Consider the following 115,343-nt stretch of genomic DNA (forward strand, 5'->3'; position numbering starts at 1 on the left):
GCCGGTTGGTGCTGTCGAAGCACATGGACCGCACTTACCACTGGGAACAGATAATCTATTAGCAGAGCGCTTGGCGGAAAAACTCGCTGAGCGCGTAAATGGATTTGTCCTGCCTACTTTGCCATATGGCCAAGTATGGAGCCTGCGTAATTTTCCCGGAAGTATAAATATCAGCAATGAATCGATAATTCGTTTTCTTGCAGATATTGGGGAAAGTTTATACAAACAAGGAGTCAGGACGTTTGCTATGGTGAACGGCCACCTGGGAAATGCTCCTGCGTTGAAGGAAGCTGCTCGTGTTTTGTATGAGAGTTGTCCGGAAATGCGAGTTTTCTACTTCTTTTACCCTGGGATGAGTCAGGCGGCAGCAGAAGTAAGAGAAACTGCGTCTGCCCACGGCACCTATTTTCATGCATGTGAAATAGAAACCTCTTTTATGCTTTATTTGGCGCCGGAATATGTGGATATGAAAAAGGCGATTACAGACATTCCAGAGATACCAGTTCATGCGGATGTAACCCCAACTCCGTGGGAAGAATTTACAGATTCAGCCGTGTTGGGGGATGCCAAGCTTGCCAGTGAGGAGAAAGGGAAATATATTATTGAGATTGCGCTTGAAAATATGGTTACATTTCTAAAGATGGAATCGTGAGGTGAGACGTAATGATGAAAGAAAAGCTGCATAACAAATTTTTGGTTAATTTTCTGGCAAGCGATAAAAAAAACGCGGCAGATATCATGGAAGCTGGGTCCGGTTATGTGGTTCCCGGGATTGTATCCAGTAATTTCGAGACCATTGAAGCAGCGGCTGCTAAAGTGAGCGAATTAAAAACAGTGAGCGAAGTTGTAAGCATCGGTTTAGGCGAGGGCGGGAACACAGCAAACTGGAAACAAGTGCTCGAGATTGCTGCAGCATCGGAAGCCGGCCATGTCAATCAGCCATTTGAGAAGGCGGCTTATGCCAAGGGATTTTTAGATGGCAGCAGGCCGGAAAACCAATTGGTAAATGGCCTTGTCCAGCCAACCGGTGAGAGAGGTAAGGTCCGCTTAGCCCTAACTGGTATTACGCTATGTGTAGAGGAGTTTTTAGATATTGCTTCCATTTTTGGGCTGGGAAGCATTAAAATGATGCCAATGAATGGAACCGAGCATTTACAAGAGCTGGTTTATATCACAAAGGCAGCCGAGGAGAGAGGAATTCGCGGAGTAGAGCCAGCTGGCGGAATCCATGCCGATAATATCAGTGAAATTATTTCCGCGGTTAAGGATATTAACATTGAATTTTTTATGCCGCATATTTTTGGTTCCACCATTGATAAAGAGACAGGGAAAACCATACCGCATAAAGTAAGGGAAATTTTCAGCGCAATTGAGGAGGGCTTACGATGATTCAATCATATTTAGCAGCAGTGAACACATTGCTGGCAGAGGTAGAAAAAAGTGAACAGGACCGAATGAGGCAGGCAGCAGAAAAAGTGGCAGCAGCCATCGAGCAGGATGGGGTGGTTCATTTATTCGGGTGCGGGCACTCACATATTTTAACAGAAGAAGTGTATTACCGGGCTGGCGGTCTGGTGCCGATCAATCCTATTCTGCACGAACCGCTGATGCTGCACGAGGGCGCAGTGAAGTCTTCTGAGCTGGAGCGAAAAAATGACTATGCTCACGTCTTTATGAATGATGTCGATATTCGGGAAGGGGACGTGATGGTGGCCATCTCCACATCCGGCCGCAATCCTGTCCCAGTCGATGCCGCCCATATTGCAAAAAGCAAAGGAGCTTTTGTCATCGGCATCACATCAAGGGAATATTCGTCCAGCCAGCCGTCGCGCCACACAAGCGGCGAGCATCTATATGACGCCGTCGACCTGGTGATTGATAACCATGCGCCTGTTGGGGATGCGCTTTTATCACATGAGGCCGTGGCAGTAAACTTTTCTCCAAGTTCCACAGTCATAGGCGCGGCTATTTTAAACGCTATTTTTGCTGAATCCATTAAGCAAATGGCGGAAAATGGCTTCGAGCCGCCGATTTTCCTGAGCGGCAATATGGAGGGAGCGGATGAGCATAATCGGGAATTGATAGAGAAGTATCGGGGGAGAGTGAAGTTGTAAGGGGAGAGAGTATTTGTCTATGCAGGAGCGGGCAAATGCTTTTTTCATAAATTTATTCCCCTGCATACATATGAAAAGCTTGGCCAAAAGCCAAGCTTTCCTTTCTTCTTCACTGAATTTAGCGGAAAGGCAGACCATAAAATCTGAAGTCAGTTTTTCTTTTACATAGTTGTCGCTTCTTCCACGTCATTTCTTCTTAAATTTACTCCCCTTGCTTTTATTCCGAAGTTTCTCCATAAGGGAAGAGGTTGTTTGTGCTTTTTCCTTCGTCATTGCCTCATCAATTGCGACAATGTGGTATTTGCCCTCCTGTTCTTCCATTTGAAACCATGTATTTACATCGCTTCCTTCTGGCAACTCATCTCTGGAGACGATGATTTCTTCCTTTTGTTCTTCGATGAGAATAACGGCTTTGTTGTTATCTTCCATTCGGTCAAGTATGCCTTTCATTTTTTACCCTCCTGTACAGGCTAAGCCTTCCGCTGTTATATCTGCAATCCGGGCCGGACCGATTCCATCGACACGGGTTAAATCATCTACAGAACCAAATGGCCGAAGCGAGATGACATCCTGTGCCCGTTCTGGTCCGATATGAATAATTTCCTGCAGTTCTTCTGGAGAAGCCTCGTTGATGTTTATGCAGGAATCGGCCGCGCTGTTTTCTTCAGCAGTGTCATTCGCGTTGCTGGATGCTTCTTCATTTTCAGGCTCTGATTCAGCATCTGCCGTGTTTTCCGGGCTGATGGTGCCATCCTCTTTTGTGGCGATACTGTAATTTTCTCCGTCGGTTGTGACCACAATCGTTCCATGTACATCCGTACCGTACAGCTCAATGCCAGAATTCTGGATCCGCGATACTACTTCCGGGCTGGGATGCCCGTAGCTGTTGTCTGCGCCCGCACTGTAAATCGCAATAGCCGGGTCAACCGCTTCGATGAAGGCCGGGGCGCTGGATGTGTCCGAGCCGTGATGCCCAAGCTGCAGAATATCAGCCTCCACTCCGACTCCGCTGTTCAGCATTTCCATTTCTCCTGCCTGTTCGGCGTCTCCTGTAAATAGGAACCGGACATCTCCATAGGTGAAGTGCACAGCAACAGATTCTTCGTTGGAACGACCTGTAATGCTGCTTGGGTAAAGTACCTTTAATTCCATGGGCCCAATTTCGTATTCCTCTCCGGTTCGTGGTTCATGATAATCCGAATCACTGTTCAACACTGCGGCAATTGCCTCCTGAAACGTATCGGAGGAACTTTCATTACCAGACATCCACACTTCCCCCACTGGATAGGCAGCGACAATTTCAGCTAATTGACCAATGTGATCGGCATCCGGGTGACTAACAATTATCAGATCAATCTCGGAAATGTTTTGCGCAGCAAGATAATTCACGACATCATTCCCTCTCCAGTCTCCCGTGTCGTACAGAATTGTATAGACTTCCTCGCCATCCCCGTACTGAAAAAGCGTCGCATCTGCTTGTCCTGCATCGATGAAATGCACTTGCAGTTCGTGTAGATCGTCACTTGAAGCTTCATTTTCCGCTGTTTCTTCAGCTGCGCCCCCCGCTTCTGTATTTGCTTCTTCTGACGTTTCCGTGTCAGTTTCATCGGTTAAGATGTCTGCAGCAGCCTTTTCCCGTTCTACGGTTTCGGACTGGCCAGCCATATTTGCCGTGCTATCCGTGTCAGCTTCTTGCCCACACGCAGTTAAAAGGAATGCAAAAAGCAACACGAATATGTACCGCTTCATCAATTTATTACCCCCTATTATCGCCTGTCTTCTCTAGTTTAAGCGTACCAAAAGCAACCATCAAAAGCTAGATTCATTTTGAGTCATAAGAATATTTATTTTAAAAAAGGGTGAAAAAGTATTTTGTGATGCTCCAGAGCAGCAGTTTTTCTATTTTCTTCCTGGTAAAAGTGCATTTTCCGGGGTGTCTGGGAGTTAGTTTTGCCATTTTGCCTATGTGCGCTATTTGCGAATTTTAGTGATAATGGAGAAAAACATGGCGAGGTGGAGATAGATGAGAAGCAGCAGAGAAAAAAAGTGGATGCTTTCATTAACGACAATGATAGCTGCGATGGTGTTTCTGACTGCAGCGGTGACCGGTTATGATGCTGAAAACGATGGGGCGGTGAAACAAGAGAAGATCATGGCAAAAGGAGTGCTGGAGCGTTTTGAAGCTGGGGAAGCGGTGATACTAATTGAGAGGTTTGGTGAGGAGGTTGTTATAGATAAAACCAACCTGCCAAAGGGGAGCAGGATCAATATGTGGTTTAACATGGAGAAAAATGATGGAGAATGGTCGGTCTTATCTATTGACCAGCAGATAACAAATGAAAAAGTGAATAGGATAAGGGAGCTAATGGAAGAGTTGGGGGAATGATGACATCACAGAGGTTTATCACTTTGTTTACCCTGTTACTCGTCAGGAGCTATCATGGCACAGCAATGGCTTAGATGGAGCTATGACTTCCTCACAAATCACCCTTTGCAACATGCAACGAATACCTGAAAAACGATGGTACCATCAATCCCCTATATTCTTATTGCTTTTTAAGTATATCGTATCGTACACTGACAATAGCGAAATCGACAGAGGAATGAAGTTGATGAAACAGTTTTACAGCGATGTCATTCAATACAGAGGAACCCACTATGATTTCGGTTATTTCCAAGGTGAACTGCTTAAACGTTCACCAATTTTGCCTAACCGGGAAAAACAGTGGGGACCAAAGAAAAACCGTCATTTTTTAATCAATCCGGAAGAATACAAAGACATCATGGCAACATTCGCACCGGCCATACTTGATGAAATCCGCGGACTTGCCGATGCCCTTCACATGGATATGGAAAAAGCATTTCGACGATTTGGCGGTTATTATTTGGAATTTACTCGGAGCGGCTGTTCTATTTTCACCGACAATGCATTCATGGTTAGGAATTACGATAGTCACCCAAGAGGATATGAAGGAAGGTACGTGTTATATGAGCCGACCGATCAGGGCTTTGCCGTTATCGGGCCTTCCATGCAAATTACCGGGCGGATTGACGGGATGAACGAAAAAGGACTTGTGATGGGGTATAACTTCACACATAGCAAAAAATCAGGGGACGGGTTTCTATGCAATATGATCGGTCGCATCATTTTGGAAACCTGTGCGAATGTAGATGAGGCGATTTCCCTGCTAAAAGAAATTCCACACAGACATTCGTTCAGCTATGTTCTTTTGGATGCTGCCGGTGAATCCTATGTCGTCGAAGCTTCACCAAGAGAAGTCGCGGCAAGAAGGTCGAATGTATGTACAAATCATTTTCATTTGCTGGAAGAAGAAAATCGCTACCGTCAGGAAGAAACCCGGCAAAGGGAAAAAACGATACAGGAACAACAGCAGCATGCAATCAACCCATATCAGGCTTTCAACGTCATGAATGACCCTGCCCACGACGTTTTTTCGGGAAAATATGACGCATCCGCCGGCACGATTCACACATCGATGTACTTTCCTGAAGAATTAAAAGCCTGGTTCGTCATCGGGCCCGCCCGCAAGCCGGTTATTTTCGACTTCAATAAGTGGCTCTCGGGCGAGAAAATAATGGTCAAGCGAATTAAAGGCGAACTCGAATATCATCGGCCTTTTGTCAATATGGAGTAGAGCAGGTGCCTGAGGCAGTGACAGTTTAGGAGTAAGGGCGAATTACCCTCACCCTGAATTAACCTTCCAGCAGCGCTCCAATCGCTCCCGCATAAGCGCCTTTCTCTAAAAATATCGGTTCATAAGGAAGCATCTCGCGAAAGCCGTTCAAAACGTCTCGAAGTGGCCTATTGCCATCCAACGTACTTCCCGCAAATACGATTTTTTCTACCTGTTGCTTCGCGGCGGCCTGGGAGGCAAGCAGCATAATTGTCTCCCCAATCATCCTTGCCAAGCTTGCCATGGAATCAGCGGAAGTAACTTCACGGTTATCAGCAGCCTTGCCAAAATTCGCAGCAGTCAACTCACCCAACAGCGGGGCTTCCTGTGCTTGATAAATATCTTTAACCAGCAGATCACCCTTTGCTGAGTCACCTTCCCCTGCAAGACGAACGAGTTTGCGAAAATCATCTTTTCCTGTCAGCAAAATCCCAAGCCCCATCCAGGTGCCGCCGCCAATGCCGCTGCCGAAAAGCCGATCCGATCTTTCACTGTTCACATGGAAAATCGAAGTCCCTGTGCCAATGCTGACAAGGATGAATTCATCTGGATAGGTGGCTTTCTCCTCATGCAGCAAATGTTTCGTCCCTTCCGCAATTGCTTGAAACTCGTCGATTTGCACTATTTTTTGTTGAAGATTTCCTTGCAGAGAAGCACTTCTCCCGCCCGTCAAGCAAAACCGTGCATCAGGCGTGAAGAGCTGCAGCCACTGCAAAATCTCCTCCTGTTTCTGATTGGAAAAAGTTTTAACATGCATGTGCCCATTCTCCTGATAAGCAACTTTCGTCAACGTACCCCCTGCATCGATACCGATTTTTCTCATTGTCGCAACCCCCATTTGGAAGATTTCTGATTCCGTTTAACTCAAATATACCGTAAATCAGTTTCCCTTGCATTTTTCCCGCTGAGCAAGTTCCCCGCGAGATTTACGGCAAAGATGTATAAAAATCTCCTCCAGCGTTCCTTTCTCTTGGTATTTGTCACAAACATAAGTAAAATGAAAGTGAAACCTTTTCCCTGTTTCATACGTACAACTAATTGTAGAAGGTTATTAAATGACAATATTTTTATATAAAGCAAATTGTACTGGAGGAGTACACCATGCGAGGATTTGTACAATTCCTGTTAAGTTCCAGTGCTGCCTCGATTGCTGCGGCGGGAGTCTGGCTTGTCAGCTTTGCCGCCTTGGAGGTAGGGTTTCTGCTTTCAAGCGTTTATGCGCTGCTTGGGGGCGGAGGATCCTATGTCTCCCTGAAAGGCATTATGCATTGGCGATTTTTGCGGCATGCGGGGCTTTCAAGACGGGAATATAAATATATTAAGCAAAACTTAAAAGAAGCACGGACAAAAATCGGCCGGCTGCAGAAAGCGTTCCTGCGTGTGCGGAGCATTCCGCAGGCGAAAGAGAACCTGGAAATTTGGCAGACGGTTCGGTCCATCTACCGAAATACCAAAAGAGAACCAAGGCGCTTTTATCAGGCTGAAGCATTTTTCTACAGTCATCTCGATTCTCTTGTGGAACTGGCGGAAAAACATGCCTATCTGGCATCACAGCCATCTCCATCGAAGGAGATGGTTGAATCGCTTACTGAAACAAGGCGAACGATCTCCGGGATGGGCGAAATGGTGCGAAAAGATTTACACATTATGCTGAATGATGACATGAATACGTTGCATATGGAAATGGATGTAGCCAAGCAATCCAAAGAGAGAAGACTTGGCAATAAGGACAGGAGGTTGCTGAAATGAAGGAAAATCAAGAGCAAAAACGTTCCGGGACACTGGATGATTTATTGGCAAACCCGTTTGGTGCGGAAGATACTGCCACGGCGGTAAAGCCCCGAGACATTCCCCAAGATGGGGACAAGCCACAGAAAATGTCCGACCGCCTGTCAGAGGAAGACAGAGGAAAAGCGCAACAGCTGGCCAAACAAATTGAGCCCGGAGACCGGCAAGCAATCACGGAGTACGGCACGCAGGCACAATCCCAGCTGACGGATTTTTCCCATAAGCTGCTGGACCACGTACAGAAAAAGGACACCGGGGAAATCGGCGATGTGCTGACAGATTTAATGAAGAAACTGGAGCAAGTGAACCCGGAAGAGTTGCAGCAGGAGAAACAGGGATTTTTACGCCGCATATTTGGCAAGGTTTCAGGTTCTGTCAATGAGATGCTGTCCCGCTATCAGAAAACCGGTGCACAAATTGACCGGATTCGTGTGCAGCTGGACCGGCACAGAAATGCGCTGACCATGGATAACGATATGCTTGATGATTTGTTCGACAAAAACAGGGATTATTTTGATGCTTTGACGATCTATATTGCTGCAGGGGAGATGAAGCTGGAGGAATTGGAAACGACCGTGATTCCTCAGCTGAAACAGAAGGCGGATAAAAGCGGCAGCCAGATGGATGTGCAGGAAGTGAATGACATGCTGCAGTTTGCCGACAGACTGGATAAGCGTACCCATGACTTGAAGCTGAGCAGGCAAATCACCATGCAAAGCGCACCGCAAATCCGGCTGATCCAGAATACCAACCAGGCATTGGTAGAAAAGATTCAATCCTCGGTGATGACCGCGATCCCGCTCTGGAAAAATCAAATCGCCACAGCGCTTACGTTGCTAAGGCAGCAGAAAGCGGTCGAGGCACAAAAACAGGTCTCAGATACGACAAATGAACTGCTGGAGAAAAACTCAGAAATGCTGAAAACGAATGCAATTGAAACAGCGAAGGAAAACGAGCGCGGCCTGGTGGATGTGGAAACCTTGAAGAAAACCCAGGGGGACCTGATAACAACGATTGAAGAAACCATCCGCATCCAATCAGAAGGCCGGGAAAAACGCCAGCAGGCCGAAAAAGAACTGACTGCGATGGAAGGCGAAATGAAACAGAAGCTGCTGGAGATGAGGAATTGAGTGAGTTGATAGAGGCTGGTTGTTGAGGGTAGCGTTTCCCTTTGCAGCCAGCTTTTTTTGGAGGGTTTTTGGAACTGGGTGGAGGGGGAGGGAGCGACTGTCCGCGAGACCGCTTCTCACGGACAAAACCAGCGGGAAAGAAGCTAGAAATGTCCGCGAGACCGTATCTCACGGACAAAACCCAGCGGGAAAGAGGCTCGAAATGTCCGCGAGATCGTGTCTCACGGACAAAACCAGTAGGATGAACGCCCGAAATGTCTACGAGAAGCCCAAATCGAGTTACCACCTCTCACTAACTACCCCAAAATGAATAAAACAACTCAAATATGAAATACTAGAATCCATCACTACAGCAAAAAAGGAGCACAAACCAATGACATGCAGCTATCGCATTACATACCAGACAGAAGACGGACTGGTAAAACAAACGACAGTGCAGGCAAAAACAAAGAAAGAAGCGGATGAACTGGCAGAGGAACAAGTCGCAGACGGCCATGTTCTATATGCCAAGGAAGCAAATTTTTATATGAATTAAGGGAGAGCTGGCGATCACTTTTGCGCCAGCTCTTTCTGCATTAGCACCTCCCTGAATCAGCATGTCCTCCCAACGTCACTTCTCGTCCGTGCAAATTTATGATTGTTTTTGATCGTTATTGATGGTAAACTAATGACTAAGGGAGGGATGCGTATGTTAACAGAAGAACGGCATGCCTACATTTTAGAACGGTTGAAAGCAGATGGTATTGTAAAATCACAGCAATTAATGGAAGCGCTGCATTGCTCAGAGGCAACCATCCGGCGTGATTTGCAGCAGTTGAGCCAGGAAGGTCTTCTCAAACGTATTCATGGCGGGGCGAAAAGAATCTACCAAGTGGATGAGGAACTCTCAAATATAGAGAAAACCGTCAAAAACGTGCAAGAAAAGACAACGATTGGAAAATTAGCATCCTCTCTCATCGGTGAACAAGATGTAATTTATCTGGACGCTGGCACCACAACCGCAGCTGTTATCCCTTTTCTGAAAGAGAAAAACATAACGGTGGTGACCAACGGAGTGCAGCATGCCTCGCTGCTTGCCGACCACCACATTCGCACCTATTTGCTCGGGGGAGAGATTAAGCACTCCACAAAGGCAATTATCGGGGCGGGCGCGCTGAGCGGACTGGCGAATTACCGGTTTGATAAAGTTTTTTTGGGGATGAACGGGATTGATCTGGAATTTGGCTGTACGACACCCGACTTGGAGGAAGCATCACTGAAAAAACTGGCACACCAGCAGTCTGCGCTCACCTATGTGCTGGCAGACCATACGAAATGGAACAAAGTGAATTTTACCAAGGTGTGCGACATCGATGAGGTAACCATCATCACTGATAGCAAGTACAGCAATCTTGACGTCTATAAGGAGAAAACAGACATTTTGGAGGCACAGCAATGATTTACACGATAACACTGAATCCTTCCATTGATTATGTCGTCCAAGTTAATCGACTTGAGCTTGGCAAATTGAACAAAATGGAAAATGAGCTGAAACTGCCGGGAGGAAAGGGCATCAATGTCTCACGCCTGCTCCAAGAGTTGGATTATGAGACAACAGCGCTTGGATTTTTGGGCGGCTTTACGGGGAATTTTATTGCCACCCGCCTGCAAGCAGATGGCATTCCGGCTGATTTTATTCCGGTGGAAGCAGACAGCCGTATTAATCTCAAGCTGAAATCCGAGCAGGAAACCGAGATTAACGGGCGCGGTCCGGAGATTTCTTCGAAAGAATCAGAGCAGTTGCTTAGGCAGTTGGAGACCATCACCGCACAGGATATTGTCATTCTATCCGGAAGCAAACCGCCTTCTCTGCCAACTGATTTCTACCAGCGATTAGTTGATACAATCACAAGCGAGGGTGCGGAATTTGTGATTGACACGACAGGGGCAGCTCTCAAGGCGGCACTTCCTGAGCAGCCACTGCTCGTAAAACCTAACCTGGAAGAACTGGCGGAACTGTATGATGTTAATATGCATCAAAAAGAGGACGCCCTGCCATATGGAAAAAAACTGCTGGAGGCGGGCGCGAAGAATGTGATTGTGTCTATGGCAGGCGAGGGGGCACTGTTATTTACCCAGGACGGAATTTTCCACGGCATGCCGCCTAAAGGGAAAGTGAAAAATTCGGTTGGTGCCGGAGATTCCATGATCGCCGGCTTTATCGGGAAATACACAAAAACGCAGGACGTACAGCAGGCCTTTCAGATGGGAATCGCTTCAGGAAGTGCCACGGCTTTTTCCGATGATTTAGCGAAAAAGGACAACATTCTCGCACTGCTTAATCAAATAGAAATCACACGTTTAGCGTAAGGAGTAGGAGGATAACGATGAAAATAGTTGATTTACTGCGCAAAGATGTCATGATCATGGATCTGAAGGCGACGGAGAAGGAACCTGCGATTGATGAAATGATTCAGAGCCTGACAAATAATTCTGTTGTAGAAGATGCGGAGACGTTTCGCGCGGCGATCATGCAGCGTGAAGAGCAGACATCCACCGGGCTTGGCGATGGGATTGCTATGCCTCATGCAAAAACCGAAGCGGTCAAGCGTCCGACCGTCTTGTTTGCCAGAAGTGAAAAGGGTGTGGACTTTGCCTCACTGGACGGCCAGCCGTCCTATTTATTTTTCATGATTGCCGTGCCAGAGGGTGCCAATGATACGCATCTGCAAACATTGGCGGCAATCTCCCGGCTGCTGGTGGACGCAGAATTTGTCGGTCAGTTAAAGCAGGCCAAGACGCCGGAAGAGGTACAGGCACTTTTTGCCGGAGAGGAAGAAGAGAGCCAATCGGAGGATAGGAAGTCCCCGGAAGCCTCCGGAAACGAAAAGCAGGCATTTGTGGTGGCTGTAACTGCCTGTCCTACCGGGATTGCCCACACCTATATGGCAGAAGACGCGCTCAAGAAAGCGGCAAGTGAGATGAATGTTCAGATCCGCGTCGAGACAAATGGATCCGATGGGGCAAAAAATCGTCTTACCGAAGAAGAAATCAAACAGGCAAACGGTGTCATCATCGCCGCTGATAAAAATGTGGAAATGGCGCGCTTTGATGGCAAACAAGTGCTGGAACGCCCGGTCAGTGAGGGAATTAATAAACCGAAAGAACTGATTGGAAAAATTTTGCAGCAAGAAGCAGCTGTGTATCAGGCTGAGGGTGGCGAAAGCAGCGGCTCCAGTGATGCAGGAAATTCCGCTTCTGTATGGGGCAAAATCTACAAGGATCTGATGAACGGGATTTCGCATATGCTGCCATTTGTTGTGGGCGGCGGGATTCTTATGGCGATTTCCTTCCTGTTTGAAAGTGTGCTGGGAAGTGAAAGTGAACTGTTTGTTTTCCTGAATACCATCGGTAGCAATGCGTTCAGCTTCCTGATTCCGATTCTTGCTGGGTTTATCGCCATGAGTATCGGTGACAGGCCGGGACTCATGCCTGGTATTGTCGGCGGTCTGATTGCGGTCAACAGCAATGCCGGTTTTATTGGCGGACTGGTTGCCGGTTTCCTTGCAGGTTATCTGATTGTTTGGTTGAAGAAAATGTTCCGTAATCTGCCGAAATCATTAGAAGGATTAAAGCCGATTTTGATTTATCCGGTTCTTGGCCTTTTACTTACCGGGATTCTGATGTATTACCTGATCGGTCCATTCTTTGCCGTGATTAATACGTCGATGCTCGGGTTTCTGGAAAATCTCGGCACAGCCAATGCCGTCATCTTAGGCGCTTTGCTTGGCGGCATGATGGCTATAGATATGGGTGGCCCATTCAACAAAGCAGCCTACACGTTTTCGATCGGTATTTTTACCGACACCGGGGACGGCAGCCTGATGGCGGCGGTAATGGCTGGCGGGATGGTCCCGCCACTGGCAATTGCACTGGCAGCCACGTTGTTTAAAAATAAATTTAATGAGAATGAACGCAAATCAGGGATGACCAACTATGTAATGGGGGCTTCCTTCATCACAGAGGGCGCTATTCCTTTTGCGGCAGCCGATCCGCTGCGCATCATCGGTTCTTCTGTGCTCGGAGCGGCCATCGCCGGCGGACTGACCCAGCTATGGAGTAGCTCCATTCCAGCACCACATGGCGGGATCTTTGTCATTCCGCTGGCAGATAATGCCCTGTTCTTCCTGCTCGCACTGGCAGTCGGTACCGTTATCACGGCTATTGTGCTTGGTTTGTGGAGGAAGCCGGTGAAATAGCATTATCGAATATCAGCATCAGCCTGGGGGTTGGTGCTGTTTTTATTTTCTGCAGAGCGGCGGGTTGTCGAGTTTTGTCGACTATGAGCTATTGCTGAAGTTATAGCATGAAGCGCTGAAGTCTTCCCTCTAGCAGCCGAAGTTTTATACAGTTGCGCTGAAGATACAGTGCTGGCCGATGAAGTTTCTGTGTCAACCGCTGAATTCCATCCTAACGTATTCGACCACCCCCGCAGCTCAATGTACCGACTCCCATCCACCACCAACACGAGAGAAAATCCAAAAAAACTTTGCTATAATAAAAGAGGGTGAATTAATCTATGCGGATGGAAGAACGAGCACGTAAATATGAATATAAATTAAATGATACTGATGACCAGATTATTGAGTTCATTCTCGAACATAAACAGGATGTTCAGAAGATGTCGATACAGCATCTCGCTGACCAGCTGTACACAGTCCCAAACACTATTATGCGGCTTTCAAGAAAGTTAGGGTATGACGGTTTTTCCCATCTGAAAAGCAGTCTGAAGGATGAGCAGAGTGAACAAAGCCAGGTGCAGAATAGTTCTTATTTTTACATTCAAAAAACTTTCGACCTGATGGATGAAGAGATCATTCTAACGGTGTGCCGGTGGATGGAGGAAGCCAGGCATGTACTGTTTTACGGCGTTGGGGATAACAGTGACGTGTGCAAGTTGATGGTGCGGAATTTGCGGGTGGTCAGCAAGGGTTCGGATTATTTTTCCCATCGCCATGAAATTTTGCATGCAGTCGAGGAAATGGGAGAGAAGGATGTTCTGTTTCTGATCAGTCTCTCCGGCAAAACCCCGCAGGTGCTGGAGATTGCCGAGCGGGCACATGCGAGAGGTATCCGAATTGTTTCCTTAACCCATTTTCAAAAGAATCCACTGCAGCAGTTGGCTTCACTCCCGCTGTACTGCTACTCACCGAAGAAGGAGCTAAATGGATACAATATTACCGATCACACTCCGGTAATGATTGTGCTGCAGGCATTGTCCCAGTATTACTGGGATCATATAGGCTCGATGTGAATAAATACACATGAAAACGCTATAAAAATAAAATTCTGTTTAAAAATAAGAAGAAACGCTCTTCTTATTTTTTTTCTGTTAATCTTGAAATATGAAATGAAAACACTTACAAGAAAAGGGGGACCCCTCATGCAATTACAATCACTTACCTCACCTGCATTAGTCAGTACTGGAAATGAATACGCTTCAAAAGAGGAGGCAATTCGCCATTTGGCAAGCCAGCTGAATGAGGCAGGAAAGCTTGATTCAGAGGCGGATTTCCTTGATGCGGTATGGGAGCGGGAGAAACTTTCACCGACCGGGTTCGAAGGTGGGCTCGCCATCCCCCATGGGAAATCGAAAGCAGTTAAGGAAGCAACGTTTGCTGTTGCAACACTGAAAACCCCGCTTGCAGACTGGGAAAGCGTGGATCCGGAGAACCGGGTGGAGTTGATTTTCCTCTTGGCGATTCCCGACAGTGAAGCGGGAAACACGCATTTGGATCTGTTAGCCGAACTGGTAACCAGATTGACCAATGAATCCTATAAAGATAGGCTCCTTCAGGCAAAAGATAGCGAGGAGCTGTATCAGCAGCTGGATCATATGGAGGCTGCTCCTGAGAAAACTCAAGCAGCATCTGATAAAACAATACTTGCGGTGACGGCATGCCCAGCCGGAATTGCCCACACGTACATGGCGGCAGAGGAACTGATCAAAGCTGGAAATGCAATGGGTGTGGAAGTGCTGGTAGAGAAACAGGGTTCCAATGGGATTGAGGACCGACACTCCGCTGCACAGCTGAAGAATGCGGATGCTGTGATTTTCGCCAATGATGTAGCGATTAAAGATGAAGCACGCTACAAGCATTTGCCAAAAATTAAAACGGCGGTAGCTGCACCGTTAAGAAACGCGGAAAAACTGCTGAAAGAAGCATTGGAAAAAGCGGAATCCCAGCCTAAGCAGGACTATCAGCCGGCGGAGGAATCCGAGGAAAATGGTTTTTCCGATGATGGCAAAAAATCATTTAAAACAGAAATCAAAGACTCCGTGCTTACCGGGATTTCCTATATGATTCCGATTATTATCGCCGGCGGGATGACACTGGCCGTCGCGACATTTATTTCACAAGGATTCGGACTGCAGGAACTGTATGACACAGAAGGATCCTGGTTATGGCTCTTGCGTCAGCTTGGCGGCGGACTGCTAGGCCAGATCATGGTACCGGTGCTTGCCGCGTACATGGCCTATTCAATTGCCGATAAACCGGGACTTGGGCCAGGTTTTGCAGCCGGACTTGCTGCCAACTTGATCGGTAGTGGATTCCTCGGCGGGATGCTTGGAGGTATTCTGGCCGGGTATTTCCTGCGATTCTTGAAAGAAAAAGTAAAGCCAAAAGGCACATTCGCCGGGTTTGTCAGCTTCTGGGTATATCCGGTAGTCGGCACATTAGTTGTCGGCTCACTGATGCTGTTTGTCGTAGGGGAACCCCTTGTCTGGATCAACGAATCCCTGATTCAGTGGCTTGACAGCTTATCCGGGGCCAATGCGCTGATTCTTGGTGCAATCATTGGTGCAATGGTTTCCTTTGATTTAGGCGGTCCAGTTAATAAAGCGGCATATGCCTTCTGTATCGGGGCAATGGCCAATGGGAATTTTGTTCCATATGCAGCATTTGCTTCAGTGAAAATGGTATCTGCTTTCTCCGTAACAGGGGCAACCATTTTTGCAAAGAACTATTTCAGCAAGCAGGAGCGGGAAGTCGGCAAGCAGACATGGATTCTCGGGCTTGCCGGGATCACAGAGGGTGCGATTCCGTTTATGGTCAATGATCCACTGCGGGTGATTCCTTCCCTGGTCGCAGGTTCTGCCGTAACAGGTGCGATTGTTGCCTACTTTGGCATCGGCCTGACGGTGCCGGGAGCGGGAATTTTCTCTCTGGCTTTATTGGAAGGACAGCCAGTCCTATTGGGAGCGAGTGTCTGGTTCAGTGCCGCCGTCATCGGCGCATTTATTTCCATGCTGCTTCTCATTGTCACACGCAAAAACAAATTAAAAAAACAGCAAGCGGCATCGTAAGCTATAGTGATAAACAACCGATGCCGGGAATGGAGGGACAACATGAAGAAAGTACACCTGGTTCCGCATGTGCACTGGGATAGAGAATGGTACTTTTCCACCGAAGAATCCCGCATTCTATTGGTGAATAATATGGAAGAGATCATGGACATGCTGGAGAACAATCCGGATTATCCATATTATTTACTCGACGGACAGACGTCGATTCTGGAAGACTACTTTGCGGTGAAACCGGAAAACAGGGAGCGGGTCAAAAAGCTCGTCCAAGAAGGGAAGCTGATTATCGGCCCGTGGTATACGCAAACAGATGAGATGATTGTCGGCGGGGAGTCGATTGTGCGGAATCTGCTTTATGGACTGAAAGACAGCGAGGAATTCGGTGCACCGATGAAAATCGGATACCTGCCTGATTCTTTCGGGCAGTCCGCACAAATGCCACAGATTTTAAACGGCTTTGACATTAAGTATTCGATTTTCTGGCGCGGTACGTCTGAGCGGCATGGCACGGACCGGACGGAATTTTACTGGGAAAGCGAGGATGGTTCCAATGTTCTCGTTCAGTTGCTCCCGCTTGGCTATGCAATTGGAAAATATTTGCCGGAGGATGAAGAGGAACTTCAGAAACGAATGGACAAATATTTCACCGTACTTGACCGCGGAGCAACGAGCGATCATCTTCTCGTGCCAAATGGCCATGATCAGATGCCAATTCAGAAAAACATTTTTACGATTATGGAAAAGTTGCATAAGCTCTATCCGGACCGGGAGTTTTTCCTCAGTAACTATGATCAATTGTTTGCGGGATTGGAGAAAAACGAAGCACTGCCGACGATCCAGGGGGAATTTTTGGATGGCAAATACATGCGGGTCCACCGCAGCATCTACTCTTCCCGGATGGATATCAAGGCGGCCAACACGCGGATTGAAAATAAAATCACCAATATACTGGAGCCACTGGCGTCGACTGCCTATAGCCTGGGATTTGAATATCATCATGGCCTGATTGAATTAATTTGGAAAGAGATTATGAAAAACCACGCCCATGACAGTATCGGCAGCTGTTGCTCGGATAAGGTACACCGGGAAATTATGGGACGGTTTTTCCTGGCTGAGGAAAAAACTGATCAGCTAATTGAGTTTTATAAGCGGAAGATTACCGATGCAGTAGGTACCAGACGCGATGAGGACAGGCTGACGGCATTCAACTTGCTGCCATATGAGCGCAAGGAAGCTTTTACCACGACAGTGATCACCAAGCTTTCGTCGTTCACATTGCAAGATAGTCAGGGCAGGGAGATTCCGTTTGAAGTCATGAGCAAGGAAGAAATCGACCCCGGCCTGATTGATCGGCAAATCGTGCATTACGGCAACTATGATCCGTTTTTCCGCTATAGGATCCAGCTGGAGGACACACTGCCTGCCATGGGGTATCAGACGTATTACGTAACAGATGCCGAGAAGCCGATGGAAAATTCCTTTGCTGAGACAGACAAGGTGGAGACGGATTTTCACACCGTTACAGTGAACCCGAATGGTACACTGAAAATTGTCGACAAGGAACTGCAGGAAACTTTTGATCAGGTGCTTCTCCTGGAAAATGGCGGGGATGATGGCGATGAATATGATTATTCGCCGCTGCTTGACGAGGAAATCATCTACAGCAGTCACACCAAAGCGGAAGCGAAAATCTTGCAGAACGATTATGAAGCACAGCTGACGATCGATATGAAACTGGAGGTGCCAGAAGATTTAGCGAGCCGGAAAGCCAATAAGCGGGATGCTTTTGTTGATGTTAGCTGGCAGATCACGATTCCGAAACATAAGCGGATGATCAAAATTTGCGCCAACTTGAACAACCAGGCCAAGGATCATCGTCTGCGCACGCTGATTCCTGCCGGGATTGCTGCTGATTTTTCCCTTGCTGATAACCAGTTTGGCTCAATCAAACGGGCTGTTCGCGACCCGGCAATGGATGTCTGGGAAGAGGAAAAATGGAGCGAGCGGCCGGACGCGATCTATCCGATGCTCTCTTATGCAGGAATTTCAGACGATCATTGCGGTGTCAGTGTTCTGACCAACAGCACTCGCGAATTTGAGGTTATTGGTGAAAATTATGATACGATCGCGCTCACATTATTCCGCAGTGTTGGTGTACTTGGAAAAGAAGAACTCATCCGCCGGCCGGGCCGTCCATCAGGGATTAAGCTGCCAACGCCGGATTCACAGATGATCGGTAAATTATCGCTTAATTTTGCGATTGTTACCCATGATGGGGAAACCACTCCAACTGAGATTGCCCGAATGGCCAAGGAATATGCCACTCCGGTGGAAACGTACAACAAGATTCCGCATAATGCCATGAAGCTGAACCCATCCGGAATCGAATCGCCGGAACGCCATCAGCTACTGGAGGAAACGAGCAAATCGACAACCTTAAGCACACTGAAAAAGGCAGAGAACGAGGAGCGACTTGTGCTGAGAGTGTATAATGCAAATGAGCAAATTGTGAAAGGATCATTCCGCGTTTCTGAACGGGAGGAGCCGGTAATGGCAGCGAACCTTAATGAAAAACCACAGCAGCCTCTCGAAAGCAAAGACGGAGAGATTGCTTTTGACGTGGCGAGCAACCAGGTAAAAACATTATTGATCTAACCGGAAAAGAGAGCCTCAGCGCTCTCTTTTTCAGCTTTATCCCACGAATATGGTAAACTAAAATCATACATAACCCAACGAAGCAGCAAGGAGGACAACAACATGAACAAGCAGCCGATCTTTTTGCAGCCGGTGTTTCAGGAACGAATTTGGGGCGGGCAAAAGTTGCACACCGACTATGACTATGACGTTCCTTTTGAGAAAACCGGCGAGGCATGGGTGATTTCGGCCCATCCAAATGGGCCGAGCACCATCACCAATGGTATGCTGAAAGGAAAAACATTGAAAGACGCATGGGAAGAGCATGGGGAGCTTTTCAACAAAAAAAAGGAGACCGATGAGGAATACCCGCTCCTGGTGAAAATGCTTGATGCTAACGACGATCTCTCGGTGCAAGTGCATCCCGATGATCAATTTGCCCGGGAAATCGAGGGCCAGCCGTACGGGAAAACGGAATGCTGGTATGTGCTGGAGGCAGAGCCTGGAGCGGAGCTGATTTTGGGCCATCATGCTGTCACCCGTGAAGAATTGGAAAAGATGATGGACAGCGGACAGTGGGGCGACCTGTTGCAGCGGGTCCCTGTGACAGCAGGCGACTTTTTCTATGTCCCAAGTGGCACCATTCATGCAATCGGCAAAGGTATCGTCATCCTGGAAACGCAACAGAGCTCGGATATTACCTATCGCGTATATGATTATGACCGGACAGATGCCAAGGGCGAGAAGCGTGAATTGCACCTGGAGCGTGCCAAACAGGTGACCACAGTGCCCCATCAGCCGGCCCACACCGAACAGGAAGAACGGGTCAACGGTGGCCTCACAGAAAAACGGTTAGTGGAAGCGGATTATTTCTGTGTCGCGCACTGGCAGCTGGATGGCAGCGTGTCCCGCAAGCTGACGGAAGATTTCTTGCAAGTCAGTGTCATCAGCGGTCAGGCAGAACTGACGGCAGGAGAAGAAAGCTACCACCTGGAAAAAGGCATGCATTTCATTTTGCCGCATCAGACAGGGGAGTACTCGTTGGATGGCAGTGCTCAGTTTGTCGTTTCCTGGACACCGTAATGCAACAGACAAGGAGGAGATAAAATGGCAAAATTACTTGGTGGAATCGAAGCAGGCGGAACAAATTTTGTTTGCGCTGTAGGCGATGCAGAAGGGAATGTTCTGGATAAAATAACCCTTCCAACACGGGCTCCTGAGGAAACATTTCAGGATGTAAAGGAGTTTTTTAGCCAGCATGATATCGAGGCACTCGGGGTAGGCGGTTTTGGACCGATTGATCTTGATGAGGTGAGCGCTACATATGGAACTATTTTAAACACGCCAAAAATCAAATGGCAGCAGGTCGATTTGCTAGGCAGGCTGAAGCAGGATATGCAAGTGCCGATCAAATTAACGACAGATGTCAACGCCGCGGCGCTCGGGGAATACCGCTTCGGGGCAGCGCGTGATGTGAAAAGCTGCCTGTATATCACCGTCGGAACGGGAATTGGCGGAGGTTTTATCCATGAAGGAAAGCCGTATACGGGTAAAGACCATCCGGAAATGGGGCATATATTGCTGTCTAAACATAAAAAAGATACGTTTGCCGGCAGTTGTCCGTTCCATGGCGACTGTCTGGAAGGGCTCGCGTCCGGAACGGCGATTGAAGCGCGCTATGGCAAGAAGGGTATAGAACTCACAGACGACCCGGAAGTCTGGGAGATCGAGGCCTATTATCTGGCCCAGGCTGTGATGAATTATCTGTTGATATTGTCACCCGAGAGGATTATCCTCGGCGGGGGAGTAATGAAACAACCCAGCCTCCTTCCGCTGATCCGCGAGAAATTCATCGAGCTGTTTCAGGGATACAGGGATATTTCTGATGTGGAGAAATTAATTGTGGCACCCACACTTAACGGGGATCAGGGAATTCTTGGTGCGATGGAGCTGGTGAACGAAGAATAGGTTGCAGGCTGGTGCTCAGTTTACTGAAGGCAAATATGCTTTGTGTTAAAATAAACAGAAGAGATATCGGAAGAATGAGTTATACTGCAGACATGTTCTGTGAAGTGGTCCTAAAGAAAACAAATGCACCCTATTTTGATTAAGGGAAGCTTAGTTTTCAGGGAAATAGAGAGAAGGAATAAAACCATGTCATACCAACAAACAGGGCGTTTGGCCGAGACTGCCGCCGTGGCTTCCGTCGGTGGAGGCCTGTTTTATTTGGCCAACCTGCCGCTGCCATGGGTGCTTGGCGCATTGACGTTTGTCATGCTGTGGCAGGGTTTTACGCATCGAAAATCAGTCATGCCGCCAGCTGTGAAAAATGGCGGGTTTATGATATTGGGGATGTCGTTCGGGCTGTATTTTACTGCAGAGACCTTTCAGACGATCATCCCCTATTTTCTGCCGTTTCTGATCTTGACCTGCATCTTGATTTTGTTCTGCATCTTTCTGGGAATCATTGTTACCCGGTGGATTAAGGTAGATCAAATCACGAGCGTTTTCTCCAGCATTCCCGGGGGCCTGTCGGAAATGGCAATCGCCAGTGAGGCACTGAATGCCAAGCCCGCCCTCGTGGTGATTTTTCAGACGATGCGGTTGTTAACGGTGTTGTTCATGCTGCCGGCCGCGATGACATTTATTTTTGCCGATCAGGCACAAGGGGCATCCACTGTGATGCCAGCCGGTGATGCATCCTCTGACCTCCTGGGCTACCTCTGGTTTATCATTCCGGCAGGGTTTGCCCTGTTGATTAGGGATAAAATTCCGGCCGGCATCATTATCGGCGCCCTTGGTGCGACGGCCTTGCTGAATGTGAGCCCGGCCGAATTGTCCGCCATTCCATCCCCGGTGCTTGCCGCGGCACAAATAGCCGTCGGTGCGAGCCTCGGAAAAAACATCCTGTTCCGGGAACTAAGGATTGGTGGAAAATATTGTTTTGTTTATCTCGGCCTGTCAATAGTCATCGTGGCGGTTTCCGCCGGTCTGGGTGTGCTGCTGGCGAACGTTACTTCACTGAGCTATATGACTGCTATTCTCAGCCTCGCTCCCGGCGGCTTATTCGAAATGGTGCTGACCGCCTCTGAAGTGGGAGGGAACCCCGCGATTGTCAGCGCACTGCAATTAATGCGGATTTTGCTGATTGTTACTTGTGTTCCACCTTTATTGGCCTGGTATTTCAACAGAAAAGCGAGGAGCCGGGTTGCATAAAATGAAGGACAGGAAATTTTCATGGAGGCGAATAAAATGGTACCTAAAGAGTGGGAGCAGTTGATTAAAAACACATTAGATGAAGCGCTGCAGCCATTATTTGTTGTTGTATTTGGCTCCTATGCAAAAGGAAATGCTCGAAATGATAGTGACCTTGATCTCGCTTATTATTCGGAAAAAACCCTAACGAGTTATCAACGATTCTTATTAGCAGGTGATCTTTCCGAAAAATGCAATGTGGAGGTAGACCTCGTAAATTTAAGAGAAGTTGATACCGTGTTTGCTGCACAAATTTTTTCAACAGGTGAACTGCTGTATTGTACGGATGAAAATGTATTTATCAGGGAGCGTATGAAGGCCTATTCCATGTATGCGAAGTTGAATGAAGAACGCGCTGAAATTCTGCTTGGTATAGAGAAAAGAGGGACCATCCTTGGTTGACCATGATGCCCTGTTAAATAAAGTGGCAAAGATTGAGCGAAGTATTAAACGTATTCAAGAGGTCTACGCAAACAATCCGGATAATTTGGTGGATTTCACGAAACAAGACAGATCATTTTAAATATTCAGCGAGCCTGTGAGACGTCTATTGACCTGGCGATGCATATTGTCAGTGAAAAGAAGCTGGGCTTGCCAAAGTCGAGTCCGAGGCATTTAATTTGCTGGAAGATGCGGGTATCATCAACCATAATTTAGCAACGGCTTTAATGAATATGGTCAGTTTCCGCAATATCGCCATTCATGATTAACAGAATGTTGATCTTAACATATTGCAGTCGATTATTGACAAACATTTAAAGGATTTTACGGATTATACCAAAATTATTCTGAATTTACCGGATGATGTTTGTTAGTTGAGCCTTCTGTTTTTGGTTTGCCAGACTGTTTCACAAAAATATATAGCAGGTCCAAACTTAGCAATTTCACGCAAAAAACTGCGGAACCTTCCTCAAAGGCTCCGCAGTTTTTATTCTACTATTCTATCGTCACACCATCCAACATCAAAATACCCGATGGGTGCATCCAAAAACCTTCCACACTTTCATGCACTGCAGCAATATGCTCCACATGACGCATTAGTGCAAGCGGTGCATCTTCCACTTCAATTTGCTGCACCTCGCTGTATAGCTGTGCACGTGCCTCTTGATCCGTTTCGCTTCTGGCCTCGTCGATCAGTGCATCTACTTCCGGATTGCTGTAGAACGCGCGGTTCCCTGCCGGACCAAGCGAGTCAGAATGGTACAGGTAGTACTGATTGTAATCCCCATCGCCTGTCATATTGGACCAGCCGAGAATGAACATCTCATGATCGCCCGCGGCGGTGGCCTCCAGGTAGGCGCCCCATTCCATTACTTCAATAGTAGCTTCAATACCGACTTCGCTTAACTGACTTTGGATAAATTCTGCCGCATCTCTTCTTGCCTGGTCATCATTTGTCGAGATCGTTGTTTCGAATCCGTCCGGGAATCCAGCTTCTGCGAGTAGTTCCTTGGCTTTTTCCGGATTATGCTCATATCCTTCGAGCTCTGGATCATGCCCGAACACGGCTGGTCCAATCGGCCCCTCTGCAGGGATCCCGACTCCGTTATAGACATGTTCGATCAGGGCATCCATATCGATAGCATGGTTCACCGCCTGACGGACCAATTTGTCATCAAATGGTTCTTTCTGGACATTCATTCCCATATAGTCGACTCCCAGACCTTCCGTGTTGTAAAATTCCATGACATCCGATCCTTCGATACGGCTCACAGAACTTGTGGTAACTGGTTCAGCAATATGTGCATCCCCGGTTTCCACCATGCTGATCCGAGTCTGTGCTTCCGGGATGATTAAGTACTGCACACCGGCAATGCTTGGTGCCTCTCCCCAATAAGAATCATTCGTTGTCAAGTTGAGCTCCGATCCCGGCGTCCAGGACTCGAAAACGAATGGCCCAGTACCCACAGGATTTTCGGTGACAGTGGTACCTCCACTCGCATGCTCTTCAATCGCTGCCGGGCTGATCATTCCGCCGGCATAATGGGCGAGATTTGACAACATCGGTGAGTATGGGTATTCCGTAATTAAACGAATTTTGTAGTCATCCACGACTTCAATTTCACTGATCATATTGAACAGCGAGGCTCTCGGGGAGGCCAGATCTTCATTGACCACCCGCTCCAGATTGGCCTTAACAGCTTCGGCATTGAATGGCTCGCCATCATGAAATTCTACACCTTCACGTAAGGTGAATTCCCAGGTTGTCTCATCCACCCTTTCCCATTCGGTGGCCAGTCCCGGCTGAAACTCCATGTTTTCATCCTGTTTAACTAGTGTTTCAAAGATTTTATTATGAAAAATATTGGCTGATGGAATGTCGGTCCCCAGGTGCGGATCGAGCATCGTAGCATCTGCCTGGGTTGCAATGATGAGCGTCTCTCCGGCATTTTCACCACTTGTTTCCCCGGAGGCATTTTCCGATCCGGGCTCGCTTGCACATGCTGCCAAAATCAGCAGCAGGCTTGCAAAAAGAATTGCTTTTAAAAATTTGCTCATGGTCTACAGCTCCTTTTTCTCTGGTTGATATTAAGTATTCTTGCTGCTTCAGCTTAATTGTTCAAAACCTGTAATTCTTTCGTTGCAGTTGTTAAATTTTCAATTCCGTTTTCTCGAATGACGACTAAATCCTCAATCCTACAGCCGCCCCAGCCGGAAATATAAATGCCCGGCTCCACGGTAATCACCATATCCGGCTCAAGCACCGTCTGGTCGGTGGAACGCATGGCAGGTTTTTCATGAATATCGAGACCGAGAGAATGTCCCAGACTGTGGCCGAAATTGTCACCATACCCGGCATCCCGGATGATCGACCGGCCAATCTCATCCAGTTCGCTGCACACTTTGCCTGGCCCGACATGTTCCAGTGCCACATCCAGTGCATGATTCACAATTTGATAGATTTCCAGCTGTTTTTCTGACGGTTCTCCAAGCACAACGGTCCGGGTAAAGTCGGTGAAATAGCCATTCACAACTGCACCGTAATCCATTTTTACAAACTCTCCTTGCTGGACAATCCGGTCAGTGGCTTGTCCATGTGGCAGAGAAGATCGCTCGCCGGAGGCAATCACATGATTTGCCTTAATGCCTTCTGCTCCGTTTTTCTTCATCACATATTCCAGTTCCAGGCCAATTTCCTTTTCACTCATCCCCGGTTTGATAAAGTGAAGGATGTGGTCAAACGCCAGGTCGCACAGCCGGATGCCTTCCCGAATGCTGGCAATTTCCGATTCGTCCTTCCGCATGCGAATTTCCATAATTGCAGAAGAAATCAGGGAGAATGTAATACCAGATGCGGCTTTTTTTAATGTTTCCATCTCACCAACCGCCAGGGAATCCTCTACCCCGACGTTCTTCAGCTCCAGTTTTTTCAAATGCTCGCCGACACTTTCCGTCAGCTGTCCACCAGGATGCTGAATTACTTCGAAATAATCAGAACTCTTTGTTTCTGCTTCCACATAATAACGGAAGTCGGTTAAGAGCAAGGCTTCTGACTCTGTAATAATCAAGGCGCCGCTCGAACCGGCAAAATCTGCAAAATAACGACGGTTTTCCCTGGAAAAAATCACGACTGCTTCCAAATCTTGCTTGTGCATTGCTTCTCTCAGCTTGGCCAATCTTGTGTTCATATCAATATCCATCCCCCACTTCTCATAATTTTTTTACATTTATGTTTATTAATTAGATAGTATATGTAATTGGAAACAAATTGTCAAGCTATTTTCAAAAATAAACATCTAATTGTAAGGGGTTTCTCTTCATACCTTTACTAACTCAAGAGGAAATGAAAAAAGAATAGTCAATTTGCAGGAGGACGGTAATCCTTGATTTGGCGCAGTTTTTGTCGTATTTTGTCGTACCAGATAAGTGGAAATAGTAAAAATACCTATTGACATATAAAAGACGAAGCTATAGAATATACAACAATTTCATTTTTTAGCCAATTAAAGTAAATCTGTACCTTTTGCCAGGGTTGGTGCAGATGAAGGAGGAAGAGTAAACTGAATTCGCACGTTGGTAAACAATTAAAAGAATAGAAGGATGTGTGTTTGTGTTGAATGAACCTTTGGTTGCTGCAGCTTTAATTTTTGCATTATTCGCATTAGGTGAGTTTATTTCTGTGATTTCCAGAGCAAGGGTGCCGATGCTATTTGTGGTGATGATGGGCTATCTGCTGCTCTTGTGGACAGGGATTTTTCCGCAGGACATCGTGGACAGAGCCAGTTTCACCGCGTTTGCCTCGTTGCTTCCTGCCGTATTGATTGTACACATGGGGACGATTATCCCTCTTCAGCAGCTGAAGGAACAGTATAAGGCGGTGCTGATTGCATTATCGGGAATTGTTATTGCAGCGATCCTGGTTATGGCGATCTGTATTCCAATCATTGGCTATACCTCTGCCATCGCGGGAATCGGGCCGTTATCAGGAGGAATCATTGCCCACGTCATCACGGTAGAAAAACTGACAGAGATGGGGCTTGTCGGCTTAGTTACCATTCCCTCCATGGTTCTTGCATTGCAAAAATTTATTGGAATGCCGTTGGCGACTTATTTTTTGCGAAAACGGGGAGTTACGGTGCAAAAAGAAATCAGTCAGGCAGGAGGAGTTGCTGCCTCCGCTGCTGCCCTTGAAGAAGAAGAGGCAAAGAAGAAAACAAGTGGAAGAAAGAGTCTTCTGCCGGAAAAATATCAAACTCAAGTTATCTTGCTGTTTCAGGTCTTTCTTGGTGCTGCGATCGCAGTAAGTCTGGACTCGCTTACAGGCATTAATTACAGCCTCTGGGCACTTGCACTGGGACTCATCGGGACCCATTTCGGTTTCTATACAGGGAATATCATGCAGCGTGCCAATTCATTTGGAATTTCCATGGCTCTGTTAATTGTCGTGGTGATGGGTTCGATGAACGGGATTACTCCGGGGATGTTCGTTGGCTATCTCCCGGAAGTATTGCTGATCATGAGTGTTGGTGTGGTCGGGATTATGCTGGGTGGCTACTTTATGTCCAAACTAGTGAAATGGGATCACAACAAGGGTATGCCGGTTGCGCTGACCGCGCTTTTTGGTTTCCCGGCTGACTATATTGTCTGTGATGAAGTAAGCAGAAGTGTGAGTTCCAATGAAACGGAACAGAAAGCAATATTCGATGAACTTCTGACACCGATGCTGGTTGGCGGCTTTACAACTGTGACCATTGCATCGATTGTTATCGCCAGTATTTTGGTTGGAACGCTTTAGGAGAACCCGGAACTTCAACCGGAGAGCATGAAACTTCAGGTCGAGTGCGCAAACTTCCGGCCGAGAACGAGAACTTCCGGTCGAGAGCGTAAACTTCCGGTCGAGAGCGCGAACTTCCGGTCGAGAGCGTAAACTTCCGGCCGAGAGAGCAAACTTCCGGTGAGAGCACAAACTTCCGGCCGAGAGCAGAAACTCCAACCGGAGAGCGAAAACATAAGCCAGAAAAATAAGAATGGAGCGGATGAAAAATGACCTACACACTGGTAAAGAACGGTACATTGATTGATGGAAAAGGCGGCGAACCGGTAAAAGATGCGGCAGTACTCTTAAAAGACGGAAAAATTGAAGCAGTCGGCAAACTTGGTGATTTGCCGCAAGTCGATGCAGAGGTACTTGATGCAGACGGTGGCTTTATCCTGCCCGGATTGATCGACACGCATGTCCATATGATGATGGAGCAAAAGCCCCTCCAGCAGAAAATGCAGACACCGTTTTCGTTTAAATTTTATCAGGCAATCGACTATTTCAAAAAAACCATCGACGCAGGGATTACTTCCGTTCGTGATGCCGGCTTTACGGATGCCGGGGTGAAGCAGGCAGTGGAAGAGGGACTTGTGCTCGGGCCCCGTATGCAGATCAGTGTTAATCCGCTGACGATCACAGGCGGTCATGGAGATAAGTGGATGCGATCCGGTATTGACCTCACTGACCCGTCGTACCCGGCGATGCCGAGCGGTCTCTGTGACGGTCCGGACCAGGTTCATCAGAAGGTGAGGGAAATGCTGCGGGCAGGAGCCGATATTATCAAAGTGCATGCAACCGGCGGAGTAATGAGTCCGACCGATCACCCGGAATTCACGCAATTTTCCCAGGAAGAGCTGGAAATTATGGTGCGGGAGGCCACCTACCGCCGCGGTGTCAAGGTGATGGCACATGCTCAAGGAGCAGAAGGGGTGAAAAACGCCGTTCGGGCCGGCATCCATTCCATTGAACACGGCATCTACCTCGATGATGAAGCAATTGAGCTGATGCTGGAGCATGGCACATATCTGGTCCCGACATTGCTCGCACCTGTATCCGTGCTGGAACAGGCGGAGTCAGGTAGTATCCCTCCATATGCACTGGAGAAATCACGTGAAGTGGTGGACATCCATAAAGAAAGCTTCTCCAAAGCCTACAAAGCAGGCGTAAAAATTGCGATGGGCACCGATGCCGGCGTCATGCCGCATGGCACAAATTTGCGCGAACTTGACTTGATGTGCCAGGCCGGCATGACTCCAATGGAAGCAATCGTCGTAACAACCAAAGTAGCTGCGGAATGTATGGGCTGGGGCGACCAGCTCGGCACGGTTGAACCAGGAAAGAAAGCGGATCTCGTTATTGCAAGCACGGACCCGATCACCAATATTCGCGGTCTGGAAAATACCGATAACATTGTGACAGTAGTGAAGGACGGAAACGTAGTGAAAGATGTGCGGGAGAAAGTGACTGCAAGGGTTTAATTCAAAGAAGATGCCTGTCGGCTGGTGACAGGCATCTATTATTATAGAAGAAATAGTAAAAATGGCTCAGACAGAATTCGCTAAAATATTTCCCGGGTAATAAATCGTATCAGCTATTGTTGAGGAACTGTTATTAAGACGTAACATGAACACGGGCAGGGGGTGCAATCATGGAAATTCGTGAGATCCAGGAAAAAGACAATAGAGCAATGGAGCAAATTATTAAGCGATCATTGGAATCATTTGATTTAAACATTCCAGGAACAGCCTATTTTGATCCCCAATTGGGAAATCTAGCCCAATTTTACAAGCAGCAATCAAATGCAAGATACTGGGTTATAGTGAATGAACAGGATGAAGTGGCGGGTGGAGTGGGTATTGCGCCATTTGCACGAAAGTCGGGGGTTTGTGAACTGCAAAAGCTTTACGTTAAACCTGAAGCTCAAGGTATGGGGTCGGCTAGGGAACTGATGAATGTGGCACTTGGTTTTGCCAAGGAACATTATACATACTGCTACTTAGAAACAATGGGCAAACTCCAAGCAGCGAATCTTCTTTACTCCAAACTAGGTTTCCGGCTTCTTGAAAGCCCACTGGATGGTTCAGAGCATGGGACGATGGACGCTTGGTATATAAAAGAATTATAGTTGATTACCCTGCCGCTGCGGAAATACCCTTCGCTTTCCGCGGGAGCTGGTGAGCCTCCTCGTGCTGTCGCACTGCGGGGTCTCACCTATGCTTATCATCCCGCAGGAGTCTCAGGGTATTTCCTCCGCTGGGTGATGTGCCTTTTAAAAGCAAGCAACAACTATCCACTTTGTAGCAATAAACCTTACGAATAGAGCCAAAACGAACAGCTATTAAATGAAAAAGCCGCATTCATCCACTGAGAAATGCGGCTTTCAGGGCGTTAAGTGCAAAATATTTCATTCTGAAGGAGGCCGGCTATTTGAATTTTTTACCATACCTTTCAAATATCTATCTAATGCCTTTTTCTCATCCACGCTTCGAGGTTTCAGCCAATCTTCCATATCCGCAGGAAGAACAATTTTTTCTTCCTTGGTATCTTCATTTGATGGGTGCTTCGATGATTTACTTAGCGTGAAACGGCGCTCCTTTCCATGTACTTTTCCTTATAGTTTATAATATTTTCGAAAAATTATAAAGGGGTAGTTTGTATGCCTCATTTCCAGTATGATTAAATTATCAGAAGAAATAGGAGAGAAAACAATGAATCCATCAACGGTAAGTGAAATTTTTACTGAACTAAGAGAAAGCAAGAAAGTAGAAGAAGCCTTGGCATTTATCAAAACAGACCACGAAAATACGGTTGCGGAGCAGATAACGATCACCGAAATACCTGCACCGCCATTCAAGGAGCAAATACGGGCGGAGGATCTTCTCAAGCGATTGAAAGACCTGCAGCTTGAGGACGTTCAAATGGACGCGGAAGGAAATGTCTTCGGTGTCCGCCGCGGAACGGGAGGCGGACCGACATTGTTTGTTTCGGCCCACCTGGATACGGTTTTTCCGGAAGGGACAGACACAGCGGTCAAGGAAGAAGGCGGGATTCTTTACGCACCCGGGGTCGGCGATGATACGAGAGGGCTGGCGGAGTTACTGTCGCTCGTCCGCGCTTTTCAAGAGGCGGACATCCAGCATAAGGGTGATATTATTTTCGGTGGTACGGTTGGAGAAGAAGGAGCTGGCAATTTGCGCGGGGTAAAAGCGTTTTTTGACCAACAGGCGAATGTGGATGGCTACATATCAATAGATGGACCGGACTGGGAGAATATTATTTATCTAGGGACAGGCAGTTACCGATTCACAGTCACATACAAAGGCCCAGGCGGCCACAGCTTCGGAAATTTTGGCGAGCCAAGTGCGACACACGCGCTGGGGCGGGCGATTGCTGCGATTGCTGAACTGAGAACAAAAGAGGAGCCCAGGACAACATTCACAGTCGGCGAGGTGTCTGGCGGAACATCCGTCAATGCCATCGCCGCAGAAGCAAGCATGACGGTGGATTTGCGCTCCAATGACAAAGGGGAGCTGCAAGGGCTGGCGAATCATTTTCTAACGATTGTCCAGGCAGCCTGTGATGCGGAAAACCAACGATGGAACAGCGACAAGCTAACCGTAGAGATCGACCAGTTTGGCGATCGCCCGTCTGCCAGCCAGTCAGCGGTGGCCGCAATTGTGCAGGCATCAAGTGAAGCAATCCGCTCCCTTGGCGGCCAGCCGGAATTAGTCGGGCCGAGCAGCACGGACGCCAATTACCCGATGAGTTTGGGCATCCCCGCTGTCACATCCGGAACAGGCGGAAAGGCAGGCGGCGCGCACACGCTTGGGGAATGGTATGACCCGGCAAACGGATATGTTGGAGTGCAAAAACATCTTCTGTTGATTCTTGGGCTGATTGGTGTTGATGGGGTGAGTGAGGCTTTATTGGAGCAAAGGTGAATTCAGGTTGGGAATGAAGAAAAGGAAAAGCATTAAACGATGGGTTACTTGGGAAGTGTAGGATAGTGACTGTTAGGATAAATTTTTCTTCTGATTTTTGAAACTTCATAAGTGTACTTACGTATTTATATGTAGTATTTGATAAATCAGAAACGGATGTGATTACAAATGAATAAAAGAAAGATCCTGATTTATGCTCTATGGCTTTACGGTTTAAGCTTCGGTTTTGCGGCGCTGTTTTTCCTTAGCGGTCTCGGAAGTAACATGATTCTATTAAGCTTGTTCATGCCAGTGTATATGTTTTTTCCACTGATTGCCGTCTTTATCGTGCAAAAATTGATCTACAAAGAAGCCGTCGCCCGACCGCTATTGCTCACCGGAAAGCCAAATTGGTGGTGGCCGGTTGCTGCGATCCTTCCGTTATTGCTTGTTGGATTAACCGCATTGGTCGCTATTTTGTTCCCGGGTACAACACTTGATTTGGGGATGGAAAATTACTTAGGTATGCTTGATGGAGCTACTGCGGCAGCAATGACAGATTTGTTTGAGATGCTGCCATTCCATCCGCTATGGTTACTCGCAGGTCAAGCCTTTATTGGCGGAATTACCATCAACGCCCTTTTCGCTTTTGGAGAAGAGATTGGCTGGCGCGGTTTTCTGCTCCGAGAGTTCCAGGCGCTTGGTTTTTGGAAAGCATCTTTGCTGATCGGACTGATGTGGGGACCGTGGCATGCACCGCTGACACTTTTTGCTGGTCACAACTATCCAAGCACTCCTGTTTTCGGAGTCCTGATGATGACCGTGTTCTGTATGCTTATCTCACCGATCATTTCTTTCATTACCATTAAATCACGCTCCGTGTTAGCGGCTGCATTCTTTCATGGTGTCATCAATGGCAGTGCTTCCCTCGGCATTATGATCGTAGCCGGCGGAAATCCGGAATTGCTCAACGGGTTGACAGGACTAGCCGGTTTCATAGTTTTGCTGGTGGTGAATGGACTCATTTTTATTACAACGCGAGGCACGATTAACGAGAATTACAAGGCAGTTTTTGCGCGGGCGGAGCGCACCACTTAAATATGGTCGATGATAGAGAAAGATAGGAGGAAGAAAATGAAATATCGCGGAATTGCGCCAAATGAACGGATTCACACGCTGGATATTATTCGCGGGATTGCGATTCTGGGGATTGTCCTTGCGAACATGATGCATTTCAAATCATTGGGGCAGCTGGATCCGTTTATTTTGGTTGATGGGTATCAATTGCCGGATGGGCTTTTTAATCAGGTTAGTTCCTTAATTATTACGTTTTTCGTTGAAGGCAAGTTTTACCCGATGTTCTCGCTTCTGTTCGGCTTAGGCTTTTATATTTTTTATGACCGTTTGCTGCAAAAGGATGTACGTGCGGGCCGGGTGTTTTCACGCAGGTTGACCTTTTTGCTTATTCTGGGGCTGATTCACCTTATTTTCTTTTGGCATGGCGATATTTTATTTACATACGGGATAACGGGCTTTTTCCTCTTGTTTTTCATTTCCAGAAAGCCGAAAACCATTATGATTTGGTCCGTGGCTTTGCTTGCGGTGTCCAGTTTGGTCGTAAGTCTTTTATATGTGCTGATTGGGTGGGGCACGCATTTTGGACTCGAAACAGGCACCATCCCCGCTTCCGATTTTCAGGCAACGAATGAAGCGACGATGGCGGTGATGGCTGAAGGCGGCTACTGGGAAATTGTTGGGTTTCGACTCGTCGGGTCTATCTCTGCGATTTTTGGAAATATCTTCTTGATGCCGACCATTTTGCCGCTGTTTCTTATTGGGTTATATATGGGGAAAACCGGTATGTTCCATGACGTGGAAGCACATCTCGGCCGTTGGAAAAAGATATGTATACATAGTTCGTGGATTGGGATCGTTTTTTCGGTGCTGACAACAGCGATGATGCATGGCCTCACACCAATGCCTGCTTACATCGCATTTGGATTAGGTTTTGGCATACGCATGTTCACCGGGCCAATTCTGATGCTTTTCTATGTATCCGCACTCGTGCTGCTTTTAAGGAAGGAAACGAGGCAGAAGATTATGAAGCTATTTGCAGCTGTCGGACGCATGGCGCTAACAAATTATCTGATGCAGACGCTGATTTTGGTCTTTATTTTCCATGGTTATGGGTTGGGGCTTTACGGTCAGGTTGCGAGCGGTGTCGGACTTCTCCTATCTGTTGGGGTGTATGTGCTCCAAGTCATCCTAAGTACATTGTATTTGAAGAAATTCAAGCAGGGACCGCTGGAAGCGTTATGGCGGAAGTGGACGTATAGGAATGTGTAGCTGACAGTTTTAGATTTGATGAACTCCAAGAACTGTTTTATAAATCGTTATAGGAGTTGAATAAACGTGAAGATGAATTTAATTTTAAAGAACATATTGGAAAAGCTGGTTGGCGCCAGCTTTTCCATCTCCGTCTTTTTTATAATTATGTTCATCTCTACTGGTTTTAACTTATTTGAATTTCATGAGCTAATAGCATCTCCTTGGATTTGGGCGGTTATTTTTGGGTATGGATTAATAAGTTCATTCCTTATTGATTGGATAGGAATGTTTATCCCTCGATTTACAATTACAAAACAGATTGGATTGTATATATTATTTGGGTATTTAATTTTTCTGGTACCGTTATCCCTCCCATTTCTATTGATTGGTGGTACAATTGGAGCTTTCTTCTCTCTTCTATTTTTATTTGGGAAACAGAAGTTAAAGGTTACAAAATGGTATAGCTGGATTGTATTTGTTGTTCCTTTGCTTTGCATGGTGATGATCCCGTTTGATTATACGAGTAAGCAAGGATGGGATGAGACATGGGGAGATAATTTTGCAGAGATAGAGTACGAATATTTTAATGGCGAGCATTTAATTCCTATTCATGGCAAACCAGGCGATAAGATTTATTTTGAAGTGGAACATCATTTTAGCTTTGGCAATAGTTATGGAATGTCACTGTATGATAAAAATAGCGAAAGAACAGGTATGACCCCAGTGAATGATGATCACGATGTATTTAGCACACATTTTGAAGAGGAAACGGTTAGATTTATTGTTGTTCGAGCGATAGATGGACATGATGGGGAAATTAGGGTTAATTGGTGGAGATAGGGTTACGTATCAGCTTTTCTACTTGGATGAAAAGTATCAACGAAAAAAAGACCGCTCCCCGCGGTCTTCTCACACAACCATCCGTTATTCTTCCACCTGCTTCTTAAACTCCTGATAAACATTACTCACTTCAGGCCCGATAACAATCTGCACATGTTCATTGTCAATTCTCACAACACCGTGTGCCCCGGTTTGTTTGATTTTTTCTTCATCGACAACGGACGCATCCTTGACGACCAGGCGCAGACGGGTCATGCAGTTTTCATAGTCTACCAGATTTTCTTTGCCGCCGACACTCTGGAGAACTTTTTTCGCCATGTACTCGTATTTGCCATGGCTCAACTCCAGGTCTTTCTCTTTTTCTTCGCGTTCTTCACTGAATGCCTGATCATCTTCTCTGCCTACCAATTTAATATTTCTCCTGACAATCAGTGTGTAGAACGTGAAGTAATAGAGTACAAAGAACGCCAGACCGACTGGAATGATCATCCATCCGCTATCGGCTATCCCGAGATTCAATGCGTAATCAATTGCACTCCCGCCCCAAGAGAATCCATGCCGGACGTCCAGTAGATACAGTGTTGCTCCGGCGAGTCCGGTATAAACGGAGTGGATGAAAAACAGCAGTGGTGATGTGAACAGAAAACTGAACTCGATTGGCTCCGTCAGCCCGGCTACAACCGATGTTAAACTCCCTGAACTCATCAAAGCCTTTGTCTCTTCTTTTTTCTTCTTATGCGCCGCTCTCGTGATGGCTAATGCAATTGCCGGAATACCAAAGATCATGATGACGAAAAAGCCGCCCAAAAAGTATCCCGCTGTCGGGTCCCCGTTAAGGAAACGGGTGATTTCCCCAGTCACTACTTCTCCGCTTGCTGTTTCATAGCTTCCCAGACCGAAATAAATGTACGTGTTAAGCACATGATGCAGCCCGAATGGCAGCAGGAAACGGTTCAGAAAGCCGAAAATGAAAATGCCGAGTGCACCTAGTCCGACCAGACCCTGTGCCATGGAATCAATTGCTGCCTGGGCATATGGCCATACTAACACCGAAACGCCGGTGACAGGAATCATGGTTACAATGATCATCGTAATCGGAAATTTTTCGCCGCCAAAAAAGGAAAAGATATTCGGCAGCCTTGTATCTTTAAAACGATTATAGATAAAGGCAGCGATTAACCCGGATAACACTCCACCGAACACACTCATATTCAACTCTGGATTAATAATCGCCAAACCTTCGTTTAAAATCGCGATGGCGATGAAACCGGTTAATGCTGGAATTCCCCTGTCCTTGGTTTTGGCAAGCCCCATCGCGATACCAATTGCAATCAGAATGTCCATGTTACCGAAAACAGCCCCCGCTGCCTGCACCAGCGGCCAGTCAAGCAAGTCTTCCGCGCTGATGCGGAACAGAATCCCCGCAGCAGGCAATGCCACAATTGGAATGAGCATCGATTTCCCCAAGTTTTGCATGAAACGTCTCATGGATTATTCCCCTCTCCCTAAATCTTGGTAAGTTATCAATTCAAAATGTTCCTTATTCCTGAGTTTCTCGATTGTTTCCGGATGCGTCATGGCTGCCAATTCCTCCAGGCGCGGTGTGGCATAGGAGGAATTTTCCATAATAAATTTATCCAGGTATGCCGGATGGCACATGATTTCCACCGTCTCTGCACCACTGTACTGTTCCAGGATTGTCGGTGTATCCGCTAACATTATTTCCGGATTATATTCAAACTGATCGGTTGTCACAAGCTTGCTCCCTGTTGCTTCCTGATCGAAATTGTTTCTCACCGGAAGCTGATATTCCTCCGCCAGCCGGATGAAAACAGGAAGGATCGACTCTCGGTTATTGATGTGATGATGGCTGTCCAAATGGGTTGGACGGAGCCCGGAAGCGAGAAAAGCCTCAATTTGCGCTTTCCATTCCCGGTATAATTCATCTGGATTGATATAAGCTTTGCCCTGATAATGGTGCAGTTTTTTAAAATTGCCATCTGCATCGACCAGTGTCTGGTGATGATCGAGCAGCGGCCTCCCGCACGTTAGGGTGAGATGGATGCCGATTCCCAGACTCTTGTGCTGTTTGCCAAGTTCAAAAGCATGCTCTAACCCAGGCATATTGGTCAGACATGTTGTGGAGGTGAGCACCCCTTTTGTGTGTGCATCGATGATTCCATAGTTGACTGCCCGTGAGTAGCCGAAATCATCGGCATTGATGATCAGTTTTAACATGATTGCACCTCTCTCTAAAGGTTGTTTGTTTTTATTTCAATGCCGGCCAGTAATCTTTATTTGCTTCGATCAGATCATCCAGTATTGCTTTTGCCTTTGGCGCGGAAACTATTGTCCTGTTTAACGTTAAAGCCTGCAGCAGCTTGTTATAGCTATTCTCGTAATACGCCTCGACTACCAGTCTCTCATAGGCATGCTGATTCTCGATTAATCCTTTATAAAAAACAGGGATTTCTCCGACTGAAAATGCTTTTGGCCCATGATTGGTGAGAAGAGCCGGAACCTCTACCAGAGCATCCGCAGGCAGGTTGGAAATAACCCCTTGATTTTCTACCATGACGACAAATGTTTCCTTTAAATTAAACAGGAGCGAGGCCGCAGCCCGAATCATATAAACGCCGTGAATATCGGCTTCTACATCTATATCCTTTGCTGTTCCCTGCTGAATAATTTGGTCACAATGTTCATGCACCCGTTTTTCTCTTCCATTTATCACTTGTCTTGCTCTTGTATTATCGGGCGATTCCTTTTTAGCCAAATCGTCCGGGTAGAGGTAGTATTGCAGATACGTATTCGGCAAGAATTCCGGAAAGTCGATCAGCATTTGTCTTGCCTGCCTGAACGTTTGGATCCATGACTCGTCATTGGCGATTTCCTTGTCTGTCGGGAGAAAGTCGCCATTAATGATTTTGTCTTTAATCTCATCCGTCAGGTCATTGCCCGCTTTATCAAGAAGTTTGCTGAACCAGCCGAAATGATTCAAACCGAAATATTCCGGTACGAGTTCCCATACATCTTTCTCCAGCAAATCGGCATAGCTTTTCATGATTGCAATCGGCATGTCGCAAATGTTTAAAATTCGCAGATCATCTGGAAATTCCCTCTTTAATGCCAGCCCCACGATAGCTGCGGGATTGGTATAATTCAGTATCCATGCATCCCGGGAATAATAGCGAATGTCGTTGACCAGGTCAATCATATCTTTAATCGAGCGAAGTCCGTATGCCATCCCCCCAGCACCGCAAGTTTCCTGACCTACCACTCCATGTTGAAGCGGGATTTGTTCATCCAGTTCCCGCATCGCGAGCCCGCCAGTTCTGATCTGTACAAAGGCTGCATCAATATCAGCAAAGGCAGCTGCTTTATCCGTCGTGTAAGAGAAAGACTCCAGTTCCGGATAATGTTCGCTTAGCAGAATTTCTGTCGCCTTTGCTATTTTCTCCTGGCGGTCGGCGTCTGTGTCATAGAATGTGAGATTCTGAAGAGGGAAATTCTCCTTTTCTTCAATTAAACTCATGATAATTCCAAGTGTATAGGTGCTGCCGCCGCCAACAATAACGAGATTTTTTCTTTCCATTGTTGAAACCCCTTTCATGATGTCTTTAATATGATTTTAACTCATATTTACTCTATAATCAATACAAATATGATACAAATTATAAACTGTTAGGAAGAGTAGTGGAAAAATGGTACACTTGGTACAGTAAACGGAAAGGTTGATTGACGACATGTGGAATAAATCGATGCCTCTATACAAACAAATCGCAAACAACATAAAAGAAGATATAGCAGATGCAAAGCTGACCTCCGGAGACGCCATACCTTCTGAGACAAATCTGGCAAAAACGTATGGTGTCAGCAGGGTAACGATAAGGGAAGCGATCAAACAGCTGGTAGAAGAGGATATTTTGTACCGTGTTCAGGGAAGCGGCACTTACATCAGCCATGAAAAGATTGAACATAACATCTTGAAATTGCAGGGATTCACCGAGGAAATGAGTGAATTAGATAATAATCCGTCCAATGAAATATTAGAATTTCAATTAATGCCTGCTGATCAAGAAGTAAGAGACCATTTGAAAATAGGGGAGGGCGAAAAAGTTTATTACGTGAAACGCTTGCGGCTGGCGGATTATGAGCCACTTATTGTGGAGGAGTCTTATTTGCCTGTTGATCTTTTTCCGGACCTGTCTATTGAAGTAATGAAACATTCAAAGTACGACTATATCAGCGGCAAAGGATACAAAATCGACAGACGCTTCGGGGAACTAATACCGAAGATGCCCAGTGCGGAAATGATACAACACTTGCAAATTACAGAATCAGATCCATTGCTATATATGCAGGCATTTTCGACCTTCAAGGATGGAACGGTTTTTGAGTACTCGAAAATATATTTCCACCCGCATAAATATTCATTTAAAGTGGTGTCCTCGAGGAATGGGGAGTAGGGTAGGAAGGATTTCAACAAAAAGAGCCAGATCACTTGCTAAAGCAAGCAAATCTGGCTCCTTTAAATATTTTTATTCGGCTGGCTCTAAATCTTCAATCGAATCAATGTCCATATAGGTTGGTACAGCCAAGCCAATGATGGTACCTTCCAAGTTTGGTCCTAAATCAACAATGTCTTCCTGATATTCTTCATAGAAAGCACCGTGTGTAACAGGCAGCCACGGAGCAAGTGATGCGTCACCGTCACCGGTAGCTATTGCTTGGAACACAATTGCCGGGTCGACAGGTGTTAGTTCTACCGTAAACCCTAGATCCTCTAATACAATTCTCATTACCTGATGAGAAGCACGTTCTGAATCCCATGGAGTTAATACCAGCTCGATTTCCTGTCCATCAACCGGCTCAACGCCTTCTGTCCATTCAGCTACACTATCCTGATTCGCTTCTACCCAACTAGCTGCTGCTTCCTCCATGGAAGAATCCTGTGCCTCCAGCATAACCCCTTCCATATCTTCTACAGTCCAGTTGAACCGGTCAAGAACGGTATTAGCACTAGGCATATCTTCTTCCAAGCCCATTCTTGTGATGGTATGAATGAACTCCTCTTCACCATATACCCCTTGTGGATCCTCTAAATATTTCAAATCATGCTGAGCAAACATAAAATGCGGGTTCCAGCCTACAACAATAATAGGTTCTTCATTACGGATTGCCTCATCCAGCTCTGTTAACATACCTGCCGTTGAACCTTCGACATGTTCCCAGCCCGCTAAGCTGTCATATTCCTCTATAGCGTTGTTTGTAAGCGCCGTTGCTCCTGCTCCAGGCTCAATGCCGATAATTGTATGCTCTACCGCGTCACTTACATTCGTTGTTCCTTCGCCTTCACCTGAACCGCCCTGTGACTCTTCGCCACCGCCGCCACCACAGGCAGCTAACAGTAAAGTGAAAGCTAAAACAAGTATGACCCCAATTAACTTAGTTCTCATTAAATTTCCTTCCTCCTTCTAAAATAAAAAAGACTATACTTCTAAGTATGTCCTAACCAAATGTGATAATAACTTCTTTGCGCACAATTAAAATAATACAGGAGATATAATTTCCAATCAATTTGGATGAGACTTCAAATAAAGGAATGCAAGTTAATGATAGTTACTTTAGGTTACTTAGACGCTATAAATCATAGAAATAATCGTCTTTCCTCCGATTTGTGGGACATTTTGACTAAAAATTTATTATATAACAGCAATACCGGGCACTTTTCCCGGTTAAAGAACTGTGTTTTAAAATTGTGGGAATGTCGGCTTATTTAAAAATGGAAACGTTCATGAAACATCAGATCTGGTATAATAAATATAAAATTGCAGGCGGATGGGGGAATATTAATGTACAAACCAGAAGATCTCATTAATGATTTTGAAGCTTTTAATGGCTATGTAAATTCGCTAAAAACAATGGAGGAAACACATTTTTTTGAACCAATTGCTGAGGGGAAATGGTCTGTAGCTGAGATTATCAGTCATATTTCATTTTGGGATAAATACATACGTGAAGAAATGCTGCCGCAAATGAAACGGGATGCTGTCATTGAAAGTATAGATATTGAGGAACTCAACAAACTGGCAGCAAGTTACGCATTGTCCGGCGTGTCGCAGCAGCATCTGCTCGATAAACAACTGGAAGAAAGAACGCAGCTTGTATCTGATCTAAGGAGAAAGAGTGAGGAAGAATTTTTTGCGACATATACACTGAATGGGGAAGAAGTGGACGAGTATTCAGGTTACCCGCATTCCATTTTTAATTATATCGCGGCGTTTATCTGGCATGACAATCATCATAGCAAGCAAATTGATGGGTTTTTGGAGGAAAAAGCACGGAAAAATTGATGTTGAAATTATGCAATTCATCTACATGGGAGACTTAGGAGGAAGAAATAATGATTTATTCTATCGTACAGGCTGATGATACCTGGATACTTTGGGGGTTTTTGGCGGGCTGGGCAGCAGTAAGTATTTATCTGGAACAAAAATACACATGGGCTTCTAAACTTTCAGGGGCGATTATTGCGCTTATTGGTGCAATGCTCTTGGCAAATTTAAATATTATTCCAACCGCATCACCCGTTTATGATACCGTTTGGTCCTACGTTGTACCGCTATCCATTCCGCTTTTATTATTCCGGTCAAATATATTAAAGATATGGAATGAGAGCGGCAGGTTATTAATGATGTTCTTCTTAGGTGCTATCGGGTCTGTCGCAGGAGCAATCATTGGTTTTTTTCTGTTGAAAGATATTATTCCTTCATTAGACATGATTGGTGCAATGATGACAGGCTCTTATATCGGAGGCGGCGTAAATTTTGCGGCGATGTCGGCAAAATTTGAAGTTCCAGGAGAAACAGTATCGTCAACCGTTGTTGCCGATAATATGCTGATGGCAATTTATTTTCTGGTGTTAATTCTTGTACCGACACTTAACTTCTTCAGAAATAAATACAAGACGCCGTATATGGATGAACTGGAAAAAAGCACAAACAAAGATAATAATCTTGCATCATCCTTTTGGGGAAGACAAGAAGTATCATTAAAGGATATTGCACTCGCGGTGGGTACTGCTTTTGTTATTGTAGCCGTTTCCTTCAAGCTGGCTGAGATCTTTGATGGAATTATTCCATCAGGGGACAATGTTAACTTCTTTTTGAATGCGCTGAATGGCATATTTGGGGACAATTACTTGATGCTGACAACGATTACGATGCTCTGTGTAACCATTTTTCCGCATTATTTTGAAAATATCAATGGTGCCCAGGAGATTGGAACCTATTTGATTTATATTTTCTTTGTTGTTATTGGCGTTCCGGCTTCGCTTCCATTAATCCTGCAGAATGCACCACTGATCCTGGTCTTTGTAACGATTATGGTCGCTGTTAATATGTTGGTATCATTTACTGCTGGAAAGCTATTCAAGTTTTCATTGGAAGAAATTATTCTGGCGAGCAATGCCAATATAGGCGGTCCTACAACAGCAGCAGCCATGGCCATTTCGAAAGGTTGGACAAAATTGGTCGGTCCTATTTTAATAGTTGGGACGATGGGCTATATTATTGGGAACTATGCGGGAACAGCAATCGGGTATTGGTTTAGCAGTTTTTAGTCATAAGTGACAGAATAACCCCTTTCAATTTTCTGAAGTAGCGTGTCTATGAAGGAAAGTATGTTTTGCCATTCTGTATATGTGGAAAGATAAAATGTGTAATGGCTGACAATAAAGAAACAACCCTAGGAAAATTAAGTTCGTGCATTCAATTGGAAAGGCGGTTATAAAATGTCCAATAATATAGAAGGAAAAGTTGTTGTCTTAACAGGTGCCTCCAGCGGAATTGGCGAGGCAGCCGCGAAGGAACTTGCTGCTCATGGAGCCAAACTTGTGCTTGCCGCACGCCGTGAAGAACGTTTACAGGATTTGCAAAAGGCCATCCAAAACGAAGGCGGAGAAGCCGGGTACAAAGTGACAGATGTTGTTTCCCAGGAACAATTACAGGAACTCACGCAATTTGCCCTTGATACCTACGGGCAGATTGATGTAATGATAAATAACGCTGGTTTAATGCCGCAATCGCTGATGCATAACCTGAAGACCGATGAGTGGGATCGCATGGTTGATGTTAATATTAAAGGCGTTCTCTATGGGATTGCCGCGGTCCTTCCGCATATGCGTGAAAGAAAAACAGGGCATATCATCAATGTGTCATCCGTTGCGGGACATGAGGTCTTTCCCGGCAGTGCGGTTTACAGCGGTACAAAGTTTGCAGTGCGCGCCATTACCGATGGAGTAAGAAAAGAAGAATCAGCAAACAACATTCGAACGACGATCCTCTCGCCAGGAGCTGTCGATACCGAGCTGACAGAGACGATCACAGACACCGATGTAAAATCAGGTGTGGATGAACTTTACGAAAAGGCCATTCATCCGGATTCAATGGCCCGGGCGATTCGTTATGCTGTGGAAGAACCTGAAGATGTATCCATCAATGAATTGATTATTCGTCCAACATCGCAAGGTTAATAAAACAGTCGTGTGAACAGAGTTTTAATCTTAAGCAAAAAAGCCTGCCGTACATCCTTAACGGCAGGCTTTTTTGCTGTAAACGAAGTAAATTAATTTGACAATTGATGTCTGAAGAATTAGAATTATAGGCAACACAGCAATTGTGAAAGCGATATCACTTGAGAAAACCACATACATAATAAGGAAACTTGAGCGTAAAGGTTTCTTGGAGAAGCTGTGTCATTTGCTGATAAAAAGGAGATCAATATTCATGAGTAACGATGAAATGGAGCATTTGAAGGCATCCGTCAAGCTGCCGGTAATTATGGCGCCAATGTTTTTAATATCCGATCCGAACATGGTGATCCGCGCCTGTGAGACAGGAATCATTGGCACATTTCCTGCTCTCAATGCGCGGACTGCGGACATATTGGAAGATTGGATGAAACAGATCAATGAGGGACTGGATGAAAAGCAGCGGGAGCATCCTGAGCAAAAAATCGCTCCATGGGGCATCAATTTTATTACCCACCGCTCCAACAAACGGTACACGGAAGACCTTCATCTGATCGAAAAATATCAGCCGCCATTGGTGATTACTTCGCTCGGCGATCCGGGCCCTGTGGCAGAGATTGCACACAGCTATGGCGGGGTGGTTTTTTCCGATGTCATCAATGTGAAATTTGCCAAAAAAGCAATTGAAAAGGGAAGCGATGGCCTGGTGCTTGTGGCAAACGGCGCTGGTGGCCATGGCGGCACACTGAATCCGATCGCCTTTATTCATGAAGTACGGGAATTCTGGGACGGGCCAGTTGTCCTGGCAGGCGGCATGTCAAAAGGAGAAGACATTCTTGCCGCAGAAGTGCTGGGAGCGGATTTTGCCTACTTTGGCACACGGTTTATTCCAGCAGCCGAAAGCAGTGCACAGACAGCGTATAAGGAAATGATTGTTGATGCGCAGGCGGAAGACATCATCTATACGGACGCATTCAGCGGGGTGCCGGCCAATTATCTCCTGCCAAGTATCGTGCGAGCAGGCCTTGACCCCGGCAGTCTGGAGAAGAAAACGGAGATCAATTTTGATAAACTGAACGATCATGAAGCCAAGGCATGGAAGGATATATGGGGGGCAGGGCAAGGCGTGGGAGCTGTGCAAGAGCAGCAGACGATTGCGGAAATTGTTGCTGATTTAAAGCAGGGTTATGATGCTGCGAAGAGGAAGGCTGCTGGGAGATTAAATATCCTTGGGCGGAGATAGGGTAAGAAGATGTGCATTTCGGAGGATTGTTTATGTTATCTAATCTAGAATTAATGGAATTTCATGTGAATGTGTTATTTAAAAACGATACTGAAAATCGATTAACAGTCGTAAATGAACCACCATACGATGCTGCACCAAGAATTTTTGTGGGTGACACCAACCTCGGGAGTGTAGTCAGGTATTCAAATACGCTAGATGAGGGTCTTGTAGAGAATTTAGGACAAGTTATAGAGACAAACCCCGGAGCTAATCTAGGAGAAGTAATCAATATTTTAAATACAGAACGTCAATTAGATAATTTATGGGTTGGTCCGGCGTATGTGTTTCCTGATGCAAGTGACAGGACTACTACAAAAGCAATACAAGTAACTCATGAAAACAAAGAACTTTTAAAGCATTATTTTCCATATACATTTGAGGATTTTACGCATAAACAACCTTGTTTCGTTATAGTAGAAGACAAAATTCCCGTTTCGATTTGTTGTAGTGCAAGGAAGACCACAAAAGCAGACGAAGCAAGTGTATTTACACATGAAAATCACCGTGGAAAAGGATTCGGTTTAGAGGTTGCAAATGCTTGGGCTAAAGAAGTGCAAAAACAAGGACGAATCGCTCTTTATAGCACTTCATGGAATAATTTCGCATCCCAATCTGTGGCAAGGAAACTAAAATTGCTTCATTATGGAACGGACATTCACGTGAGTTAGTAAGGAATCATCTTGGTTAATTATGAGGAGAGAGAAACTATTAATGAATATAAGACTTGCTGAGGAAAAAGACATTGATCAATTAATTAGAATGAGATGGGATTTTACTATCGAACATGATGAAAGTAAAGGAAAGGAATCATACAGTGATTTCGAAAAGGAATGCCAGCAATTTTTAGAGGAAGCGCTAGCCAGTGATCAATGGTTTGTTTGGATTGCGGAGGAAAATGGGAGAATCGCATCACACATCTACATAGAATTAATACAAAAGGTGCCACGTCCCGGCAGAATAACACATCCATTTGCATATATGACAAACGTTTATACCGTACCAGAATATAGAAAAACGGGTATTGGAAGTAATGTGCTCAGCTCAATAAATAAATGGGTGAAAGAAAACAATTTTGAATTTGTAATTGTATGGCCAAGTGATGAATCGATTAATTATTACAAGAAAAATGGTTACGTCCATTGTACGGAGCCTATGGAGTATTTTCCTTCTTAAATGCGGGAAAGGTTCCATCGTATGGAGAAGCGGGAGAAACAGGGGGTTAACTATGATGGAAGATTTTTACTGTGACGAAGTATTAAACGGGAAAACTCAAGTAAAAAGGGTCTTGGAGACAGAGAATGTATTGGCTTATTATCATACAAGACCTTATTGGCCAATCCACATTGTCGCCATACCAAAGAGACATATTCCTTCATTAATTACATTGGAAGAAAGTGATAACGACTTATTACTAGAACTGTTTGGAGTGATTAAAAAGGCTGCAACGATGGTTACAGAAGAACACGGGGCTTGCAGGGTTCTTACCAACTTAGGCGATTATCAGGATTCCAAACATCTCCATTGGCATATTGTTTCCGGGGAGAAGATAAGATGAATTTCTTGGGGAGATCATTTTGCTTTGATGCAACATGATAATATGGATGATGCCATAATGAAAATGATAACCTCTAAAACTATTTCGCATACAGTAAAAGAACTCCTGTCATACGCAACTTTTGAAAAAAACTTTGAAAAAGTATATGAGAATTACATAAAAACTGCGAACCGATCTTTATATGGATTTGAGTATAGAGGAAAGATGGTCGGCTGTATTAGAATTAAAAGTTTAGGGCAGCAAAAGGCCGAAATAACACATATTGCGTTGGTCCCGTGGTGAGAGGTCAAGGCATTTGCAGCAAAATGATTAAGTTCATTTGTAACAAGCATTCGTTGCAATTTATCTCCGCTGAAACGGATAAAGACGCTGTGGTTTTTTATCAAAACTTGGGTTTTCAAATCACCAGCTTAGGTGAAAAATATCCTGGTGTGGAAAGGTTTTTGTGTGAATATGAACGAACCAGAGAGCATTGGAGCGAAGAATGTGGGGTTTGTTTAGAAGGAGAATGATAAAATGAGAAATATTTATGCGTTTGAAAGTCAAGAGGATTACATAAAATATCAGGACATTATTGAAGAATTTAGTGCAAAACTAGAAAACTACCAAAAAATAATGGAGCAAGATTTTAAGCTCATTGATTCTCCAAAAGGGATCGTATGGACAACGGAGGAATTAGCAACGACGGTTTTCTCTGATATTCCAATACCAGCCTACACTAATAAAGATTTAATATATATGTCGCCAGATATAGAAACCTGGCAGGAAATTTTTAAAAGACAATTAGACGGAAAAAGTCTTCCTAATGTCCAAAGCTTTTATAAAAGCTCCACGGAGATTGAAATGTTTATCATATTAGCACACGAACTTACTCACCATTCGGATTTATTTTTGGATGATTTTGATGACGAAATAGAAAATGGTATCTGGTTCGAGGAAGGTATGTGTTTTTATCTGCCCCGAAAATTATTATTGAGTGAAAAGGAATTCGATGAAATAACAAATGTAGAAGCGGAGTTAGTTGAAGCTTTCAAGGATAAATATGGAAATAATTTATTAGAGGACTTTGGCAGCAGTCCATATCAAGGCAGTCTATCCAGTATCATGTTTGATTATTGGCGCAGTTATCTTGCTATTAAGCATCTAGTAGAGGTTCGTGCAAATAATGATGTGAAATTTATTTTTGATGAGTATCATAAATGGGATAAAGAAGGTAGGAAAGCGCCCTTGACTCAGTATTTTGATATAGGTTCTTTATTCAATTTCGAGAAGACCAAATAAATATGAATATTTATAAGTTAAAAGTAGAACATCCTTTCGTTTGGTGATATAATAAAAACACCCCCATATGAAAGGGGGTGATAATCATGGAGATTGTGGCATTAGCGACAGCTATTGTTGGGTTGGTTACGGCATTGGTTAATCTAACAATCACGTTATTAAACATCAAGAAGAAAGAAGACCATCGCTCGGCCAAGCGATAGTCCAACAGTCTGAGCAAAGAGGAAGATTTAATGCTTTCTCTTTGCTTCTCCATATTATATTATTATTATAACCGCTCTATACATAAAAAACAAGAAAGATGGGATGGATTATGACAACCTGGACGATTATATTGTCAGTTTTAGCCATTATTATTTCGTTGATTTCCCTGTTTCTGACCCTTAAAAACAGGTGAGAGAACATGTGATTCAATTTACCATAAATTGCCGTGAATTACGTTAATCATTAATTATACGGAGTAGGCAAAAATTGGACTGATCCCATTTACATACATTACCTATATTATAATTGACAGAACCCACCACGCCTCTGAATTTACTGGCCACGGTGGGTCATTTTATTTTTCTAAAAGGAAAGTAGTTTTCCACCAAGGAAAAAGACCATCGCTCTGACAAGCGATAGTCCGCAGCACTCGCCAAGGGAGGAATTTCCTCTCTTGCTCCCCCATATGGTATTTTCATTATAACAGGTTTAGAAAACGCTTGCAAAAACAAACACCATCCCCTATAATCGTAATAAATATTCTGAACATACTATCCGGTTAGTACATAAAAATTAGCCAAATGGGGGAACGGGAATGGAATTTTCTTATTCCGACAAAGTGAAAGAGCTGCAGAAAAAGCTGAGCGCTTTTATGGAAGAACATGTTTATCCAAACGAGGCCGTTTACAAACAGCAGCTGGATGAGCAGGACAGCAGGTGGGCTGCAGTACCGGCGGTGATGGAAGAATTAAAGCAAAAGGCTAAGGCGGCCGGGCTGTGGAACTTATTTTTACCTGATGAAGAATATGGAGCCGGGCTGAGTAATCAGGAGTATGCTCCGCTCTGTGAAATTATGGGCCGGTCGCTGATTGCTCCGGAAGTTTTTAATTGCAATGCTCCGGACACCGGCAATATGGAGCTTTTGGCGCGCTATGGCACGGCTGAACAGAAAAGAAAGTGGCTGGGACCGCTGCTTGCCGGGGAGATCCGTTCCTGCTTTTCTATGACGGAACCTGGTGTGGCTTCGAGTGATGCGACCAATATTGAAGCGAGTATCGTCAGAGATGGAGACGAATATGTCGTGAACGGCAGGAAATGGTGGTCATCCGGCGCGGGGGATCCGCGCTGTCAGGTGGCGATTGTGATGGGGAAAAGTGATCCGTCTTCCCCAAAACACAAGCAGCAGTCGATGATTCTCGTGCCGCTGGATACTCCGGGGGTGAAGGTTGAGCGGATGCTGCCCGTCTTCGGTTATGATGATGCGCCGCATGGACATGCGGAAATTCACTATGACAATGTCCGGGTGCCGGCGGAAAATATCATCTTGGAGGAAGGAATGGGCTTTGCGATTGCCCAGGGACGGCTTGGTCCGGGGCGCATCCACCACTGCATGCGGCTGATCGGTGCGGCGGAGCGGGCACTGGAGGAGATGTCGAAGCGGGTGCTCGGTCGCAGGGCTTTTGGCAGACCGTTAGCCGATCAGGGCGTCATACGGGAATGGATTGCTGATTCGCGAATCGAGATTGAACAGGCCCGCCTCCTGACGCTGAAGGCTGCCTATATGATGGATACGGTTGGAAACAAGGAGGCAAAAACGGAGATTGCCATGATTAAAGTAGTGGCACCAAATATGGCACTTGGTGTCATCGACCGGGCGATTCAGGCGTTTGGCGCTGCCGGAGTGAGCGACGACTTCACCCTGGCCGGCCAGTGGGCACAGGCGCGGACACTCAGACTGGCGGATGGGCCGGATGAAGTGCATCGCAGGCAGATAGCCAAATTGGAACTGCAAAAATATCAGGAATAGGAGTGATGACACATGTCGGTCATGGATTTATTTAAACTGGACGGAAAAACAGCAATTGTCACAGGTGGTGGACGGGGGCTCGGTGCGCAGATTGCCAGGACTTTTGCCGAAGCAGGCGCCAATGTCGTCGTCTGTTCACGTAAACTGGAGGCATGTGAACAGATGCGGGATGAGCTCAAAAAAATGGGTGTTGATTCCCTGGCATTCCGTTGCGATGTAGCCAACCCGGATGATGTGAAATATGTCGTACAGGAAACGGTAAATCATTTCGGTTCGATTGATATTTTGGTCAATAACAGCGGTGCCACCTGGGGAGCGCCGGTTGCGGAAATGCCGCTGGAAGCATGGCAGAAAGTGCTGCATGTTAATGTGACGGGCACCTTCCTGATGAGCCAGGAAGTTGGTAAAGTAATGATCGAACAGCAGCGCGGAAAAATCATCAACCTTGCCTCGATTGCCGGTTTTGGCGGGGTCGATCCGCGCATCATGGACACGATCGGCTATAACACGAGCAAGGGAGCGGTGATGACGTTCACCAAGGATCTGGCGGTGAAATGGGGGCCCAATAATATTAACGTTAATGCGATTGCTCCGGGATTTTTCCCGACGAAAATGTCCAAAGGCTTGCTCGAGATGGGGGGCGAAAAAATCATCGAAGCCACACCGCTGAAAAGGCTGGGTAATGACGGGGATTTAGCAGGGGCCGCGTTGTTCCTTGCCTCATCTGCATCGGATTATGTGACAGGGGATGTGCTGTCCGTGGATGGCGGCATGCATGCACAGTAATTACATCAAGAGAACACAAGTGAGGAATAGTTTATGAAAGAAGAGATTACCAGACAAAGTGTTTTGCTGTTTGAACAGAAGGGATTCTCCGAGACATCGATTCAGGATATTGCGGATGCGCTGGGTGTCACCAAGGGAACATTTTACTATTATTTTTCCAGCAAAGAACAGCTGCTGATGGAAATTCATGATGACTATATTACCAATCTCGTGAGAAGGCAGGAGCGGATTACGCAGGATCCATCGCTGAGTGAGCGGGACAAGATTACTGGAATTATTCACCTTTTGATCACTGACATTGACGATAAAGGGCCGAGTGCACGGGTGTATTCCCGCGAGATGCTTCATTTGGGAAAAGAACATGCAAAAAGTATCAGGCAGAAGCGGGAGACATTCCGGCTGAATATTGAAGCGGTGCTGAGAGAGGGCATCGAACAGGGAGAGTTTGACCGGCGGATGCATGCGGATATGATTGCTTTTGGCATCCTTGGGGTGACGAACTGGAGCTATAACTGGTTCAACCCACACGGAGAGGTTTCACCGGTAGCGTTGGCGGAGATGTTTGCCGGGATGATTTTGAATGGAATTGGGCTGGCGGATTAGAGCGGAAGGAGGAAGCAAGATGGCTTATCAGGATACCATACCTGTAAGACGGGGAGAGGAACTGGACAAGGAGGCATTGCAGGAATTTTTGCGGGAAAATGTAGCCGAAGCGCCGGATGGCCCGCTTGAGGTGGAACAATTCGGGGCAGGGCATTCCAATTTGACCTATTTAATCCGGATTGGGGAATGGGAAGCGGTGCTGCGCCGCCCGCCTCTGGGCCCGGTTGCTCCGAAAGCACATGATATGGAACGAGAATATAAGATTTTGTCCGGTCTGCATCCTTTTTTTCCGGCGGCACCGAAGCCGTATATCTTTTCCGGTAATGAACAGATTGTCGGCAGTCCGTTTTTTCTCATGGAGAGGCGCAAGGGGATTGTGATAGATTCAGCGTTTCCGGAAGGCGTCAGCTATGAGCCTGAGTTAGGCCGGCGGATTTCCGGGATCATGGTGGATGAGCTGGTGAAATTGCACGCGATAGATTATGAGAAAACATCGCTTGTGTCATTGGCAAAGCCGGAGGGGTTTATGGCGCGGCAGGTTGCTGGCTGGACGAAGCGGTATGAGCGGGCGAAAACGAATGAAGTCGCCGGTGTGGAACAGCTGACTAAGTGGCTGGCTGATCACGTGCCAGAGGGGCCCCCGGAGCCGGCAGTGATTCACTACGATTATAAGCTCAACAATGCCATGTTCTCCGAAGACTTCACTCACATGACGGGGCTTTTTGACTGGGAGATGACGACGGTCGGCGATCCACTGGCCGATGTCGGAGCGGCGATGAGTTATTGGATCGAGGCGGGAGACCCGGATGAGCTGAAAAAAGGTCTCGGCAAACCGCCGGAAACGGTCAAAGAGGGGTTTTTCACACGCCGGGAATTTCTCCATGACTATGCACAAAAGAGCGGGCACGATGTATCACAGATTCATTTTTACTTAACGTTTGCCTACTTCAAACTTGCGGTGATCTGCCAGCAGATTTATTACCGCTATCACCAGGGACAGACGAATGATCCAAGGTTCGCCTATTTCAACCGGTTTGTGGAAAATTTAATCGGGCATGCGTTGGAGACGACAAGGGGCGTGTGAGCAGCAAGTCAGCAAAAGGAGGAATGCTTGGAAGTTCATGCTTTCGTCGCTTGATGTTGGGAAATGTAAGCCTTGTCAGTCAATAATTATTTAAGGGGAGGAAACCACGATGAATAACGTATGGCACAAGCATTACCCGGAACATATTCAAACGGAAATCGAGATACCGGATCTTTCCTTGCCGGACATGCTGCAGAAAACGATTGCGGCGCATGGAGAGAAACCCGCTCTTTCCTTTTATGGAAGAGAGATACCCTATAAGGAGCTGGGGCAGCGGGTGGCCGCCTTTGCATCAGTGCTGCAGGACGAGGGTTTTGAGAAGTCCGACCGTGTGGCGCTGATGCTGCCGAACTGCCCGCAGTATGTAATCAGCTACTACGGGACCCTAACGGCCGGTGGGGTGGTCACTCAGGTGAATCCGATGCTTGTTGGCGGGGAGCTGGAGTACATTTTGGCTGATTCCGGAGCGGAGACGATCGTGATTTATGAGCCGCTCCTTCCCGTGCTCAACCAGATTATCGACAACACTCGGGTAAAACGGGTAATTACAGTAAATCTCGAAGGCCGCGACACCGAAGACAGCATGACAACAGGTTTCACGCAGTTTTTGCAAAAAGCCGTGAAAACGCCGGAGCCAGTGGCATTCGACCCAGCAGAAGATGTGGCTGTCCTGCAGTACACAGGCGGAACCACCGGCCGGTCCAAAGGCGCAATGCTCACCCATCGGAATGTGGTGGCCAATGTGATGCAGACCTATGAATATTTTAAAGAGACGCTGGAGCATGGAAACGAGCGGATCCTTACCGTGATTCCGCTATTTCATGTGTTCGGTATGACTGCCTGCATGAACACGGCCATTTACACGGGTTCGCTGAGCATTCTTTTGCCAAGGTTTGAGCTGGAAGAGGTGCTTGAGACAATTAAGGAGATGCAGCCGACATTTTTCCCTGGGGTGCCGACGATGTATGTGGCAATCACCAGCCATCCGAACGCGAATGAATACGGGATTGACAGTATCCGCACCTGCAACAGTGGCAGTGCGCCAATGCCACGGGAGCTGATGCGCTCTTTTGAAGAAAAAACCGGGGCGAAAATTCTTGAGGGATACGGATTGTCCGAGAGTTCGCCCGTGACACACTGTAACCCATCGTTTGCGGAAAGAAAGCCGGGCAGCATCGGCATTGGCGTTCCATCGACGGAATACAAAATTGTTGATCTGGCAGAAGGTGTGCAGGAACTGCCGCCGGGAGAAACTGGCGAGCTGATCATCAGGGGTCCCCAAATTATGAAAGGTTACTGGAACATGCCAGAAGAGACGGCCCAGACACTGCGCGATGGCTGGCTGTATACAGGGGACATCGTCTATATGGATGAAGATGGCTATGCCTACATCATCGACCGGAAAAAAGACCTGATCATCGCAAGCGGCTACAATATTTACCCTCGTGATGTCGAGGAAGTTCTGTATGCGCATTCGGCCGTGCAGGAAGCGGTGGTCGTCGGTGTTCCGGATGAGTATCGCGGGGAAACCGTCAAGGCCGTGCTTGTGTTAAAAGAAGGGCAAGCCGCCACTGCAGAAGACGTCATCGTTTACTGCCGGGAACATATCGCAGCATTTAAAGTACCAACCCAGGTGGAGTTCCGGGATGAACTGCCGAAAACCAATGTCGGGAAAATTTTGCGGCGAAAAATCCGGGAAGAGAGTGTCAAGTCATAGAATGGGCAGGATTGGCAGGTCGCTGAAGGGCTTGCCTTTCTTTCAACTATACAAGCGGGACTACGAGGAGGAGACAGACATGACAACAAGATTCACAGGCAGAACCGCATTTATCACGGGCGGAAGCAGGGGCATCGGAAAAGAGATCGCCCGGCAGCTTGCATCAGAGGGAGCAAAAGTGGCGGTCATGGATATTAACGAAGAAACGCTCAAGGAGACAGCGAAGGAATTTGCCACGGACGGATTTGAGGTGCTGGTCAAAAAAGGCGATGTCACGAAAGCAAGCGATGTCGAGGAGGCGATGAAAGAGGTCGTCTCGGCTTTTGGATCGCTGGATATACTCATCAACAATGCAGGCGTCATCCGAGATAATTTGCTGTTTAAAATGGAAGACAGCGACTGGGAGCAAGTGGTGAATGTGCATTTGAAAGGCGCTTTTCATACGGCGAGGGAGGCGCAGAAATACATGGTAAAGCAGCAGTATGGCCGGATCATTAACCTGTCATCGACCTCGGCACTGGGCAAACGCGGTCAAGCTAATTACTCGACGGCAAAAGCGGGATTGCAGGGCTTTACAAAAACGCTCGCAATTGAATTGGGCAAATTCGATATTACGGCAAATGCAGTCGCTCCCGGGTTTATCGAGACGGATATGACAAAAGCGACAGCCCAACGGATTGGCATCCCATTTGAACAACTCGTTGAAGCCAGTGTCACTGAAATCCCGGTTGGCCGCAGTGGCAAGCCAGCCGATATCGCTAATGCGGTGGCATTTTTTGCTGATGAAGCGTCCTCGTTTGTCAGCGGCCAGGTGCTCTATGTGGCAGGGGGCCCGAAAGCCTAATGGAAGTGTTAGGAGGTGGCCAGGTGCTGCAAAACGTGATCGGAAAAACTTCGGAAAAAGTGCGAAACACAGTAGAAAGAGGGATGGTAAAACGGTTTGCCGAGGCTATCGGTGATCCGCATCCAGTTTTTGTCGATGAAGAGGCCGGCAGGGATTCACGTTACGGGAGAAATATTGCCCCGCCTACATTTCCCAGGGTGTTTGATTATGGGAAAATTGAGGGGCTGGGCCTGCCAGACAAAGGCCTGATCCACGGTGAGCAAACCTATCACTACACGCGCCCACTGCTTGTCGGGGAGGATGTTTTCTGCTGGAGCGAGGTGGAAAGCTATAAGGAAAAACAAGGCAGCAATGGCCGGATGGGAATTCTGACAATCTGCCGATATGGCGAGTCGCTGGACGGGACAGGAATCTTCGTGGAAAAACAGGTGATTATCCTGACGGAAGCTGTTATGAAAGGGATGGGTATATGAAGCAACTGGAGGAACTGCAAGTCGGTGAATCGCTGGAGGAGATAACTTTAGCGCCTGTTTCCCGGCTGGATCTGATCAAATATGCCGGAGCTTCCGGAGATTTTAACCCGATTCATACAATTGATGAGGAGGCAGAAAAAGCTGGACTGCCGGGCGTGATTGCCCATGGTATGTGGACGATGGGGAATCTGGCAAAACTTTTCACTCCTTATTATGATGCCGGTTTTATTCAGGAATACAAGATTCGGTTTGCCGGTATGGTGTTTCTTGATGATGTGCTTACATTACGAGCAGAACTGGAGGAAAAGAAGGGGACTGCGCTGCATTTTCGTATGAAGGCTGTGAACCAGGATGGGAATGAGGTGGTGAAGGGGCGGGTGGAGTTTTTGCTGATGTAGTGATATGGGTCTGGTAGATTTGCTTTTGTTTGCTAGGAGCGGGTCTACTGGACATTTTGGGGAGTTTTGCGAGTGGTTTTGTCTAGTAGAGGTGTTCTATTGGACATTTTAGCTTGTCCGGCGGGCAGTTTTGTCCACTAGAAGCGGTTTAGTGGACATTTCTTACAGTGCTACGGTTAATTTTGTCTAGTAGAAGCTTTCTACTAGACATTTCTGGAGGTCGGGTGGGGTATTTTGTCCAGTAGAATGGCTCTATGAAGACCTTTTGCTGAGCCCAATTGAGGAAAAACGGCCTTTAGAAGCGTTCTATGAACCTTTTCCAGGCCCAAAGTGAGGAAAAATGACTGATAGAAGCATTCTATGAATCATTTCACCACTCAAAAAGAGGGGAAATGATCGACAGAACCGTTCTATGAATCATTTCACCACCCAGAAAGAGGGAAACTGATCAATAGAAGCATTTCACAGACATTATAGCAGCTTTTCCCTTGGTTTCCACAAGTGACCCACACGGACGGGGCCCCAGCACGCAATTGCCCCACTTCTCTCTACGTGCGAACAGGCCGCCTGCTCACCATCTCCCGGGCCACCCGCTCAGTCAGGATCCTGCCTTTTCTCTCAATAAACGATTTCAGCACGGAATTCATCATTGGGGCAGCCAATCCTCTGGCTGTCATGCCAAGGTATCCGGTCAGGCGGGTGTTTTCCCTGTCCAGTGCTTTCGCGTGAAAATAGCCGTCTCCGGAAAGGCTGTTTTTCCAGCCAGATAGCTTAAAGGTGATCGTAGAAGGCTCCTGCCATTCCAAGATGTCAATATCGAGACAGATCGTTTTTTGCATTTTCCCGACCTCGCCCTTCAATTTCCATGTGGACTGCCGCTCGTTTATAATTTCATGGCCCGCATATCCCGGGACCAGGGGTGCCCATTTATCCATATCACTTACAAAAGCCCATACATGCTCAATTGGGGCTTCCACATTAATATCATACTTGCCGCTTGCCATGCCAATTTCCTCCTTCAAATTATAAGTCAACTGTTGATTGTATGCAGTGGCGGGAGAAAGTAGTACGGTTTTTCCTAGCTGGATAGAGGTGCGCGGAATCAACCGGAAACAGCGGGAATCGACCCGAGCGTGAGCATATCAGGCGGAAGCAGCACAGAATCACCGTGCCCCACACTTCATTTCACTCCTGCAACACATCCTCTAGCTCATCCAACTCCTCATGCGGAATCAGCACATAAAGGACATCTCCGGCCTGGAGTTCAATGCCGCCGTTAGGGGATATAGTTTTCCCCTCGCGTAAAATAAGCGTGACATTCGCTCTTTCCGGAAAGGCGATGTCCTTTATCATTTTCCCGTTAACCTTATTTTGACTGCTGATTTCGTATTCGGCCATTTCCAGTTCTTTTTTTCCGACAGATAATAGATCAGTTGTGTGCAGCGGATTGCTCGGCACGCCTTCCACGAGACCTAATTTTTTGGCTGTCAAGGAGATGGTCGTTCCCTGCAGTACGGTAGAAGTCAGGACGACAAAGAAAATAATATTAAAATAAAGCTGGCTGTGCTCCAGGTCGGCGAGAAACGGGAATAGGGCTAGCACGATTGGCACCGCGCCACGTAATCCGGCCCAGGATAAAAACAGCTTCTCCTTCAGGCTGAAGTTCATGCCTGCCACCGAGAGAAATGCAGCGATTGGCCGGGCGACGACCATTAAAATAATCGATAACAAGATTCCCTGGACGATAATGCCTAAGCTGAATAAATCGGCTGGATCAACGAGCAGGCCCAGAATGACAAATAAGCCGATTTGCGCGATCCAGCTAAAACCCTCGTTAAAGCTGAGAATCGTATGCCGCTCACGCAAACCGGAATTGCCAATCACCATTGCGGCGACATACACGGCCAGGAGTCCACTCGCATTGAGAAGTGATGCTGTGCTGTAGGCTAAAAAGGCAAAGGCGAATGCGAGCAGCGGGTATAGGCCGCTGGATGCCAGATTAATCCGATGCAGGGCCTTGCTGGAGATCCACCCTATCCCGAGTCCAATCAGCAGGCCACCACCCATTTGCAAAACAAATTGCCCAACCAAGCTGAAAAACCCCGATCCCTGACCACCCACAAAGGCAATCAGCGTTGTAGTCAGAAACAGGGCCATCGGGTCATTGGCTCCCGACTCTCCTTCCAGCGTCGATTCCAGCCGGCTGGTTATATTTTTCCCGGAAAGCATGGCAAAAACGGCCGCCGCATCGGTGGAGCCGACGAGTGCGCCCATCAATAACGCTTCCGGCCAGGTGAAATCGAACAGGATCTTTGCCGCAATTCCCAAAATGAACGAGGTCATCAACACCCCGAATGTGGCCAGCGATACAGCCGGAATTGCCACAGGCCGAATCGTATGCCAATTGGTCTTGATCCCGCCTTCAAACAGGATAACCACAAGTGCCATCATCCCAAGCAGCTGCGCCAATTCGGGATTATTGAATTCGACCAGATTGAGGGTTTCCCCGCCGGCAATCATCCCTAGAGCAATGAAAAAAATCAGGGACGGTGCATTGATGCGGTTGGTAAATTGCACGCCGATGATGCTGAGAACAAGTATAATGGAGATAATAAGGATTATAAAATTCGACATGGTGAGTTCTGGTATCATGGCTGCCTCCGAAAAATCTGGTTGAATCTTACTATACCCGGTTTAATTGAGAGAAACACCTATGCTAATTGCTTCAAAAGTTCACTCACCACAGCCATGTATTTTTTTCCAGCAATTGGGCAAGTTACATAATAGATGAGAACCTTACATAAATGAGGTGTATAACCATGAGAAAAATCATATTTCACCTTGCCATGGTGATTCTTGTTACTGCAGCGCTTTACTCGCCAGACGCCCAAGCATCGCCCACGCAAGGTCAGGAGACAGAAGAGGAATCCCATATCTGGGAGCATTCCAGCACCAACTATGAGACCGTTCATGTGGGCAGCCATGAGTTCGATTACTGGAAAAATTTCCTCCGCTATTCACGAACCTGTGATGTCTCCCACAAACTGATGACCGTGGTCTACTACTGTGATGTTCATGATCATACAGAGTCAGAAACGCATATCGAAGAAGTCGTTCATAGCCACAAGCATAATTAGAAGAACCAGGTCCGGGCAGGCACCTGGTTCTTCTTTTAGGGTTGTTACTGAAAGGATGTGGTTTGTCGCAAAATCTATAAACTGTGACATAAATCAGTGGGTTCATTATCGCCGCTGCGGAAATATACTACGCGCACCTTAGGGTGGCTGGTGAGCCCCCTTGTGCTATCGCACTGCGGGGTCTCACCGAGGCCATTCCTCCCGCAGGAGTCTCCGTATATTTCCTCCGCTGACTGATGTGTTTTTTGACTCTACTGCTGTTTAAATCAACCACCACTCTTGATAGTTGATTTCTGCTACAGGCAGTAGCTTTCCGCAAACACGGTTTAAAAGTGCTTCCTGCTCAGGTCTAGACACGTGCAGGAGTCGAGTGCCGTCAGCCCTAACCACTACCAACAGAGTGGGTTACTATTGGTTGCTTTTAAAAAGCACACCGTTAGCGGAGGAAATACCCCGAGACTCCTGCGGGATGAAAAGCATAGGTGAGACCCCTCAAGCGGAGACAACGCGAGGAGGCTCGGCAGCTTCCCGCGGAAAGCGAGGGGTATTTCCGCAGCGGCAGGCTAGAGCACATTTTCCATCAATCACGAAATAAATAAACAACAAAACGTACAAAAACCCTTTGATCTGATAATCCTTCTGTTCTTCCTATTTAATTTGCCATAATTTCATACGTTTTTCATAATCATCCAATTTGTAATCCAATTGTAATTTTGGGTTTATTTTTATCTTGAATTCAGACAACACCCCCACCACCACGCCCCTTTCAACCACAAAATGGATTAAATTTATGAAGCAGTTTGTAAAAATGCTAGAAATTTAAACCAATTCCATTCCAGGGCATGTTTAAACCAACCCGAGAAGTGCAACAGTTACCCAAACCCGGTTTTCCCGGGGATTTCTCGCAACCTTGGAAGGAGGGTTTTCTAGCGTGAGTATCGAAAAAACTACCGACAGTTCCAGTCTTGCAGAGGTGATTGACCGAATCCTTGACAAAGGGATTGTGATTGATGCGTATGCACGTGTCTCGCTCGTCGGGATTGAAATTCTGACAGTGGAAGCAAGAGTCGTGATCGCCAGTGTTGATACATGGCTGCGCTATGCCGAGGCTGTTGGTTTGCTCCGTGATGAGAGAGAAGAAGAGGGATTACTGACACAAGGAAACGAACGGGAAGCCCAGTACGCTTAAGTAAGATAATTTCCCGGGAAAGGGGGCCCCTCTTTCATGAGTGCCAAGCCCGTGAAAAAAGCCGCTGTAAAAGTAGCGAAAAAGGCGGCGAAACACGCACCTCCCGAATGGAGGGAGGAGGCGAAGGAGAAACTTCAGGAAAAATCCGCTGAAAAAGTGGAAGAAACCGCCCAGAACAAAGTGGGCAATATAGCTGAAAAACTGGAAGATGTGAAAGAATCAAATGCCGAGAAAGTGGAAAGCGGTGCGGAAAATGCCAAAGATAAAGTGCAGGATGTCCTGCTTTCTGTCCGCGATAAGCTCGGTAATGTAAAAGAAGCCGGCAAGGAATTTCAGGAGAAAATTTCTTCCTCTGATAATAAAAGCGCCAAGATGAAAGGTGCCAGACAGATCAAAGGAATCTCGAATGTCAAAAGCATTTCCAACATCAAAGGTGCTTCTAATATCAAAGGACCGGCAGATGTGAAAAAAGCAACCGATTTGAAATCGTCCAAGGATATCAAGAAGATCGGCTAAATCATCAGAAATATTTCGGTTAGACCGAACCAAATAAAAATTTCAAAGAGAGGAGAATCAACATGGCTATAGAAAAAACGACCGACAGTTCCAGCTTGGCAGAGGTGATTGACCGCATCCTCGATAAAGGGATCGTCATTGACGCTTACGCCAGAGTATCTGTTGTGGGCATAGAGATCCTGACAGTCGAAGCGAGGGTCGTCATCGCCAGTGTCGATACGTGGTTGCGCTATGCGGAAGCAGTCGGCCTCTTACGTGATGATATTGAAGAAGAAGGCCTGCCGCAGCAACAGAATGAACGGAGCCCGCAATTCAGCATCTAGGAGAAAAACAGAGGTTGGCGTGATACGTCAGCCTCCCTAAAGTAAAGCAAATGGAGGTCGACCATGGAAATTAAAGAGATCATGGACAATGTAAACGACTTTTTTGCCAAAAATGTTGCCCCGCCCCATAAAATTACTTCCGTAGAAGCAGGGGAGGAACAGGGCTGGAAAGTCAGAGTTGAAGTCATCGAAGAAAAAGAGTACATGAAAAGATACGCAAAGGACCAAATGCTCGGAGTCTATAACGTGGTATTAAATGATGACAAAGAAGTCACGTCATTTACCCGGGAAGACATCCGCTACCGAAGCAAAATAGAATCATAGGATCAGCAGCAGAAAGGAGCAACAGAAATGGAACAGCAGGAAACAGGCATTTATATCTTCTGCGGCATTCAAACTGACGGAGACGACCAATTCGGCACAGTGGAACTGGAAGGCACCGAGCACGAGACCTTCACCATCCAATATAAAGATGCCGCCATGGTCGCAGCAGAAGTGCCAATGAAAATCTACCACCCAAATAAAACCAACCTCATGATGCATCAAGGTGTCATTTCCACCGTGATGGGCAAATGCGACACCGTCATCCCCATCAGTTTCGGCAATATTTTTCAAAACAAGCAAGATGTGGAGGCGCTCTTGGAGTCGATTTATCCGCAACTGGAAGAACTGTTCCCGCAAATCAAAGGGAAAATCGAGGTTGGCCTGAAAGTGGTCGGCAAGAAAGAATGGCTCGAGAAAAATATCAGCCAGCATGATGATGTGATGAAACAGAAAAAAGTCGTGCAGTCCAAGTCCGAGGCGGCGGGGTATTTTGACCGGATCCAGCTTGGTGAAATGGCCAAGAATTTCTTTGGTCAGCTGCAGGCAGATGTCGAGTCAGACATCCATCAGCCATTGAACGAATTGGCAGAAGCGGACAAACTGAATGATCCGATCGGGGAGAAAATGCTGTTGAATGCGGCGTATCTGATTGACCGCGATCAAGAGGAAGCGTTCGATGCCAAGGTCAATGAACTGCATGACAAATGGCAGGATAAAGTGGACTTTAAATATACCGGGCCGTGGCCTGCCTACAACTTTATTAATATCCAATTGAAAGTGGAGCAAGAGACGTCATGATTTTTTCCCCAATTCGTCTGGTGATGAAAGTCGGCGAAAAGGTGAAAGAAGAGGTGGATAAGGAATTCTATGATCTGGAGCACATCCAGCAGAAACTGATCCATCTGGAAATGATGTATGAACTCGATGAAATCGACGAGCAAGCCTATCAGGAAGCAGAAGTCGAACTATTAGCCCGTTATGAAACAGCGAAAAAACGGGAAATGGAACAAGCACAGGAATCATTGAAACGGAAAGAGTGATAGCAATGAATAAACTAATCTATTTATACGGAATTATACCAGGAGGATCTTCTGTTCAACCTTTTAAAGGGCTCGATGAACAAAGTGATGTCTATACGATTCCATTCGAGGATGTAGATGCTGTTGTCTGCAATCTGGATGAGACGGAATATGGCGAAAAAGAACTCGAGAAAAAAACCAATGATGCCAAATGGCTGCATGAAAAAGCCTTTCATCACCATGAGGCATTGATGTCGCTATATAAAGACTATCCAGTGATACCGATGAAATTTTGCACGATCTATAAGAGTACGGATAACCTGCAAGAGACGATTGATACGCACAGAGAGCGGATGGTCGAACTGCTTGATGTGATTGCTGACAAAGAAGAGTGGATTCTGAAAATATACTGCGAAGAGGATAAAGTAAGGGATACGGTTTCTGAAAAAAATGAAACCGTGGAGGCGAAGAAACAGGAAATTGCCGCCCTTTCGCCAGGCAGACAGTATTTGGAAAAACGGAAACTGGACCAGACGATTGATCAGGAATCCGACCGCGAGAAGCAGCGTTTTGCTGATTGGGTGCATGAGGAACTGCGCGGCAAAGCAATCGATAATGAAGTGAAGCGGAACTGGAACAAAGACATCACCGGCAGAAGCGAAGAAATGTGCTTCAATGGGGTTTACATGCTGGAAAAGCCCGCGGTGGATGAATTTTTAAACCAAGTCTCGGAAATACAAAACCAGTCAGAGGACGGCGGCTGGCTTCTGGAAGTAACCGGGCCGTGGCCATCCTATCACTTTGCGCAAATCAGCTAGATTGGAGGCTGGAAATGGCAAAACATCATGATTTGGAAAACAAAGAAGTCGGTCTCGTCGATGTCTTAGATGTCGTTCTGGATAAAGGTGTTGCGCTCAAAGGCGATCTGATCATCTCCATTGCCGGCATTGATCTGGTTTACCTGGACCTGAGGCTATTGATTGCATCGGTCGAGACCCTGATTGAACAGGACAGAGAAACAGCGGAAAAATTGTCATCCAAAGAATTAGATCGCGAGAAGGAGGAGTTGGACCGTGTCATCTCTTAACTTGAGTCAGACTGGCGGAACGTTGGAACAACTGGATCAACGTCCGGAAAAAAGCGGGAAGATCGAACTGGATCCAGAAGGTGCGGAAGAAGGCCTTGCCCAATTAGTGCTGACCGTGATTGAGCTATTAAGGCAGCTGGTCGAACGCCAGGCACTGCGCCGCGTCGATGGCGGAAATTTAACAGAAGAAGAGATCGAGCAGTTGGGCGTCGCATTGATGAACCTGGATGTGAAAATGGATGAACTGAAAGAAGTATTTAACCTGGTTGACGACGATTTGAACATCGATCTCGGACCATTGGGTAATTTGCTTTAAATGAGAGGAGACTAGATCTGAAATGGCTATCAACAACACACAGCAACCGCAAGCTCCACAGAACACATCGAGTAATTTGGTCGATGTGCTGGAAACAGTTTTGGATAAAGGGGTCGTCATCGCCGGGGACATTCGCGTCGGGATCGCCGATGTGGAATTGCTGTCGATCAAAATCAGGCTCATTGTTGCGTCTGTTGATAAGGCAAAAGAAATCGGCATGGACTGGTGGGAAACTGATCCATATCTGAATTCCAAAGCTGCTGAACAGGAACAGAACCAGCTGAAAGAGGAAAATAAAGAACTGCAAAAACGACTGGAAAAACTGGAAGGAAAACTGACAGAAGAAAGCCGGATTTAATTTGACTGCATCAGATTAGTGAAGGTCTTTTAAAGAGCCGGATTTTCTAAAAAAGGAGGCAAATCATGGCAGATAAAGCGAAAGTTAAGAAAAAGACAAAAGGATCCCCAATTGCCAGAACAGCAGCTGGTGGCATGGCGGGTGCAGCGGTCGGCTACCTGTCTTCCCCGAATAACAGGAAAAAAATTGTAGCCAAAGTTGGCAAAGAGCAACTGAAATCCCAAGGTGCCAAGCTGGGTACTATCACGAAGGAAAAACTGGGCAATGTGAAGGATTCCAGCAAGGATAAATCAAACAATGCGATGCAAAAATTGAAGTCGTCTACCTCAAATTTACTGAAAAGAAATCAGGACGACGAGCATGAAGATCAGGAAGAAGAGCAGGAAGAGCCGGTTAATGCGCAGGAAGATGATGAGGCTCCGGAAGAACCGGAATACAGTGGTTACGAGGAAGTAAAAGAAGAAAACGACATGCTGCATGATCGATTGAATAGCCTGGAAGAAAAAATGGAAAAACTAATCGATATGCAAGGAGTAAGTGACGCGGCCTCCACTAAAGAGGAAGATACCGACGAAGATGCCGATGAAGAAACGGAAGAAGACAGCAAAGAAGATACCGACGAGGAAACGGAAGAAGAGAACAGTAAAGAAGATGCCGACGAAGACACCAATGATGAAAACGATGAAGAAGCGGCAGATGATGAAGAAAAAGAAAAAGCCGAAGAAGGAAAAGCCGAAAAGAAAGCAGAGAAACCAAAAAAAGCGAAAACTGCACAGAAAAAATCCGGCAAAGCAACACAAAAAGCAAAGCCAAAGAAAAAGAAATCCGAGGATAAAGAAGAAACGGATGAAGAGGAAACCGGACTAACAAGCAATGACGATACATCCGCATAAATCGGATGGCTAAAGGAGTGAATGATCATGAGCGAAAAAGACAATGTACTCGCATCCTTTGTCAAAGCAGCGAACAACTATGACTTTGAGCTGGATATCTCCCTGCTTGTAAATGGATCGATTGTGACAGGGACACTGGTTTCCGCACAGGAATATTTCCAGGGTTTAAGCGAATCGTTTTCTGACGGCAATGAGGTTGCCCAAGAGCTGGCAAACCAATTTGAGCAGGCAAGCGAGTCGGCTGACTCCTCTGGTGAAGCGCAATATGTGCACATGAAAGAGACAAAGGTCTATTGTGGGGGCAACAAGCCGACACCAACCAAAGGAGAGATTCTCTGGAGAGGAAAGCTGGGCGAAGTGGACAGTTTCTTCTTGGGGAAAATATCCGAGCCGAAACCCACTAACAGCAGCAGCAAAAAATCATAAGAAAAGGTCAGGCAGCCGGAGACCCCGGAGCCTGACTTTTCGCGTGTTATTGTGCCATGTAATTTTCCGTATAATACGGTTGCGATTCCTCATTAAAAGCAATCCCCACCGCAAGTGCCTCAAATCCTTCATGAAGCTTATTTTCCCGGTGGCCGAGCGAGTTCATCAACCCTTCATGGGCAAAAATGCTGCTTGGCTGTCCTGCGGCAAGATTTTCCCCCGCCAGGCGGAAGACAATATCATCTTCCTCCATGCGGTCAAACGGTGACTCTCCGTCCGGATTCGTATGGCTGAAGTAATTGTTTTCCGCCATATCGATGCTGTGATCCTCGGCAGTTTGCTGCAAATTTTCCTGCCAGGTTAAAGGAGCAAGCCCGTGCACGACCCGTGCGGCATTGGTCAGGTCAAATAACTGGTAGGCAAACCCTTCATTTAGTTCAGCACTTGGCTGGGCGAAATATTTTTCCTTCTCCTGCTCCATTTCTTCGGTCACAATCTGAATGGCCGTAACCGTATTATTTTCATGCTCATCATAAAAAATGGTGACATAATTATTGTTGATGGAGTAAGTGTCATATTCTCCCTCACTGTTAATCTGGTAGCGGACAAACCCTTTGCGGATGGCCTCAAGCGGCTCCTCATTGACGGCGGTCTGAACTTCCTCCCTTTTGCTTTCCATGCTGATTCCCGCTTGAGAAGATAGCAAATCCTGATTCGTATATAACCCTGCGACTCTATTCTGCTCATCATAGGCAGCCATGAAAAAATTCTGGTAGTTCTCATGATAGGCGACCCACTCGATTCCATATTCATTCAGCGTGCTCCGCTGCGGTTCGCCAGCCTGTTCTTCCACTGTAGTGCGCTCGTCGCCGATTTCTATATTGTGAATGGAAAACGACTGCTCGGATGGTTCCTGTAAGTCCGGCTGTTCTGCCGTTTCTTGGGGAGGATCGGGGTCCTCCTGTCCCGTGAGAAACTGGTCACTTAAATAGTCGAACCCCTGCCCGATCGTATCGGCAATCTGGCGCACTTGGGGATTTTCACTGATTGTCTCTATATCACTGCTGATATGCTCGGTCACGCCCTGCACACCGGAATGCTGCAGTGTGTCGCCGTAAAAATGCCAAAATACTAAAGCGGCAGCCGCCAGCACCAGCAGATTTCTTATTTTCGCCATACGTTTACACCCTCATTTGTAGGTCTTATTCTTATTTTACCAACTGGGTCAAGTATGGACAATTTTTAGGGGAGATAGCCGGTTTTCGAGGGCCAATGTGGCGGGGGCCTAAGTTCTCTACTGCAAAATTAACGGGATCCGCGTTCGAAATGTTGTAGAGCGGCGTTCTCACGTGCAAAAGTAGCCGGCTGAGCGGTTGAAATGCATTAGAGAGTCGTTCTCTCGTGCAAAAGTAGCAGGCTGAGTGGTTGAAATGCATTAGAGAGTCGTTCTCAACGTCAAAAGAGGCAGGGCGAGCGCCTGAAATGATGGAGAGAATCCCTCTAAAGATCAAAAACCCCCGTTTGAACTGGAGAAATGATACATAGAACGATGCTAAAGATCAAAAACCCCCATTCGAACAGGAGAAAAGATACATAGAACAGTTCTAAAGAGATTAAGTCCATATAATTGTGTAAAAAGAAAATAGAAAAAGGGCCAAATTAATTCCTATGATACAATGTTTAACAACCACGAAAAACAAGGAGGAATTAATATGACCCAATTACAGTTTAACCTAGATATGGACTTTTTAAAAGAGTCTATAATGAATTCGAACATTGATGATGTGGTTAAATCAACGGTTGTTTTAGTCTTGAATGAGTATATGAAAAAAGAACGTGATGAGTATTTAAAGGCGGATGCTTATGAACGATCAGAAGAACGCCGAGATCAACGAAATGGTTACTATGATCGGGATTATATGATGAATATAGGAAAGATCTCGTTACGTGTACCTCGAACCCGCAACGGGGAATTTTCCCCAACGGTGTTTGAAAAATATCGACGTTGTGACCAGGCGTTTGCTTTATCGATGCTGGAAATGGTCGTCAATGGTGTGTCCACCCGGAAGGTAAAAAATGTGGTGGAACAATTGTGTGGAGAATATATTTCGAAGTCCTTTGTATCCTCTCTCACCAAAAAACTGGATCCCATGGTGAAAGAGTGGGCAAACCGCCCATTAAACACCGAATACTATCGGTATGTGTACGTGGATGCGATGTATATCAAAGTTCGTGAGCACCATAAAGTTGTGTCGAAGGCGGTTTATATCGCTACTGGGCTGAACGAAGGGAATAAACGAGAGGTGCTTGGCTTAAAAGTAAGTCATGAGGAGAGCTATGAAGCCTGGCAAGCATTTTTAGGTGAGCTAATAGAACGAGGGTTACAATCACCAAAACTCGTTATTTCCGATGCTCATTCCGGACTAAAAAAGGCCATTCCGAAGGTGTTTATCGGAACGTCCTGGCAGCGTTGTACGGTTCATTTTAAAAAGAATCTTTTCGACCAGCTGCCAAATAAGGGCATGAACGATGTAAAAGAAGAAATAAAACGAATTTTTGATGTGGAAACACCGGAAGAAGCGAGGAAACGAAAAGAAGCATTTATCAGTCGTCACCAGGATCATGCGAAGCTGGGAAAAGTAATGGATAACCTGGAAGATGGTTTTGATGATGCCATTCAGTATCTAAATGAACCAGTAGAATACCAAAAATATATTCGCAGCACGAACTCCCTTGAACGGCTGAATCAAGAGGTAAGGCGAAGAGAAAGAGTCATCCGCATATTCCCTCATACGCAATCAGCTTTTCGTTTAATTGCGGCGGTATTAATGGATTATGAAGAAGAAGAACAAAAGAAAAGGCCTATTTTCCAGAGAGACTAGCAGGGTCTGATTGCGCGCGAAAATTTGATTTGGAAGGAAGGGGGTACCCCCTTCCTTCCAAATCAAATTCAAATTCAACTAAATACTACAGAGTGGCTGTTAACTTGTATTTGGGATTTTACACAATAATAGGGACTTGACTTCTAAAGATCAAAAACCCCCGTTCGAGCAGGAGAAAAGATACATAGAACAGTTCTAAAGATCAAAAACCCCCGTTCGAACAGGAGAAAAGATACATAGAACAGTTCTAAAGATCAAAAACCCCCGTTCGAACAGGAGAAAAGATACATAGAACAGTTCTAAAGATCAAAAACCCCCATTCGAACAGGATAAATGATACATAGAACGATGCTAAAGATCATTTTTCCTTACTCAGGCGCGGGAAAAGATTCATAGAGACGTTCTACTGGACAAAACAGCTCGCCGGAGTCTCCGAAATGTCCAGTAGGCGTCCTCTACTGGACAAAACAACCCGCCTGAAAGCCCAAAGTGTCCAGTAGCCCGCCACCTCTACTTGACAATTTCCCCATTTTCTTCAACAAGTGCCAATCTCAACCCTAAAGCATGAACAACTTTTTTCAGCGTATCAAGCTTTGGGGCAACACCTTCCCTTTCCAGTCTGGCAATAGTTGATTGATTTAGATTCGTAAGCTTGGCTAAATCCCACTGGGTTAGTTCCATTTGCTTGCGGCGGGCGATTAAAACAGCAATCAATTCCAATTCCTCGATTTCATTCTCATCCAGCACATTCACCGTCTCTTTGTACGCTGACCATTTCATTTCTTTTCCCCCTGCCAAAGAATTTTTTATAATTTGATAATATCGCATTTAAAAGCAGCGAGTCAACTGCACGAAGCCACTCTCTCGTTGAACGAAACAGCAAACCAGTTAACCCCAAACCTCATATTATGGTAAAATTTAAAATACAAAGAGACATCGCACACTTGGAGGGAAGACTATGGGAATCGGGATGCGCACCGCGATTGAGCTGCCGGTTTTAAAAACGGCAAACATGCTGACGACAGATGAGCTGCTCGCAAAACGGCAGGTCGAGTGGGTCAGTGTGATTGAGACACCGGTAGAGAATTTTGTGAAGCAGAATGAGTTTGTCCTGAGTACTGGGATCGGCTGTGGTCAGGATCCGCAGAAACTAATAGAATATGTAAGCGATGTCATTGAGTCAGGTGCCTCGGCGATTGGATTTGCGATGGGGAGGTACATCTTTCAGGTGCCCGACACCATAGTCGACGTATGCGAACAAAACGAAGTGGTCCTGCTGGAGATCCCCTGGGAAATTCGTTTTGGGGATATTATGGAAGCGATTCTGCAGGAGATTTCTGAGACAGAGCAGGATAAGCAAAAACAGATGGAGCAAGTCAGGCAGAATTTAATCAATTGCGTGCTTGATGGCGAGGGGCTTTCCGAGATTCTGGCGATTGTCTATGAAAATACTCACGTCCCCGTAGCGGTCAGTGATGTGATGAAGACAACGAGGGCGAAACAGCGTTTTCCCGAAGAAATGATCGACATTCTAAATGGAAAAACAGCCGGATTTCACCAGGCCGTTCCCATGGAGCGCTCCTCGTATCTGGAGCATCATTATCCAATTGAAAAATATGAATTCACAGATGGAGAGTGCTTTCAGCTGACTATTCTGTCCAATCATAAGAAACAGGGCTACCTCCTATTCCAGAACGACACCGGCCGGCCGTTTACCAAACGTGAGCTGAGCATATTAGAGCATGCGGTGACCGCGTGTGCCCTTTATTTTGTAAAAGAAAATGCGATCGAAATGACGGAAATCAGGCTAAAGGATCAGTTTTTACTAGATCTGGCCAAGAGCAAAAAAACGATCGATCAAGGCCTCTTGAGCAGAGGGGATTTACTGGGGTATGACTTGAGGAAGCCCTACGTTTGCCTTGTTGGTGAGATCGGCTTCCATAAGCAAGCGGATGATGTCATTACGTCAAGTACCGGTCAAATTGAAGCCCTTTCTATGCATAGCCGTAATTACTATGTGCAGACAGAAGTACAGCATGCTGCCGATCAAATTAATCGCCAACGGATGATCACGTTTGACGGAGACCGGGTGATTATTTTTCTGGAAGCGGCACATGATTCTTTTCAAGAAACAACCCATCAATTCCTTGATCTCGTTGAGCGGCGGCTGCAGGAGTTGCTGGAAGGGATCACCATCAGCTGGGGTGTCTCGCTGAACGGAGACGGGATGCAAGTTTTTTACGATAGCTGCCAGGAAGCAGAGGTGGCATTAACGATCGGCCAAAAGCAGGGAGAACCCGGCACAAGAACCTTTTTCGCTGATACGAAAATGAACCGCCTGCTGATGGCACTTTCCAAAGAAGATGAAGCAGAAGAGATTGTCTCAAGCACGATCCAGGATTTGATAAACTATGATGAGAAGCGCGAGGCCCATCTCCTGCATACATTTATGATGTATAAAAAGCATCATAACAATGTCAGCCAGACGGCACGGGCAATGAATCTGCATCGTCAGTCCCTCTTGCACCGGCTCCGAAACATTGAGCGGCTGTCGAGATTATCGGTACTGGATGCGGAAGATTCGTTTCTTCTTGAACTGAGCATCCGATTATGGACACTGAAAAACGGGAAAACTCCTTGATAAGAGGGGTTTTTTTATATGCCTTGGTTTCTAAATGATTTTTGTTTTGCAAAAGTATTTAAGCCCACATAAGCAGCCCGGATACACGTAGACTCCTGGGGGAGGATAGGCATCGGTGAGACCCCGAAGTGCGACAGCACGAGGAGGCTCACCAGCCGTCCCCGGAAAGCGAAGTGTATCCGGGCTGCGGAGCAAATAGGAACAATTTATGCTTAAACATTCAAAAAAAGTGTAAGACACCACTCCACTAAAGTTCATACATTTTATACATTACGTAAATTCAAATGATTCCATACAATAGAATCAGGGGGACAGAAGGAAAGATGTCAAGGGAGGGAAACGTTATGATGCTACCGTTTGATATGCTGGAATATCACGAGCGGCTGCAAAAGACAAAGGAAAAAATGCAAGAAGAAGGGGTGGATGTTCTGCTGATCACGAACCCGGCCAATATGTATTACTTGTCGGGGTATAATGCCTGGTCCTTTTACGTTCACCAAATGCTGGCAGTGATCATTGATGAACCCCAGCCGTTATGGATAGGGAGAGCGATGGACGCCAACGGAGCGAAGGCCTCCACCTGGATATATGATGAGCATGTGATTTCCTATCCGGATATTTATATTCATTCTGAGACGCATCACCCAATGGACTTCTTTGGGAAAATCATCGATGAAATCGGCCATGGAAACCGGCGGATCGGGGTAGAGATGGAGCAGTTTTTCTTTACCGCTCAAGGCTATGAACGGCTAAAAAAGGCACTGCCAAATGCCAAATTCCGTGACGCCTCACTACTTGTGAATAACATTCGCATGATAAAGTCCGACCAGGAAATTGAATACATGCGCCGGGCCGGCCTCATCGTGGATCAAGCCATGAGTCGAACTGTGGACAAAATCCGTCCGGGCGTAAGGGAAAATGAAGCGGCGGCGGAACTGTATTTTCACCTGGTAAACGGGACAGCGGATTATGGCGGGGATTACCCTTCGATTGTGCCGATGATCCCAACAGGCGAGCACACGTCGATGCCGCATTTAACCTGGTCAGAGCAGACCTTCCAGGAAGGGGCGCCGGCGATTATCGAGACAGCGGGCTGTCACAAACGCTACCATGTCCCAATGGCACGAACACTTTCACTCGGCAAACCGAGCGAGCGGCTGCAGTATATTTCTTCGGTGGCGACAGAAGGAATGGAAAAAGTGCTGGAAACGATCAAGCCAGGAGCCACGTGTCATGATCTGGCCGTAACTTGGGAAACGCATTTAAAACGATATAGCCTGGAAAAAGATTCGCGGCTCGGCTATTCCACCGGCATCAGCTACCCGCCGGACTGGGGCGAGCATACGGCAAGCATTCGCACCGGGGATAGGACGATACTTCAGCCAAACATGACGTTTCATTTCATCCCGGCCCTGTGGTTTGATTCCGACGGCGTGGAAGTCAGTACCACATTCCGCGTTACCGAGACAGGGCATGACCTGTTTACCAACTATCCGAGGGAACTGATTGTCAAAGATACATCAGGAAGAAATGATTTTCAAATCGGCTAAAACGAAAAGGAAAGGATGATTACAATGGGAAAAATAAACATGGCAACAAAAGCAATCTGGTCAGGGGAGAGCGACTATCTGGCCTTTGGAGCAACCCAGGTGCCGGTGGTACACAGCGTTTCCTTCGGTTATGATGATCTGGATGAATGGTTTGAGGTAGCGACCGGGAAACGCGAGGGGCATATCTATGGCCGGAACACCAACCCGACCGTGAAGGCATTTGAAGAAAAAATTCGCGAGCTGGAAGGCGCAGAGGCTGCGACATCGTTTTCTACTGGGATGGCGGCAATCAGCAATACGCTCTACACGTTTCTGCATCCAGGTGACCGGGTAGTGTCAATTAAGGATACCTATGGCGGGACGAACAAGATTTTCAGCGAGTTTTTACCGAAAATGAACGTCGATGTTGAGCTTTGTGAGACAGGCGATCATGAAGCGGTGGAACGGGAAGTGGCAAAAGGCTGCAAGGTGCTTTACCTGGAAACACCGACAAATCCGACCGTGAAAATTACCGATATTGAGCGGATGGTGGAAGCTGGGAAAGCCCAGGGAGCACTGGTGATCGTTGATAATACGTTTGCTACACCGATCAATCAAAACCCCCTGGCTTTTGGCGCAGATCTGGTCATCCACAGTGCAACGAAATTTCTCGGCGGGCATGCTGACGCACTGGGCGGTTCGCTATGCGGCAGCGAGGAGCTGGTCGAGGAAGTGTATCACTACCGGGAAATCAATGGGGCTTCCCTTGATCCGATGGCGGCATACCTGCTGCTGCGTGGGATGAAAACTTTGAAACTGCGGATCGATCAGCAAAATAAAAACGCCCAGGAAATTGCCGAATATCTGCTGACGGTTGACGCGGTCGAGGACGTATTTTATCCGGGTCTGAAAACGCATGCAAACCATGATATTGCTTCCCGGCAAATGCGCGGATTTGGCGGCATGTTGAGCTTTTCCCTGAAAGGCGGAATGGATGCAGTAAGGGATTTCTTGCCAAAACTGCAATATGCCAACCGTGCGGCCAATCTGGGAGCGGTGGAAACGATCGTCGGACCCGCCCGGACGACAAGCCATGTGGAATGCACTCCGGAAGAACGAGCGGCACTTGGTATTCCGGAAGGGCTGATCCGTTATTCGGCTGGGATTGAAGACGTGGAAGATTTAAAAAGCGATCTGCAGCAGGCGTTTGCCGGGTTGAAAGAACCGATGGAGCTGCGGAGATAACAAAGGTGAAGGGGGCGGCTGTCCCCTTTACGTCTGGCGTAAATATAGACAAAGGAGGGGACTCAAGGATGACCAATATTGCAATGATCGGCTTTGGAGGAGTCGGGCAGGCATTTGCGGAAATTATTGCGGAACGGAACGCGAAGCTGCAGGCAGATTATGGGATGGAGTCCAACATTGTTGCGGTTGCCGACCTGCACAAGGGCTCGGTTTATGACAAAAATGGCCTGGATATTGAGGTGCTGCTTGACTGTGTCCAGCGCGACGGTACCGTGGAAACCTATCCTGACGGTGCGGATGTGGTAAAGGGCTTATCCAGCCTGGAGACGATTGAAACCACGAGTGCCGATGTGATTATGGAAGTAACCTTTACAGATGTCACAACCGGAGAGCCCGCGATGACGCACTGCAAGCGGGCGTTTGCCAGCAAAAAAAGCGTGATTACCACCAATAAAGGGCCGGTCGCCCTGGCTTACAGGGAACTGACGGAATTGGCCGAAGCACATGGGGTATTTTTCGGCTTTGAAGGAACGGTCATGAGCGGAACCCCGGCACTTCGGATGCCGAAAGAAACGCTTGCCGGAAACGAAATCACGGAAATCAGCGGGATTTTAAACGGGACGACGAATTATATTTTAACGGAAATGGAAAAAGGCACATCCTACGAGGACGCATTGGCCGCGGCCAAGGAGAATGGCTATGCGGAAGCCGATCCGACCAATGATGTGGAAGGGTATGACGTGCGGTATAAAGTGGCGATTTTAGCAAGCTGTCTGATGGGCGTGCCGCTTGATTCGGCGGACATTGCTTGTGAAGGGATCAGCGGTTTGACGGCAGATGATGTTCAGGCGGCACTTGACCAGCAGGAAAAACTGCGTCTGATCGGCAAGGTGAAAAGACAGCCGGATGGATCGGTTAAGACAAGTGTTCAGCCGGAGCGACTAAAGGCAGATCACCCGCTTGCCGGTGTCAGCGGCGCCACCAACGCGATTCTTTATAAGTGCGATTTGCTTGGACCTGTCATGCTCACCGGAGCCGGCGCCGGACGGAAGGAAACCGGATTTTCCCTGCTGATTGATTATATTCATTATCAGAAACACCAGAGCAGACAATTGGCTTAAAGGAGGGGTCAGATGAATACGAAACTGGAGACGCAAAAAGGCAAGATGTTCCTGGCAGGACGCTGGGTATCAAGAGAGGAAACGATTGATGTACGGAATCCGCAAAACGGAGAAAAAATCGCCTCTGTCGCCAAAGCTTCCCGGGAAGACATGCGCTATGCGATTGAGCTGGGACAGGAGACATTTGATTCCCTGGGAAAATGGCCGGTGCATCAGCGGATTGCAGTTCTGAAGCGTGTCAGTCAGCTGCTTTTGGAAAATCAGGAGGACTTTGCCCGAACCATTGCATTGGAAGGCAGCAAAACCATCAATGAAGCTCGCGGTGAAGCAAAGCGTGCCGCGCAAACGTTGGAAATTGCCGCAGAGGAAGCTCGGCGCATCCAGGGGGAGACGATTAATTTTGACCAAAACGAAGGCAGTGAAAACCGGATCGGCTATTACTATTATTCGCCGGTTGGCGTTGTCGGAGCCATCACACCATTCAATGACCCGCTAAATCTGGTTGCCCATAAGGTCGGCCCAGCAATCGCAGCAGGAAATGCGATTGTCATCAAACCCGCCTCAAGCACGCCATTAAGTGCGTTGAAGTTAGCTCAAATTTTTTCAGAAGCCGGACTTCCAGATGGCATGCTGTCTGTTATCACCGGTTCCGGCGGGGAAGTTGGTGATGAGCTCGTCAGCCATCCGTACGTTAAGGCCGTTTCTTTCACAGGCGGAACAGATACAGGCAAGGAAATTAAAGAGAAAACAGGGACCAAACAAGTCAGCATGGAGCTCGGCTCAAATTCCCCTGTCATCGTTCTTGCAGATGCCGACTTGGAGGATGCGGTGGACAGCTCTGTGGATGGCGCATTTGCCGCAGCAGGGCAAAACTGTATCGGCGTGCAGCGGGTCTATGTGGAAGAAGCGATTTATGCGGATTATGTGGAAAAGTTCACTGCTGCCACTAACCGGCTGACTACCGGGGATAAACTCTCCGAAGATACGGACATGGGGCCGCTTATCACGGAGGGTGAGGCGAAGCGTGTGGAAGGCCTGATTGAAGAGGCAGTGTCGCTAGGGGCAGAGATTGCTACTGGCGGTAAAAGGAATGGTGCGTTTGTCGAGCCGACGGTGCTGGTAAACGTCTCTCCGGAAGCAACGATCGCCAAAGAGGAGATTTTTGGACCTGTCGTCATGCTGGAAAGTGTTCCTGATTTGAAAGCCGCTGTCAAACGAGCCAATGATGTAGATTACGGCCTGCATGCAGGAATTTTCACGAACAATTTGAACAACGCCCATTATGCCATTGAGCATTTGAATGTCGGCGGCGTCATGGTCAATGACAGCAGTGATTACCGCATTGATGCCATGCCATTTGGCGGCACCAAGCAATCCGGCATCGGCCGGGAAGGTGTGAAGTTTGCGATTGAATTAATGACGGAGAAGAAAGTGGTTAATTTTAAATTGAACGCTCCTTTTTAATCGCGAGGGGGAGAACCAAGTAGTTTCGTTTTGGAGAAAAAATGAAATTGCATGAGAAAATGAGCATTGAATTGCAAAGCAATTCAATGCTCATTGTTCTATCAACATTCATTCACGTATGAGCGGACGATGCAGGATAAACGGCCCGTAAACTGCTCCCCCTACCAGCGTCCGATTCCCACAAATAAAGCTAATGCTAAGATGGTGATATTCAGCCACATCGATTGATATTCTTTTCTTTTAATATGAATCCCAGCAGCTGGAATCATGATGAAGGCGAGTGCAAAAGCTGCAACAGGTGTTAATATAGGGACAATCCCTGTTGCATAAGGTATAATCAAACCAATCCCACCAAGCAATTCAGATATCCCGTTAAATCTTACCAAGCCCTTGGGAACATCCTCAATCCATGACAAATTAGCTTTCGCCTTGTCATAAGCAAAAGCTTTCAATGAACCTAGCATTATAAATAACAAGGCTAATGCTATTTGAACGATCCATAAAGCAATATTCATTTCTCTATCTCTCCTTTTTCAGTTTAAAATGTGCGTAAAAAATAAGCCTGATAAACAAGCTGAGTTAGTAAAGTATTTAAAAAATAAACGCCAGGCCTAAGTGTTACAGAACTGCCAACCTGAGTTTGTATAACTCCTTTGTAAAATGAATTAATATACTATACCTTATATTACAAGATTAAAACATCACTCAACTGAGTTTAGTAAACACCCCTCCCATTCTGGCAGCATACCTGTTTTTCATGTATAATACGGGCAAAGATAGCTATGCAACAGGGGAGAATACAAGATGAAAAAATTAATGGTACTGGGAGTGATCCTTGCCAGTTTGCTGCTTAGCGGATGCATGAGCCAGGCGTCTGCCCGTGTCGTGGAGGATATTTACAGTGCGGCACTGACAGGGGACGAGGAATATATCGAATATGTTTTTGCAGAAAATTATCCGGACATAGAGCAGAATATGAATGATCTCATCGATACACTTGTCAGCCATACGCAAGAGAGCCAGGGTCTTGCCAATATGGGGTTACGGGAACTAAGGCACGGTCAGTTGAACGAGGAAAAAATTGCCGAGCTCAATCAGAAATATGATGAAAATTGGATACTCGTTGTTGGCCGGGTCGGTGATAATCAGGTTGCACTATGGACGATGCAGACTGATGGCTACTATTATGTTGCTGATTTCCAGGTGCTTTCCAGCACCGATTATAATCAGGAGTTTCTGGGGAGTTGAGCCGGATTTTTCCCATTTGCGGGCAAACATGGGATAATGGAATTAAGCGAAAGGGGAATCTGTGATGAAATGCAAAATTAACCGCAATGCAGCGAAGGAACTGAAAAAGATGCTGGATACCGAAGAAGCAGAAGGCAAAATGATCCGCGTCTACACGACTGTGGACCATGGGGATCACGCACATTATGATGTGAAACTGGACACTCCAACCGAGAATGATGAAATTGTTAAAACGGATAAAGATATTGATGTGCTGTTAGATAAAACGGACCGATTTCTTGATGGGGTGTGGATTAAGTACTTTTATGTAGACAACCGAGGATTTGAGATTACCAACTCGCATATTGGCGGGCATCATCATCATTAAGCATATATTGCCAGGCTCTTGTTACAGGGGTCTGGTTTTTTGATGTATTACTTAGTGCATTCATCTAAAATAAATTCAATGGTTATTTTACTGTTCATTATAAATATCATCCTCTTCATTATCCCACCAAGCATAATTTTCACTTAGTAAAATAGCATCTTGCTTTCGGTGAATAGTTTTTAAACCCCGCAACACATGCAGTTCGAACAACATATCGTCATGAGGAAATTACCTTATCAAAGACTTTTCGACTACCTTTGAATCAATCTTATCTGCCAAAGATTGATAATCAAAATACCTGATAGTATAAGCCAAATTGATCACCGCCCATTGTCGTCTGTTTGAAGATATATAATTTGATATTTAAGATTTCACGTATTTCTTATAAAGTCTGCTCACTATAAGGTAAGAAAACAGTACCGTAATTAGAGATACAATTGTTATGCTGATGGCATCAGGCTCACCAAATATATTATGCCATACAGCAGCTAATGAGATGTATAAACCTAGCCATCTTAACACCCCTATGATAAGAAACCCTGCGAAAATACTCCCAATCATGGTAAACGTAAATTTTGTTTTAGACATATTGGTCCCTCCAACTCAGTTTAATCTATTTGACCGGGCCACTATAGAAAAAATTCTAATATTTATTTATAGGTAATAATGCCCTTAAAACATGCAATTCAAACAACAAATTGTCATTAGAAAACGGTTACCTTTGGATTAATGTTTAATTTATTTGTCATAGATTGATAACTGCGAAATAATCGGTGTGATTATGCCCAATACAAAAAAGGTTATGAAGGCATTGAAAGTGAGAATGAAAAGTGGTATGATGAGGAAGTGACTTTGTAAATTAGTATAGTATATAACTATCCAATTTAAATTATATCACGCACAAATTTCAAAGTCAATAAAAAATCATAAATTGTTGAACGGGGTTGGTATGATGAGCCAGGAAAAGGACGGTCGCGCCGCAGAACAGCAACGCATTCGTGAGGTTATTGATGAAATCAGCAAAAAAGAAGAAAAAATCTATTCAAAATCTGCTGGGTTGAAAGAGAGTGTGATTGAGCTTCGAAAAACTTTTTGGGATGATGTGACCGTCAATGTGGAGGAACTTGATGACATCATCGAAACCCAAGCCAGTATCAAGCAGCAGGCAGAGCTCTTATCGGAACGAGAAAGGTTCCATGGAAAAATGGGCGAAGAGTTGAAAACCTTAGAACGGCTGAAACATTCCCCTTACTTTGGACGCGTTGATTTTATCGAAGAAACGGAACAGAATGCGGAAAAAATTTATATTGGCACTGCATCCCTCATGGACGAGAAGGATGAAAACTTCCTCATCTATGATTGGCGGGCTCCGATTTCCAGCATCTACTATGATTTTTCCCCGGGAAATGCAGAATATGAAACGATCGAAGGCACAATTAAAGGCGAAATGACGCTAAAGCGGCAATTTATTATCAGACAGGGCCGGCTGAATGGCATGTTTGACACCGGAGTTACCATAGGCGATCAGCTCCTCCAGCAGGCGCTTGGAAATAATGCAAGTACCACCATGAAAAGTATTGTCGCTACGATCCAGCAAGAACAAAATAAAATCATACGTAATGAGAAAAGTCATCTGCTGATCGTTCAAGGAGCAGCAGGAAGCGGGAAAACATCTGCTGCCCTGCAGCGGATCGCCTATTTGATGTACAAACACCGTGGTGAATTAAATAAAAATAATATGGTTCTATTTTCGCCAAACCCTTTATTCACCAGTTACATCGCCAATGTGCTGCCGGAGCTGGGAGAAGAAAACATCCAGCAAACGACCTTCTTGGACTTTCTGGAATCGGGAATCGCAGGCGAATTTACCATTGAATCCCCGTTTGACCAGATGGAATATGTATTAACCGAATCTGAAAAGCAGGATTATGCCGTCAGGATGAATAATATCGAATATAAATCAAGTTTGGATTTTAAACAGCTGATCGATGAATTTGCTTCCCATTTGCGACACGACGGCATGGTGTTCAAAAATATCACCTTTCGAAAGCGCGTGCTTGTTTCAAAAGAGGAGCAGTATGATTATTTCTACGGCTTGGATGATTCGATAGCGATACCGAATAAAATGGAACTTGTCTCGAGGTGGCTGCTGAAGAAATTGCGAAAGCAGGAAAGTGTGGAGAAGGATAAGGATTGGGTCATGGAGCAAGTGGAGTTGCTTGATAAGGAGACTTATTTAAAAGCATATTACCAAACCATGGATGAAGATGATGTAAATGACATTGATACAGAAGAGGAAATTTTGCGCGCGGAGGTTGCTAAGAGGGTTTTTTCCAAGATGAAAAAGCGGATCAGGCAGTTCGAGTTTGTGAATGTCACACGAACATATCGGAAACTGTTTACGGATTGGGATCCGGAGCAGCAGCCGGCCAACTGGGGGGACATTCGTGCATTGACAGCATCGCATTTGGCAGACAAATATGCAACATGGGAGGATGCCACACCTTATCTTTATTTTAAAGGTCTGTTAGTCGGCCATCATGCGGATAGTTCGGTTCGGCAGCTGGTAATTGACGAGGCACAGGACTATTCCGCCTTTCAATTTGCCTTTATCCGAGACGTTTTTCCTTATACACGAATGACGCTGCTTGGGGATGTGAATCAGGGGATCTATTCTTATGCAACGGAGGAAAACCCACTCGTACCTAATAGTGAGCTAAACCATGAGCGGATAGCTTTGACAAATAGTTACCGATCCACCAAACAAATTACCGAGTTTACGAAATGCTTTGCTCCCGGTGAAGAAAAGATAGAAGCGTTTAACCGGGAAGGGAGTAAACCGGAGCTATTGCGGGTGGAGAAAAAAGATCTGGCTAATATCTTCCTGGAAAATGTAAAAAAGCTTCGCGAAAAGGGGTGTGAAAGTATTGCGTTCATTTGTAAGACTAAAGAGGAAAGTGACGGGATCTATGATTTGCTGAAAGATAAGCTGCCGGTCAAAAAGATAGATGAGGAGACGTTTACGTTTGAGAAAGGCTTGTCCATATTGCCAGTTTATTTGGCAAAGGGAATCGAATTTGACGCGGTGATTATTCCTGATGCATCAAAGCAAAGTTATGAAAAAGAGTCGGACAGAACGCTTTTTTATACGGCTTGCACCAGAGCGATGCATGCGTTGGTGATGGTAAGTGATGGAGAGCCGTGCAGGTTTATCGGGGAGGCCTCGGGGTATACGTATGAGGTGGGGTGAGTCTCTACAGACGTGGAAGAACTTACTTCAAATTAAAAGCTGAGGAGGCGCGATGAGCGCCCCCTCCGGATTTTTTTGTCATGCCTAAAGCTTCTGCCCATAATACCTGTCCAAAGAAAACCCCCGCCCTAAAATTTCCGATGCATTGAGGAAAATCACAAAAGAAGAAGGCTCGTCCTGTTGCAGCAGCTTTTTCAATTTCACGGCTTCGGGCTGCTCGACGACACAGAGGATCATTGTTTTGTCTTGGTTGGTGAAGCCGCCGACAGAACGGACTTTTGTCAGTCCGCGGTCGATTTTATCCCGAATCAGGGACTCGATTTTTTCCTCGTTTTCCGTGATGATCATCACCAACTTGCTGGCAGAGGTGCGCAGCTGGACCCTGTCGATCACTTTGCTGGTGACGTAGATTGCCATTAAGGCGAACAGTGTCAGTTCCAGGCTGAAGACGATAATCGAAGCGACCACGACAAATCCATCGACGATCAGCTGTGAATAGCCGCTGGAGATGCCGGTGAATTTTTTAACGATCTGGGCAATCGCTGCCGTGCCGCCTGTGGAACCATTCCCTTTATAAACGACACCTAGTCCAACTCCGAGCACGATCCCTCCGTAAAGTGCCCCGAGCAGCGGATTGGTCACGGTAATCGGGATGTTGGCGCTGAGAAAGATGACAAAAGGTACCCAGAAAGTTCCGAGCAGGGTTTTCCAGCTGAAATCCTTTCCCATCGCGATCCAGCCAATAATGAAAATCGGGATATTGATGGCAAGCTGTGTCAGGGCAGGGCTTAAGGCATACATCTCAAACAAAATGGTGCTGATTCCGGAGATCCCACCCGCGGCCAGCCGTGACGGCAAGAGAAACATATTATAAGAGAGCCCGACAAGCGTGGCCCCGGCTATAATGTAAAAATATTCCAGTAACGTGCGATTTATTTTCATATTCACTTTTCCTTTCAGACGAGCTTTCTTTAACCGATTACATTCTAACATAGTTGCTCGACATTTGGAGATTTTACCCGGAACAGCCTTTCTTTTTCATCTGCGTGTGAATTTGTTTATACTGAAAGAAACTAGGAGGGTGACAACATGATGGAACATTTACAGGATACCGTGATGCTGAATAATGGAGTGAAAATGCCCGGATTTGGACTGGGTGTATACAAGGTAGAGGACGGAGAGACGGTTAAAAATGCAGTGAAAACAGCGCTTGCACATGGCTACCGCAGTATCGATACCGCCTCTTATTATGATAATGAAACCGGGGTGGGGCAGGCAATCAAGGAGTCCGGCGTGCCACGTGAAGAATTATTTATCACCACCAAAGTCTGGAATGATGAGCAGGGATATGAGGCTACACTGGAGGCGTTCGAGCGGAGTTTGTCCAAACTGGGCCTGGATTATCTGGATCTGTATCTGATTCACTGGCCGGTGAGAGATAAATATAAAGAGACGTGGAGAGCGATGGAAGAACTGTACGAAAAAGGAAAAGTCCGAGCGATCGGTGTGAGCAATTTTCATTCGCATCATTTGGAGAACCTGATGGACGGCAGCAAAGTGAAGCCTGCGGTCGACCAGGTGGAATACCATCCGCATCTTTCTCAGGCAGAACTGTTGGAGTTTTGCAGGAAGGAAGGCATTCAGCTAGAGGCATGGGCGCCGCTGAAACGGGGCAGGATCATCGAGGAGCCGGTGATCGTGGAACTTGCCGAGAAGTACAGTAAGACTCCCGCTCAGGTTGTGCTCCGCTGGGATGTGCAAAAAGGTGTTGTGACTATCCCTAAGTCAGTTACTGCGCATCGGATTAAGGAGAATGCCGATATCTTTGATTTTTCCCTGACCGCTGAGGATGGCAGCGATAGACGGATTGAATAGAGATGATCGGACAGGGAAGGATCCGGATAGTTATGATGAATGATGTTGTTGATGGCGGTGGAATCGAGCGGATCACCCGGCAAATAGCTGGGTGAGCGTTCGAAATGTTGTAGAGAGCTGTCCTCAAAGACAAAAGTAGCAGGAAAAGCGCCTGAAATGATGTAGAGAAGCATTCTCAACGTCAAAAGTGGCAGGGAGAGCGCTCGAAATGATGTAGAGAAGCGTCCTCAACGTCAAAAGTGGCAAGCAAAGTGTTCGAAAAGATGTAGAGAAGCGTTCTCAACGTCAAAAGTGGCAAGAAAAGAGCTCGAAATGCTGTAGAGAGCTGTCTTCAACGTCAAAAGTGGCAGGGAGAGCGCTCGAAATGATGTAGAGAAGCATTCTCAACGTCAAAAGTGGCTGGCAGAACGCCCGAAATGTCGGCGAGAATGCTTCTACTAACAAAATCGCTCACCAGATCGCCTAAATGTCCACGAGAATCATTTCTATAAACAACACCGTCAGGACCCAAAGGAGGAAAACCACTTGAAAATCATCGACACACACTGTGACGCACTGCTGAAGCTGCAATCAGTAAAGCGCGGAAAATACAAAGGAAAAACCCACCTTTCCTTCACGGATGCGCCAGAGCTTGACACGAATCTCGAACGACTGCAACAGGGCGAAGTCGCCGTTCAGTTCTTCGCTATCTTCATCAACCCGGACGTGCCGTCTGACGAAAAGTGGCAGCATGCCCTGGAGCAGGTGGACCTATTTTACAGTGAAATCATCGAGAAAAACCCGGCAATGAAACATATCCACACATGGGATCAGCTGGATCACTTAGAACAAGGCGATATCGGAGCAGTTCTCACCCTGGAAGGAGCAGATGCATTCGGCAATGACCTGGTCAAACTAAGGCATCTTTACCGGATGGGGGTGCTGTCCATTGGGCTGACCTGGAACAATGCCAATCTCTGTGCCGATGGGGCAGAGGAGCCGCGCGGCGGTGGATTGACGTTGCTCGGGAAAGAAGTCGTCAAACTGAATAATCAGCATCACGTATTTACCGATGTCTCCCATGCCACGGTGAAGGGATTCTGGGATATCCTTGAATTGGCGGACTATCCGTTTGCCAGCCATTCCAATTCACGGGCTATCTGCGATCATCCGCGCAATTTGTATGATGACCAAGCCAAGGCTTTATTTGAAAAAAACGGACTGATTCATGTGGTTTTTAATCCGCCATTTATCAATGAAGGCAAAGAGGAAGCACAGATTACTGATCTAATCCGGCACATTGATCATCTCTGCTCGCTTGGCGGCGCCAGCCAGATAGGCTTTGGCTCTGACTTTGACGGGATCAGCAGTTTTGTTGAAAATCTGGGAAATGCCGGGGTTTATCAAAACCTGATGGACGAGCTGCTGCGCCATTTTTCAGAGGAGCAAGTGAGAGGCTTCGCGTATCAGAATTTCCTGAATCACCGGCCGCACTAATAGAACAGCTGTGACTCTGGAAGGAAGGTGCATCGTTTTGCCTCTTTAAATATGGTCTATACAAGGGGTTTCCTGTAGTTATACGAAGGACCACTTTGTTGAAATGTGATAACGTGGGAAAGAATATATCATTATAGTTCGAGGAGGCTCAACAGAACATGAATAGCTCATTCCAAAATGAAATTAATAATCTTTATCAAAAACTAATAAATGCATGGAACAAACGAGATGCAAAAGATATGGCTGAAGAATTCGCAGAAAGAGGAGTCCAAATTGGGTTTGATGGAAGTAAGGTGATTGGACGAGAGGAGATCCTATCGCACCTCGAACCTATCTTTGAAAACCATCCTACCCCTCCTTTTGTAACCAAAGTTAAAGATATACGGGCATTGGGAACGGATGCCGCAATTTTACAAGCTATTGCAGGGATGATTCCACCTGGAAAAACAGATATTGACCCCACGGTAAACGCCCATCAAAGTCTGGTGGTAGCTAAGATAGATAATGATTGGCAAATTGAGCTCTTTCAAAATACGCCTGCTCAATTTCATGGAAGACCTGAATTAGTTGAGCAAATGACTGAAGAGTTAAGGGAGTTACTTAGTAATTGACACGTGCCAGACTTTCCAAACCAACGGGCGCTTTACGCTAATTAAGAAATAGCGCCCAACCTAAGCAGATCAATTTGACTAACCATTATATCGAACACCTGCCAACACCCTGGCTATATGATCTTTTAATTAAGGACAACTTTTTTACATATTATCACTTAATGTGTGTTTGCGAGACGTTTTAGATCATACTTAATTTTATAGCAACAATAGCTCCATCCAGGCAGACAAGGATATTTTTCCCCGTGATCGCATAGAATCAATCGGGGGGAATTGCGATGAAGCGCGGACCGAACAAGGGATTAGTTTTTGCGGGAGCCTTGTTGGCCCTTGGTGCTGTGGTGGCAGTTGTGTATTTCTTTTTCCTGTCGTCCGAGCGACAGGCCGTGAGTGCGGTGGAGAGCTTTTACACATATGAGCAAGAGAATCAATTTGCGGATTCCTGGGAATTGTTTCATCCATTGATGCAGGAAAGATTCAGCAAGCCTACTTATATACAGGATCGTCCGCATATAATTATGAGCCATTTTGGGGTGGAGACGTTCACCTATACGATAGAGGAAGTCCAAAAAGTGCAGAACTGGCAGATGGAGGCAGACGCCGAGCCGATAGAGGAGGCTTACCGGATGACTGTTTATCAGGACTTTAAGGGAACGTATGGAAATTTCACGATTGTTCAGCATGTCTATGCGGCTGAGGCGGATGGGGAGTGGAGCGTGCTTTGGGATTATAGCGGGCAGTAGATGTTATCCTATTATTTTGGAATTTCGATAACCAAGTGAAAACAAGACCAAGTGACTGCGAAGGTACGATCACTTGGTCTTTTTATTATTTCTAGTATAAATGTTATCTCAGATTAACATTTTGTTATTTAACCTTTACAAAATGCAATGCAAACTATACAATATAACCAGAAGGGAGTCAACGGATTATTGTGAAGTTGAACAATCGGGTTAAAGAATTGAGAGCAAGACATGATTTTACACAAGAAAGACTGGCGAAAAAAGTGGGTGTTACCAGGCAAACGATTGCGGCGGTTGAAAAAGGAGAATACGTCCCGTCATTGCTTTTGGCTTTATACATTTGCGAAACATTTGAATTACCTATGGAAAAAATTTTCTGGTTACAGGAGGAATGTGCTGATGAAGAAAATTAAGGTAGTTTACTGGTTGTCTCTGGTCGTTATGCTCCTGGCTGTATGGGCTTTTGTGCCACTTTACTCATTTGCAAATCAATTTGCTGATGGAGTGAAAAACGGAGGTTCTATTTACATTGAAGTTAGTCTGACCCCATTACTTATCTTTTTCGTAATTGGTGGTGGAATATCAATCCTTCTTTATAGATTCAATCGAAAAAAAAATAAAGGGTTACTCTCCTCGTTATTCGCCCCTGGTGAATTTTCCGAAGAAGATGAACGGGAAAAAATGATAACAGCAAGAGCGTGCAGAAGAGTCTATATGTCAATGATTCCAGTTTTCGGTGTCATGCTGATTCTCATGATGGCTTACCCATTTTTAATTGACATTATCCCGTATTATCCAATTCTTGTTGTTTTTATATTGCCCTTAGCACAATTGACGGTATATTATTTATCCGTGCGAAAACAAACTTCATGAAGTCATAAACTTCAACTGGAGAGCGCCTGCTTGCTTGCGACTAAAATGAATAATAAGAACTGATAAATGAGCGGGGTGAAAATATGACTGTTAAAGATAATGTGATAAAAATGATAAAAGAACTCCCCGAAGATGTAACTTATGAGGATATTATAGAGGAAATATATATACAATCAAAAATTGACGCCGGGTTAAAGCAACATGATGAAGAAAAATACCTTACGCATGATCAAGTAAAGGAGCGAATGAGTATGTGGTTGATCTGAGATGGTCATTATTGGCGGCTGATGAATTAGAAATAGAAAGCCCCTGAGCACTCCTCTAAATGGATTACTCGGGGGCTTGATTTTCAACCAATAAGCACGACTTCCCAAATCATTTCCACATTTATCACCTACAACCCATACAACCGAATCTTCCAAGGAGACTCACCATTCTCAAACGTCTCCTCAAGTTCCATCCCAAGCTCTTCGGCATTTTCAATCGGCACAGCCGACAGAATATAATCACCACCGAGATCACGGAGGGCTTCCGTGTCAATGTCCAGATTTTCAATCGCGCCTTCCTCTTCCCGGTCTTTGGTGAACATATAATCTTTCCCGTGGGAGGCAACATACATATACAGTCTGCCGCCCCATGTATCATAATAGCTTTCCAGGGTTGGATTTTTCTCCAGTTCACCTTCAATTACCTCGCGAAAGGCGTGTTTATACTCGAGCGGAAAACTGTTATTGTACGTGTCCAGCGTGTGGAAGCCGTTAAACTGAGCGATGGTCGGATGCATGCCGATGCTCCCGACCTGATAGTCGGACTGATCTTCGCCGATATATTCCTCAATTTGCTGAAACAAATCCTCGGAATAAAATTCGGCGAAAGTCGGTGTGTCCAGCCTGCCATATTTGCTTTCCTCATTTAAGTCAAACAGGATCCAGCTTTGCGTGAGCAGTAGCACCGCTGCAAGGAGTTTTCCGAATTTCATATGCCGCCAGATGAGCATCAGCGCCAGGGCGAACAAGATATACCAGATCGCAGGGTCAAGGAAGTGGATCCGGGAAAAATTGAACGTGTTAGCGATCATGAAATTGTCTTTGACGACACGCCAGCCTTCCCAGTACCAGAAGGCATACCAGACGGAAATGACGAAATTGGCGACGAACAGGTAAATCAGTTTTTGCGGATTGACATTTTTACAAACCGCAACCACCAATGCAATAAAAATCGCCGGAATGATAATCCACACCTGCTGCGCCTCATCATGGGTATGACCGTACAGGAAATTTTCCCAGGACAATTCCACGCTGCGTTCCAATGTATTATGGCCAAGATCCAGCTCCTCCCGATGTGAGGTGAATCCCGAGTCGAAAAACATGGATGAGATGATCAGGTAATTTTTCACCAGGTAAATCCCTGTCATCGAAGCAATCGCTGTGAAAAATGGCCAGTTAATCCGTTGGGAGCGAATCCAGTCAATCAGCCAGAGAAGCCCCATTAATGCAACGAAGAAAACGAAACTTAATATAAAATTGGAGAAAAAAGGAATCAGCAGCAGGATCACCCAGTTGTATTTCGGTGTGGCCCAGCCATATTTCCGGATCGTCAGGAAAAAATGGAGCGCCAGCGGGATACCGGCGATTGACCAGACACCGGATGGCCAATAAGGCAGCATGGCAAAAGTCAGTGCCGCACCGGCTGGAATCCAGTCTGGTACATAACCTGACAGGCCATACTTTTCACGCTCCAGTCGAGACTCTCCACTAAGCAAGCTGTCCTCTAATCTCTCATCTTTTTCCTGAAAACCACGACCGGGGCCCCCAGCAAACACATGCCGCTTCAGCAGCAGATACATCCCAATAAAAGCGCCAAATCGCATTATCGTCTGACTAATCGTATATGCGGTCATTGGTTCGAACAGCACATACAGCCAGACGACCGCATCAAATGGTGTCGGCAGAGCACTGCGCGGCAGGCCGTCGATCGCATAGGGAAGGGTGCTGTCCGTCAGGGTGAAAATCTGGCCGCTTTCGGCAAGCACCTTGTACCAGACAATGTTGGAATCCATATTATCATGGACCCGGATATGTGTATCCTCGCCAAGTATATAGTAGGGCAGCAGATAGGCGATGAGGATCAGCCCGGCGATCCAGATGTATTTATACTTGAAAATAGTTGAAAATATACCTGATAACATCGTCCACATCCTCTTGTTTGATACCATAATATAACGGCAGGCGAAGGAGTTTTTCACTCTCCGTGGTCGTCCAGCGATCACCCCCGCTGAACTTGCCGAATTTCTTCCCGGCCTGGGCACTGTGCAGCGGGACATAGTGTGTCACTGCCATCACGCCTTTTTCCTTCAGCCAGCCGATCAGCTCCGTCCGCTCGGCGTCACTGCTTACTTTGATATAAAACATATGTGCATTTTGCCGGGCACCATCCGGGACAACAGGCAGCGAGATTTTTCCCGCTTCCTCCAGTGGCTCAAGTCCATCCAGATAGCGGTCCCAGGTAAGAAGTCGGTTTTCGTTAATCGTCTCCGCATGCTTCAGCTGAACCGACAGATACGCCGCGTTCAGTTCGCTCAGCAAATAGGAGGAACCGAGATCGCGCCACGTGTATTTGTCGATCATTCCTTTTACAAATTGCGAGCGGTCGGTGCCTTTTTCCTGTAAGATCTCTGCGCGTTCCACGAGTGCAGGATCATTAACGATTAGCGCACCGCCTTCTCCGCACTGATAATTTTTTGTCTCATGAAAGCTGAATGTTCCGAGGTGCCCAATCGTACCAAGTGCTCTCCCTTTATAGGTGCTCATCAATCCTTGAGCGGCATCCTCCACAACCCAGAGCCCGTGGGCGTCAGCGATCTCCATGATGGCGTCCATATCACAGCCCACCCCGGCATAATGAACGACAACAATTGCTTTCGTACGGGGTGTCACCGCCGCTTCAATTGCAGCCGGATCGACATTCATGGTGTCCGGATCAATATCGACAAACCGAATCGCGGCCCCGCGCAGTGCGTAGGCATTGGCTGTCGAGACAAAGGTATAGGAAGGCATGATCACTTCATCCCCGGAACCGACTTCCGTGAGCAGTGCGGTCATCTCCAACGCCGCGGTGCAGGAGGGAGTGAGGATTGCCTTTTCTGCGGGGAGCTCCTCTTCCAGCCAATCCGTGCACCACTTGCCAAAAGTGCCATTTCCGGAAAGCTTCCCGCGGCTGATTGCTTCCTGAATCGCCTCCTGTTCCCCGCCGACGACACATGGTTTATTAAATGGAATCATAAAATCACCTCATAATGATAATGCCTAGTACGATAAATCCAAACCCGATCACTTTCTGGGTGCTTACCGGCTCGCCAAACAAGACGGCCGACAGAATAAACACGAGCACAAAGGAAAGGCTCATGAATGGGTAGGCATAGCTGATATCAAATTTAGACATCGCCGCCATCCAGCTGAGTGCCGCCAGAAACGCGGCAAAAAACCCGGACAGAATCCATGGGTTCAACAATAGCTGCAGCAGGAAAACGAATTTTTCGCCCATCGGCACAGGCAAAGACCCCTGCTGGTCAATTTTCCATTTTAAAATCAGCTGACCGTACACCGTGAAAAAAATCGTTCCAAAAATATACGCATAACCCATTGCTTATCCTCCTACCGGCAGCGAACCATTCAGTTTATGATAGACATCGACGGCACCGTTCAGACGGAAGCCAATCGAAATAAACACATTCAGCGATGCAGGGTTAGCTGGGGAGATAGACGTACGCAACGTGTCATGCCCCGTCAGCCGAAACTGTTCGGCGACACACTGGCTGGTGAACGCCCGGGACAAGCCTTTGCCGCGAAAATCCGAGTGCATCGCCAGGAGCAGAATTTTATCGCCCTGATAGGCGAAAAACCCCGCCGTTCTCCCATCCATTACAAGCGCCAGAATCAGGTCCTCTTCCACCAGGTCATTCACCCAATTGCGGTAACGCCGGTCGGCCATGTAATCAGGAACATTGAAATCCCGATGAAAACGCCCGCCGGAGAAGGCTTCCCCGGCGATCGCCAGAATTTCCTCTCTATCGTAATCCCTTGTGAACTGAATATCCTTTTGCTCCACATGCTGCAGCTGGTCCCGGCGGCAGACCGGCTCGATTAATGTATCCACATAGTAGAATCCATATTTCTGCAGATTTTCCGTATTTTCTTCCGGTGTCATTTTCACCGTAAAATGTCCCTCGGTTTCGCTTGCCTGTTTGAGCGCTGCCTCTATGCCTGAGGTCAGCTGGTATGTGTTAATAAGAAAATTCCGCTGATCCCACGGGGTTGGTTCTAAATAATTCTCCATCCTATCAGCTCCGTTTCTCTGTTTCGTCGTCTGGTTCGTCTGTTGTTTCTCTGATCAGATACAGCGGTCTTGCTTTGGTTTCATTGAAAATTTTCCCCAGATAAAGGCCGAGAATGCCAAAGTTACAGAACATCAGTCCACCTAGGAAAAAGATCGAGACCATCACACTGGTCCAGCCCTGGACAGGCTGATCCAAAAAGAAATAGCGGCCAAATAAATACAGGCCGTATAAAAGGGAGGCGGCCGCGACCAAAAAGCCAAACTGGATCGACAGCCTTAGTGGCTTATTGGACTGCGAGATGATCGCATCGGTCGCCAAGGTAATCAGTTTTTTCAGGTTATAAGTGGATTTCCCTTCTTTTCGTTCACTATGCTCAACCGGAATGCTGGCTGATCTGTACCCCATCCACTGAATAAACAGCGGGAAAAAGCGGTTCTGTTCCCGCATTTTCCGGAAGGCCAGCACCACTTTTCTCGCACTGATGCTGAAATTGGCTGCTGTGAAGTCAGAGTTCTGTCCGCTGAAATAATCATAAACGCGGTAAAACAGTTTGGATTGCTTGCGTTTCCACCAGCTGTCCTGGCGCTCGATTCGCTTACCGAACACGACTTCATAGCCTTGCTGGGTCTTCTCATACAGTTTGGGAATCTCCTCCGGGCGGTCCTGCAGGTCGCAGTCCATCACGACCACCCAGTCGCCGTCTGCATGGTCGAGCCCTGCGGTGATCGCATGGTGCTGACCAAAGTTTCTGGCAAAATCAATCCCCTTAATTTGGCTGTTTTCTTTGCTTAATCGTTTGATCGTCGTCCAGGCATCATCAGGACTCGCGTCATTGACCAGAATAATTTCATAATGGGCTGGAATGCTGGCAATGGCGTCCCTGATCCGGCTGCAAAGTTCGATCAGGCAGGTTTCGCAGCCGTAGACCGGCACGACGACGGAGATCAGCGGGCGGGATGCGGTTTCCATTGCTTTACATACCAATCCACGGTGTTCCGCAGACCCTGGTGAAAGTCTGTCTCCGGTTTCCAGCCCAATGTGTTTCGCAGTTTGCTATCATCTACAGCATATCTTCTGTCATGGCCTTGGCGATCCGCTGTAAAGGTGATCAGGTCACGAAATTTTCCCGGCACCTGTTCCTCGAGAATATCGCATATCAGATAAGCCATTTCCATATTTGTCTTCTCATTACCGCCGCCGACATTGTACGTTTCCAGCTGGTTTCCGCGGTGGAAAATTGTGTCCAATGCGCGGCAGTGATCCTCGACATAGAGCCAGTCACGGATGTTCTTGCCATCCCCGTAAATTGGGATCTCTTCTCCTGCCAATGCTTTTCGGATAATCGTCGGGATCAGTTTTTCCGAATGCTGCCTCGGTCCATAATTATTGGAACTGGACGAGATAACCACATTCATTCCATACGTATAACCAAAGCTTTTTACAAGCAAATTGGCTCCTGCCTTGGAGGCACTGTACGGATTGCGTGGGTCGTATGGCGTTTCTTCGGTAAATTTTCCTTGATCACCAAGCGATCCGTAAATTTCATCTGTCGAAATATGATGAAACCGTCGTTCGCTCAGCACGCCTTTTTGCTCCCAGTCATTCTTCGCAGCCTTAAGCAACATGAGAGTCCCAAGAACATTGGATTCGACAAATTGCTTGGCGTCCTGAATGGAGCGGTCCACATGCGATTCTGCCGCAAAATGAATTACGCCGGAAATATCGTATTCTGCAAAAATTTCCTCCACTAATGCTTCGTCTGTAATATCGCCATGGATAAAATGATAGTTTTCGAGATGGCTGACCGCTTCTAAATTAGCTGTTGTCCCTGCATAGGTCAGTTTATCGACATTGAGAAGCTGGGAATTCGGGTATTTTTTCAGATAATAATGAATGAAGTTTGCCCCGATAAACCCGGCTCCCCCGGTCACAAGCAGGGCAGAGTCGCGCTTATTCATTGCCCGCCAGTCCCAGCATCGGGTGCTGATCGATCGAATCCGGATCCCAGTACTGCTGAGAGTGCGGCCGATCGGCGATTTCCATCAGGTACTGCCCGTAATCATTTTTCTCCATGGTTTTTCCTCTTTCATATAATTGATCCCGGGAAATATACCCCAGATAGTAGGCGATTTCTTCCAGACAAGCAATCTTGAACCCTTGGCGCTGGGTGATTTTCACAAATTCCGATGCCTCAAATAGCGATTCATGGGTGCCGGCATCCATCCAGGCAAACCCTCTGCCCAGAAGTTCGACATCCAGCTGTCCCCATTTCAGGTATTCCTTATTTAAATCGGTAATTTCCAGCTCACCGCGGTCGGACGGCTTCAGCTTTTTGGCGATATTTACCGCCCGGTGATCGTAAAGGTACAGTCCGGTCACCGCAAAGTCGGAGCGTGGTTCATCCGGCTTTTCCTCAAGGGAAATTACTTTTTGTTTATGATCAAATTCCACAACACCAAACCGCTCCGGATCTTTCACGCGATATCCGAACACCGTGGCATGACTGTGATTTTTAATGGCATTTCGCAAGAGGGTCGTGAATCCTTGCCCGTAAAAAATGTTGTCGGCGAGCATGAGCGCTACCTTATCTTTTCCAATGAAATCCTCGGAAATCGTGAGCGCTTGCGGAATACCTTTTGGTTCGCGCTGATCTTTGTATTGAAGGGTAATCCCAAGCTCCGACCCGTCGCCTAATAACTCCCGAAAGCGTGGTGTCTCCTCTGGCGTGCTGATGATCATGATCTCCTTAATTCCGCCTAGCATCAGCACCGAGAGCGGATAATAAATCATCGGTTTATCATAGACTTGAAGCAAATGCTTATTAATTCCGTCTGTGCTGGGAGCAAGCCGCGAGCCGCTGCCGCCAGCTAAAATAATTCCTTTCATCATCTTTCACCCCTGAATGGGAAGGAGCCAGTGTTGGCGGTCCTCCCGAATTTGTCAGTCTAGCTACTTAGTATTTACCTCTTTTATAAGAAAAATAATCTTACATTTCGATTGCAAGTATGTTTCAAGTTAGTTAGTGAGGGGTTGGTGGCTTGGGCGGGGTTGCGATGTTCTCACGGGGGTTCTCTCCGTCAAAACTGAGGCAATAAACACCCGAAATGCATGAGAGAAGTGCTCTCACGTGCAAAACTCCCAGCATAAGCACTCGAAATGCGCTCTCTCCTTCACCCCCATCCTGTTAAAAGAAAGTTTCATAGACTCTTTTACTATTTCCCGTCCTGGATCCACAAAAATCCCAACTTCACAAAATTACCTCACACAACAAAAATCCCTAAAAAAGTTTAAGAAAAATTAAATAGGGGAATACTAAATAGCTTATCCCCGAACCCTTGAAATGCCGCCATTCCAGTGACCTTTGACCGATAGGACTAGACCAGTACCCGCAAAAAGTCCCAGAAAAATTTCAAAAAAAATATTGCTTTTTTAAAATCCTTCACTTATAATCACTTACAAGCCAGATTAAGTTTTTGTTACGTTTTTTCTTCTTTTATTTACAAATTATAAACGGAAAACGTAGCAGCAGATAAATAGTGAAAGAGTGATAGATGAATAGCATCAAGCGCATGCAGACATCGCTCCCTGCATGGTGAATTTTCAGAAGAATTGGGAAAGCGAATCCGCTTTCATATATGTCTTAGGCGGTCTAATGAACACACCAGACAGTATAAATTTTACGATTAATTATCTGAAGGTTCGACCGATGACTAAAATTAACACGTGACAAAACGGTGAACGTGTAGGGGCATATTCCCCGACTGCGGGTGCAGCGAGAGCAGAATACGCGGAGGCTAAAGCAGCAGGAAGGACACATGACAGCACAGAGAACAACGCTTCGTTAGGGGGATTACGTTGAGTGAAGAACTATTGGAAGTAAAAAATCTGAAGACCTCATTCCGGATTGGCGAAGAACACTATGCCGCAGTGGATGATGTCACATTGACACTAAATAAGAATGAAGTGCTCGGGATCGTCGGTGAATCCGGCTCAGGAAAAAGTGCATTTGCATTCTCCCTTATGGGGCTGCACAACCGGGCGAAAATCGAAGGAAACATCAACTTTAAAGGGGAAAACATTGCGAATACCGCACCGGGCAAATTAAATAAGCTGCGCGGCGACGATATGGCGATGATTTTCCAGGATCCGCTGACAGCGCTGAACCCGCTGATGGAAGTGGGCGACCAGATTGCGGAAACGTTGATTTTGCACCGTTCAGATATGTCGCAGAAAGACCGCAAAGCTAGAGTAATAGAACTCTTGAACATGGTGGGAATTCCGTATCCGGAGCATGTATATGGCCAGTTTCCCCATGAATTATCCGGCGGGATGAGACAGCGTGTGGTTATTGCCATCGCAATTGCCAACAAGCCAGAATTGTTAATTGCAGACGAACCAACAACTGCTTTGGATGTAACGATCCAGGCACAGATATTGGACCTGATCCGAAACCTGAAAAACGACATGAATTCCGGAATCATCCTGATCACACACGATTTGGGAGTTATTGCAGAAATGGCTGACAGAGTGGCTGTCATGTATGCCGGGCAAATTGTCGAAGTCTCAGATGTTCATACATTGTTTGAAAATCCACTTCATCCGTATACACGCTCCTTATTGAACTCGGTGCCGAATGCGGAAGGAGGACAAGATAAACTGCACGTTATCCAAGGTATTGTACCTTCCTTGAAGAAGTTGCCTCGCGAAGGCTGCCGGTTTGCATCGAGAATTCCATGGGTGGATGCATCGGCACATGAAGAAAATCCGGTAATGCATGAAATAGCTCCAGGGCATTTCGTGCGCTGCACATGCCACAGCCAGTTCTATTTCCCGGATGAGAGCAAGGAGGTACAGTCAAATGGCGTTTCTGGAAGTTAAAGACTTAAAAGTGCATTTTCCAATTAAAGGCGGAATCCTGAACCGGACGATTGACCATGTCCGTGCGGTTGATGGTGTCACTTTCGAAGTGGAACAGGGGAAAACTTACGGACTCGTCGGTGAATCCGGCTCCGGAAAAACAACGACAGGAAGAGCCGTTATTGGCTTGAATCATGTGACATCCGGAAAAGTTTTTTATGAAGGAACAGACATCACAAAAAAACAAAGCAAGACAAAAGCACTTCGGAAAGATATCCAAATGATTTTTCAGGATCCGTATTCCTCACTTAATCCGAGGAAACGTGTGCTTGATGTGATTGCAGAACCACTGCGAAATTTTGAGAAGCTCTCTAAGCAGGAAGAGAAAAAGCGGGTCCAGGAGCTACTGGAATTGGTAGGTTTGAGCCCGGAAGCCATTGTGAAATATCCGCATGAATTCTCCGGCGGACAGCGGCAGCGTATTGGTGTTGCCAGAGCAATTGCACTCCGGCCAAAACTGATCATTGCTGATGAGCCTGTCTCGGCATTGGATGTATCGGTGCAGGCGCAGGTATTGAATTTCATGCAGGACATCCAGCAGGAGCTGGGACTGACGTATTTATTTATCAGTCATGACCTTGGTATTGTAAAGCATATGTGTGATGATATTGCAATTATGTATAGAGGCCGCTATGTTGAGCAGGGAACAAGAGACGATATTTTTAACAATCCACAGCATATTTATACAAAACGGCTTGTCTCGGCAATTCCGGACATCAATCCGAGAAACCGGGAAAAGCAGTTCCATTTTCGCGAAGAGGTACAGCGCGAATTTGAACACTCCTACGACGATTACTTTGACAACGAGGGCTTAGCATACGGACTGCAGCCGATTTCCGGCTCCCATTATGTTGCTTTGCCGGAGAAAGGTTGATAAATATATGTGGAAATTTATCGTAAGACGTTTAATTATAACATTCCCTCAGCTTGTAGTACTTAGTGTCCTGGTTTTCCTGGCAGCACAGTTCATGCCTGGAGATGCCTTAACCGGCTCGATAGGCAACCCGAATATTACTGCAGAGCAGCTGGAGCAACGGCGAGAAGCATTGGGATTAAATGATCCATGGTATGTTCGATATGGTGACTGGGTCAGCGGAGTGGTACAGGGCGATTTGGGGGAGTCCTACCGTTTTAAAATGCCGGTAACCGAACTAATCGGCCAGCGAATTGTCAACTCGTTCTGGCTCTCGGTAGTTACATTGATATTTACGTATATCATTGCGGTCCCACTTGGTATTTTAAGCGGACGTTATAATGATTCCCTGCTGGATCAGTCGATTACAGGCTATACCTATGTAGGGTTTGCTACGCCATTATTCATATTTGCACTTGTCATGCTTTGGATTTTCGGTTATCAATTTGGCTGGTTCCCGACAAATGGGAGTGTGGAACCGGGGCTCACACCAGGCACATTTGATTATGTGCTGAGCAAGCTGTACCACTTAATCCTGCCGGGGATATCGATGGCACTGATTGCCACGGTAAACACGGTACAGTATTTGCGAAGTGAGATTATCGATACGAAGCAGCGAGACTTTATTATTACCGCCAGAGCAAAAGGAGCGCCGGAGTCAAGGGTTTACAACCGGCATATTCTGAGGAACTCGCTCCTGCCGATTGCCGCATTCTTTGGATTTGAAATTACCGGCTTAATCGGCGGAACGATATTCGTGGAGACTATTTTCAGTTACCCGGGAATGGGGCAGCTGTTCCTTGAATCCGTTACTCTTCGCGACTTTAGCACACTGGTTTCTGTGGTGCTGCTGTTTGGCGTTACAGCAATTGGGGGAGCGCTGCTCTCTGATATTATACTAAGTCTCGTGGATCCGCGCATCCGGATTAAGTAAGCCAACCAACTTGAGTGACTCTGAGGTGAGACAGATGGAAACAAATAATGTAAATATGGATGATCAAAAACAGGACGCGACGAAAAGTCCTTCCGGTTTTAGCATCATATGGCGAGAATTCATAAAAGATAAAGTAGCGTTAATATCCTTAATCTTTTTGGTGATACTAACCACTTTAGTATATGGTGTGTCCCTTTTTCTAAATCAGGAAGAGATAGTACGGGTTGATTTATTTGCCATACATGAACCACCTTCCGAGGAATTTATTCTCGGCACCGACTACGGTGGTCGGGATGTGTTTGGACAACTGATTATCGGTACAAGAAATTCGCTTTCCATTGGGATTCTGGTGACATTGGCGACAGGGATTATCGGGGTTGTCTATGGTGTCGTAGCTGGTTACTTTGGCGGACAGATTGATAACGTGCTAATGCGAATTCTCGACTTTTTCCTGATTCTGCCAATGATTATGACTGTTATCGTGTTTGTTACCTTGGTACCTGATTACGGGGTGATAACCTTTTCTTTCATCATGACGATGTTTCTCTGGATGGGGATCGCCAGGCTAATACGGTCTAGGGCATTGCAGGAAAAAGAGCTGGACTATATTCAGGCATCGAAAACACTTGGATCGTCCCATACTAAAATAATCTTTACCCAGCTGCTGCCGAATATTACATCATTGATTGTGGTTACGATGACACTAAATTTGGCAGCAAATATCGGACTGGAATCCGGACTCTCTTTCTTAGGCTTTGGCTTTCCGGAAAGCACGCCGAGCCTTGGAACACTGTTAAGTTATGCGAGGAACCCGCAGACACTTGAATTCAGATGGTGGATCTGGTTACCTGCAGCCATATTGATCTTTGTATTAATGCTAGCTGTAAGAAACGTTGGGGAAGCGCTGAAGCGTGCAGCCGATGCGAGACAGAGAAGAGGATAATTTAAAGGGGGTGAAGGCCTGGGGGAGGAAGTACTTATTGATCGTTACTTACATCAATAGTAATCCTTGTATTGATGTTGAGTATATATCCTGTCGGTAAAGCATAAGTTTTACTGACACAAAGAAAGCAATAAAAAAGGGAGGTTAACAAGGATGAGAAAAACAGGGTTAAGCAAATGGTTTCTTGCTTTGATGGTCGTTTTCCTTTTGGTGCTTGCAGCCTGTAACAGCGAAAGCGGAACAGAAGGCACCGATGATTCCGGTACAGATTCCGGAACGGAAGAAGGATCTGAAGGAGAAGGTGAAGAGGGTGAAGGAGAATCCGCTTCAGAAGATGGGCTTTATTCCATCGAAGACTTCCAGCCAGTAACTACTGATGAAGGGGAAGCAATCGATGGCGGTCATCTGCAATTCGGTTTGGTTTCTGATACTGTATTTGAAGGTGTGCTGAACTGGAATTTCTATGAGGGGGATCCTGACTCTCAAATTTTGGAATGGTTTGACGAGGCACTATTAGACGTAGATGAGAACTATAACTATACTAATGATGGGGCAGCTACTTATGAGATGAGTGAAGATAATCTGACAATCACCCTCACCATCAAAGATAATGTAAACTGGCATGACGGAGAACCAGTAAAAGCAGAAGACTGGGCCTACTCGTTTGAAGTCATCGGGCACCCTGAATATACTGGTGTTCGCTATGGCACTTCCATGATGAATATTGAAGGAATGGAAGCATACAAAAATGGTGAAGCAGATTCAATCTCCGGTATTGAGATTATTGACGAGAAAACACTTTCTATCACATACCTGGAGCCAGATGCTGGTTTGCTAAACAGCGGTCTATGGCCATACGCAATGCCGAAACATATCTTTGAAGATATTCCAGTTGCCGAAATGGCTGAATCCGATGCGGTTCGTCAAAACCCAATCGGCTTTGGTGCATTTAAAGTGGAAAGCATTGTACCAGGTGAGTCTGTAACAATGGTTGCCAATGAAGACTACTGGCAAGGTGAACCTGCACTGGATCAGCTTACTGTACAGGTCATTTCACCACAAACAGTTGTTCAAGCTCTGGAAACGGGTCAGGTGGATATGGTAGACAGCTTCCCTACGGACCAATATCCTGATGTTGAAGAAAGCTTAACCAATGTAGAATTCCTTGGGCAAACAGATCTTGCTTACACCTATATTGGGTTTAAATTGGGTGAGTGGAATGAAGAAGAAGGCGTAGCTGAGATGAACCCAGATGCAAAAATGGCAGATGTTGATTTACGCCGTGCGATGTGGTATGCAGTTGATAACAATGCGGTAGGGGAACAATTCTACAATGGGTTACGTTGGAATGCCACAACCTTGATTCCACCATCATTCCCTGCTTATCATGATGAAACCATTGAAACACCAACTTATGATCCGGAAATGGCTAAACAAATTCTGGAAGAAGCAGGATATGTAGATACCAATGGGGATGGCATGCGGGAAAATCCTGAAGGCGAAGAGTTAGTAATTAACTTTGCGTCCATGTCAGGCGGCGACACGGCAGAACCACTTGCCAACTATTACATGCAAGCATGGGCTGAAGTAGGATTGAATGTGCAATTAGTTGACGGACGTCTGCTTGAGTTCAACACATTCTATGAGAGAATTGAAAATGACGATCCTGCGATCGACATTTATCAAGGTGCATGGGGTACCGGTACTGCAGTTGACCCATCCGGTCTTTACTCTAAATTTGCTGCATTTAACTACCCGCGCTTTGTAAATGAAGAAAATGAGGAGTTGCTGGCAGAAGGACTGTCTGAAGAGTCGTTCGATCAGGCACATCGTCAGGAAGTATACAAGGAATGGCAGCAGTTAATGGTAGAGGAGATCCCAGTATTCCCTACTGTTTACCGTGCAGTACTTGTACCGGTTAACAACCGCGTACAAGGATATTCCATTGCAGAGCATTGGAATGCACCACATGAAGTTTCTGTGACTGCTGAAGAGCCTGAAACTGTGGAATAAGCTTAAAAGGAAAAAGACTCGCTTCGGCGGGTCTTTTTATATGTACTTTTTTAAACTAAGAGGCCGATTATTTAACACTCTGAGTTTTAAGCAGGCTAGAAACTATTTAATTTAGAAAATGATGTTATCAAAGGTTAGTCGGTCATTAAAAATTTTAATAACCAAGCAAGCCGAAGTAGTATATTTCAAGGAGAAAGTGAAGATTACTTCAAGCAACTTAAAAAATGTTTATTGCATTCAACTTATACCACCTTTGCAGTTCTTTTTACCATTGAGTGCGGAGAAGTTTACCATGCTTTGGGGAACTGTTGGCCGTTATTTCCCCTCTATTCCGGTGGTTACAGCCATGGGATTGATACAGCGGTGCAATCTTTTGATCCAGCTTTAACAAGAGAATGAACCAATAATCTACTCACTTGAATATGACACTATCTTAACGACAGCTTTAGCTGTTTGCCCTTGACCGCCGTGCTACTTCTTAGTGATCGCTGGAAGGGGTCGAGGCTCCGCCAGCGGAAACTAGAAGTGATTGTCCGTGGTACGCTATTGAAGCGAATAACCCCAAAGGTCATTTCTGCCATTCGCCATCAAAACGACTACCACGGACACAAACTAGGCCAAGGGTGGTGGAGTGTTGCTAAACACTGTAATATACATACTGGTTTTCATTTGGCAAAAGTGGTACTATGTTTTTCTTCATCATTGTAAACTCTTCCGCAAGCGCTGGTACATTCCCCCGCAAAGTGTGGTAAAAAGAACCGCACAGCTCTTAAAAAACATCCGCAATAATCAAAAAAATGGCTATCGAGAGCTCCCGACAGCCAAGGCTTATAATTAACCTGTGAATTACATTGTTGGCTTTGTGCAGTCCACATGGCAGGGTACATTTTCAACGGAATCTGCTGCTCCTGCTAACCCAGTAAAAGAAAATGTTAACCCTAAAGCTACCACAGATCCTAAGAGTATCTTCTTCATTGATTTCACCTCCTAAGTGAGTTAATTAATTATAGCATTAAAAGATTAATTTTAATAGAGAAAATAGATAGAAAAATATCTGCAAATTACTACAAACTTCGACATTTGGTTAACCTTATTGGATGTGGAGAATTATCATGTCTTTATACCAATTTTTAAGCAAGCCGAGTAAACTAATCCATCAATTATAATGCACACTATACCGATCCAGTAAATCCAATGTCCCAATCTGCATGTTAACCTGTGCATGCTGGCTAAGATGCGCTTGAACTTGCAAATACTGATTTGCAGAAAACTGTGCTACATTCATAATCACACGCTCATTGGTAAGCTCCTCATACCTAAGTTCTGGGACAATTTCTTTTAGTTCTTCCACCAATTTATCATTTTCCCTTGAACTAAACTTTAAGTACGTTTCTTCGTCGGAAACCGTCTCTCTGTAATCTCTGGAGTAGATAAATTCTCCATCCTTTAATAAAAAGATTCGATCAGCATACTTCTCCAGATTCTCTAGCAGGTGGGAGGCAATGATAATGATTTTGCCTTCTTTCTTTTTTTCCTCAAGCAGCTTTGATATCAGTTCCACATTATCCGGATCCAATCCATTCATCACTTCATCCATCAGCATATAGGGTGTATTGGCGACGATTTGCATGGCCAAACACAGTCGCTGACGCATGCCAAGGGAGTATTGGTAGGTTTTGTCTTTCACGTAATGAGCCATATTCAGCCGCTCGACCACCTCATTCGGTTCAATGGAAGTCTGACTCCACATTTGCCTGTAAATATGTAAATGATCCATACCATTTAAATGATTATATAAGTCACTTTGGTCTGGCATCATCGTTATTAATGAGCGGATATGTGCTTCATTCTTCTTATTCGTATAATGAAGATTGTCGCCAAATATCACTTCCCCTTGATTTGGTACGACATAATTCATCAACACATTCAGCAACGTGGATTTCCCTGTCCCATTTGGTGCAACCAAACCAATAATCTCTCCAGGCTGAAATGTTGTGGTAATGCCGCCCAGTACTTTCTTCTCTCCAAATTGGACAACGATATTATTTAATTGAATCATCATTTCCCCTCCTGCTTCCGCTATATTGTCATTCTTTTTTTCTTTGTAACCAGCCATATAAGTAATATGATAAGGATAACCGTCAAAAGGAGAACGACTAAACCTTTTTCGTATTCCAGTGATCCTGTTAACAGCGCGTAGTTTCGATAACCACTGATAATATCCGCAAATTGAACATAGGATGTGGGGAAGTAACTTAACCAATTCTCGATAATTTCTCCTCTTTGATAGTAGGTTATTTCTACAAAAAGGATGATACCGATCATTAGATTAAAATATTCATTTTTCAAGATGATGCTCATGAGGAGTACCAGTCCGATAATTAATACAAACCATATGAGAACCATCACAAAGCTTATCATTAAAAACATTCCCATCGGCATGCTTTCAAATGTTCCTTCATTTAAGAACGCAAATTGATATACGACGACTGGCAGATTTAACGTTCCAAAACCATCGCGAAATCCAATCACGAAAAATGCGGGAAGCAATATGGCAATACTTGCTAAGCTGCCTATTAAAGCAACAATTCCCTTCATTATCATGCGTTTGAATGGAGTCATGGGAAACCCATTCACGATACTTGGGTGTTTTCTGTCTTTCATCACGATATCGTTGCTTAAAAGCAGACAAGACAGCAGCAAAATATACGGCAGGCTTGATTCTAACAGTCTTTGCAATGTTTGCAGTGCCGTTCGTTCTTCAAAGATATTCAGATTTAGGTTATAAACTGCCGATGCATACTCCCCATACCTTTCCGCAGAGTAAAGATAGGCGTAATGGCCATCTTGATGGGAAAACATATTACCATACGTATAATACCCCGGGCTATAACGCAGAAATTCAAATCGGTTTGTATCAATTTGGTAATCAGCATATAAATACCATTCATGTGTTGCCTGAGCATAGGCACGTAAATCCCCATCCTCCAAAGCGGATAGTCTCTCACCATCCAGCTCATTCCATTCCGGATACACTTGATAGGAATATAATGTGAGGGGGTGGGTGCCTGGTGTTACCTCTACATTATCTAAGAACTCCTGTCTGTCTTCATACCTTGACTCGATTTCGTTCTGATTGACCGATTCAATCGGCTGATAAGCTGGGGCAATATAAAAAGCATAATAAACGCTGGCTACTAATAATATTGCAAATAGGATCAGGTTTTTATGATTGGTGAAAAATACTTTCAGCTCCCATTTAATATAATCCATTATGCCGCACCGCCCCTCGTATTTGCCGTTTTGCTGTGCTTAATCTGCCTTCGATAGAACTGCCAATAGATGAAGAGAAACAGGAGACATATTGTAATGAATAAAACGAAAAATCCTGTGTTTAACGTGATCATCCGGCTCCCCGCCATCTCTGCCGCCTGGCCATCAATTACGGTAGAAAAGTTTAAGTAATTAAATGGAAGAAACCATAACCATTTCCCTGCAGCCGGAAGTAACTGCATGAGGAAAAAGAAGAAGAAATGAACAAAAATAACGATATAAAGATTTTTAAAGTAGTAATTTAATATGATAGAAAAGGAGATTGCCACAAGAGATAAGCAGATAAAATAGAGAAATGCTAGCCCGATGTACTGCCAAACATCTATTGTAAAATAATAACCATTAAATATAGCTACAGGGTACGTTAGGTTGATATCATAGATGATCGATGCAGCGGTAATTGTTATGGCAAAGGTAAAAATCAATAAGGCGAATACAAAAATTAAATAACTAAGTATTTTGGCAGACAGTTTGGAAGCCATTGTAAACGGATAACCGTTCACAACTGATTTGTGATCTTCTTCATCCAGCAAAATATCCGATGTTAAGATACCAACCAATAAGTACCAGCCATATCCTAATACCAATAACAGGAGGATGATATACGTTGGAAAGTTGGAATTATCCACTAAGAGTGGCGCGTTTTGAGATTGGATGGAAGTAAACAGAGCTTGATCTAACTGGTTTTGCCGATGTGTCGGGATAAATTCGGCTACATCCTGAAATCCCTCCATCGTATAGGCTTCATCCCGTACCTTTGTGAGCTCAATCGCACCTTGTATGTATGTGTCATCATCTTCCATCACAAGCCCCAATGTTCTGTTGGCTAATTCGCTGGATTGACTGATTAGATTTCGATATAGCGGTGAAGCAACTTCCGGATCGGTGGCATCTACATTTCTGAATTGAGCCAGTGCAGAGTTTAAAGCAACCACTTCCGAAGCTGTTGCGGGTTCGAGCTCTCTAAATTGGCTGTTCTCCAGGTAAACAAATGATCCAATGATGAAAAGAACTAATACGGAGAGGATAGATCTGAATTTTAGATTTTTGCGTTCTACTAGAAAGATAGTTTTCATTAATGGAAGCATGTGAATCCTCCTTTGCTTATGGTTGATTATACCTACTTACGAAAGCGATTGCAATATGATGGTTGTAAGTTTTTGTTATGTTTTTTTTTTTACAAAAATTATATCGGAGCACTCAGACATGCCACTATCGAGCAATTGAGTAAAGCCAAATTTCTATTAAGGACTTCTAGTGAAAATTGGATGTTTTTTACAGGAAAGCGCTTTACATATCACTTGTTATATAGTATATTTAGATAAATCATTAAAAGATTCTGTCATTAGGGTATAATTGAGTCTATTGCAGGGGCTATGGGAGTTCTGTGACACATAGTAAAGCCTTTTATTCTAGTAATACATATGCAATAAAGCAGAGAGATTTTACCTAAAGGGGAAGCTGGAATGCATTTATTAAAACACGAATTAAAGATGATGATAAAAAGCAGGAAGAATCTGCTGTTCCTGTTGTTTTTGGCAGCATTGCTTTTCAGTTATTGTTTTATCCTTTTGCCGAATCAGGAGACGAGTGAGTCCTTTCATCCGGAGGCAGTGGAACAGGATCTGCAACAGAGGACCGCACAGCAGCAGGACCGGGAAGAGCTGGGAGCGACGGGGATTCTGCTGCAGACCGGCCAGGCGGTTTATGCGACCAATGCCAGTTACATAGATTTGCAAACGAATATGCTGACAGCTTTCGAAGCGGGCAATTATGAGCGTTATTTGCGGCTCAGGACTCATTTCTTGATAGGGCACGCAGGAAGTTTTGTCCCTGTAGAGACAGTGGACGCGAATTCACCTTTTCCGGGGAAGGATATTAACCACCAATACTACCAGACCCTTCTGCGAAATCAAGGGTATTTGGAGTTAGACGCACCGGTGACCTATCCCATGATTGAGCAGAAGACTGGGCTGCAGACATTGGAATATTTTTTCCTGAGTGTTGTTGCTTACTTGATCGTCTTTAGTGCGATTTATTTCAGCTGTGATGTGCTTGTGCGTGACCGGAACAATCGCAGTGTGCTGCAGGGATTGCCGCTATCCTGGTATCAGCTGCTGAACACCAAATCACTTGCGGCGTTTTTGTATACCTGCCTGATACTTGTCGGGTTGCTGGCAGTAGCTCTCCTGTCGGTCTCTATCATGTATGGCTTTGGTTCATTTAATATGCAGGTGCCGGTGTCGCTGGTACAGGAGACCTTTACGCTAGAAGATTACGGGACCATATCGCTTGGAAGATTTTTGCTGCTGGCTGCAAGCTTTATTCCGATTATCGTTTTCCTGTTCATCCGCTTGAATATGATTTTCAGTCTGGTGCTGAAGAATACGTGGGTGGTGCTCGGGGCGGGTACGCTTGTACTGTTTTCCGAACTGCTTTATTTTAACCGGAGGGAGCGGGAACTTTTTGGCGTGGACCTCAGTTTTTTCCCGCAGACGTATTTTGATTTCGGCAAAGTGGTGACAGGGGAGAAGAATTATTTGGTCAACTTGAATAGCATTACCTATGAAAAAGGGTTGATTGTGCTGCTTGTCAGTATTGTTGTTGTTGAGTTATCGTTGTTCGCTGTTTCACGGTTTGTTAATAGAAGACGTTTCTATGGCAGATCAACGGGCTGGAAACGCTTCACCTCTAAAAGAGAAGGGAAACGAATCGCGCGGGCGGGATAGCTGTCTTGAGCCTTGATTGCTTGATTATTTCTAAAGGAAGGAAATGCCTATGTACCGGAAGTATTGGCTGTTTGAGATGAAATTGCTGCTGCGTCAGCGGAAAAATTGGTTTCTCGGGCTGTTTCTCCTCTTGTTTTTCCCGATTTTCTTTTTGGTGGAATCGCGGGAGGAACCGGTGTCTTTGGAGTCGCAGAAGCACTATGAGGCCAATATGCTTGTTGCTATCTTCCAGCAGTTTCCGGAGACGGAGCGTGAGAACCCGGAAGGAGCGGCGATTTACAATAATTTGACCGAGCAGGCTTCCCTGGTAAACTATCAACTCTATTATTTATCAGAGGGGCGCCATGAAGATTATGTGGAAAATGGGCTCATGCTGAATGAACTGCGGCTGGAATTGCATGAAATGGGCAATAAGTGGATTCCCGAGCATCTCGTTTATCCAAGGGAAGAGACGCTGAAAGAGGAGGCGCTGTTAAGCTATATTCAAGCGAATGATCTGCCGCTTGAGCCGGAGTCCACGGGTGCGACGCATTATTTGGTGGCAGGACTCGGGGCGATGAGTGGAGTAGTGTTTTATATGTTTGTCTTGCTTGCCGGCAGTGAGATCCTCGTTTTCGATCAGCGTCACCGAACGGTTGTCAGCGACTTTCCGATTTCCTTTTTCAAAAAAATCTCGGCGAAAATCAGCGGGATGTTTTTGTATATTGCCGGCTGCTTGCTGCTGGGACTGGGGCTTGGCTTCTGGGTTGCCTCAAGTGAATCAGGGTCGGGGAATTTTTCCTATCCTGTGCTGCTTTACTGGGATGGCGGCTTTGAAGCGGTGTCCACGATGGAATACCTGTTGTATGCGCTTGGTTTGATGATGCTGGTCATGTTGCTTGGGCTAATTGTATCCGTGCTCTTAAATCAGCTGTTCCGCAATGCTTATGCCAATGTGCTGATTGGGCTGGGACTGTTCTTGCTGCCTGATTTGCTGATGGGGGCGGGAGTTGGAGCTTCGTTTTTGCAGCTGATTAAATATGTTGATTTTGCCGGGGTGCTGGATGGTGATTTGGCCATACAGTTGGGTGCTGATGGGCTGGATGTGCAGCATGTTGCTCTCTGGCTGGCTTTGATGATTTTGCTGTTTGCATTAGTGATTTTTATGATAAATAAACTCACCTATACGTCTGGGAGGAAGGTTCGCGATGCTTGAATTGAAGAATATTTCTGTTGCCTACAAGGATAAAAAGGTGCTGGATGATTTGTCCCTGACCGCAAAACCCGGCGAGATCATCGGTGTGGTGGCGCCGAATGGCACGGGGAAGACGACGCTGTTTAATGTGATAGCCAATTTCCTGAAGCCGGGACAAGGAGAAGTGACTTTCCTGGAAGAGCATACATATCGGTCGGAAAAAGCGGAATTATACATTCGCCGACATTTGAGCACATTTCCGGAGCAGCGTGATTTGTTTGATGAGCTTTCCGGAGTGGACCATCTGAAATTATACGCCAATATGTGGAGCGGGACCACCAAACATGTGCAGCGCGTTATTGATGAACTGGAGATGGGGCATTATGCCAAAAAGAAGGCAGGGACCTACTCGCTCGGTATGCGGCAGCGGCTTTGTTTTGCGATGATGGCGGCCGCTGATACGGAAATGATGCTGATGGATGAAGTGATGAACGGCCTGGACATGTCCAATGTGGCGCTGATTTCCCGAAAACTGCTGGAGATGAAAAAGGAGCAGAAGCTGATTTTTGTCGCATCGCATTTATTGGCTAATTTGGATTTGTATGCGGACCGTGTGTTGTTTTTAAAAGATGGAGATTTTGTTCACGAACAGGATATGCATAGTGAGGATGATGCTTACATTAAGATTTCTCTGGCTCGTGAGCAATATGAGGAGTTGCGGACGATGTATGAACTGCCTGCAGGTCACTTGTATATTGCGGATCATTTGTTGTGCATTCCGCTGGCCGGGATGAAGGCGGAAGAGCAGACGATGTGGATCGAGCGGCTGCTGCCGTGGAAAGAGCAGGAATTGACAATTGGCTCACTGGGGACGGTGGAATACTATGAGAAGTACTACCTTGATTCGAAGTAGCTGGTGCGGGGTTCTAGTGTTGATGGTTTTTTTGTTGAGCGGTTGCCTCGCTCAAGGTGCGGTTTCGGATAAAGTGGCTGCGTATGAGGATAATATTGAAATTACTGGTGAGGAAAAAGAGGAGATGCTGGAGGGTGTGAGTGAAACAGTAACGCAAATCAGCGATCGCAGTAATGTGGAGGCGGAAGAGGTTGTGATCGGTGCTGTGAGTGATGGTGGAGAGGAAGTCCGTGTGACGCCGGGTCGTTATCAGATCACAGGGAATGTTACCGGAAATGTCGTTATTCGTGATGAGGCGGGGGATGTCCTGATAGAGGAGATTCTCGGCAGTTATTACGGGGTGGAAAGCATTACCGCTGACTTGACGGAAAGCCATGTGATCGAGGTGGACGGACTCGATCAGGTGTCTGTTGTGCCTGTGGCGACAGAGATGTCAACAGAGTTGGGTGCAGGCATTTGGCAGGTCGGCACCGATATTGCACCAGGAAGCTATTCGATCACTTCCCCAAATGGATTTGGCTATCTGCAGGTTTTTCAGCCGAATGAAGATGTTCATGTTTATGAAGTGATCGGCGGAGAGTTTGCCGCAACCGAAAGCACGGTCGAGTTGACGGAGGGGCAGACACTGCGTATTAAGAGAATTTCGCTGATTTCCTTTCAGCCTGCGGAAGGATAATGTATTATAAGGAAGGAAACGGATAGATTTGAAGGAGGATGTTATCGATGGCAGCAGCAGATACAGCAAAAAAAGCAGTAGGTGAAAAGGCCGCGTCCTATGTGCAGAACGGGATGCATGTGGGGCTCGGCACGGGATCGACGGCATATTGGATGGTTGTTTCGCTGGGCGAGCGCGTGAAGCAGGGGCTGGAGATCACCGCGGTCCCGACATCGCAGGCCACAGCAAAACTAGCGATGGAATACGGCATCCCGCTGACTGATTTTTCCCAGGTGCAGCAGCTTGATCTGACCATTGATGGGGCTGATGAAATTGATGATGGGCTTCATCTGATTAAAGGCGGCGGCGGTGCTCTTTTGCGCGAAAAGATTGTCGCTTCCGCGGCAGAGCGGTTGATTATTATCGCTGATGACTCCAAGAAGAGGGGAGTGCTTGGTGAATTTCCTCTGCCGGTAGAAGTGGTGCCGTTTGGCTGGGAACTTGTTGCGGGCAGCATTTCTGCGCTTGGCTGTGAACCGGTTTTGCGGACAGAGGGCGAGGAACGTTTTATAACAGATAACGGTAATTATATTTTGGATTGCCGGTTTGAGCGGATCCCTGACCCTGCGGAGCTTCACGGCCAGTTGAAATCACTGGTCGGTGTTGTGGAGACTGGGTTGTTTGTTGGGATGGCGGATGTGGTCTTGCTTGGTGGTGAGGATGGAGTGAGGTTGTTGGAGCGGTAGTGAGCCGTTCTCAAGGACAAAGCCAGTGGGGAGAGGACTTGAAATGTCTACGAGATCGATTCTCAAGGACAAAGGTGGCAGGGAGAGTGCTCGAAATGTCTACGAGATCGATTCTCAAGGACAAAAGTGGCAGGGAAAGTGTTCGAAATGTCGTAGAGAGTTGTTCACATAAATACCAGTTGGTTGGCCTGCCAGAAACGAATGAACCTTCCAATCGCGCGCCCCGCACTCCAAGTCGCGCGGCCAACACCTCAAATCGCGCGCCCCGCACTCTAAGTCGCGCGCTCACACGCCCAAGTCGCGCGCCCCAGACTCAAATCGCACGACCACTCATACATCCCTCAACCCATAAATATATTAATAAATTCACAGATTCGCATAATCACCCCTCCTCCCGCATACAATTGAGGCTGAAGCTTATTGCATCAGGAGAGGGTGAACGGGTTTTGTGCGGAATTACTGGCTATATTAATTGGCATAAAGATGTCCGGTCGGAGCGGCAGACAGTGGAGAAAATGGCAGAGACGCTGATGCACCGGGGGCCGGATGATTCGCAAATTTGGCTGGGACAGCATGTTGCGTTTGGGCATAAGCGGCTTTCCGTTGTGGATCCTGCTGGGGGAAAGCAGCCGATGACGAAGCAGAAAAACGGCAGCAATTGCACTATTGTTTATAATGGAGAACTTTATAATACGGAAGAACTGCGCACGGAACTAAAAAAACGCGGCTATACGTTTCAATCGACTTCGGATACAGAAGTGCTGCTGACGGCTTATCTGGAATGGAAAGAAGATTGTTTGGACCATCTGAACGGAATTTTTGCATTTGGGATATGGGATGGAGAGCGAGACCAGCTTTTCATGGCGCGGGATCGGCTTGGCGTGAAACCGCTGTTTTATAAAGAAGGCGGCGGCCAGTTTATTTTCGGCTCCGAATTAAAAGCCATTCTCGCTCATCCGGACGTGGAGGCAGAGGTGGACCGCTCCGGGCTGGCGGAAATTTTTGGTCTGGGTCCCTCCCGCACCCCGGGGCATGGGATTTTCAAAGATATCGATGAACTCCGTGCCGGTCATGCGCTCACGTTTTCCAAAAATGGACTCAAACGTTGGCGCTACTGGAATGTGAAAAGCATGGAGCATGAGGATAATGAGGAGGATACGGCGGCACAGGTGAGGGAGTTATTTGTCGATGCGGTGCAGCGGCAGCTCGTCTCTGATGTGCCGGTTTCTGCGTTTTTATCCGGCGGGGTGGACTCCAGTGCAATCACGGCGATTGCTGCTGATTATTTCAAAAAGCAGGGGAAAGATCCGCTTCCGACTTTTTCGGTTGATTATGAAGGGAATGACCAGCACTTTAAGAAGAGCAAATTTCAGCCTTCCAGTGATCAGCCGTGGGTTCAGAAGATGGCGGCATTCAGTCAGTCCGATCACCATGATGAAGTGATCTCCGGCGGGGCATTGGCTGACCATTTAAAAGAATCGGTAACCCTAAGAGATCAGCCAGGCATGGCGGACATTGATTCCTCGATGCTCTGGTTTTGCCGGCAGATCAAGCGGCATACAACGGTGAGTCTGTCGGGTGAATGTGCCGATGAAATTTTTGGCGGCTATCCCTGGTTTCATGATCCGTCGACTGTGGGCGGAGACGGTTTTCCGTGGATGCGCTCCCTTGATTCGCGGATCGATCTGCTACATCCGGAATGGCAGAAGAAACTGGATTTAAAAACCTATGTGCATGATCGGGCTCGCGAGACCCTCGAGGAGACGCCAAGGCTAACCGGGGAAAGTAAAGAAGAAGCCAAAAGACGGGAATTGTTTTACCTCAATATCCACTGGTTTATGGCACAGCTTCTCGACCGAAAAGACCGGATGAGTATGGGGGCAAGCCTGGAGGTGCGGGTGCCGTATGCCGAACACAAGCTGGTGGAATATGTCTGGAATATTCCCTGGGAAATGAAAATGGCCGGGAGTCGGGAGAAGGGCATTTTGCGGAAGGCGCTGGAAGGGGTTTTGCCTGATGAGGTGCTGTACCGGAAGAAAAGCCCGTATCCAAGAACGTTCCAGCCGGAATATACCAGTGCAGTGGTTAAGTGGATGGATGAAGTGCTGGCCGATCCGGACTCCCCATTATTTGGTTTTATGAACAGGGAAAAAATCGCGGCCATTGTCAAAAGTGAAGGGAAGGAATTCAAAGATCCATGGTATGGCCAGTTAATGCGCGGTCCGCAGCTGATCGCTCATTTATGCCAGATTGATTACTGGCTCCGTAAATATGACATAAAAGTGAATGAGTAAGATGGCGCTCTGCCGCGGGTTTCGGGACCTTGGCAGGGTGTTTTTCTGTATTTTGATCCTTTTCCAGAAGACACATTTCGCCCTATCTTGCATTTTTTTCGATAAAATGGGAAATAGATAGATGGATAGGAGTGAACATGTTTGGTTTATGTCGTATTTCTTTTGGCGGCTGCACTTACTGTTTTCGCAGCAATGAAATTATCAAAATATGCCGATGTGATCAGTGAAAAAACGGCGATGGGCGGCATGCTCGTCGGGACGGTCCTCCTGGCCGCGGCGACATCCCTGCCTGAGGTAACGACAAGTTTCTCGGCGGTGGTGATTGGCAACATCGACATCGCGATTGGCAACATGCTAGGTTCCAATCTGTTTAATTTGCTGATACTCGCGGTGTTTGACCTTTTTTACCGGAGAAAAAAATTGTATCATTTAGCCAGCAGCAGCCATTTGTATTCGGCACTGCTCGGATTATTCTTGATGTTGATGGTGGCACTTGCACTTGTCCTGCGTATTGATTATACCATTCTTGGCATCGGGGTGGATTCCCTGCTCGTCTTGGTGGTTTACCTGATTGGTATGCTGGTTATCAGCAGACTGCCTTCTGCGCCACAGGAATCGGATGATGAAGAAACGGATAAGGAGATAAAAACTACCTCTGTCCGGCATGCGGTGATCGGATTTATCATCGCAGCAGTCGGGATCATGGCAGTTGGTACGGTGCTCTCTGTGACTGGTGACCGGATTGCTGTAATCACAGGGATGGGCTCGAGCTTTGTCGGCAGTTTCCTGATCGCTGCAACGACCTCGCTTCCCGAAGCCGTGTCGGTCTTTGCCGCTTTGCGTCTGAAAAATGTTAACCTGGCTATCGGTTCGATTCTCGGCAGCAATATGTTCAATATGGTCATTCTCGCGGTTTCCGATGCAGTGTATCAGGAAGGTTCGATTTTGACCGATGTCGCTAACTCGCATATATATACCGCGATCGGCATTACCGCCCTTAGTCTTGTGCTGATCTGGGCACTCATGCGGAAACAGTCGCTGTCTTCCTGGACGTACAATATTCCTTCGGTGGTTACCGTAATTGGTTATTTTGTTGTTTCTTATTTGATTTTTATTTCTTGATGAGCGGGCATTGCGCCGTTCTTCAAGCTCACTGATTGACAACGTTTTCAAACAGTGGTACGATTGTTTTACAAGTTAAGATGTGATGGAGACAAGGAGATCCATGCTGAAAACATACTTTTTCCGAAAAAAGGGTATGTTTATTACAGCATGGATCTTTTTTTGCTTCTTTCGTCTAACTTGTCAACCGGTTGAATACGCTTTAATGAAAACACATAAGGGAGTGCTTTAAAATGCCTGAATTTTTAGCTGAATTGATAGGTACAATGATTCTCGTCACCTTAGGGGGCGGGGTGGTTGCGGGCGTGGTTCTGAAAAAATCCAAGGCAGAGGGAACTGGCTGGGTGCTGATCACGCTTGCCTGGGGACTTGGTGTGACAATGGGTGTATACGCGGTGGGGAGTTTTACCGGGGCGCATATTAACCCGGCTGTGACCCTTGGGTTCGCAGTGGCTGGTGATTTTCCATGGGCCAAGGTGCCGATGTACATGCTTGCCCAGGTGATTGGTGCGATCATTGGTGCAGTGATTGTCTTTCTTAACTACTTGCCGCACTGGAGAGTAACGCAGGATAAAGTTGCCAAGCGGGATGTTTTTTCAACCACGCCGGCGATCCGCAGTCCGCTTTCCAACCTGGTCAGTGAGATGATTGGTACATTTGTCCTTCTGATGGGGTTGATGTTTATCGGGGCAAATGAATTTACCGATGGACTGAACCCGCTGATTGTCGGAGCTTTGATTGTGGCGATTGGTATGTCACTGGGCGGGGCAACGGGGTATGCGATCAACCCGGCTCGTGACCTGGGGCCGCGGATTGCCCATGCGCTCTTGCCGATTCCGGGAAAAGGCAGCTCGGACTGGAGCTATGCCTGGGTGCCGATTGTCGGTCCGTTACTCGGTGGAGCTTACGGCGCGGTATTCTATCAAGCTATGTTTCTAGGAGAATTTTCTGCATTATTCTGGATATTGAGTGCCGTAGTTGCTATTATTTTAGTAGGAGCGGCCAATTCGGAGCTGAAAAAAGGTCATACGAAAGCAGACGAACTTGAAGAAAATATTAGCTGAGGAGTGGATAACATGAGCGAAAAGTATATTTTATCAATTGACCAAGGTACAACCAGTTCACGGGCGATTTTGTTTAACCAAGAAGGCTCGATTGTGGAAACCGGGCAAAAGGAATTTGAGCAATTTTTCCCGAAACCAGGCTGGGTGGAACATGATGCGAATGAGATCTGGACGTCGGTGCTTTCCTGTATCGCGGATGTACTGCGCAAAGCGGATGTCGATGCGAGTCAGGTAGCTGGAATCGGGATTACCAATCAGCGGGAAACGACGGTGATTTGGGATAAACATACAGGCAGACCGATCCATAAAGCGATTGTCTGGCAATCCCGTCAGACAGAAGATATTTGCAAAGAGCTGAATGAACAGGGCTATGAGCAAATGGTGCGGAAAAAGACGGGCCTCTTGATTGATCCGTATTTTTCCGGGACGAAAATCAAGTGGCTGCTTGACAATGTGGAAGGTGCACGGGAAAAAGCAGAGAATGGCGATCTGCTGTTTGGCACGATGGATACATGGCTTGTTTACAAGCTTTCCGGCGGCAAAACACATATTACCGACTATTCCAATGCTTCGCGGACGATGCTGTTTAACATTTATGATTTAGAGTGGGATGACGAACTCCTGGATATGCTCGGTGTACCGAAAAGTATGCTGCCGGAGGTCCATGAATCCTCGGAAGTATATGCCAATACGGTGAGCTATCATTTCTTCGGCGAGGAAGTGCCGATTGCGGGAATTGCCGGTGACCAGCAGGCAGCCTTGTTCGGCCAGGCCTGCTTTGAAAAAGGCATGGCGAAAAACACGTACGGCACAGGCGGATTTATGCTGATGAATACCGGAGAAGAAGGTGTGCAATCCGACCATGGCCTCTTGACTACGCTCGCATGGGGTGTGGACGGCAAAGTGGAATACGCGCTGGAAGGAAGCATTTTTGTCTCCGGTTCGGCAATTCAATGGCTCCGGGACGGCTTGAAAATTATTGATGATTCCCCGGAGAGCGAGGCATATGCGACTCGAGTGGACTCGACGGACGGCGTGTACATGGTACCGGCATTCGTTGGGCTTGGAACGCCATATTGGGACAGTGATGCGCGTGGTGCTTTCTTCGGGCTGACCCGGGGAACGAAGCGCGAGCACATCGTCCGGGCGACGCTTGAGTCCCTTGCCTATCAGTCCAAAGATGTGCTTGACGCGATGGTGGAAGATTCCGGAATTGATCTTAAAACATTACGTGTCGATGGCGGCGCCGTCAAAAATGACTTTCTGATGCAATTCCAGAGCGACATGGTTGGCGTGCCGGTAGAGCGGCCTGTCGTTCAGGAAACAACTGCCCTGGGATCTGCCTACTTGGCAGGCCTGGCAGTCGGCTACTGGAAAGACAAGGAAGAGATCGGCAAGCAGTGGCAGAATGAGAAAACATTTGAGCAGGGAATGGATTTGATTGAGCGTGATGAGCTGTATGCCG

The 115,343-nt window shown here is 46.3% G+C and carries 112 protein-coding genes and 2 pseudogenes (2 of these 114 cut by a window edge); 87 read left to right on the top strand and 27 right to left on the bottom strand.

Annotation, left to right across the window (positions count from 1 at the left end):
- The 3 genes in view from CEG13_RS02660 to CEG13_RS02670 are tightly spaced (at most 11 nt apart) and all read left to right on the top strand, a layout consistent with a single transcriptional unit that may run on beyond the window.
- A protein-coding gene (locus CEG13_RS02660) for a creatininase family protein (RefSeq protein ID WP_100010207.1) crosses the window boundary here: on the top strand, window positions 1–652 show its 3' portion. 68 nt of this gene lie to the left of the window's left edge; 652 of the gene's 720 nt are visible here — the last part of the coding sequence; its start codon lies beyond the left edge, outside the window; its stop codon occupies window positions 650–652.
- A gap of 11 nt (window positions 653–663) precedes the next feature.
- On the top strand, window positions 664–1,389 hold the full coding sequence (locus CEG13_RS02665) for a KDGP aldolase (RefSeq protein ID WP_100010208.1): 726 nt from the start codon (window positions 664–666) through the stop codon (window positions 1,387–1,389).
- Window positions 1,386–2,114 carry an SIS domain-containing protein gene (locus CEG13_RS02670; protein ID WP_100010209.1) on the top strand — a complete coding sequence of 243 codons (729 nt, stop codon included), beginning with the start codon at window positions 1,386–1,388 and terminating at the stop codon, window positions 2,112–2,114. The genes CEG13_RS02665 and CEG13_RS02670 overlap by 4 nt, the downstream gene beginning before the upstream one ends.
- A 186-nt stretch (window positions 2,115–2,300) precedes the next feature.
- Here the strand turns inward: CEG13_RS02670 and CEG13_RS02675 are convergent, their stop codons facing one another.
- Both CEG13_RS02675 and CEG13_RS02680 read right to left on the bottom strand, forming a co-directional pair.
- Window positions 2,301–2,564, bottom strand: a complete 264-nt coding sequence (locus tag CEG13_RS02675; RefSeq protein ID WP_100010210.1) for a DUF3006 family protein — start codon at window positions 2,562–2,564, stop codon at window positions 2,301–2,303.
- 3 nt (window positions 2,565–2,567) lie between these two features.
- Entirely contained in the window at window positions 2,568–3,863 is a 1,296-nt protein-coding gene (locus CEG13_RS02680; RefSeq protein ID WP_239984545.1) for an MBL fold metallo-hydrolase, read from the bottom strand.
- Between the two features lie 274 nt (window positions 3,864–4,137).
- Between CEG13_RS02680 and CEG13_RS02685 the strand changes: the two genes are divergently transcribed.
- Together CEG13_RS02685 and CEG13_RS02690 are read left to right on the top strand one after the other, a co-directional pair.
- Entirely contained in the window at window positions 4,138–4,500 is a 363-nt protein-coding gene (locus tag CEG13_RS02685; protein ID WP_100010211.1) for a DUF3006 domain-containing protein, read from the top strand.
- A gap of 226 nt (window positions 4,501–4,726) precedes the next feature.
- Entirely contained in the window at window positions 4,727–5,770 is a 1,044-nt protein-coding gene (locus tag CEG13_RS02690; RefSeq protein WP_100010212.1) for a C45 family autoproteolytic acyltransferase/hydrolase, read from the top strand.
- A gap of 58 nt (window positions 5,771–5,828) precedes the next feature.
- On the opposite strand, the gene coaW is transcribed toward CEG13_RS02690, so the two are convergent.
- Window positions 5,829–6,632: a type II pantothenate kinase gene (coaW, locus tag CEG13_RS02695; protein ID WP_158234635.1), complete on the bottom strand. Its 804-nt coding sequence runs from the start codon at window positions 6,630–6,632 to the stop codon at window positions 5,829–5,831.
- Between the two features lie 278 nt (window positions 6,633–6,910).
- Between coaW and CEG13_RS02700 the strand changes: the two genes are divergently transcribed.
- From CEG13_RS02700 to hepT, 14 genes and pseudogenes are all read left to right on the top strand, one after another.
- Complete coding sequence (locus CEG13_RS02700) at window positions 6,911–7,558, top strand: 5-bromo-4-chloroindolyl phosphate hydrolysis family protein (protein WP_100010214.1); 648 nt, start codon at window positions 6,911–6,913, stop codon at window positions 7,556–7,558.
- Window positions 7,555–8,727 (top strand): toxic anion resistance protein, encoded by a 1,173-nt coding sequence (locus CEG13_RS02705; protein WP_100010215.1) that lies wholly within the window; start codon window positions 7,555–7,557, stop codon window positions 8,725–8,727. The genes CEG13_RS02700 and CEG13_RS02705 overlap by 4 nt, the downstream gene beginning before the upstream one ends.
- Before the next feature lie 373 nt (window positions 8,728–9,100).
- Window positions 9,101–9,262: a hypothetical protein gene (locus CEG13_RS18665; protein ID WP_158234636.1), complete on the top strand. Its 162-nt coding sequence runs from the start codon at window positions 9,101–9,103 to the stop codon at window positions 9,260–9,262.
- Between the two features lie 153 nt (window positions 9,263–9,415).
- Entirely contained in the window at window positions 9,416–10,165 is a 750-nt protein-coding gene (locus CEG13_RS02710; protein WP_100010216.1) for a DeoR/GlpR family DNA-binding transcription regulator, read from the top strand.
- Window positions 10,162–11,076, top strand: coding sequence for a 1-phosphofructokinase (gene pfkB / locus CEG13_RS02715; RefSeq protein WP_100010217.1), 915 nt, complete (start codon window positions 10,162–10,164; stop codon window positions 11,074–11,076). The genes CEG13_RS02710 and pfkB overlap by 4 nt, the downstream gene beginning before the upstream one ends.
- A 17-nt stretch (window positions 11,077–11,093) precedes the next feature.
- Window positions 11,094–12,965, top strand: coding sequence for a PTS fructose transporter subunit IIABC (locus CEG13_RS02720; RefSeq protein ID WP_100010218.1), 1,872 nt, complete (start codon window positions 11,094–11,096; stop codon window positions 12,963–12,965).
- A gap of 320 nt (window positions 12,966–13,285) precedes the next feature.
- Window positions 13,286–14,020 carry a MurR/RpiR family transcriptional regulator gene (locus tag CEG13_RS02725; protein ID WP_100010219.1) on the top strand — a complete coding sequence of 245 codons (735 nt, stop codon included), beginning with the start codon at window positions 13,286–13,288 and terminating at the stop codon, window positions 14,018–14,020.
- 129 nt (window positions 14,021–14,149) lie between these two features.
- Window positions 14,150–16,075: a PTS 2-O-a-mannosyl-D-glycerate transporter subunit IIABC gene (gene mngA, locus CEG13_RS02730; protein WP_100010220.1), complete on the top strand. Its 1,926-nt coding sequence runs from the start codon at window positions 14,150–14,152 to the stop codon at window positions 16,073–16,075.
- Window positions 16,076–16,117: 42 nt separating this feature from the next.
- Complete coding sequence (mngB, locus tag CEG13_RS02735; RefSeq protein WP_100010221.1) at window positions 16,118–18,727, top strand: mannosylglycerate hydrolase; 2,610 nt, start codon at window positions 16,118–16,120, stop codon at window positions 18,725–18,727.
- Window positions 18,728–18,829: 102 nt separating this feature from the next.
- Window positions 18,830–19,789, top strand: a complete 960-nt coding sequence (gene manA, locus CEG13_RS02740) for a mannose-6-phosphate isomerase, class I (protein ID WP_100010222.1) — start codon at window positions 18,830–18,832, stop codon at window positions 19,787–19,789.
- 24 nt (window positions 19,790–19,813) lie between these two features.
- Entirely contained in the window at window positions 19,814–20,674 is an 861-nt protein-coding gene (locus tag CEG13_RS02745) for an ROK family protein (RefSeq protein ID WP_100010223.1), read from the top strand.
- Window positions 20,675–20,860: 186 nt separating this feature from the next.
- On the top strand, window positions 20,861–21,922 hold the full coding sequence (locus CEG13_RS02750; RefSeq protein ID WP_100010224.1) for an AbrB family transcriptional regulator: 1,062 nt from the start codon (window positions 20,861–20,863) through the stop codon (window positions 21,920–21,922).
- Window positions 21,923–21,958: 36 nt separating this feature from the next.
- Window positions 21,959–22,363: a type VII toxin-antitoxin system MntA family adenylyltransferase antitoxin gene (gene mntA / locus CEG13_RS02755; RefSeq protein WP_100010225.1), complete on the top strand. Its 405-nt coding sequence runs from the start codon at window positions 21,959–21,961 to the stop codon at window positions 22,361–22,363.
- Window positions 22,356–22,776, top strand: a pseudogene (gene hepT, locus CEG13_RS02760) (type VII toxin-antitoxin system HepT family RNase toxin). The gene mntA and the pseudogene hepT overlap by 8 nt, the downstream one beginning before the upstream one ends.
- A gap of 121 nt (window positions 22,777–22,897) precedes the next feature.
- On the opposite strand, the gene CEG13_RS02765 reads toward hepT, so the two are convergent.
- Window positions 22,898–24,460, bottom strand: coding sequence for a glutathione ABC transporter substrate-binding protein (locus CEG13_RS02765; RefSeq protein ID WP_100010226.1), 1,563 nt, complete (start codon window positions 24,458–24,460; stop codon window positions 22,898–22,900).
- Window positions 24,461–24,513: 53 nt separating this feature from the next.
- Window positions 24,514–25,590 carry a M24 family metallopeptidase gene (locus CEG13_RS02770; RefSeq protein WP_158234637.1) on the bottom strand — a complete coding sequence of 359 codons (1,077 nt, stop codon included), beginning with the start codon at window positions 25,588–25,590 and terminating at the stop codon, window positions 24,514–24,516.
- A 422-nt stretch (window positions 25,591–26,012) separates the two neighbouring features.
- On the opposite strand from CEG13_RS02770, the gene CEG13_RS02775 reads away from it, so the two are divergent.
- The 8 genes from CEG13_RS02775 (at window position 26,013) to CEG13_RS02805 (ending at window position 34,309) form a co-directional block, all read left to right on the top strand.
- A complete protein-coding gene (locus tag CEG13_RS02775; RefSeq protein ID WP_100010228.1) occupies window positions 26,013–27,197 on the top strand; it encodes a hypothetical protein in 1,185 nt (394 codons plus the stop codon).
- Window positions 27,198–27,445: 248 nt separating this feature from the next.
- Window positions 27,446–28,699 (top strand): metal-dependent hydrolase family protein, encoded by a 1,254-nt coding sequence (locus CEG13_RS02780; RefSeq protein WP_100010229.1) that lies wholly within the window; start codon window positions 27,446–27,448, stop codon window positions 28,697–28,699.
- A gap of 170 nt (window positions 28,700–28,869) precedes the next feature.
- Window positions 28,870–29,346: a GNAT family N-acetyltransferase gene (locus tag CEG13_RS02785; RefSeq protein WP_100010230.1), complete on the top strand. Its 477-nt coding sequence runs from the start codon at window positions 28,870–28,872 to the stop codon at window positions 29,344–29,346.
- Between the two features lie 302 nt (window positions 29,347–29,648).
- Window positions 29,649–29,804, top strand: a complete 156-nt coding sequence (locus CEG13_RS18670) for a hypothetical protein (RefSeq protein WP_158234638.1) — start codon at window positions 29,649–29,651, stop codon at window positions 29,802–29,804.
- Window positions 29,805–29,929: 125 nt separating this feature from the next.
- On the top strand, window positions 29,930–31,162 hold the full coding sequence (locus tag CEG13_RS02790; protein WP_100010231.1) for a M20/M25/M40 family metallo-hydrolase: 1,233 nt from the start codon (window positions 29,930–29,932) through the stop codon (window positions 31,160–31,162).
- 168 nt (window positions 31,163–31,330) lie between these two features.
- Window positions 31,331–32,239, top strand: a complete 909-nt coding sequence (locus tag CEG13_RS02795) for a CPBP family intramembrane glutamic endopeptidase (RefSeq protein WP_100010232.1) — start codon at window positions 31,331–31,333, stop codon at window positions 32,237–32,239.
- A gap of 36 nt (window positions 32,240–32,275) precedes the next feature.
- Window positions 32,276–33,487 carry a DUF418 domain-containing protein gene (locus CEG13_RS02800; protein WP_158234639.1) on the top strand — a complete coding sequence of 404 codons (1,212 nt, stop codon included), beginning with the start codon at window positions 32,276–32,278 and terminating at the stop codon, window positions 33,485–33,487.
- A gap of 66 nt (window positions 33,488–33,553) precedes the next feature.
- Window positions 33,554–34,309, top strand: a complete 756-nt coding sequence (locus CEG13_RS02805; protein WP_100010234.1) for an ABC transporter permease family protein — start codon at window positions 33,554–33,556, stop codon at window positions 34,307–34,309.
- An 84-nt stretch (window positions 34,310–34,393) separates the two neighbouring features.
- On the opposite strand, the gene CEG13_RS02810 is transcribed toward CEG13_RS02805, so the two are convergent.
- Genes CEG13_RS02810 through CEG13_RS02820 form a run of 3 tightly spaced genes read right to left on the bottom strand, consistent with a single transcriptional unit; the run spans window position 34,394 to window position 37,904 of the window.
- Window positions 34,394–35,797: a PTS transporter subunit EIIC gene (locus CEG13_RS02810; protein ID WP_100010235.1), complete on the bottom strand. Its 1,404-nt coding sequence runs from the start codon at window positions 35,795–35,797 to the stop codon at window positions 34,394–34,396.
- 3 nt (window positions 35,798–35,800) lie between these two features.
- Entirely contained in the window at window positions 35,801–36,547 is a 747-nt protein-coding gene (gene chbG, locus CEG13_RS02815; RefSeq protein WP_100010236.1) for a chitin disaccharide deacetylase, read from the bottom strand.
- 31 nt (window positions 36,548–36,578) lie between these two features.
- Window positions 36,579–37,904: a family 4 glycosyl hydrolase gene (locus tag CEG13_RS02820; protein ID WP_100010237.1), complete on the bottom strand. Its 1,326-nt coding sequence runs from the start codon at window positions 37,902–37,904 to the stop codon at window positions 36,579–36,581.
- Window positions 37,905–38,055: 151 nt separating this feature from the next.
- Between CEG13_RS02820 and CEG13_RS02825 the strand changes: the two genes are divergently transcribed.
- A complete protein-coding gene (locus tag CEG13_RS02825; RefSeq protein ID WP_100010238.1) occupies window positions 38,056–38,778 on the top strand; it encodes a GntR family transcriptional regulator in 723 nt (240 codons plus the stop codon).
- A gap of 72 nt (window positions 38,779–38,850) precedes the next feature.
- Here the strand turns inward: CEG13_RS02825 and CEG13_RS02830 are convergent, their stop codons facing one another.
- On the bottom strand, window positions 38,851–39,768 hold the full coding sequence (locus tag CEG13_RS02830; protein ID WP_100010239.1) for a glycine betaine ABC transporter substrate-binding protein: 918 nt from the start codon (window positions 39,766–39,768) through the stop codon (window positions 38,851–38,853).
- A 396-nt stretch (window positions 39,769–40,164) separates the two neighbouring features.
- Between CEG13_RS02830 and CEG13_RS02835 the strand changes: the two genes are divergently transcribed.
- The 16 genes from CEG13_RS02835 to CEG13_RS02915 all read left to right on the top strand — a co-directional run bounded on the left by CEG13_RS02835 (window position 40,165) and on the right by CEG13_RS02915 (window position 54,879).
- On the top strand, window positions 40,165–40,665 hold the full coding sequence (locus CEG13_RS02835; protein ID WP_100010240.1) for a DinB family protein: 501 nt from the start codon (window positions 40,165–40,167) through the stop codon (window positions 40,663–40,665).
- 50 nt (window positions 40,666–40,715) lie between these two features.
- Complete coding sequence (locus CEG13_RS02840) at window positions 40,716–41,933, top strand: DUF819 family protein (protein ID WP_100010241.1); 1,218 nt, start codon at window positions 40,716–40,718, stop codon at window positions 41,931–41,933.
- Window positions 41,934–42,104: 171 nt separating this feature from the next.
- Window positions 42,105–42,845: an SDR family oxidoreductase gene (locus CEG13_RS02845; protein WP_100010242.1), complete on the top strand. Its 741-nt coding sequence runs from the start codon at window positions 42,105–42,107 to the stop codon at window positions 42,843–42,845.
- Between the two features lie 253 nt (window positions 42,846–43,098).
- Entirely contained in the window at window positions 43,099–44,085 is a 987-nt protein-coding gene (locus tag CEG13_RS02850; RefSeq protein WP_100010243.1) for an NAD(P)H-dependent flavin oxidoreductase, read from the top strand.
- A gap of 32 nt (window positions 44,086–44,117) precedes the next feature.
- On the top strand, window positions 44,118–44,795 hold the full coding sequence (locus tag CEG13_RS02855; RefSeq protein WP_100010244.1) for a GNAT family N-acetyltransferase: 678 nt from the start codon (window positions 44,118–44,120) through the stop codon (window positions 44,793–44,795).
- Between the two features lie 43 nt (window positions 44,796–44,838).
- Window positions 44,839–45,300: a GNAT family N-acetyltransferase gene (locus CEG13_RS02860; RefSeq protein WP_100010245.1), complete on the top strand. Its 462-nt coding sequence runs from the start codon at window positions 44,839–44,841 to the stop codon at window positions 45,298–45,300.
- A 52-nt stretch (window positions 45,301–45,352) separates the two neighbouring features.
- Window positions 45,353–45,682 carry an HIT family protein gene (locus CEG13_RS02865; protein ID WP_100010246.1) on the top strand — a complete coding sequence of 110 codons (330 nt, stop codon included), beginning with the start codon at window positions 45,353–45,355 and terminating at the stop codon, window positions 45,680–45,682.
- 516 nt (window positions 45,683–46,198) lie between these two features.
- Entirely contained in the window at window positions 46,199–46,963 is a 765-nt protein-coding gene (locus CEG13_RS02875; RefSeq protein ID WP_100010247.1) for a hypothetical protein, read from the top strand.
- A gap of 799 nt (window positions 46,964–47,762) precedes the next feature.
- Complete coding sequence (locus tag CEG13_RS02880) at window positions 47,763–48,974, top strand: acyl-CoA dehydrogenase (protein ID WP_100010248.1); 1,212 nt, start codon at window positions 47,763–47,765, stop codon at window positions 48,972–48,974.
- A gap of 12 nt (window positions 48,975–48,986) precedes the next feature.
- The gene (locus tag CEG13_RS02885) at window positions 48,987–49,760 is read left to right on the top strand and encodes an SDR family oxidoreductase (RefSeq protein WP_100010249.1); all 774 of its coding nucleotides are present in this window, start codon (window positions 48,987–48,989) and stop codon (window positions 49,758–49,760) included.
- A 33-nt stretch (window positions 49,761–49,793) separates the two neighbouring features.
- A complete protein-coding gene (locus CEG13_RS02890) occupies window positions 49,794–50,363 on the top strand; it encodes a TetR/AcrR family transcriptional regulator (RefSeq protein WP_100010250.1) in 570 nt (189 codons plus the stop codon).
- A gap of 19 nt (window positions 50,364–50,382) precedes the next feature.
- Window positions 50,383–51,447 (top strand): phosphotransferase family protein, encoded by a 1,065-nt coding sequence (locus CEG13_RS02895; RefSeq protein ID WP_100010251.1) that lies wholly within the window; start codon window positions 50,383–50,385, stop codon window positions 51,445–51,447.
- A gap of 109 nt (window positions 51,448–51,556) precedes the next feature.
- Window positions 51,557–53,164, top strand: coding sequence for a long-chain-fatty-acid--CoA ligase (locus tag CEG13_RS02900; RefSeq protein WP_100010252.1), 1,608 nt, complete (start codon window positions 51,557–51,559; stop codon window positions 53,162–53,164).
- A 79-nt stretch (window positions 53,165–53,243) separates the two neighbouring features.
- Window positions 53,244–54,008 carry an SDR family oxidoreductase gene (locus CEG13_RS02905; protein WP_100010253.1) on the top strand — a complete coding sequence of 255 codons (765 nt, stop codon included), beginning with the start codon at window positions 53,244–53,246 and terminating at the stop codon, window positions 54,006–54,008.
- 23 nt (window positions 54,009–54,031) lie between these two features.
- The gene (locus CEG13_RS02910) at window positions 54,032–54,481 is read left to right on the top strand and encodes a MaoC family dehydratase N-terminal domain-containing protein (RefSeq protein WP_192869514.1); all 450 of its coding nucleotides are present in this window, start codon (window positions 54,032–54,034) and stop codon (window positions 54,479–54,481) included.
- Window positions 54,478–54,879: a MaoC/PaaZ C-terminal domain-containing protein gene (locus tag CEG13_RS02915; protein WP_100010255.1), complete on the top strand. Its 402-nt coding sequence runs from the start codon at window positions 54,478–54,480 to the stop codon at window positions 54,877–54,879. Before CEG13_RS02910 ends, CEG13_RS02915 begins: the two co-directional genes overlap by 4 nt.
- A 548-nt stretch (window positions 54,880–55,427) precedes the next feature.
- On the opposite strand, the gene CEG13_RS02920 is transcribed toward CEG13_RS02915, so the two are convergent.
- On the bottom strand, window positions 55,428–55,883 hold the full coding sequence (locus CEG13_RS02920; RefSeq protein WP_100010256.1) for an SRPBCC family protein: 456 nt from the start codon (window positions 55,881–55,883) through the stop codon (window positions 55,428–55,430).
- 181 nt (window positions 55,884–56,064) lie between these two features.
- Window positions 56,065–57,531: a potassium/proton antiporter gene (locus tag CEG13_RS02925; protein WP_100010257.1), complete on the bottom strand. Its 1,467-nt coding sequence runs from the start codon at window positions 57,529–57,531 to the stop codon at window positions 56,065–56,067.
- Window positions 57,532–57,698: 167 nt separating this feature from the next.
- Between CEG13_RS02925 and CEG13_RS02930 the strand changes: the two genes are divergently transcribed.
- The 13 genes from CEG13_RS02930 (at window position 57,699) to gvpU (ending at window position 64,467) form a co-directional block, all read left to right on the top strand.
- On the top strand, window positions 57,699–58,016 hold the full coding sequence (locus CEG13_RS02930; RefSeq protein ID WP_100010258.1) for a hypothetical protein: 318 nt from the start codon (window positions 57,699–57,701) through the stop codon (window positions 58,014–58,016).
- A 931-nt stretch (window positions 58,017–58,947) separates the two neighbouring features.
- Window positions 58,948–59,205, top strand: coding sequence for a gas vesicle structural protein GvpA (gvpA, locus tag CEG13_RS02935; protein WP_100010259.1), 258 nt, complete (start codon window positions 58,948–58,950; stop codon window positions 59,203–59,205).
- Window positions 59,206–59,241: 36 nt separating this feature from the next.
- On the top strand, window positions 59,242–59,721 hold the full coding sequence (gene gvpQ / locus CEG13_RS02940; protein WP_100010260.1) for a gas vesicle protein GvpQ: 480 nt from the start codon (window positions 59,242–59,244) through the stop codon (window positions 59,719–59,721).
- A 62-nt stretch (window positions 59,722–59,783) separates the two neighbouring features.
- Window positions 59,784–60,044 (top strand): gas vesicle protein GvpJ, encoded by a 261-nt coding sequence (gene gvpJ, locus CEG13_RS02945; RefSeq protein ID WP_100010261.1) that lies wholly within the window; start codon window positions 59,784–59,786, stop codon window positions 60,042–60,044.
- Between the two features lie 63 nt (window positions 60,045–60,107).
- Window positions 60,108–60,368, top strand: a complete 261-nt coding sequence (gvpO, locus tag CEG13_RS02950; RefSeq protein WP_100010262.1) for a gas vesicle protein GvpO — start codon at window positions 60,108–60,110, stop codon at window positions 60,366–60,368.
- 27 nt (window positions 60,369–60,395) lie between these two features.
- Window positions 60,396–61,166, top strand: a complete 771-nt coding sequence (locus CEG13_RS02955; protein ID WP_100010263.1) for a GvpL/GvpF family gas vesicle protein — start codon at window positions 60,396–60,398, stop codon at window positions 61,164–61,166.
- Complete coding sequence (locus tag CEG13_RS02960) at window positions 61,163–61,408, top strand: gas vesicle protein GvpG (protein WP_100010264.1); 246 nt, start codon at window positions 61,163–61,165, stop codon at window positions 61,406–61,408. The genes CEG13_RS02955 and CEG13_RS02960 overlap by 4 nt, the downstream gene beginning before the upstream one ends.
- Before the next feature lie 5 nt (window positions 61,409–61,413).
- Window positions 61,414–62,205, top strand: coding sequence for a GvpL/GvpF family gas vesicle protein (locus CEG13_RS02965; RefSeq protein ID WP_100010265.1), 792 nt, complete (start codon window positions 61,414–61,416; stop codon window positions 62,203–62,205).
- Between the two features lie 14 nt (window positions 62,206–62,219).
- Entirely contained in the window at window positions 62,220–62,474 is a 255-nt protein-coding gene (gene gvpJ, locus CEG13_RS02970; protein ID WP_100010266.1) for a gas vesicle protein GvpJ, read from the top strand.
- 31 nt (window positions 62,475–62,505) lie between these two features.
- Entirely contained in the window at window positions 62,506–62,790 is a 285-nt protein-coding gene (locus CEG13_RS02975; protein ID WP_100010560.1) for a gas vesicle protein K, read from the top strand.
- Between the two features lie 22 nt (window positions 62,791–62,812).
- Window positions 62,813–63,148 (top strand): gas vesicle protein GvpJ, encoded by a 336-nt coding sequence (locus tag CEG13_RS02980; protein WP_100010267.1) that lies wholly within the window; start codon window positions 62,813–62,815, stop codon window positions 63,146–63,148.
- A gap of 65 nt (window positions 63,149–63,213) precedes the next feature.
- Window positions 63,214–64,041, top strand: a complete 828-nt coding sequence (gene gvpT, locus CEG13_RS02985) for a GvpT/GvpP family gas vesicle accessory protein (RefSeq protein ID WP_100010268.1) — start codon at window positions 63,214–63,216, stop codon at window positions 64,039–64,041.
- 27 nt (window positions 64,042–64,068) lie between these two features.
- Window positions 64,069–64,467 carry a gas vesicle accessory protein GvpU gene (gene gvpU, locus CEG13_RS02990; protein WP_100010269.1) on the top strand — a complete coding sequence of 133 codons (399 nt, stop codon included), beginning with the start codon at window positions 64,069–64,071 and terminating at the stop codon, window positions 64,465–64,467.
- Window positions 64,468–64,513: 46 nt separating this feature from the next.
- Here gvpU and CEG13_RS02995 read toward each other — a convergent pair whose 3' ends face one another.
- Window positions 64,514–65,644 (bottom strand): CAP domain-containing protein, encoded by a 1,131-nt coding sequence (locus CEG13_RS02995; protein WP_100010270.1) that lies wholly within the window; start codon window positions 65,642–65,644, stop codon window positions 64,514–64,516.
- 535 nt (window positions 65,645–66,179) lie between these two features.
- On the opposite strand from CEG13_RS02995, the gene CEG13_RS03000 reads away from it, so the two are divergent.
- On the top strand, window positions 66,180–67,349 hold the full coding sequence (locus tag CEG13_RS03000; RefSeq protein ID WP_100010271.1) for an IS256 family transposase: 1,170 nt from the start codon (window positions 66,180–66,182) through the stop codon (window positions 67,347–67,349).
- A 510-nt stretch (window positions 67,350–67,859) separates the two neighbouring features.
- Here CEG13_RS03000 and CEG13_RS03005 read toward each other — a convergent pair.
- Window positions 67,860–68,129 (bottom strand): helix-turn-helix domain-containing protein, encoded by a 270-nt coding sequence (locus tag CEG13_RS03005; protein ID WP_100010272.1) that lies wholly within the window; start codon window positions 68,127–68,129, stop codon window positions 67,860–67,862.
- A 178-nt stretch (window positions 68,130–68,307) separates the two neighbouring features.
- Between CEG13_RS03005 and CEG13_RS03010 the strand changes: the two genes are divergently transcribed.
- The 5 genes from CEG13_RS03010 to CEG13_RS03030 all read left to right on the top strand — a co-directional run bounded on the left by CEG13_RS03010 (window position 68,308) and on the right by CEG13_RS03030 (window position 75,349).
- Window positions 68,308–69,990: a PucR family transcriptional regulator gene (locus CEG13_RS03010; RefSeq protein ID WP_100010273.1), complete on the top strand. Its 1,683-nt coding sequence runs from the start codon at window positions 68,308–68,310 to the stop codon at window positions 69,988–69,990.
- 347 nt (window positions 69,991–70,337) lie between these two features.
- A complete protein-coding gene (locus CEG13_RS03015) occupies window positions 70,338–71,540 on the top strand; it encodes a M24 family metallopeptidase (protein ID WP_192869515.1) in 1,203 nt (400 codons plus the stop codon).
- A gap of 24 nt (window positions 71,541–71,564) precedes the next feature.
- Window positions 71,565–72,764, top strand: coding sequence for a cystathionine gamma-synthase family protein (locus tag CEG13_RS03020; protein WP_100010275.1), 1,200 nt, complete (start codon window positions 71,565–71,567; stop codon window positions 72,762–72,764).
- A 68-nt stretch (window positions 72,765–72,832) separates the two neighbouring features.
- Entirely contained in the window at window positions 72,833–73,885 is a 1,053-nt protein-coding gene (locus tag CEG13_RS03025) for a homoserine dehydrogenase (protein WP_100010276.1), read from the top strand.
- A 12-nt stretch (window positions 73,886–73,897) separates the two neighbouring features.
- Window positions 73,898–75,349, top strand: coding sequence for an aldehyde dehydrogenase family protein (locus CEG13_RS03030; RefSeq protein ID WP_100010277.1), 1,452 nt, complete (start codon window positions 73,898–73,900; stop codon window positions 75,347–75,349).
- 161 nt (window positions 75,350–75,510) lie between these two features.
- Here CEG13_RS03030 and CEG13_RS03035 read toward each other — a convergent pair whose 3' ends face one another.
- Window positions 75,511–75,864, bottom strand: coding sequence for a DoxX family protein (locus CEG13_RS03035; RefSeq protein WP_100010278.1), 354 nt, complete (start codon window positions 75,862–75,864; stop codon window positions 75,511–75,513).
- A gap of 289 nt (window positions 75,865–76,153) precedes the next feature.
- Between CEG13_RS03035 and CEG13_RS03040 the strand changes: the two genes are divergently transcribed.
- Together CEG13_RS03040 and CEG13_RS03045 are read left to right on the top strand one after the other, a co-directional pair.
- Window positions 76,154–76,597, top strand: coding sequence for a hypothetical protein (locus tag CEG13_RS03040; RefSeq protein ID WP_100010279.1), 444 nt, complete (start codon window positions 76,154–76,156; stop codon window positions 76,595–76,597).
- A gap of 64 nt (window positions 76,598–76,661) precedes the next feature.
- Complete coding sequence (locus CEG13_RS03045; protein ID WP_100010280.1) at window positions 76,662–76,964, top strand: heme biosynthesis protein HemY; 303 nt, start codon at window positions 76,662–76,664, stop codon at window positions 76,962–76,964.
- Between the two features lie 363 nt (window positions 76,965–77,327).
- Here CEG13_RS03045 and CEG13_RS03050 read toward each other — a convergent pair whose 3' ends face one another.
- A complete protein-coding gene (locus tag CEG13_RS03050; RefSeq protein ID WP_100010281.1) occupies window positions 77,328–77,552 on the bottom strand; it encodes a hypothetical protein in 225 nt (74 codons plus the stop codon).
- 361 nt (window positions 77,553–77,913) lie between these two features.
- Between CEG13_RS03050 and helD the strand changes: the two genes are divergently transcribed.
- Window positions 77,914–80,214 (top strand): RNA polymerase recycling motor HelD, encoded by a 2,301-nt coding sequence (helD, locus tag CEG13_RS03055; protein WP_338032998.1) that lies wholly within the window; start codon window positions 77,914–77,916, stop codon window positions 80,212–80,214.
- A gap of 84 nt (window positions 80,215–80,298) precedes the next feature.
- On the opposite strand, the gene CEG13_RS03060 is transcribed toward helD, so the two are convergent.
- Window positions 80,299–81,156, bottom strand: a complete 858-nt coding sequence (locus CEG13_RS03060; RefSeq protein ID WP_100010283.1) for a YitT family protein — start codon at window positions 81,154–81,156, stop codon at window positions 80,299–80,301.
- Window positions 81,157–81,303: 147 nt separating this feature from the next.
- On the opposite strand from CEG13_RS03060, the pseudogene CEG13_RS03065 reads away from it, so the two are divergent.
- The 7 genes and pseudogenes from CEG13_RS03065 (at window position 81,304) to CEG13_RS03095 (ending at window position 86,058) form a co-directional block, all read left to right on the top strand.
- A pseudogene (locus tag CEG13_RS03065) lies at window positions 81,304–82,132 on the top strand (aldo/keto reductase).
- 482 nt (window positions 82,133–82,614) lie between these two features.
- The gene (locus CEG13_RS03070; protein WP_100010284.1) at window positions 82,615–83,565 is read left to right on the top strand and encodes a dipeptidase; all 951 of its coding nucleotides are present in this window, start codon (window positions 82,615–82,617) and stop codon (window positions 83,563–83,565) included.
- 158 nt (window positions 83,566–83,723) lie between these two features.
- The gene (locus tag CEG13_RS03075) at window positions 83,724–84,176 is read left to right on the top strand and encodes an SgcJ/EcaC family oxidoreductase (RefSeq protein WP_100010285.1); all 453 of its coding nucleotides are present in this window, start codon (window positions 83,724–83,726) and stop codon (window positions 84,174–84,176) included.
- Window positions 84,177–84,454: 278 nt separating this feature from the next.
- On the top strand, window positions 84,455–84,919 hold the full coding sequence (locus tag CEG13_RS03080; protein ID WP_100010286.1) for a hypothetical protein: 465 nt from the start codon (window positions 84,455–84,457) through the stop codon (window positions 84,917–84,919).
- 197 nt (window positions 84,920–85,116) lie between these two features.
- Window positions 85,117–85,332, top strand: a complete 216-nt coding sequence (locus tag CEG13_RS03085; protein WP_100010561.1) for a helix-turn-helix transcriptional regulator — start codon at window positions 85,117–85,119, stop codon at window positions 85,330–85,332.
- Window positions 85,319–85,792, top strand: a complete 474-nt coding sequence (locus tag CEG13_RS03090; RefSeq protein WP_100010287.1) for a DUF3169 family protein — start codon at window positions 85,319–85,321, stop codon at window positions 85,790–85,792. The genes CEG13_RS03085 and CEG13_RS03090 overlap by 14 nt, the downstream gene beginning before the upstream one ends.
- An 83-nt stretch (window positions 85,793–85,875) precedes the next feature.
- The gene (locus CEG13_RS03095) at window positions 85,876–86,058 is read left to right on the top strand and encodes a hypothetical protein (protein ID WP_100010288.1); all 183 of its coding nucleotides are present in this window, start codon (window positions 85,876–85,878) and stop codon (window positions 86,056–86,058) included.
- Window positions 86,059–86,186: 128 nt separating this feature from the next.
- Here the strand turns inward: CEG13_RS03095 and CEG13_RS03100 are convergent, their stop codons facing one another.
- The 7 genes from CEG13_RS03100 to rfbA are packed head-to-tail and all read right to left on the bottom strand — an operon-like array spanning window position 86,187 to window position 93,014.
- Window positions 86,187–87,980, bottom strand: coding sequence for a DUF6044 family protein (locus tag CEG13_RS03100; protein WP_100010289.1), 1,794 nt, complete (start codon window positions 87,978–87,980; stop codon window positions 86,187–86,189).
- Window positions 87,943–89,073 (bottom strand): dTDP-4-amino-4,6-dideoxygalactose transaminase, encoded by a 1,131-nt coding sequence (rffA, locus tag CEG13_RS03105; protein WP_100010290.1) that lies wholly within the window; start codon window positions 89,071–89,073, stop codon window positions 87,943–87,945. The genes CEG13_RS03100 and rffA overlap by 38 nt, the downstream gene beginning before the upstream one ends.
- A gap of 4 nt (window positions 89,074–89,077) precedes the next feature.
- Window positions 89,078–89,434 (bottom strand): EamA family transporter, encoded by a 357-nt coding sequence (locus CEG13_RS03110; RefSeq protein ID WP_100010291.1) that lies wholly within the window; start codon window positions 89,432–89,434, stop codon window positions 89,078–89,080.
- A gap of 3 nt (window positions 89,435–89,437) precedes the next feature.
- A complete protein-coding gene (locus tag CEG13_RS03115) occupies window positions 89,438–90,127 on the bottom strand; it encodes a GNAT family N-acetyltransferase (RefSeq protein WP_100010292.1) in 690 nt (229 codons plus the stop codon).
- A 4-nt stretch (window positions 90,128–90,131) separates the two neighbouring features.
- Window positions 90,132–91,097 (bottom strand): glycosyltransferase, encoded by a 966-nt coding sequence (locus CEG13_RS03120; protein WP_100010293.1) that lies wholly within the window; start codon window positions 91,095–91,097, stop codon window positions 90,132–90,134.
- A complete protein-coding gene (rfbB, locus tag CEG13_RS03125) occupies window positions 91,073–92,086 on the bottom strand; it encodes a dTDP-glucose 4,6-dehydratase (RefSeq protein ID WP_100010294.1) in 1,014 nt (337 codons plus the stop codon). Before rfbB ends, CEG13_RS03120 begins: the two co-directional genes overlap by 25 nt.
- Window positions 92,079–93,014, bottom strand: a complete 936-nt coding sequence (gene rfbA / locus CEG13_RS03130) for a glucose-1-phosphate thymidylyltransferase RfbA (protein WP_100010295.1) — start codon at window positions 93,012–93,014, stop codon at window positions 92,079–92,081. Before rfbA ends, rfbB begins: the two co-directional genes overlap by 8 nt.
- A gap of 969 nt (window positions 93,015–93,983) precedes the next feature.
- On the opposite strand from rfbA, the gene CEG13_RS03135 reads away from it, so the two are divergent.
- The 5 genes from CEG13_RS03135 to opp4A all read left to right on the top strand — a co-directional run bounded on the left by CEG13_RS03135 (window position 93,984) and on the right by opp4A (window position 99,848).
- Entirely contained in the window at window positions 93,984–95,006 is a 1,023-nt protein-coding gene (locus tag CEG13_RS03135; protein WP_100010296.1) for an ABC transporter ATP-binding protein, read from the top strand.
- Window positions 94,987–95,919: an ABC transporter ATP-binding protein gene (locus CEG13_RS03140; RefSeq protein ID WP_100010297.1), complete on the top strand. Its 933-nt coding sequence runs from the start codon at window positions 94,987–94,989 to the stop codon at window positions 95,917–95,919. Before CEG13_RS03135 ends, CEG13_RS03140 begins: the two co-directional genes overlap by 20 nt.
- Before the next feature lie 7 nt (window positions 95,920–95,926).
- Entirely contained in the window at window positions 95,927–96,892 is a 966-nt protein-coding gene (gene opp4B / locus CEG13_RS03145; RefSeq protein ID WP_100010298.1) for an oligopeptide ABC transporter permease, read from the top strand.
- A gap of 34 nt (window positions 96,893–96,926) precedes the next feature.
- Window positions 96,927–97,835, top strand: a complete 909-nt coding sequence (locus tag CEG13_RS03150) for an ABC transporter permease (RefSeq protein WP_100010299.1) — start codon at window positions 96,927–96,929, stop codon at window positions 97,833–97,835.
- Between the two features lie 153 nt (window positions 97,836–97,988).
- Window positions 97,989–99,848, top strand: a complete 1,860-nt coding sequence (gene opp4A / locus CEG13_RS03155; protein WP_100010300.1) for an oligopeptide ABC transporter substrate-binding protein — start codon at window positions 97,989–97,991, stop codon at window positions 99,846–99,848.
- A gap of 846 nt (window positions 99,849–100,694) precedes the next feature.
- Here opp4A and CEG13_RS19200 read toward each other — a convergent pair.
- From CEG13_RS19200 to CEG13_RS03170, 4 genes are all read right to left on the bottom strand, one after another.
- Complete coding sequence (locus CEG13_RS19200) at window positions 100,695–100,823, bottom strand: hypothetical protein (protein WP_275661787.1); 129 nt, start codon at window positions 100,821–100,823, stop codon at window positions 100,695–100,697.
- Between the two features lie 181 nt (window positions 100,824–101,004).
- Window positions 101,005–101,910 carry an ATP-binding cassette domain-containing protein gene (locus tag CEG13_RS03160; RefSeq protein WP_239984548.1) on the bottom strand — a complete coding sequence of 302 codons (906 nt, stop codon included), beginning with the start codon at window positions 101,908–101,910 and terminating at the stop codon, window positions 101,005–101,007.
- A 17-nt stretch (window positions 101,911–101,927) separates the two neighbouring features.
- The gene (locus tag CEG13_RS03165; RefSeq protein WP_100010302.1) at window positions 101,928–103,121 is read right to left on the bottom strand and encodes an ABC transporter permease; all 1,194 of its coding nucleotides are present in this window, start codon (window positions 103,119–103,121) and stop codon (window positions 101,928–101,930) included.
- The gene (locus CEG13_RS03170) at window positions 103,121–104,269 is read right to left on the bottom strand and encodes a hypothetical protein (protein WP_100010303.1); all 1,149 of its coding nucleotides are present in this window, start codon (window positions 104,267–104,269) and stop codon (window positions 103,121–103,123) included. The genes CEG13_RS03165 and CEG13_RS03170 overlap by 1 nt, the downstream gene beginning before the upstream one ends.
- Window positions 104,270–104,647: 378 nt before the next feature.
- On the opposite strand from CEG13_RS03170, the gene CEG13_RS03175 reads away from it, so the two are divergent.
- The 9 genes from CEG13_RS03175 to glpK form a co-directional block, all read left to right on the top strand.
- Window positions 104,648–105,910 carry an ABC transporter permease subunit gene (locus CEG13_RS03175; RefSeq protein ID WP_100010304.1) on the top strand — a complete coding sequence of 421 codons (1,263 nt, stop codon included), beginning with the start codon at window positions 104,648–104,650 and terminating at the stop codon, window positions 105,908–105,910.
- A gap of 49 nt (window positions 105,911–105,959) precedes the next feature.
- On the top strand, window positions 105,960–107,105 hold the full coding sequence (locus CEG13_RS03180) for a hypothetical protein (protein WP_100010305.1): 1,146 nt from the start codon (window positions 105,960–105,962) through the stop codon (window positions 107,103–107,105).
- Complete coding sequence (locus tag CEG13_RS03185) at window positions 107,098–107,997, top strand: ATP-binding cassette domain-containing protein (RefSeq protein WP_100010306.1); 900 nt, start codon at window positions 107,098–107,100, stop codon at window positions 107,995–107,997. Before CEG13_RS03180 ends, CEG13_RS03185 begins: the two co-directional genes overlap by 8 nt.
- Window positions 107,998–108,016: 19 nt before the next feature.
- Window positions 108,017–108,673: a hypothetical protein gene (locus CEG13_RS03190; protein WP_143469649.1), complete on the top strand. Its 657-nt coding sequence runs from the start codon at window positions 108,017–108,019 to the stop codon at window positions 108,671–108,673.
- Window positions 108,674–108,720: 47 nt separating this feature from the next.
- Window positions 108,721–109,398 (top strand): ribose-5-phosphate isomerase RpiA, encoded by a 678-nt coding sequence (gene rpiA, locus CEG13_RS03195; protein ID WP_100010308.1) that lies wholly within the window; start codon window positions 108,721–108,723, stop codon window positions 109,396–109,398.
- Between the two features lie 446 nt (window positions 109,399–109,844).
- Entirely contained in the window at window positions 109,845–111,692 is a 1,848-nt protein-coding gene (gene asnB, locus CEG13_RS03200; protein WP_100010309.1) for an asparagine synthase (glutamine-hydrolyzing), read from the top strand.
- Window positions 111,693–111,833: 141 nt separating this feature from the next.
- Window positions 111,834–112,814, top strand: a complete 981-nt coding sequence (locus CEG13_RS03205; protein ID WP_100010310.1) for a sodium:calcium antiporter — start codon at window positions 111,834–111,836, stop codon at window positions 112,812–112,814.
- Between the two features lie 233 nt (window positions 112,815–113,047).
- Window positions 113,048–113,878, top strand: a complete 831-nt coding sequence (locus tag CEG13_RS03210; protein ID WP_100010311.1) for an MIP/aquaporin family protein — start codon at window positions 113,048–113,050, stop codon at window positions 113,876–113,878.
- A 12-nt stretch (window positions 113,879–113,890) separates the two neighbouring features.
- Window positions 113,891–115,343, top strand: partial view of a glycerol kinase GlpK gene (gene glpK, locus CEG13_RS03215; RefSeq protein WP_100010312.1) — the 5' portion only. 41 nt of this gene lie beyond the right edge of the window; 1,453 of the gene's 1,494 nt are visible here — the first part of the coding sequence; its start codon is at window positions 113,891–113,893; the stop codon falls past the right edge of the window.

The organism is Lentibacillus sediminis (genome assembly GCF_002763455.1).
In the GTDB taxonomy this organism is placed as follows: Bacteria; Bacillota; Bacilli; order Bacillales; family Amphibacillaceae; genus Lentibacillus_D; species Lentibacillus_D sediminis_A.

Bases quoted from the DNA above. Each gene is read 5' to 3' on its own strand.
- CEG13_RS02665 (WP_100010208.1), top strand. From the start codon at position 664: ATGATGAAAGAAAAGCTGCATAACAAATTTTTGGTTAATTTTCTGGCA.
- CEG13_RS02670 (WP_100010209.1), top strand. From the start codon at position 1,386: ATGATTCAATCATATTTAGCAGCAGTGAACACATTGCTGGCAGAGGTA.
- CEG13_RS02675 (WP_100010210.1), bottom strand. From the start codon at position 2,564: ATGAAAGGCATACTTGACCGAATGGAAGATAACAACAAAGCCGTTATT.
- CEG13_RS02680 (WP_239984545.1), bottom strand. From the start codon at position 3,863: ATGAAGCGGTACATATTCGTGTTGCTTTTTGCATTCCTTTTAACTGCG.
- CEG13_RS02685 (WP_100010211.1), top strand. From the start codon at position 4,138: ATGAGAAGCAGCAGAGAAAAAAAGTGGATGCTTTCATTAACGACAATG.
- CEG13_RS02690 (WP_100010212.1), top strand. From the start codon at position 4,727: ATGAAACAGTTTTACAGCGATGTCATTCAATACAGAGGAACCCACTAT.
- coaW (WP_158234635.1), bottom strand. From the start codon at position 6,632: ATGAGAAAAATCGGTATCGATGCAGGGGGTACGTTGACGAAAGTTGCT.
- CEG13_RS02700 (WP_100010214.1), top strand. From the start codon at position 6,911: ATGCGAGGATTTGTACAATTCCTGTTAAGTTCCAGTGCTGCCTCGATT.
- CEG13_RS02705 (WP_100010215.1), top strand. From the start codon at position 7,555: ATGAAGGAAAATCAAGAGCAAAAACGTTCCGGGACACTGGATGATTTA.
- CEG13_RS18665 (WP_158234636.1), top strand. From the start codon at position 9,101: ATGACATGCAGCTATCGCATTACATACCAGACAGAAGACGGACTGGTA.
- CEG13_RS02710 (WP_100010216.1), top strand. From the start codon at position 9,416: ATGTTAACAGAAGAACGGCATGCCTACATTTTAGAACGGTTGAAAGCA.
- pfkB (WP_100010217.1), top strand. From the start codon at position 10,162: ATGATTTACACGATAACACTGAATCCTTCCATTGATTATGTCGTCCAA.
- CEG13_RS02720 (WP_100010218.1), top strand. From the start codon at position 11,094: ATGAAAATAGTTGATTTACTGCGCAAAGATGTCATGATCATGGATCTG.
- CEG13_RS02725 (WP_100010219.1), top strand. From the start codon at position 13,286: ATGCGGATGGAAGAACGAGCACGTAAATATGAATATAAATTAAATGAT.
- mngA (WP_100010220.1), top strand. From the start codon at position 14,150: ATGCAATTACAATCACTTACCTCACCTGCATTAGTCAGTACTGGAAAT.
- mngB (WP_100010221.1), top strand. From the start codon at position 16,118: ATGAAGAAAGTACACCTGGTTCCGCATGTGCACTGGGATAGAGAATGG.
- manA (WP_100010222.1), top strand. From the start codon at position 18,830: ATGAACAAGCAGCCGATCTTTTTGCAGCCGGTGTTTCAGGAACGAATT.
- CEG13_RS02745 (WP_100010223.1), top strand. From the start codon at position 19,814: ATGGCAAAATTACTTGGTGGAATCGAAGCAGGCGGAACAAATTTTGTT.
- CEG13_RS02750 (WP_100010224.1), top strand. From the start codon at position 20,861: ATGTCATACCAACAAACAGGGCGTTTGGCCGAGACTGCCGCCGTGGCT.
- mntA (WP_100010225.1), top strand. From the start codon at position 21,959: ATGGTACCTAAAGAGTGGGAGCAGTTGATTAAAAACACATTAGATGAA.
- CEG13_RS02765 (WP_100010226.1), bottom strand. From the start codon at position 24,460: ATGAGCAAATTTTTAAAAGCAATTCTTTTTGCAAGCCTGCTGCTGATT.
- CEG13_RS02770 (WP_158234637.1), bottom strand. From the start codon at position 25,590: ATGAACACAAGATTGGCCAAGCTGAGAGAAGCAATGCACAAGCAAGAT.
- CEG13_RS02780 (WP_100010229.1), top strand. From the start codon at position 27,446: ATGACCTACACACTGGTAAAGAACGGTACATTGATTGATGGAAAAGGC.
- CEG13_RS02785 (WP_100010230.1), top strand. From the start codon at position 28,870: ATGGAAATTCGTGAGATCCAGGAAAAAGACAATAGAGCAATGGAGCAA.
- CEG13_RS02790 (WP_100010231.1), top strand. From the start codon at position 29,930: ATGAATCCATCAACGGTAAGTGAAATTTTTACTGAACTAAGAGAAAGC.
- CEG13_RS02795 (WP_100010232.1), top strand. From the start codon at position 31,331: ATGAATAAAAGAAAGATCCTGATTTATGCTCTATGGCTTTACGGTTTA.
- CEG13_RS02800 (WP_158234639.1), top strand. From the start codon at position 32,276: ATGAAATATCGCGGAATTGCGCCAAATGAACGGATTCACACGCTGGAT.
- CEG13_RS02810 (WP_100010235.1), bottom strand. From the start codon at position 35,797: ATGAGACGTTTCATGCAAAACTTGGGGAAATCGATGCTCATTCCAATT.
- chbG (WP_100010236.1), bottom strand. From the start codon at position 36,547: ATGTTAAAACTGATCATCAATGCCGATGATTTCGGCTACTCACGGGCA.
- CEG13_RS02820 (WP_100010237.1), bottom strand. From the start codon at position 37,904: ATGGAAAGAAAAAATCTCGTTATTGTTGGCGGCGGCAGCACCTATACA.
- CEG13_RS02825 (WP_100010238.1), top strand. From the start codon at position 38,056: ATGTGGAATAAATCGATGCCTCTATACAAACAAATCGCAAACAACATA.
- CEG13_RS02830 (WP_100010239.1), bottom strand. From the start codon at position 39,768: ATGAGAACTAAGTTAATTGGGGTCATACTTGTTTTAGCTTTCACTTTA.
- CEG13_RS02835 (WP_100010240.1), top strand. From the start codon at position 40,165: ATGTACAAACCAGAAGATCTCATTAATGATTTTGAAGCTTTTAATGGC.
- CEG13_RS02840 (WP_100010241.1), top strand. From the start codon at position 40,716: ATGATTTATTCTATCGTACAGGCTGATGATACCTGGATACTTTGGGGG.
- CEG13_RS02845 (WP_100010242.1), top strand. From the start codon at position 42,105: ATGTCCAATAATATAGAAGGAAAAGTTGTTGTCTTAACAGGTGCCTCC.
- CEG13_RS02850 (WP_100010243.1), top strand. From the start codon at position 43,099: ATGAGTAACGATGAAATGGAGCATTTGAAGGCATCCGTCAAGCTGCCG.
- CEG13_RS02855 (WP_100010244.1), top strand. From the start codon at position 44,118: ATGTTATCTAATCTAGAATTAATGGAATTTCATGTGAATGTGTTATTT.
- CEG13_RS02860 (WP_100010245.1), top strand. From the start codon at position 44,839: ATGAATATAAGACTTGCTGAGGAAAAAGACATTGATCAATTAATTAGA.
- CEG13_RS02865 (WP_100010246.1), top strand. From the start codon at position 45,353: ATGATGGAAGATTTTTACTGTGACGAAGTATTAAACGGGAAAACTCAA.
- CEG13_RS02875 (WP_100010247.1), top strand. From the start codon at position 46,199: ATGAGAAATATTTATGCGTTTGAAAGTCAAGAGGATTACATAAAATAT.
- CEG13_RS02880 (WP_100010248.1), top strand. From the start codon at position 47,763: ATGGAATTTTCTTATTCCGACAAAGTGAAAGAGCTGCAGAAAAAGCTG.
- CEG13_RS02885 (WP_100010249.1), top strand. From the start codon at position 48,987: ATGTCGGTCATGGATTTATTTAAACTGGACGGAAAAACAGCAATTGTC.
- CEG13_RS02890 (WP_100010250.1), top strand. From the start codon at position 49,794: ATGAAAGAAGAGATTACCAGACAAAGTGTTTTGCTGTTTGAACAGAAG.
- CEG13_RS02895 (WP_100010251.1), top strand. From the start codon at position 50,383: ATGGCTTATCAGGATACCATACCTGTAAGACGGGGAGAGGAACTGGAC.
- CEG13_RS02900 (WP_100010252.1), top strand. From the start codon at position 51,557: ATGAATAACGTATGGCACAAGCATTACCCGGAACATATTCAAACGGAA.
- CEG13_RS02905 (WP_100010253.1), top strand. From the start codon at position 53,244: ATGACAACAAGATTCACAGGCAGAACCGCATTTATCACGGGCGGAAGC.
- CEG13_RS02915 (WP_100010255.1), top strand. From the start codon at position 54,478: ATGAAGCAACTGGAGGAACTGCAAGTCGGTGAATCGCTGGAGGAGATA.
- CEG13_RS02920 (WP_100010256.1), bottom strand. From the start codon at position 55,883: ATGGCAAGCGGCAAGTATGATATTAATGTGGAAGCCCCAATTGAGCAT.
- CEG13_RS02925 (WP_100010257.1), bottom strand. From the start codon at position 57,531: ATGATACCAGAACTCACCATGTCGAATTTTATAATCCTTATTATCTCC.
- CEG13_RS02930 (WP_100010258.1), top strand. From the start codon at position 57,699: ATGAGAAAAATCATATTTCACCTTGCCATGGTGATTCTTGTTACTGCA.
- gvpQ (WP_100010260.1), top strand. From the start codon at position 59,242: ATGAGTGCCAAGCCCGTGAAAAAAGCCGCTGTAAAAGTAGCGAAAAAG.
- gvpJ (WP_100010261.1), top strand. From the start codon at position 59,784: ATGGCTATAGAAAAAACGACCGACAGTTCCAGCTTGGCAGAGGTGATT.
- gvpO (WP_100010262.1), top strand. From the start codon at position 60,108: ATGGAAATTAAAGAGATCATGGACAATGTAAACGACTTTTTTGCCAAA.
- CEG13_RS02955 (WP_100010263.1), top strand. From the start codon at position 60,396: ATGGAACAGCAGGAAACAGGCATTTATATCTTCTGCGGCATTCAAACT.
- CEG13_RS02960 (WP_100010264.1), top strand. From the start codon at position 61,163: ATGATTTTTTCCCCAATTCGTCTGGTGATGAAAGTCGGCGAAAAGGTG.
- CEG13_RS02965 (WP_100010265.1), top strand. From the start codon at position 61,414: ATGAATAAACTAATCTATTTATACGGAATTATACCAGGAGGATCTTCT.
- gvpJ (WP_100010266.1), top strand. From the start codon at position 62,220: ATGGCAAAACATCATGATTTGGAAAACAAAGAAGTCGGTCTCGTCGAT.
- CEG13_RS02980 (WP_100010267.1), top strand. From the start codon at position 62,813: ATGGCTATCAACAACACACAGCAACCGCAAGCTCCACAGAACACATCG.
- gvpT (WP_100010268.1), top strand. From the start codon at position 63,214: ATGGCAGATAAAGCGAAAGTTAAGAAAAAGACAAAAGGATCCCCAATT.
- gvpU (WP_100010269.1), top strand. From the start codon at position 64,069: ATGAGCGAAAAAGACAATGTACTCGCATCCTTTGTCAAAGCAGCGAAC.
- CEG13_RS02995 (WP_100010270.1), bottom strand. From the start codon at position 65,644: ATGGCGAAAATAAGAAATCTGCTGGTGCTGGCGGCTGCCGCTTTAGTA.
- CEG13_RS03000 (WP_100010271.1), top strand. From the start codon at position 66,180: ATGACCCAATTACAGTTTAACCTAGATATGGACTTTTTAAAAGAGTCT.
- CEG13_RS03005 (WP_100010272.1), bottom strand. From the start codon at position 68,129: ATGAAATGGTCAGCGTACAAAGAGACGGTGAATGTGCTGGATGAGAAT.
- CEG13_RS03010 (WP_100010273.1), top strand. From the start codon at position 68,308: ATGGGAATCGGGATGCGCACCGCGATTGAGCTGCCGGTTTTAAAAACG.
- CEG13_RS03015 (WP_192869515.1), top strand. From the start codon at position 70,338: ATGCTACCGTTTGATATGCTGGAATATCACGAGCGGCTGCAAAAGACA.
- CEG13_RS03020 (WP_100010275.1), top strand. From the start codon at position 71,565: ATGGGAAAAATAAACATGGCAACAAAAGCAATCTGGTCAGGGGAGAGC.
- CEG13_RS03025 (WP_100010276.1), top strand. From the start codon at position 72,833: ATGACCAATATTGCAATGATCGGCTTTGGAGGAGTCGGGCAGGCATTT.
- CEG13_RS03030 (WP_100010277.1), top strand. From the start codon at position 73,898: ATGAATACGAAACTGGAGACGCAAAAAGGCAAGATGTTCCTGGCAGGA.
- CEG13_RS03035 (WP_100010278.1), bottom strand. From the start codon at position 75,864: ATGAATATTGCTTTATGGATCGTTCAAATAGCATTAGCCTTGTTATTT.
- CEG13_RS03040 (WP_100010279.1), top strand. From the start codon at position 76,154: ATGAAAAAATTAATGGTACTGGGAGTGATCCTTGCCAGTTTGCTGCTT.
- CEG13_RS03045 (WP_100010280.1), top strand. From the start codon at position 76,662: ATGAAATGCAAAATTAACCGCAATGCAGCGAAGGAACTGAAAAAGATG.
- CEG13_RS03050 (WP_100010281.1), bottom strand. From the start codon at position 77,552: ATGTCTAAAACAAAATTTACGTTTACCATGATTGGGAGTATTTTCGCA.
- helD (WP_338032998.1), top strand. From the start codon at position 77,914: ATGATGAGCCAGGAAAAGGACGGTCGCGCCGCAGAACAGCAACGCATT.
- CEG13_RS03060 (WP_100010283.1), bottom strand. From the start codon at position 81,156: ATGAAAATAAATCGCACGTTACTGGAATATTTTTACATTATAGCCGGG.
- CEG13_RS03075 (WP_100010285.1), top strand. From the start codon at position 83,724: ATGAATAGCTCATTCCAAAATGAAATTAATAATCTTTATCAAAAACTA.
- CEG13_RS03080 (WP_100010286.1), top strand. From the start codon at position 84,455: ATGAAGCGCGGACCGAACAAGGGATTAGTTTTTGCGGGAGCCTTGTTG.
- CEG13_RS03090 (WP_100010287.1), top strand. From the start codon at position 85,319: ATGAAGAAAATTAAGGTAGTTTACTGGTTGTCTCTGGTCGTTATGCTC.
- CEG13_RS03095 (WP_100010288.1), top strand. From the start codon at position 85,876: ATGACTGTTAAAGATAATGTGATAAAAATGATAAAAGAACTCCCCGAA.
- CEG13_RS03100 (WP_100010289.1), bottom strand. From the start codon at position 87,980: ATGTTATCAGGTATATTTTCAACTATTTTCAAGTATAAATACATCTGG.
- rffA (WP_100010290.1), bottom strand. From the start codon at position 89,073: ATGATTCCATTTAATAAACCATGTGTCGTCGGCGGGGAACAGGAGGCG.
- CEG13_RS03110 (WP_100010291.1), bottom strand. From the start codon at position 89,434: ATGGGTTATGCGTATATTTTTGGAACGATTTTTTTCACGGTGTACGGT.
- CEG13_RS03115 (WP_100010292.1), bottom strand. From the start codon at position 90,127: ATGGAGAATTATTTAGAACCAACCCCGTGGGATCAGCGGAATTTTCTT.
- CEG13_RS03120 (WP_100010293.1), bottom strand. From the start codon at position 91,097: ATGGAAACCGCATCCCGCCCGCTGATCTCCGTCGTCGTGCCGGTCTAC.
- rfbB (WP_100010294.1), bottom strand. From the start codon at position 92,086: ATGAATAAGCGCGACTCTGCCCTGCTTGTGACCGGGGGAGCCGGGTTT.
- rfbA (WP_100010295.1), bottom strand. From the start codon at position 93,014: ATGAAAGGAATTATTTTAGCTGGCGGCAGCGGCTCGCGGCTTGCTCCC.
- CEG13_RS03140 (WP_100010297.1), top strand. From the start codon at position 94,987: ATGGCGTTTCTGGAAGTTAAAGACTTAAAAGTGCATTTTCCAATTAAA.
- opp4B (WP_100010298.1), top strand. From the start codon at position 95,927: ATGTGGAAATTTATCGTAAGACGTTTAATTATAACATTCCCTCAGCTT.
- CEG13_RS03150 (WP_100010299.1), top strand. From the start codon at position 96,927: ATGGAAACAAATAATGTAAATATGGATGATCAAAAACAGGACGCGACG.
- opp4A (WP_100010300.1), top strand. From the start codon at position 97,989: ATGAGAAAAACAGGGTTAAGCAAATGGTTTCTTGCTTTGATGGTCGTT.
- CEG13_RS19200 (WP_275661787.1), bottom strand. From the start codon at position 100,823: ATGAAGAAGATACTCTTAGGATCTGTGGTAGCTTTAGGGTTAACATTT.
- CEG13_RS03160 (WP_239984548.1), bottom strand. From the start codon at position 101,910: ATGATGATTCAATTAAATAATATCGTTGTCCAATTTGGAGAGAAGAAA.
- CEG13_RS03165 (WP_100010302.1), bottom strand. From the start codon at position 103,121: ATGGATTATATTAAATGGGAGCTGAAAGTATTTTTCACCAATCATAAA.
- CEG13_RS03170 (WP_100010303.1), bottom strand. From the start codon at position 104,269: ATGCTTCCATTAATGAAAACTATCTTTCTAGTAGAACGCAAAAATCTA.
- CEG13_RS03175 (WP_100010304.1), top strand. From the start codon at position 104,648: ATGCATTTATTAAAACACGAATTAAAGATGATGATAAAAAGCAGGAAG.
- CEG13_RS03180 (WP_100010305.1), top strand. From the start codon at position 105,960: ATGTACCGGAAGTATTGGCTGTTTGAGATGAAATTGCTGCTGCGTCAG.
- CEG13_RS03185 (WP_100010306.1), top strand. From the start codon at position 107,098: ATGCTTGAATTGAAGAATATTTCTGTTGCCTACAAGGATAAAAAGGTG.
- rpiA (WP_100010308.1), top strand. From the start codon at position 108,721: ATGGCAGCAGCAGATACAGCAAAAAAAGCAGTAGGTGAAAAGGCCGCG.
- CEG13_RS03210 (WP_100010311.1), top strand. From the start codon at position 113,048: ATGCCTGAATTTTTAGCTGAATTGATAGGTACAATGATTCTCGTCACC.